At 46.4% G+C, this 115343-nt stretch carries 77 protein-coding genes, 1 other RNA gene and 2 pseudogenes (2 of these 80 only partly in view); 64 read left to right on the top strand and 16 right to left on the bottom strand.

The window, feature by feature from the left end; all coding sequences use genetic code 11:
• The 4 genes from rnr to FB479_RS22550 form a co-directional block, all read left to right on the top strand.
• A protein-coding gene (gene rnr / locus FB479_RS22565) for a ribonuclease R (protein ID WP_142066786.1) crosses the window boundary here: on the top strand, positions 1-1196 show its 3' end. The gene continues 1315 nt to the left of window position 1, outside the view; 1196 of the gene's 2511 nt are visible here — the last part of the coding sequence; the start codon falls outside the window, past its left edge; it ends in the stop codon at positions 1194-1196.
• 148 nt (positions 1197-1344) lie between these two features.
• Positions 1345-1818, top strand: coding sequence for an SsrA-binding protein SmpB (gene smpB, locus FB479_RS22560; protein ID WP_016740379.1), 474 nt, complete (start codon positions 1345-1347; stop codon positions 1816-1818).
• 153 nt (positions 1819-1971) lie between these two features.
• Positions 1972-2327: a transfer-messenger RNA gene (gene ssrA, locus FB479_RS22555) on the top strand.
• A gap of 272 nt (positions 2328-2599) precedes the next feature.
• Entirely contained in the window at positions 2600-5998 is a 3399-nt protein-coding gene (locus FB479_RS22550; RefSeq protein WP_142066785.1) for an AAA domain-containing protein, read from the top strand.
• A gap of 251 nt (positions 5999-6249) precedes the next feature.
• On the opposite strand, the gene FB479_RS22545 is transcribed toward FB479_RS22550, so the two are convergent.
• Entirely contained in the window at positions 6250-6894 is a 645-nt protein-coding gene (locus FB479_RS22545; protein ID WP_255438546.1) for a DUF2306 domain-containing protein, read from the bottom strand.
• A 283-nt stretch (positions 6895-7177) separates the two neighbouring features.
• Positions 7178-8656, bottom strand: a complete 1479-nt coding sequence (locus tag FB479_RS22540; RefSeq protein WP_255438544.1) for a hypothetical protein — start codon at positions 8654-8656, stop codon at positions 7178-7180.
• An 883-nt stretch (positions 8657-9539) separates the two neighbouring features.
• Here FB479_RS22540 and brnQ point away from each other — a divergent pair.
• The 4 genes from brnQ to FB479_RS22520 all read left to right on the top strand — a co-directional run bounded on the left by brnQ (position 9540) and on the right by FB479_RS22520 (position 16024).
• On the top strand, positions 9540-10886 hold the full coding sequence (brnQ, locus tag FB479_RS22535) for a branched-chain amino acid transport system II carrier protein (RefSeq protein ID WP_142066783.1): 1347 nt from the start codon (positions 9540-9542) through the stop codon (positions 10884-10886).
• Between the two features lie 210 nt (positions 10887-11096).
• On the top strand, positions 11097-11744 hold the full coding sequence (locus tag FB479_RS22530) for a 2OG-Fe(II) oxygenase (RefSeq protein ID WP_142066817.1): 648 nt from the start codon (positions 11097-11099) through the stop codon (positions 11742-11744).
• Between the two features lie 168 nt (positions 11745-11912).
• Complete coding sequence (locus FB479_RS22525; RefSeq protein WP_142066782.1) at positions 11913-13514, top strand: sensor domain-containing diguanylate cyclase; 1602 nt, start codon at positions 11913-11915, stop codon at positions 13512-13514.
• Between the two features lie 197 nt (positions 13515-13711).
• The gene (locus tag FB479_RS22520; RefSeq protein WP_142066781.1) at positions 13712-16024 is read left to right on the top strand and encodes a S9 family peptidase; all 2313 of its coding nucleotides are present in this window, start codon (positions 13712-13714) and stop codon (positions 16022-16024) included.
• An 85-nt stretch (positions 16025-16109) separates the two neighbouring features.
• Here FB479_RS22520 and FB479_RS22515 read toward each other — a convergent pair whose 3' ends face one another.
• The 3 genes from FB479_RS22515 to FB479_RS22505 all read right to left on the bottom strand — a co-directional run bounded on the left by FB479_RS22515 (position 16110) and on the right by FB479_RS22505 (position 18241).
• On the bottom strand, positions 16110-16436 hold the full coding sequence (locus FB479_RS22515) for a hypothetical protein (RefSeq protein ID WP_106657092.1): 327 nt from the start codon (positions 16434-16436) through the stop codon (positions 16110-16112).
• Between the two features lie 8 nt (positions 16437-16444).
• A complete protein-coding gene (locus FB479_RS22510; protein WP_233220522.1) occupies positions 16445-16861 on the bottom strand; it encodes a hypothetical protein in 417 nt (138 codons plus the stop codon).
• Between the two features lie 306 nt (positions 16862-17167).
• Complete coding sequence (locus FB479_RS22505; RefSeq protein WP_142066779.1) at positions 17168-18241, bottom strand: RDD family protein; 1074 nt, start codon at positions 18239-18241, stop codon at positions 17168-17170.
• A gap of 137 nt (positions 18242-18378) precedes the next feature.
• Here FB479_RS22505 and FB479_RS22500 point away from each other — a divergent pair, with 137 nt between their 5' ends.
• The 22 genes from FB479_RS22500 to FB479_RS22395 all read left to right on the top strand — a co-directional run bounded on the left by FB479_RS22500 (position 18379) and on the right by FB479_RS22395 (position 70638).
• Positions 18379-19497: a hypothetical protein gene (locus tag FB479_RS22500; protein WP_142066778.1), complete on the top strand. Its 1119-nt coding sequence runs from the start codon at positions 18379-18381 to the stop codon at positions 19495-19497.
• Positions 19498-19738: 241 nt separating this feature from the next.
• Positions 19739-22309: a winged helix-turn-helix domain-containing protein gene (locus tag FB479_RS31175; protein ID WP_142066777.1), complete on the top strand. Its 2571-nt coding sequence runs from the start codon at positions 19739-19741 to the stop codon at positions 22307-22309.
• A 288-nt stretch (positions 22310-22597) separates the two neighbouring features.
• Entirely contained in the window at positions 22598-23278 is a 681-nt protein-coding gene (locus tag FB479_RS22490; protein WP_142066776.1) for a response regulator transcription factor, read from the top strand.
• Positions 23275-25059: a sensor histidine kinase gene (locus tag FB479_RS22485; RefSeq protein WP_142066775.1), complete on the top strand. Its 1785-nt coding sequence runs from the start codon at positions 23275-23277 to the stop codon at positions 25057-25059. Before FB479_RS22490 ends, FB479_RS22485 begins: the two co-directional genes overlap by 4 nt.
• On the top strand, positions 25040-25567 hold the full coding sequence (locus FB479_RS22480) for a hypothetical protein (protein ID WP_106657099.1): 528 nt from the start codon (positions 25040-25042) through the stop codon (positions 25565-25567). The genes FB479_RS22485 and FB479_RS22480 overlap by 20 nt, the downstream gene beginning before the upstream one ends.
• 189 nt (positions 25568-25756) lie before the next feature.
• Positions 25757-30724, top strand: coding sequence for an Ig-like domain-containing protein (locus tag FB479_RS22475; protein ID WP_142066774.1), 4968 nt, complete (start codon positions 25757-25759; stop codon positions 30722-30724).
• Between the two features lie 1005 nt (positions 30725-31729).
• Complete coding sequence (locus FB479_RS22470) at positions 31730-38851, top strand: amino acid adenylation domain-containing protein (protein ID WP_142066773.1); 7122 nt, start codon at positions 31730-31732, stop codon at positions 38849-38851.
• A gap of 10 nt (positions 38852-38861) precedes the next feature.
• Positions 38862-45233, top strand: a complete 6372-nt coding sequence (locus FB479_RS22465) for a non-ribosomal peptide synthetase (RefSeq protein WP_142066772.1) — start codon at positions 38862-38864, stop codon at positions 45231-45233.
• 79 nt (positions 45234-45312) lie between these two features.
• A complete protein-coding gene (locus tag FB479_RS22460) occupies positions 45313-47355 on the top strand; it encodes a condensation domain-containing protein (protein ID WP_142066771.1) in 2043 nt (680 codons plus the stop codon).
• Between the two features lie 18 nt (positions 47356-47373).
• Positions 47374-56136: a non-ribosomal peptide synthetase gene (locus FB479_RS22455; RefSeq protein WP_142066770.1), complete on the top strand. Its 8763-nt coding sequence runs from the start codon at positions 47374-47376 to the stop codon at positions 56134-56136.
• Positions 56137-56155: 19 nt separating this feature from the next.
• A complete protein-coding gene (locus tag FB479_RS22450) occupies positions 56156-57049 on the top strand; it encodes a GHMP family kinase ATP-binding protein (protein ID WP_255438530.1) in 894 nt (297 codons plus the stop codon).
• 93 nt (positions 57050-57142) lie between these two features.
• The gene (locus tag FB479_RS22445) at positions 57143-58414 is read left to right on the top strand and encodes an MFS transporter (RefSeq protein ID WP_142066768.1); all 1272 of its coding nucleotides are present in this window, start codon (positions 57143-57145) and stop codon (positions 58412-58414) included.
• Between the two features lie 50 nt (positions 58415-58464).
• Positions 58465-59991, top strand: a complete 1527-nt coding sequence (locus tag FB479_RS22440; protein WP_142066767.1) for an argininosuccinate lyase — start codon at positions 58465-58467, stop codon at positions 59989-59991.
• Positions 59981-61033 carry a PLP-dependent cysteine synthase family protein gene (locus FB479_RS22435; protein ID WP_142066816.1) on the top strand — a complete coding sequence of 351 codons (1053 nt, stop codon included), beginning with the start codon at positions 59981-59983 and terminating at the stop codon, positions 61031-61033. The genes FB479_RS22440 and FB479_RS22435 overlap by 11 nt, the downstream gene beginning before the upstream one ends.
• Positions 61008-62264 carry an ATP-grasp domain-containing protein gene (locus FB479_RS22430; protein WP_142066766.1) on the top strand — a complete coding sequence of 419 codons (1257 nt, stop codon included), beginning with the start codon at positions 61008-61010 and terminating at the stop codon, positions 62262-62264. Before FB479_RS22435 ends, FB479_RS22430 begins: the two co-directional genes overlap by 26 nt.
• Entirely contained in the window at positions 62261-63316 is a 1056-nt protein-coding gene (gene ltaE, locus FB479_RS22425; RefSeq protein WP_142066765.1) for a low-specificity L-threonine aldolase, read from the top strand. The genes FB479_RS22430 and ltaE overlap by 4 nt, the downstream gene beginning before the upstream one ends.
• Positions 63317-63518: 202 nt before the next feature.
• A complete protein-coding gene (locus FB479_RS22420) occupies positions 63519-65264 on the top strand; it encodes a peptide-binding protein (RefSeq protein WP_142066764.1) in 1746 nt (581 codons plus the stop codon).
• Between the two features lie 85 nt (positions 65265-65349).
• Positions 65350-66321, top strand: coding sequence for an ABC transporter permease (locus tag FB479_RS22415; RefSeq protein ID WP_142066763.1), 972 nt, complete (start codon positions 65350-65352; stop codon positions 66319-66321).
• On the top strand, positions 66318-67298 hold the full coding sequence (locus FB479_RS22410; protein ID WP_106657114.1) for an ABC transporter permease: 981 nt from the start codon (positions 66318-66320) through the stop codon (positions 67296-67298). The genes FB479_RS22415 and FB479_RS22410 overlap by 4 nt, the downstream gene beginning before the upstream one ends.
• A complete protein-coding gene (locus tag FB479_RS22405; RefSeq protein WP_142066762.1) occupies positions 67274-68320 on the top strand; it encodes an ABC transporter ATP-binding protein in 1047 nt (348 codons plus the stop codon). Before FB479_RS22410 ends, FB479_RS22405 begins: the two co-directional genes overlap by 25 nt.
• The gene (locus tag FB479_RS22400; protein ID WP_142066761.1) at positions 68317-69291 is read left to right on the top strand and encodes an ABC transporter ATP-binding protein; all 975 of its coding nucleotides are present in this window, start codon (positions 68317-68319) and stop codon (positions 69289-69291) included. The genes FB479_RS22405 and FB479_RS22400 overlap by 4 nt, the downstream gene beginning before the upstream one ends.
• Before the next feature lie 261 nt (positions 69292-69552).
• Positions 69553-70638 carry a DUF5050 domain-containing protein gene (locus FB479_RS22395; RefSeq protein ID WP_142066760.1) on the top strand — a complete coding sequence of 362 codons (1086 nt, stop codon included), beginning with the start codon at positions 69553-69555 and terminating at the stop codon, positions 70636-70638.
• A 42-nt stretch (positions 70639-70680) separates the two neighbouring features.
• On the opposite strand, the pseudogene FB479_RS22390 reads toward FB479_RS22395, so the two are convergent.
• A pseudogene (locus FB479_RS22390) lies at positions 70681-71305 on the bottom strand (hypothetical protein).
• A gap of 505 nt (positions 71306-71810) precedes the next feature.
• On the opposite strand from FB479_RS22390, the gene FB479_RS22385 reads away from it, so the two are divergent.
• Both FB479_RS22385 and FB479_RS22380 read left to right on the top strand, forming a co-directional pair.
• Positions 71811-72641, top strand: a complete 831-nt coding sequence (locus FB479_RS22385) for a hypothetical protein (RefSeq protein ID WP_106657119.1) — start codon at positions 71811-71813, stop codon at positions 72639-72641.
• Positions 72642-72653: 12 nt separating this feature from the next.
• Positions 72654-72836 (top strand): hypothetical protein, encoded by a 183-nt coding sequence (locus tag FB479_RS22380; RefSeq protein WP_007723975.1) that lies wholly within the window; start codon positions 72654-72656, stop codon positions 72834-72836.
• A 75-nt stretch (positions 72837-72911) separates the two neighbouring features.
• On the opposite strand, the gene FB479_RS22375 is transcribed toward FB479_RS22380, so the two are convergent.
• Complete coding sequence (locus FB479_RS22375; RefSeq protein WP_106657120.1) at positions 72912-74207, bottom strand: MFS transporter; 1296 nt, start codon at positions 74205-74207, stop codon at positions 72912-72914.
• Positions 74208-74399: 192 nt separating this feature from the next.
• Here FB479_RS22375 and FB479_RS22370 point away from each other — a divergent pair, with 192 nt between their 5' ends.
• Positions 74400-75356, top strand: a complete 957-nt coding sequence (locus FB479_RS22370) for a carbon-nitrogen hydrolase family protein (protein ID WP_106657121.1) — start codon at positions 74400-74402, stop codon at positions 75354-75356.
• A 156-nt stretch (positions 75357-75512) separates the two neighbouring features.
• On the opposite strand, the pseudogene FB479_RS22365 reads toward FB479_RS22370, so the two are convergent.
• Positions 75513-75829, bottom strand: a pseudogene (locus tag FB479_RS22365) (aminotransferase class I/II-fold pyridoxal phosphate-dependent enzyme); the annotation flags it as partial.
• A gap of 327 nt (positions 75830-76156) precedes the next feature.
• On the opposite strand from FB479_RS22365, the gene FB479_RS22360 reads away from it, so the two are divergent.
• Positions 76157-76666 carry a DUF2165 family protein gene (locus FB479_RS22360; protein WP_106657122.1) on the top strand — a complete coding sequence of 170 codons (510 nt, stop codon included), beginning with the start codon at positions 76157-76159 and terminating at the stop codon, positions 76664-76666.
• Positions 76667-76704: 38 nt separating this feature from the next.
• On the opposite strand, the gene FB479_RS22355 is transcribed toward FB479_RS22360, so the two are convergent.
• The gene (locus tag FB479_RS22355) at positions 76705-77562 is read right to left on the bottom strand and encodes an SDR family NAD(P)-dependent oxidoreductase (protein ID WP_106657123.1); all 858 of its coding nucleotides are present in this window, start codon (positions 77560-77562) and stop codon (positions 76705-76707) included.
• 123 nt (positions 77563-77685) lie between these two features.
• Between FB479_RS22355 and FB479_RS31030 the strand changes: the two genes are divergently transcribed.
• Positions 77686-77844 carry a hypothetical protein gene (locus FB479_RS31030; protein ID WP_232030241.1) on the top strand — a complete coding sequence of 53 codons (159 nt, stop codon included), beginning with the start codon at positions 77686-77688 and terminating at the stop codon, positions 77842-77844.
• Positions 77845-78129: 285 nt separating this feature from the next.
• Here the strand turns inward: FB479_RS31030 and FB479_RS22345 are convergent, their stop codons facing one another.
• Together FB479_RS22345 and FB479_RS22340 are read right to left on the bottom strand one after the other, a co-directional pair.
• Positions 78130-78777 (bottom strand): hypothetical protein, encoded by a 648-nt coding sequence (locus tag FB479_RS22345; RefSeq protein WP_106657124.1) that lies wholly within the window; start codon positions 78775-78777, stop codon positions 78130-78132.
• Positions 78778-78978: 201 nt separating this feature from the next.
• On the bottom strand, positions 78979-80295 hold the full coding sequence (locus FB479_RS22340; protein ID WP_106657125.1) for an MBL fold metallo-hydrolase: 1317 nt from the start codon (positions 80293-80295) through the stop codon (positions 78979-78981).
• Between the two features lie 176 nt (positions 80296-80471).
• On the opposite strand from FB479_RS22340, the gene FB479_RS22335 reads away from it, so the two are divergent.
• Positions 80472-81668 carry a hypothetical protein gene (locus FB479_RS22335; protein ID WP_142066759.1) on the top strand — a complete coding sequence of 399 codons (1197 nt, stop codon included), beginning with the start codon at positions 80472-80474 and terminating at the stop codon, positions 81666-81668.
• Between the two features lie 98 nt (positions 81669-81766).
• On the opposite strand, the gene FB479_RS22330 is transcribed toward FB479_RS22335, so the two are convergent.
• Complete coding sequence (locus tag FB479_RS22330) at positions 81767-82204, bottom strand: hypothetical protein (protein WP_142066758.1); 438 nt, start codon at positions 82202-82204, stop codon at positions 81767-81769.
• Between the two features lie 192 nt (positions 82205-82396).
• Positions 82397-83059: an NAD(P)H-dependent oxidoreductase gene (locus FB479_RS22325; RefSeq protein WP_142066757.1), complete on the bottom strand. Its 663-nt coding sequence runs from the start codon at positions 83057-83059 to the stop codon at positions 82397-82399.
• A 236-nt stretch (positions 83060-83295) separates the two neighbouring features.
• On the opposite strand from FB479_RS22325, the gene FB479_RS22320 reads away from it, so the two are divergent.
• The 7 genes from FB479_RS22320 to FB479_RS22290 all read left to right on the top strand — a co-directional run bounded on the left by FB479_RS22320 (position 83296) and on the right by FB479_RS22290 (position 88958).
• Positions 83296-83676, top strand: coding sequence for a winged helix-turn-helix transcriptional regulator (locus FB479_RS22320; RefSeq protein WP_106657129.1), 381 nt, complete (start codon positions 83296-83298; stop codon positions 83674-83676).
• 110 nt (positions 83677-83786) lie between these two features.
• Entirely contained in the window at positions 83787-85313 is a 1527-nt protein-coding gene (locus FB479_RS22315) for a YcdB/YcdC domain-containing protein (protein WP_142066756.1), read from the top strand.
• Positions 85314-85397: 84 nt separating this feature from the next.
• Entirely contained in the window at positions 85398-85946 is a 549-nt protein-coding gene (locus FB479_RS22310; protein WP_106657131.1) for an RNA polymerase sigma factor, read from the top strand.
• Positions 85933-87621: a YcdB/YcdC domain-containing protein gene (locus FB479_RS22305; RefSeq protein WP_142066755.1), complete on the top strand. Its 1689-nt coding sequence runs from the start codon at positions 85933-85935 to the stop codon at positions 87619-87621. Before FB479_RS22310 ends, FB479_RS22305 begins: the two co-directional genes overlap by 14 nt.
• Before the next feature lie 132 nt (positions 87622-87753).
• The gene (locus FB479_RS22300) at positions 87754-88230 is read left to right on the top strand and encodes a DUF1579 family protein (RefSeq protein WP_142066754.1); all 477 of its coding nucleotides are present in this window, start codon (positions 87754-87756) and stop codon (positions 88228-88230) included.
• 138 nt (positions 88231-88368) lie between these two features.
• Entirely contained in the window at positions 88369-88671 is a 303-nt protein-coding gene (locus tag FB479_RS22295; protein WP_048034874.1) for a DUF2089 family protein, read from the top strand.
• Positions 88668-88958, top strand: a complete 291-nt coding sequence (locus FB479_RS22290) for a hypothetical protein (RefSeq protein ID WP_142066753.1) — start codon at positions 88668-88670, stop codon at positions 88956-88958. The genes FB479_RS22295 and FB479_RS22290 overlap by 4 nt, the downstream gene beginning before the upstream one ends.
• A 500-nt stretch (positions 88959-89458) precedes the next feature.
• On the opposite strand, the gene FB479_RS22285 is transcribed toward FB479_RS22290, so the two are convergent.
• On the bottom strand, positions 89459-90292 hold the full coding sequence (locus tag FB479_RS22285) for a leucine-rich repeat domain-containing protein (protein WP_142066752.1): 834 nt from the start codon (positions 90290-90292) through the stop codon (positions 89459-89461).
• Between the two features lie 171 nt (positions 90293-90463).
• On the bottom strand, positions 90464-91552 hold the full coding sequence (locus FB479_RS22280) for a suppressor of fused domain protein (protein ID WP_142066751.1): 1089 nt from the start codon (positions 91550-91552) through the stop codon (positions 90464-90466).
• Positions 91553-91697: 145 nt separating this feature from the next.
• On the opposite strand from FB479_RS22280, the gene FB479_RS22275 reads away from it, so the two are divergent.
• From FB479_RS22275 to FB479_RS22170, 21 genes are all read left to right on the top strand, one after another.
• Complete coding sequence (locus tag FB479_RS22275) at positions 91698-92876, top strand: DUF4272 domain-containing protein (protein WP_142066750.1); 1179 nt, start codon at positions 91698-91700, stop codon at positions 92874-92876.
• On the top strand, positions 92857-93585 hold the full coding sequence (locus FB479_RS22270) for an alpha/beta fold hydrolase (protein ID WP_142066749.1): 729 nt from the start codon (positions 92857-92859) through the stop codon (positions 93583-93585). The genes FB479_RS22275 and FB479_RS22270 overlap by 20 nt, the downstream gene beginning before the upstream one ends.
• Complete coding sequence (locus tag FB479_RS22265; RefSeq protein WP_142066748.1) at positions 93582-94427, top strand: DUF2785 domain-containing protein; 846 nt, start codon at positions 93582-93584, stop codon at positions 94425-94427. The genes FB479_RS22270 and FB479_RS22265 overlap by 4 nt, the downstream gene beginning before the upstream one ends.
• A gap of 345 nt (positions 94428-94772) precedes the next feature.
• Positions 94773-95345, top strand: coding sequence for a TetR/AcrR family transcriptional regulator (locus FB479_RS22255; RefSeq protein WP_142066747.1), 573 nt, complete (start codon positions 94773-94775; stop codon positions 95343-95345).
• A gap of 58 nt (positions 95346-95403) precedes the next feature.
• Positions 95404-97293 carry an alpha/beta fold hydrolase gene (locus tag FB479_RS22250; RefSeq protein WP_142066746.1) on the top strand — a complete coding sequence of 630 codons (1890 nt, stop codon included), beginning with the start codon at positions 95404-95406 and terminating at the stop codon, positions 97291-97293.
• Between the two features lie 232 nt (positions 97294-97525).
• On the top strand, positions 97526-98461 hold the full coding sequence (nikB, locus tag FB479_RS22245; RefSeq protein ID WP_142066745.1) for a nickel ABC transporter permease: 936 nt from the start codon (positions 97526-97528) through the stop codon (positions 98459-98461).
• A 1-nt stretch (position 98462) separates the two neighbouring features.
• Positions 98463-99317 (top strand): ABC transporter permease, encoded by an 855-nt coding sequence (locus tag FB479_RS22240; RefSeq protein WP_142066744.1) that lies wholly within the window; start codon positions 98463-98465, stop codon positions 99315-99317.
• 37 nt (positions 99318-99354) lie between these two features.
• On the top strand, positions 99355-100344 hold the full coding sequence (locus FB479_RS22235; RefSeq protein ID WP_106657146.1) for an ABC transporter ATP-binding protein: 990 nt from the start codon (positions 99355-99357) through the stop codon (positions 100342-100344).
• Entirely contained in the window at positions 100341-101303 is a 963-nt protein-coding gene (locus tag FB479_RS22230; RefSeq protein ID WP_106657147.1) for an ABC transporter ATP-binding protein, read from the top strand. The genes FB479_RS22235 and FB479_RS22230 overlap by 4 nt, the downstream gene beginning before the upstream one ends.
• Positions 101304-101324: 21 nt before the next feature.
• A complete protein-coding gene (locus FB479_RS22225) occupies positions 101325-102431 on the top strand; it encodes an aminopeptidase (RefSeq protein WP_142066743.1) in 1107 nt (368 codons plus the stop codon).
• Between the two features lie 17 nt (positions 102432-102448).
• Positions 102449-103453 carry a dipeptidase gene (locus FB479_RS22220; protein WP_142066742.1) on the top strand — a complete coding sequence of 335 codons (1005 nt, stop codon included), beginning with the start codon at positions 102449-102451 and terminating at the stop codon, positions 103451-103453.
• Positions 103454-103473: 20 nt separating this feature from the next.
• Positions 103474-104787 (top strand): helix-turn-helix domain-containing protein, encoded by a 1314-nt coding sequence (locus FB479_RS22215; protein WP_142066741.1) that lies wholly within the window; start codon positions 103474-103476, stop codon positions 104785-104787.
• Between the two features lie 161 nt (positions 104788-104948).
• A complete protein-coding gene (locus FB479_RS22210; RefSeq protein WP_142066740.1) occupies positions 104949-106589 on the top strand; it encodes an ABC transporter substrate-binding protein in 1641 nt (546 codons plus the stop codon).
• A 41-nt stretch (positions 106590-106630) separates the two neighbouring features.
• On the top strand, positions 106631-108097 hold the full coding sequence (locus tag FB479_RS22205) for a serine hydrolase domain-containing protein (protein ID WP_142066739.1): 1467 nt from the start codon (positions 106631-106633) through the stop codon (positions 108095-108097).
• On the top strand, positions 108094-109224 hold the full coding sequence (locus tag FB479_RS22200) for a mandelate racemase/muconate lactonizing enzyme family protein (protein WP_142066738.1): 1131 nt from the start codon (positions 108094-108096) through the stop codon (positions 109222-109224). Before FB479_RS22205 ends, FB479_RS22200 begins: the two co-directional genes overlap by 4 nt.
• A gap of 12 nt (positions 109225-109236) precedes the next feature.
• The gene (locus tag FB479_RS22195; RefSeq protein WP_142066737.1) at positions 109237-109701 is read left to right on the top strand and encodes a GNAT family N-acetyltransferase; all 465 of its coding nucleotides are present in this window, start codon (positions 109237-109239) and stop codon (positions 109699-109701) included.
• 17 nt (positions 109702-109718) lie between these two features.
• Complete coding sequence (locus FB479_RS22190) at positions 109719-110807, top strand: C45 family autoproteolytic acyltransferase/hydrolase (RefSeq protein WP_142066736.1); 1089 nt, start codon at positions 109719-109721, stop codon at positions 110805-110807.
• Between the two features lie 216 nt (positions 110808-111023).
• The gene (locus FB479_RS22185) at positions 111024-111260 is read left to right on the top strand and encodes a GIY-YIG nuclease family protein (protein ID WP_142066735.1); all 237 of its coding nucleotides are present in this window, start codon (positions 111024-111026) and stop codon (positions 111258-111260) included.
• A gap of 23 nt (positions 111261-111283) precedes the next feature.
• On the top strand, positions 111284-111763 hold the full coding sequence (locus tag FB479_RS22180; RefSeq protein ID WP_142066734.1) for a DUF6530 family protein: 480 nt from the start codon (positions 111284-111286) through the stop codon (positions 111761-111763).
• A gap of 1 nt (position 111764) precedes the next feature.
• Complete coding sequence (locus FB479_RS22175; RefSeq protein ID WP_142066733.1) at positions 111765-112973, top strand: MFS transporter; 1209 nt, start codon at positions 111765-111767, stop codon at positions 112971-112973.
• Between the two features lie 16 nt (positions 112974-112989).
• Positions 112990-115203, top strand: a complete 2214-nt coding sequence (locus FB479_RS22170) for an AAA family ATPase (RefSeq protein WP_142066732.1) — start codon at positions 112990-112992, stop codon at positions 115201-115203.
• Positions 115204-115260: 57 nt separating this feature from the next.
• On the opposite strand, the gene FB479_RS22165 is transcribed toward FB479_RS22170, so the two are convergent.
• Positions 115261-115343, bottom strand: the 3' end of a protein-coding gene (locus tag FB479_RS22165; RefSeq protein WP_142066731.1) for a peptide ABC transporter substrate-binding protein. The gene runs 1549 nt beyond the window's last position; only the last 83 of its 1632 coding nucleotides appear in the window; its start codon lies off the right edge, out of view — the gene reads right to left on this strand; it ends in the stop codon at positions 115261-115263.

The raw sequence follows: 115343 nt of genomic DNA, 5'->3' as shown, positions 1-115343 counted from the left end.
CGATTGCGGAGCAGATCATCGAGGAGTTCATGCTCGCTGCCAACGAAACAGTGGCGGAGCATTTCCACTGGATGAAGCAGCCGTTCATGTACCGGATTCACGAAGACCCGAACGCTGAAAAGCTCATGGCCTTCATGGAGTTCATCACGAATTTCGGTTACTCGATCCGCGGGAAGGGCAATTCTGTTCATCCACGCGCGTTGCAGCAGTTGCTGGAAGAGGTAAAAGGAACGCCGGAAGAAATTATTATCAGCACCGTCATGCTGCGTTCGATGAAGCAAGCGCGCTACGACGCGGAAAGTCTGGGGCATTACGGCTTGTCTACGGAGTTTTATACTCATTTTACTTCGCCGATTCGCCGTTATCCCGACCTGATCGTCCATCGTCGCATTCGCGAATGGATCGAGTTGGGGAATCAAATATCAGAAAAACGTCTGGGGTACTGGGCAGAGCAAATGCCAGTAATCGCGGAGCATGCGTCACAGCGTGAACGTCTGGCTGTCGATGCCGAGCGTGAAACAGACGATCTGAAAAAAGCGGAGTTCATGCTGGAGCGAGTGGGAGAAGAATTCGAAGGCGTCATCTCCAGTGTCACTTCGTTTGGGATTTTCGTCGAACTGCCTAACACCATTGAAGGCTTGGTGCACGTCAGCTTTTTGACCGACGACTACTATCATTACCATGAGAAAATGTTTGCGCTGGTCGGTGAGCGCACAGGCAAGCAGTACCGGATCGGAGATGTCGTCGAGGTACGTGTAGCGAATGTCAACGTGGATGAACGCACTATCGACTTCGAAATCGTCGGGATGCCGAAGGCTGGCTTCCGCGGTAGCCGTGAGCGTACGCCTCGCGTAATAGATGGGCGCGGTGGAGATCGTAAGCCGACACGTGGTAAACAAGATCGTTCACGCGCAGGCCGTGCAGATCGTCCTGGCAAACCAGATCGTCAAAAGGATAAAAAGCATCCGGCAGAAATCCGCCAGAAATACAAGGATCGCCGTAAAGCGGAAGGGAACACCCCCCCTCGCCGTGCTGGATCGGGCAAAGCATCGAGCGGTGAGGAAGTGCTGCCAATCGGTGCAGGAGAAGGAGATACCCCAGCGAAACGCCAGAAGGGATTCTGGGAAGATCTCGTCAAGTCCAAGAAAAAGAATCGCAAAAACGTAGCCAGTCAAGCGAAACGGAAACGCCGTTAAACAGTTGTTTAAACCCCGAAAAGTACTCGGAACGATCCGTTTCCCTTTTCGGGGATGTTTATTTACCGGGTAAATGACTTGCCACAATGGGCAAAATTTGCTAGACTAACTGGTACGAAACGCAGTACGTACAAGTGAGGTGATCTCCGTGTCAAAAGATAAGGCCGGAACCAAGACAATCGCCCAAAACCGAAAAGCGCGCCACGATTACCACATCGAGCAAGTATACGAGGCAGGCATTGAGCTGACCGGTACGGAGATCAAGTCCGTGCGTGCGGCGCGTGTCCAGCTCAAGGACAGCTTCGCCCGTGTGCAGAATGGCGAATTGCTTCTGTACAATGTGCACATCAGTCCGTACGAGCAGGGAAATCGCTTTAACCATGAGCCAGAGCGGACTCGCAAGCTGCTGATGCGCCGCTTGGAAATCCTCAAGCTCAATGGTCTGATTCGCGAAAGAGGGTACTCGCTGGTCCCGCTCAGCATTTATTTGAAGGGCGGCTGGGCCAAAGTCGAGCTCGCACTTGTCAAAGGGAAAAAGAACTACGACAAGCGCGAAGACCTCAAGAAAAAAGAGTCTGCGCGTGATATCGAGCGTGCTCTGCGCGAACGCCAAAAAGGCTGATTGGATTGCACTGGCAGGCTTGGCAGCAATCAACGTTGAGTTTTGGCTGTCGCCTGTGCTATATTTAATAAGCAACAACAAGCCAATACACTGTTTAATATAGTCTAGGTGTGGATGTAATGGCTCTTCACCTAGACTTTTTCTCACCTACCTGGGGGCGTTCTGGATTCGACGGGGATGGTAGAGCATGAGAAGCGAGCCGGGGGGCTGCGGACCTCGTCAACAACGCGGAACGCCATTAACTGGCAACAAACAACTTTCTCTCGCTGCTTAATAACCAGTGAGGCGCTACCATTCCATCGCCCATGTGGCATGATTAGCGCTCAACTTTAGTGGGATACGCCGGAGGCTTCCGCCTGGAGCCGAAGGAAGAAGATCAATCAGGCTAGGTAACGGGTCAGCGCGTCACTCCGCGAATCCGGTACCGAAATGTAAATGAGTGACTGCGCTCGGAGATGCTCATGTATCGCTGTTTTCGGACGGGGGTTCGAATCCCCCCGCCTCCACCAAATACATAAAGTGAAGCCACCTGATGAGGGTGGTTTTTTTGCGTTTATTGGGAAGTTTCGCTACACATAGCGGTTTGGAAAGCTTGTTATATCAAGCATTGTGGGGAGTTGAGTAAATGTATAGCGAAGAATATTTGATGTTATTCGAGTCGGTGAACACCATATATGTGAATAATCAAGTATTACTTCAAAGAATTAGCATATCTTTTACTTGCTTTCCTGTATAATTTTAGGGGAAAACTTTGAGGGGTAGAGGTAGGTGAAAGTTCAAAATGAAAGTGATCACTTATTGGAGAAACAGTCTGGCGGATGCAGATCGTCTGAATCTGGATTTGTCAAAACTCTCTTCTCCCAAACAAATAGCATTTTCGGATATTGAGCGTGGTACATTACCACCTGCGATTGTTGAGGCATATTTCAGCAAAGATAAGTATAAAGAGGAACAAGTGATAGATGTTCTGCTTGCTCCTGTTGTTGCCTATATCAAGACTGAACATGGGGCGACTTTAAAGAAAGACTTGAAAGTGCTGGTTCCGTTATGGGTTCCTGCCAAACTGCACAAAGAAGGTCAGCTTCAAGTGAAACCTGATGCATTTCCGTGGATTCCAAGGAACTTTCTTGAGCCGTGTTCTTCAGATATTATTCCTATTGGCAAATTGGAGAGCATGGATGTATTTTTGTCCTCTCACCGTCAACCTGAAGAAAACTGGACAGACTATTGGAATTATGCCCTGAATCTGTTTTGCTCAGTCACAGGACAGGCGTTGTCTGCATTTGAACACGAACAGTATATGAGATGGAAAAAGGCATTTGTTTCAGATGAATCAGTCAAACGAGGTATGTCCAAAAATATTATTGAATTGTACGACGATATCAGGAGAAAGAAATACATACCACCACTTTTGAAAAGTTATGCTTCATTAGAAGATACACAGCTAAAACCCCTATTGGATGATATGGATTCCATTTTACAATCAGGAAATCATTTGGGGCAGATGAGTAATGTGTTTCCTGTATCAGAATCACAACGGGAAACTATTCATCACTTTTTAACATTGAATGAAGGAGAAATTCTTGCCGTCAACGGGCCGCCGGGAACAGGAAAAACAACAATGCTACAGAGCGTTGTTTCGACACTATGGATTAAAGCGGCGTATGAACAAACAGAACCTCCAGTGATCGTTGTTACTTCAACTAATAATCAAGCTGTAACCAATGTAATAGACAGCTTTGGAAAAATAACTGAAAATCCTAATTCGCTTGAGGGCAGGTGGATACCCAATGTTCATAGCTATGGATTATATTTGTCGTCTATCTCCCAAGATGAGAATCCAGGTTTCCAGACAGTCTATCCGTATCAAAGGGATGAGAAGAAGCCGCGTGGATTTACAACCAAACTTGAGACACAAGAATATGTTGCAGATGCAGAGAAGCTCTTTTTAGAAAAAAGTAGTTCATATGCGAAAAAGACATTCACTACGGTTAAGGAAGCGGTGGAATTTCTGCATGGTGAATTGAAGCAGACTGTAGATGAGCAGAGACAGTTAATTAAGGACTACCATGAGTTTTTGCATATCAACAAAATTGAGCAGGAAAAGTATCCGCAGGGAATCGAAAAAGCGTTAGCGGATAAAAGGGATGAGCTTGAACAAATACAGTACGAGTTAAACACAAAAAAACAGACGGAAATCGAATGGAACAAGCATCTGTACTCTCAACCGTGGTGGATGACAAAACTGAATTTCTTTCCGCTTAAAGGCTACGTCGACAAAAAGAGACGATTGCGAAACAAGATATTCATGCTTTCATATGGATATGACGAAATGGAAGAGGACGAGTTTACAACATCTATCCAGACGAGTAAAAAGAATCTTCAGCGGGATTTCGATATGGCTCAGGAAGAATTTGAACTGGTACAGAAAGATCAGCAATGGTATCAGAATACACGTAATGTATGGAACGATTGGAAAAACAAATTGCGTTTGAATGAAGAGGAAGATTTGCTCTCAAGATTGGACAGCGGTTACAGATACAATGCTTTTAAACTGGCAACCCACTACTGGGAAGGACGCTGGATACTGCAAATGCAGAATGAGTTTTCTACTAACTATGAAGACTCTCGTGGTGAAGCAAAGCAGAAAACAAGGTGGAGAAGAAACGCGAAACTTACCCCATGCTTTGTTTCAACATTGTTTATGACGCCATCTTTTTTCAAGGCATACCAAGGCGAATCAATACCGTTGTATAAGTTCATTGACCTGCTGATTATAGATGAAGCGGGGCAAGTGAGTCCTGAGATAGCAGGAGCAACATTTGCACTGGCAAAGAAAGCTTTGGTTGTTGGAGATACATTGCAAATTGAACCAGTATGGAACATTCCAAAATCAATTGATCTGAAAAACATGGAGAAATTCAAACTTGCCAGCACATATGATGATGCAGAAAAAACCGTGTTGAACAAATACATTGGTGCTTCCAATGGCACAGTGATGCATATTGCACAAAGGGCAAGCAAGTATCAGAAATATAATGAAGCCAGAGGGATGTATCTGACTGAACATCGTCGTTGTGTGCCGGAAATCATCGGTTACTGCAACAGATTGGCATACAAGGGACGACTCTTGCCGAAAAGAGGAAGTGAATCTGATTATCCACTGCCACATCTGGGCTACGCACATGTTCAAGGGGTATCCGAAAAATTTAGCGGTAGTAATCGTAATCGGATTGAAGCAGATGTTATCGTTAACTGGATATTGGACAATCAAGAGCGATTGATAAAGATGTATGAAGATCAAAAACTATCTAAAATAGAGGATATTATTGCAGTCGTAACCCCTTTTACCCAGCAACGACAACTGATTCAAACTGCGTTGAAAAGAGCCGAAATAAAGGATATGAAGGTGGGGACGGTTCATGCACTTCAAGGGGCGGAAAGACCAATCGTTATCTTTTCGCCAGTGTATGACAGCAGTACAGAATCGGGATATTTTTTTGATAATGGAGTCAACATGATGAATGTTGCTGTATCCCGTGCAAAAGACAGCTTCCTGGTGTTCGGGGATATGCAGATTTTTGATTCCAATGCATCTACGCCATCCGGTTTGCTGGCACGGTATCTGTTTGCAGATGAAGCAAATGAAATAAAGAATATCAGAATCTCTTCACGTGCATTGTCAAATCTCAGCGGAGCCGTCCATCATATAAGGGAGTTGGGTGAACATAGAAGAGTGTTGAAAGAATGCATTCGTGCCGCCAAGAAGGAAATACATATTGTTTCACCGTTCATGTCTTCGGTGGCAATCGAAGCGGACGGATTGCTTGAGGTATTTGCTGACACCATACGAAATGGAACTCAAGTTACTATATACACCGATGAGAAACTAAACGAGCAAAACGAAAGGCAGAGAAACAATTTCGTTAAAGCAAAAGAATCATTGCAAAATGCGGGAGTTAAAGTTGTCGTTGCCAACCGTATCCACAACAAGACGCTTTGGATAGATAACAGATTACTCATTGAAGGATCTTTTAACTGGCTATCAGCAAGGCGAAGTCCAAATGATCCATGGTGCAGGTATGAAACATCTCTTGTCTATAAAGGTGATGGGGTTGAACAAATGATTCAGCAGATTTGCTCTGATTTGGAGAAGAGAAAAGTAATGCAGATGGCATAAAACTTAGAGATATTTATTGCACAGGGAGTATCTTAAGCAGATAATGCCAGGTCAGCGCGTCACTCCGCGAATCCGGTGCCGAAATTTAAATGAGTGACTGCGCTCGGAGATGCTCATGTATCGCTGTTTTCGGACGGGGGTTCGAATCCCCCCGCCTCCACCAATACATAATCACAGGACTATAACAGGAAAGCTGGCCAATTTGGTCAGCTTATTTAATTGTTAAAGCATCCATGAGGGCACTGTGGATATTAAGATTTCTTCAATATAGCCCACTCAACAATCACAAAATTAAGAATAAGCCCAGCCCAAATGTTTACATTCAATACCTCTCCAATGACGGTTTCCATACCATGCGGAAGAGAAAAACCGTGAAAAATAAAGTACAGAAGAAGTAATACTGGCACCAATAGACGCGCGCTTACGGCAACCAAGGTCATACCGAAACTGCGAATCATCCATTTTCGGTGTTCCTCATATTCCCTGTTGATGGCGGTACGGTACCCTTTCCAGCAAGTGAACAGCCAAGCCAAAGATAAGACAAGGAAGCTTGTTGCCTTCATAAAATTTTCTGCATAAAAGATACTCCCTAAAGAGAGTAGTCCGCTGATAAACACACTGTACACATAAACCCTCCCAAGAAAACGATGTATTCTTGGTTTCTGTAGGCGAATCCGGTCGACAAACTGGAAAAAACCAGTGAGAAGAGCAATGAAAGCTGAAACGATATGAGCAACTAATAAAGGATAGTGAACAGTGACGGAAATAATCGTTTTGCGACTGTTTGCAGGATCCAATGTTAAATAGAAGGATAACCACAAGAGATACAAGAAATAATCCCCACCAAATTTTAGGGAGTTTCTCAAGCACGCAAAAACCTCTCCCTTCTGAATCATTTGTCTTATCCCATCCTAAACGCAAGTTCAAAACAAACCCTAAACGATTTCTAAAAAAAGGATAAAAACTAGAGGTGATGGGGTAGAACAAATGATTCAGCAGATTAACTCTGATTTGCTGAGGAGACAGGCTGATGCAGGGAGGTAGTAAAGATGAAAGTAATGGAACTGATCTAGGAAAATACCAATCACTGGATTGGCTGGATCACAATTCCCGTTCCTTGCATAAAAAAACAAAGACCAACATAGTAAATATCGCCGGTCTTTGACTCATATTCAGCTATTAATTGGGCTCTAACACAAAGTAATAGGGTTTGGAGAGAAGATTGTGCAAATGATCGCGTACTTCCACGTTAGGCAATCGGTTTAAAGATTCGCTTATTTCCCGCTTCATGTCCGCGTACTGGCTTTCATACTGCTCTTCCAGACCCTCTTTTTGTTTCTCCTCGTGAATGACTTTAGCTAAACGCTTTGCTATCTCAAATAGCTCTTGATTGGTCTCATCGTAACCAGGTTCATTCGCGTTTGCCAAATATCCGCGCATTTCTGCCAAGCGCGACATAGTATCACGCCAGTTCCATGCTTGTATATTCTTTTCTCTTGTTTGAGAGCATATCTCCACAAACGGATTTTTCGATAACAAATCCTCTAATGTACCCCATGCATCTGGTCGCAAAGATTCTTCGAGTTTTTGCAGACAGTACGCATCAGGAGAGAGTAACTCTACCACTTCACGAAACGCTGGAATCGAGTTTCGTTGATAGCTTTTGATCCCCCACAAGCTATGTACCTGCAAGGCAGTAGCAAATGACTTGCAGTGTGTATCGAGCTCTTCTAATTGTTCCTCATCTAGCTTATGACTAGCAAGAATCCTCGCTTTTACCTGATTATCAGGGATGCTTTCATTAGCTTCGCCTAATTGCATGTTTCTTTTGATGTACGTTCGAACCGTGTCTTTTGGTATCGATCTATCCTCTTGAGCACCAAGAATACCAAATCGATAAGTGATAAAATCCTCGAATCCTTTACTACTTCCGAACCCATCATCGATGGCGTGCAAATCTGGTTGCACTTCCATCATTTCAGCGAGCACCTGCTCCTCAAGTCCATAAATGCATGCTTCGATATGTGTCCAGTAGCTTCTGCATTCGGCTTCGCTCCCGAGTACACGTTGATAGACGTCATGGAAGAAGAGGATATGAGCAATTTCGTGGAAGTAATTTTGGAAAGGAAACTTGATGTGATTTCCCTCCAAATACGAGCCTGCATTTTGATAGATTCGTCCATGCTCTGGTCGGAATAACGTGGGTAGCGTCGAGTGCAAATCTAAGTATAATCCAATCCCCTCATTGTAACTATGTGCCCAAACAGCTAAATAGGTTGGGCTTAACAACAAAGCGATGGAGTGATTGGTAATTTGAACAGGCAAGTTGAAATAGCCGCCGTTTATTTGAGGCTGTAAGCTCAACCAGGTCATCCCAACTGCTAGAGCCTGATATAAAGGAAATTCACCATCCGCTGATGCTTCTCTACAATAACGTTGAAATTGACGTATATCGCTTACAATTCCATGGTTCTGAAAACCGTAGTTACTCTCGAATCGCTCAAGTCCTTCCATAAAATCCTCTGCTGATACCGTTAAAAATACGTTAATTCCATCTACCCAAAGATCGGAACCGATCTCTGATTCTAGCCATGTGTCTGCATCCTCGGCAAGCTCTCTCAACTGATGATATCTATCCAACAAATGCGATTGATTCATAAACTGCACCATCCCGTCATGTTTGCTTACTGCCTGGAAAGCGAGAACTCTTTGCAAAAAATTCAAGAGCACACGAGGTGCTCTTGAACAATCGATTACTTTTTACACGCAAGGGTCATAATTGGATGGAAAAGCAATTTCATTTCTTGAACGTTTTGATTGTTAGAAAGTTGTACTTTCACTACCTTTTTCATGGCAATCCGTCCTTCCTAACTTTTATATGGTTACGGAGATCATGCATACTTTTTTGACTCTCTTACAAGCAAACATCAACAACTACGCGCCATTTCAACGCTTTCATTTCTTGTACGTGTTTGTTCTTGTTTACTGCTACTTTCACGACTTTTTTCATGAGTTTGCACCTCCTTTCCAAAAGGATGGAACTATATGTGCTTGCTTTCAACAAAAGGATTAATTGTAATTATAAGGAAAATTGACAATTGATTTCAAGTTAAGAAAAATAAATATTTTCTGAAATATATAAAACTTAGATGATGCCATAGATACGACGGTTCATTCCAGTGATCCGGAGTACAGGAGTCGAAAAGCTCCATCAACTTTTTAGGAAGGGTAGGGGTTCGAATCTCCCTTCTCGTATCTAGGGAAGGTACTTCCAGATGCGACATTAAGGACGCTTGTAGTATACTGTATCAGGGGTGTAAGCTTGATTTCCGGTAACCATGGAGTACCTGAGCCTGAGCCCACTCCATATTTGCAAGAGAAAGATAATTCTTTCTCTTGGGGGCAGTACTTTGAGTTATATGTGTTTGAACAGAATGTTTATTTAGAGTATAGTATCAGAATGAATAAATTTGGGGTTGGTAAGCAACCAACTGAATGAACATTTATGAATGAGAGATATAGAACAATTAGGAGGATTGTTGTGTCACAGAAAGCGCCAGTTTCTTTTGTAGTTACGATAGGATTCATGTTATTTGCTTTGTTTTTTGGAGCGGGTAATTTAATTTTTCCGCCAATGCTTGGCCAATTAGCAGGAACAAATGTATGGCTAGCCAATGCAGGTTTCTTGGTGACAGGGGTTGGGTTACCTTTGCTGGCGATCACAGCCTTAGTTTATTCGGGAAAAGACGACTTGCGCTCCTTAGCCAGTCGGGTGCATCCCGTATTCGGAATGGTATTCACGATTGTTCTATATCTAGCAATCGGTCCGTTTTTTGCGATACCTAGATCCGGCAATGTATCGTTTGATATTGGGATAAAGCCGTTCCTATCAGAACAGGCAGGTCCGGCACCGTTGATTCTATTCACCATCCTGTTTTTCGCAATTGCCTGCTTCTTATCGCTCAATCCTATGAAAATTATCCATGTAGTCGGAAAAATCTTAACTCCAATTAAATTGACATTTATCGGAATTATTGCAGTAACGGCTATTCTTTATCCAATTGGAGCCCTTCAAGCTCCGCAAGCAGATTACACATCCCATGTGTTTTTCAAGGGTTTTCAAGAAGGGTATTTAACATTGGATGCGCTTGTCGCTTTTGTTTTTGGAATGATCATCGTGAATGCGATTAAAGAAAAAGGAGTGACTGCCAAAAAACAAGTTTTGGCTACGAGCGCAAAAGCAACAATCATAGCCGGTATCCTTCTCGCTCTTTTCTATACCGCACTTTCCTTTATGGGTGCCTCTAGTGTGGAAAAGTTGGGCCACTTAGAAAATGGCGCTGAAGTTTTGGCGAAAGTTTCGCATTACTACTTTGGTTCTTATGGTGCCATTTTATTGGGATTAATGATTACAGTGGCATGTTTGACTACAAGTGTAGGGCTTATTACAGCCTGTTCTTCTTTTTTTCATGGATTGTTTCCGAAGATCTCTTACAAAAAATTTGCGGTTATTTTGTCTGTTTTCAGTACACTCGTTGCCAATATTGGACTAACGCAACTCATTAAGGTCTCCGTTCCGATCTTAATGACCATGTATCCGATTGCGATCTCGTTACTCTTCTTGACGTTTCTGCACAAAGCATTCAATGGCAGGCCAGAAGTGTATCAAGGAAGTTTACTGTTCACTTTTCTGATTAGTCTGTTTGATGGCTTAAAGGCTGGCGGGATGGACAACAGTGTTGTCCATCATTATTTTACTCAGTACCTTCCACTGTATGAGGTAGGTTTGGGCTGGCTGCTGCCCTCTCTAATAGGGGGGATATGCGGATACATGATCAGTGTATGCCGGAAGAATACGTACCACGTTCAAAAACAAAAGGAGGCATGAAAATAGCTTTTCACTTAGACACATGCCACTTATAAGATGCTTTACAAATCCGTCTCTTACCATATAGGAGACGGGTTTTGTTCATAAGCTAATCAGAATCGAGCCACAGTTAAAAATATTTGGATTTTTCTAAAGTTTACTGATTGATTTTACCTATTTTATGGTATTCTATTTTTTGCGACGGACGTCATATATATGGGGTGCATAATGATGGTAGGGCACACAACAGAGAAAGAACGGACGATTTTTGATCATACTGGGAATAGGATCAAGACAGAAGATCGAGAGATTCGAATCCTTGCTAAGTATGAGGAACCGCTGATTGTCGTGTTAGGAAATGTGCTTAGCGATAGCGAATGTGATGAGCTAATCGAACATTCCAGAGAACGATTGCAACGCTCAAAAATAGGCGAAGATCGTTCAGTCAATTCTATTCGAACGAGCAGCGGGGTGTTCTGCGAGCAGACGGAGACGATTGCAAGAATCGAGAAGCGAATCTCTCAAATCATGAATATTCCAATTGAGCACGGTGATGGCTTGCAAGTTCTACGATATACCCCTGGTCAAGAATATAAACCCCATTATGATTTCTTTGCAGAAACGAGTCGAGCAAGTACGAACAATCGCATTAGTACGCTCGTGATGTATTTGAATGATGTGGAGCAAGGCGGAGAAACGGTGTTCCCTTTGCTTAATTTATCTGTTTTCCCTACCAAAGGCATGGCTGTCTACTTTGAATATTTTTATAGAAATCAAGAATTAAACGAGTTCACTTTGCATGCTGGGACACAAGTGATCCATGGGGAAAAGTGGGTGGCAACGATGTGGATGAGAAGGCAAAGCATTCGGGTCTCCTAGATGATGATGTACGAAAACTACCACCTGAAAAAGGTGGCTTTTTTGTGTCCACAAGCCAAGAGTCGGCAGTTTGAGCTTTCTTATATACTTGAAACGAATATTATCAAGTGTTAGACTATTTTTTATTTATTGCATAATAGCTACATGCCAAATACAAGGGGGCATCGAATGCCTGTCTTACGAAAAAAAGCAAACCACTCAAAAAAGATTAGTCTGGTGACACTATTAACAGGACTAGTCTCTTTATCCGTTGTTCTGACTGTTACCATTCTCCTTATCTCATTCTATCAGTCCAAAAAACAGGCACTGATTCACACCACGTTGACCTTAAATCACACAAGTGCAACCAAAATGAGTCATACCCTAGATGCTTTGATTAAATCCATGCGCAGTAGCTTACAGTATTCGGCGAGCATCTTTTCCAATCGGAACGAGATGAATGCGGATGAGGTATATTCCAAGCTTGAGTTGATCCGTCGTACAAACAACTATTTTAATTCGGTTACCGTGGTAGATGAAACGGGGCTTGTTCGAAGTGTGTCTCCCGGATCTATTGGTACAGTAGGAAGCTATGTTAAATCGAAAACGGGGAAAACGGCATTGGCTATAAAAACGCCATACATTTCCAAGCCCTACGTAACAACAAGCACGAAGCGACTCATTGTATTGATGAGCGAGCCCATATTTGATAAAGACGGGATCTACCGGGGGGTTATCGGGGGAACGATTTATCTTCATGAAGATAACATTTTGAATACGATCTTTGGAAGTAATCCAACAGACGAACTAGGTTCCTCTTTTTACATCGTAGGATCTGATGGTCATTTGTTGTTCCACCGTGATACAAATCGGATCGGAGAGGATATCAGTGCCAATCCAGCCGTACGCAAGCTCATTCAAGGGAAAAGTGGCTATGAACAGATCGTCAACTTGAGGGGAGAGACGGTATTAGCCGCGTACGTAAAGGTTCCAGCGAATGACTGGGGTGTCGTTGTCGTGTCACCTATCAGTGTTGTTCAAGAACAATTAAATCGTGATATTCAATCCGTTTTGTTGTATACGCTGCCTCCCTTTTTATTATTAATGCTAGTTGTGATCGGGCTTGCGCGCAAAGTAGCGAAACCTTTCGTATCCTTGGCCGATCTTGTGAGTAAGGCCGGGAGAGAAGAGGTGGAACTCTCTGAGGGTAGCCAGCATTGGAATCGGGAGGCCGAGCTGTTATCTCGTGCCATTCGCTTTGCATTAACCGATATCAAAAAGCAGACGGAGCAATTGGCCCATGATGCGCGAACAGATCCGTTGACAGGGCTAACGAACCGAAGAACGCTCGAGGAAACCATGCAAAAATGGATGGCGGAGCAAATCCCCTTTTCTCTTATTATGATGGACCTTGATCGATTTAAAGCCATTAACGACACATTTGGCCATCAGGCTGGAGATGAAGTGTTGAGGCATTTTGCGAAAATCATTTCTTCATCACTTCGGCCCGAAGATGTGAGCAGTCGCTTTGGCGGTGAGGAATTTGTTGTCCTTGTTTCCCATGCTGGACTGGAGGAGGCTTATCAGGTTGCCGAACGAATTCGTCTTGCCTTAGAAACAAGTTCAAATCCAATCGGGCAGCCGCTAACCGTGTCACAAGGCATTGCGCACTATCCTTCCCATGCTGTTTCGGCCGAAGAGCTGATGAATGTAGCTGACGAGGCCATGTACAAGGCGAAGAGATCGGGTAGGAACCAAACAGTGATAGCGGAAGTGAGTGATCCGTGTTAAGAGCGAAGAGGCGAGAGATCGCCTCTTTCTTCATGAAAGAAAGACTTACTTCTCAGGTGCTAAAAAAGTAAATTCGGAGATATATTATCTCGGATTTTACATATGCATGTTACAAATGGATAATTAAGGAAATTTATTTTGTTCAAAAATGTGAAGCACATGATTCTTGTATCTCACTTTGAAAGAGGGGGATTCAAATGGAGAATGTTGTCACATGGGAACAGTATGAGAGGGCACAACGCTTGCATCCTGCCAATTATTACGACGCAGTATTCAATGCTTTTATCAGGCCAAACTGGATCAGCGGGAATCAGTTCTGGTACATCCGTGAAATCCGTTTGGAAAAGGGGACTGGCAGGCAATATGTGATCGTGGATGCTGAACAGAATACGAGTCAGCCAGCATTCGATCACGAACGATTAGCTGTCTGTTTGTCAGGAATTGCAGGAGAAACGTATAGCGCAGAAACATTGCCACTTGGGGAACTTATGTTTACCGAGAATGGATCGTTATTCAAGTTTGAGGTGGACGGTACTGTTTGGAGCTGCGAGTTACAGGAATACAGCTGCAAGCCTTTAGATAATTTGAAGAAGCCATCGATGGATGAACTGCCGTCTCCAGATGGAAAGTGGGTGGCGTTTGTCTACGATCACAACTTGTATGTTCGGTCACTCGAGACTGGATATCGTATCAGGCTGACCCGCGACGGCATGGCTTACTATGATTACGGAACCCAACCTGAATGTCGGCTATCGACCGTGGCGGAGCGATTGGAAAACATTAAGCTCCCTCCTGTAGCCATTTGGTCACCCGATTCCAAGATGCTGCTGACCCATCGGCTTGACCGAAGAAAGGTACGCAATATGCATCTGATCCAATCAGTTCCGAAAGGTGAAGAAATCAGACCGGTATTGCACTCGTACCGTTATCCACTGGTTGGCGATCCACACGTACCGTTGGCAGAGCTGGTCGTCTGTGACCTGGAAAGGCGAACCACAGTCCGGATTGAAAGCGAGCCTTTAATGGCATGCCCAGTCTCCCCCCTCACTCCGGGGATGCAAATGGCCGGATGGTCATCCGACAGTAAACAGGTATATTTCGCCCGGATGTCCCGTGATGCCCGCTCTGTCGAATTTTCCGTAGCTGATCCATGCTCCGGTGAGGTTTGCACGCTACTGCGGGAACAAAGCGATACGTTTTTGAATCAAGACCTGCATAATCTCGGAGCATCCAATCCGAATATTCGCTTATTGGCCGATGGTTCGTTCATCTGGCATTCGGAGCGTGATGGGTGGAGCCACCTCTACCATTGCGATGGCAAAACGGGGGAGATTCGCAATCCGATCACATCGGGTTCCTGGACAGTACGTAGGCTGATGGCAGTGGACGAGCAGCAAGGATGGGTGTATATCACTGGAGGGGGGCTCGAGGAGGGGCGCGATCCTTATTATCAACACCTGTATCGCGTTCGTCTCGATGGAACGGGTCTATCGTTGCTGACGCCAGAAGATGCAGAGCATGATGCTGTGTTTTCTCCCAATATGAAGTATTTCGTCGATACATTTTCGCGAGTTGATTTGCCGCCTGTTTCTGTTCTTCGCTCGGTAGATGGCAGCCTGATTCGCGAATTGGAACACGCTGATGTAGAAATGCTGCTCGAGATGGGGTACCAATTTCCAGAAAGGATTACCGTCAAAGCACGAGACGGTGTGACCGATCTTTATGGGGTGATGCTGCGTCCATTCCCGTTTGATCCTTCACGCAAGTATCCGGTCGTAGACTACATTTACGGGGGACCACAGATCATCAATACACCGAAAGCTTTCGCGCTTGATCCCGGTCGAAACCATGACCCGCTTGGTGGGGGACAATCATTGGCGCAGTTAGGGTTTATCGTGTTGATCCTGGATGGAATGGGGACACCTTATCGTTCCAAATGGTTCCATGACATCTCCAACAGAAAATTGGAGGAAGCAGGAGGTTTGCTTGACCATGTGACAGCGGTAAGGCAATTGGCTGAGCGCTACCCGTATGTAGATGTTGATCGGGTAGGCGTTTGGGGCTCCTCAGGGGGAGGCTACGCTTCGGCAAGGGCCATACTCTCATTTCCTGAGTTTTACAAGGCTGCGGTTTCCGCGTGTGGTAATCATGATCAACGGCTGTATATAGCAGCATGGGCAGAACGCTATCAAGGTTTGTATGACCCGGACTTGTACAGGGATCAAGATAATGCACGTCTGGCAGCCAACCTGACAGGAAAGCTCTTACTGGTGAGCGGAGATTTGGATGATAATGTGCATCCTTCCCAAACGATTCGAATGGCGGATGCATTGATTAAAGCGGATAAAGATTTTGACATGTTGATTTTGCCCAACCGACATCACGGTTTTTCATTGGAACCGTATTTTATCCGCAGAAAATGGGATTATTTTGTACGGCACTTGATGAGAACAGAGCCTCCGTGGGGGAATCACATAGCCAGCAAAAAGCCCAGTGATGAAGAGCGATAGAGAAGTAGCGCGAGAGGAAAGAATTCTTAACCCATGCAGCGTCGCAAAAATAAAAGAGGTTCTACAAAAGTAGAACCTCCGTCCATTACCAGCCTCTTTGAGGAGGGGTCTGGATATGATTCGTTTCTTGATCGATGATGCGGGCCATTTCTTTGATCTTGGCCAATCCATCATCAATCTGGCGCTTATTCGCTGCAATGCGATTCGCTAACGAAATTAATTGGGTTGATTGTGGTGGGTAGGGTGCATTTGCCAGTGTAAGCAGCTCTTGTTGAGCGCCGTCCAGGTTAATCGCTGCATTGGCTACCATATCCACTGCAAAGGAAATTTTGTCAGCGAGATGGTCAACCTTATTTGCCACATGATTCGTATGCTGATTACCCCAACCGTTCGAATTGTTTATGTACGACATTCGATCACCTACTTTTGAACTTTGTCAGTGATGCTATCGATTTCTTTTACTTTTTGTGCAATTTTATCCGTATGCCCATCAATGGCGTCTGTCAGCTTGTCAACGTCCTTCACGTTCTTTTGAACCTCTGCCAGGTTGTTCAGCGTATTTTTCACTTTACCCGTAATACCATCTGCAATGGTACCAACAAGCACTTTGATGTGATCAGGAGCATTTTGACCAACCTGAGCAACGAGACTTTCGATCAGTGGCTGAATTTCACCCAGCGTTGTCTGTGCGTTGATCAGCTCACGAGAGCAAGAATTCAATTCGTTGTCAATTTTATCGGAGTCGCGGTCGATTTCTGCCTGGATGTCTTTAATATCTCCAAGAACCTTGTCGATTTGATTTCCGAGCTCGCGGACTGTTCCTTTCCCCATAAACATGAACATACACCCCTCAAGAAATATTTATAGTAACTCTTAAGAATTAAGAGCGCTACCCGTAGTGGTGGAGGCAGAAAACCTGTTGGAATTCTGACCTGAAAATTAACACTTATCGGAAAAATCTTCTAGAAAAAAATGGTTCCCTGTACTACTTTAACATTATATGAAAAGGAGGACTACCCTTCAATTATACATATAAACCACTTTTTTCAATCGTTATATGGTCCTGTCTACAACTAGGAGTGGAGTCCCTACTTTTTCTGTGGAGAAAAGCCACCTAATGAAGGTGGCTTCTGTGTTCTGTCGCTATTTTACCTCGCGAAAACTTGCACTGACCTTTTGCAGTTCTTGCTTGAGGGACTCAAACCTTTTCTCTTCTGTCCAAGCCATGATTTGATGAAAATGGGTAGGTGTTTCGACCAATGTTACAATATAAGCGACCTTAATGCCGTCTATTTCGCCTTTCGCATTGAATTGGATGGCCACCTGGTTGTCGACTACAGTGCGTATCTGTTTATCGACGGATACATTCTCTACTGCCTCTTGAAGGTTTGCTTCAATCGCTTGCGTATAATCTTGAAGCGTGAATGAACTGTCTAGATCCTCTTTCGATTCTGACAGTACCAATACATACTTTTCTTTAAAACGATTGGAGATTTCTAAATCAGCTTCATCGTGAAGGGATGAATCCTTGCCCCAATCGGAAGGGGCAGTTATTTGAATCTTTTTATCCTTGCTATAGAAAATTTCTTCGGTAGGCGTTCTTGATGCGAGATCGACTATCCCAAAAATCATACCAATGATGGACAAAGCAGCTACGATGGAGAAGACGACAGCGAGTACGGTTGTTTGCTTTTTGCTGACGTTGTTCAAATCCTTCACTTTCACGACGTACGTATTCGCTGCTAGATCACCTAACCGTTGTCTTTTGTCGGAAGCCAACACACTGATACCAGCCGGCAACCCGCCCAGAAGAAATGCATTCGCTTCGAATAGACGAATGAGGGAACGGATGAATGATTTCCATAACCCCGGTGGTCGTCCTTCCGCATTGACAGCAATGATGCGGAAAGTAAATTTTCCGATCGTATATCCGGTGAGTCCTTCTAACAGTACATAATAAGAACATAGGATAATTGCGGCTAGGATGAAGAAGTAGAGACCGTTGGCGTCTTTATCGATGGAAACCCCAAGTGAGAGCAATCCGATTAGAAAACAAGGGAGGAGAATATGATCAAGAACATGGGCTCCCCATCTCGTGAAAAAAATCGTCGCCCTGTCGTACGATTTCGATAAATCCCCCATGTTTTTTGGTGGTTCTTGCTGGGCAAGGGGAGAAAACTCTGTCGGTACCGATGGTGATGGCGGTTGTTGCTCCAATTTTGTGCACCTCCTGAAAAATGTAAACATATTACATTTAACCACTTTGAAAATTGTATTGTCAATTGTAGACGATTAGAATGGGAAAAGATGAGTAAGGCGCTGCCGACCCATTTAAGGGGAGAGGAGTATCGCATATGGAAATCCACCAAATACCAGAGCAATTGCCATTGATCAAACATTCCAAAGACCTCTGGAGCTCTTTTGCATACAGCAAATGTAAGGGTGCATACGGTTATGACAAGAACGGGCTGAAAAGATACGCGCTGATTGTTCAGCTGCAATACGATCAGACTGTGACAGAAGCAGACAAGGAGTTCCTGCACTATTTGATGAGCCAAGAGATTGAGATGCATAAGTCCCATCCGTATCAGGGATTTCATGAATCCATGGACATCGTGGCTTATTTGTTGGCAAAGTTTAAGGATGTCAACCATATCCGACTGTTTGAGCAGGCAAAATTAAGCAATTTCGATACCTACTATGGTTTTGACACCGAATATATCATTTCGGCGGGGATGGAAGAGGCGATCACGTATATCGAAGAGAATGATCTGTACCGATTCAGCTCTTTCTTTCAGGATAAGAAAAAGGAGCTGGAAACGATGTATACGGCTGAAGATTTGGAGCGATGGTTTCAATCCAAGGCCAGGAATTATCCTGCCAATCTCGAGGATGAGTCCTTGATTACGTTAATGGACAGAGCAAGCGATTTTGGTAACATGGAAGAAGCCAGAAAATTGCTGGAAAAGCTGGAGGAGCAGCTTGGCTCTGACAAAAAGAATTATTCTTTGCTGTATCATCGCGCAAAAGAATTGGGGGAGTACGACAAAGCGCTTCACTATCTCACACAAGATCTCCCCGAACAGGAAGATTCTTTTGACAAAGTATTCCTTTGGTTAAAAATTGCCGAAATCCATTTGCTCAAGCAGGACTGGGGCCAGTCTTTTGCCAGCGTCAAGCAGTGTGAACCAGAGCTCAAGCTCTTTTCCTCCTGGAGGAGTGCCGGTTTGGGCAGAAGCTTGAGCGAGACCTTGCTGGATATCAGCTTGATGGCAAAGGACAGCAACGAGTCTTTGGCTAGAGAAGCGTACCGCTGGGCCGACCAGATGTTGAAATCGACAAACAATTGCAGCAGTAACGTTTTGAGAAAGGCGCACCAGTGTGCCAAGGTGCTGCAACTCAAACAGGATAAAAGGCTGTACAGTAAAAAAGTCGCGATAGAAGCCAGACGAATCAACAGAATGCTTAGATGACTCAAGGTAAGCCCGACACTGCAACGGTCGGGTTTTTCTCTGTTTGGATGCAACGTTCATAAAAAAAATACCCACTCAGGGACCACTTTGCTGTATCTTTAATCTGAGCAATATTTCCTATCTTTATATGATCTCTTTTTCCCCCGTTAGCCAACCTCATTGCGCTTCAGGACATCGATAGCAAGGCTACTTTCCATGTTTCCTTCATGAATGTCATTTTACTTCTAGGCAGGAGATGCGTATGGATTTAGTAACGTACAGTCCACTTATCGCAACCAAGCTTCATGTTCCGAAGTATGGTTCGGACTTGTTGCTTCGGCATCAGATATTGAAAGAAATCGATGACGCGGGCGAAGCAAGATTGATTCTCGTGTGCGCGCCAGCGGGTTTCGGTAAAACGACAGCAGTCAGTCAATGGACGCAAAATTCCGGCAAACCGACCGGTTGGATCTCTCTGGATGAATCCGATAATGATCCCGTGCGCTTTTGGCGGTATTTTGCCAGGGCAATTGATAGGGCACAGGAAGGCTTGGGCAAAGCATCTTCCTCAGTGCTTCACCCACAGTACACGGCTTCTGCTGAGCAGCTGATGTCCGTGTTGCTCGAAGAAATTGCGGGGTTTGAACGTGATTTTTATCTCGTATTGGACGATTACCATCTTATAAAGGAGCCTTCCATTCATGAAGGACTGCAGACACTGATCCAGCATGCTTCCTTATATATGCATGTCGTCCTGATTACGCGGGAGGAACCTCCTTTTGCCCTGCACCGTCTACGTGTTCGGAAACAGTTGAGGCAACTGGGCTCAGACACTCTTCGGTTCAATGAGGAGGAGTGCCGGCGCTTACTCCGCGAGCAATTGGGTCTGAGTTTGTCAGAACAAGACATTGACTTGCTAAGCAAACGAACAGAGGGATGGGTGGCTGGATTGCAGTTAGCAGCCTTGTCCATGCAAGGAAAGCCCGCAGCGTCTAAGGTCATTCATCAATTTTCCGGTAATGACAAGTATGTCGGGGACTATTTGACGGAAGAAGTATTGAAACGACTGCCAGAAAAAGTACAGATGTTTTTGCTGAAAACGTCCATACTGCCGCGTCTGACAGGAGATCTATGCGCAGCTGTTACCGGAGAGCCGGACGCTCACGATATCCTTCGTATGCTGGAGAGAACGAATTCATTTGTCATCGCGCTGGATGGCGTAAATGAGTGGTATCGTTATCACCATTTGTTCGCGGAACTTCTGCATTCCCATGTAAGGAAAACATATAATGAACTGCTTCCTGCCCTACATATTTCTGCAAGCTGTTGGTTTGAAAGTCACGGATGGGTAATGGAGGCGACTGAGCATGCGCTTCTCGGAAAAGATTGGACCCGGGCGAGCCGTTTGATCGTCGCACATGCGCCGTGGATGTTGAAACAGTACGAGAATATAACACTGCGCAGATGGATGAAATACTTTGAGAAGTCCTGGTTGGCATGCAACCCTGAGCTGTGCATTGCTTTTGCCTGGCTGCATGCGGTATCCAACGAAATTGATCAGGCGGAAATCCTCCTGCAATTGGCTGACGAAGCAACACGGACCAACCATGGGAGCTTTGACGACTGTCGAGTAGAAATGTGTGTGCTTCGGGGATATATCGAAGTGATGCGGGGCAATGTATATCTTTCTCTTACATATATGGAAGAATCGGTTCAAATGAAGCCAAAATTCAGCCGCTACTTCATTGTAGGCATAGAGCTGAATTCAGATGAGCCATACGTGCTTCGTAGTCGTGTGGGATTGAGCGGGTATTTGTCCCACGTGAAAGAATACTATCCAAAATTAAGGGCGATCTGGAAGCACAGTGGTCTTGGTATATTAGCCTACGGTTCTATCGTGTTGGCAGAGTTTTATTATGAGCAAAATGATTTTGAGCAGTTAAAATATTTCGTTCCGCGAGCAATCCAGTTAGGTACCATCTCCTTGAACTTTGGTGTATTGGTCCCTGTGTATCTGACTTTGGCCCGATGGAGAAAAGCAGAGCATCGTAACGACGAGATGTGGCTGGCCATGGAGGAAATCACTTCGCTCTGCCGCCAGCATGATGCGCCTCCCCATTGGATGTCATTTGTAGAAACATTCCGCGTCCGATTATGGATCGAAGAAAATCGACGGGAAGAAATAGAAAAATGGGCCGAGCCCTACACGAAAATGAATGTCGATATTGTCGCTTCCCGACATGAATTTGAGCGAATGACGTTGGCCCGGGTATACCTCTATTTAAAAAACGACAGTGCAGCCATCATGCTGCTAACTAGTCTAAAGCATGAGGCAGAAATAAAGGATCGGCTCGGAAGTCAAATTGAAGCCTTTCTTCTGCTCAGCCAAGCTTACATGATCCAAAAACAGCAGCATGAAGCGATGGAGTGTATGCGCATGGCGGTGACGTTAGCCGCGCCAGAAGGCTATGTACGAACTTTTTTGGATGAAGGCCCTGGCGTTGCCAAAATGCTCTATTCGCTCTATAAAAGCAAAAACGTATCCAAGCAAGAGATGGCTTATCTTTCGAAGCTGCTCAAAAGCGTGGAGAAGGATTTTCCTACGCTTGATATTCAAATTCGGGTATCCCCTGCATTGGAAAAATTGACGGAAAGAGAGTCGGAAGTGCTGGCACTGATCGGTGAAGGGTTATCCAATTCGGAGATTGCGGACAAGCTGCATCTCACACTGGGGACGGTAAAAGGGCATGTGCATCAAATTTTTAGCAAGCTCCAGGTAAAGAATCGGGCACAAGCCATCGTCAGATTAAGAGAAAGTGAGATCGACCATTAGAATCGCCCCGCCTTTACGGAGGCCACTGAAAAAGCAAAACGAGCCTTTAGAATCGATTCTAAGGCTCGTTTTGCATGTTTTCAGTGGCCTCAGTCATTTTCGGTTGTTTGTTTTCTTTGCAAATCCATCTCATGTACACACAACGGTCACATCAGCCATCTATACTCAACTTGTAAAACCAAGGTTAGTGGTCATAAGAATGGTGACGGTGAGATATGGATTCGTAAGTTTCACAATAAACTGGTAATCTATGCAATAAATGCACAACCACGAGTAAGGAGTGCGGAAATGAAACGGAAAGTGTTACTCGTTGAGGACGACGAGCTCATACGTGAATTTGTATCGGATTATTTAAAAAAAGAAGCTTGGGAAGTGTTCGAAGCGCAGCACGGTAAAATGGCGATGGAGCTTTTTGCTCTGCACCCTGTCGATTTAGTTGTGCTAGATATTATGATGCCCGAGATGGATGGCTGGTCGGTGTGCAGAAAAATCCGTCAACAATCCGACATTCCCATCATGATCATTACAGCCAGAGTAGACGACGATGACCAGTTGATGGGTTTCGAGCTTGGCGCGGACGAATATGTCACCAAACCGTTTAGCCCAAAAGTATTAGTGGCCCGTGCCAAAGCTCTGATGAAAAGGGCAGAGGGGAGCATCGGGAGGGGAGATGATATCGCCCAGTTTGGAGCATTGACGGTAAACAAACGAGCTCACACCGTTACGATTGCAGGCGTCCCGATTTCATTGACACCAAAAGAGTATGAGCTGCTTCTGTTCTTCATCAAGCATGAAGGGACGGTCTTGTCCCGAGATAGCATATTGAATGGGGTTTGGGGGATGGACTACTTTGGCGACCATCGCACCGTTGATACCCACGTGAAAAAACTGCGTGCCAAGCTGGATGCAGAGCAGCATCTGATTCAGACGATGATCCGTTTTGGATATAAGTTTGAGGCAAAACAATGAAACGGCTTCGACTAAACGTTGTGACAAAATTATTTGCCGCCACTTTTGTTTTTGTCTTTTTGCTCTACGCTTTGATATTGATAGGGGAAAAGTTTTTCTTTGAGCGCTTTTATTTAAATGCGAAAGTAAGCGAGCTCTCGCAAGCAATGGCATCTTTCCCGGATGAGTACGCCAAACTCCCTCCCGACAAGCACAAGCTGGATAAGATGGTGGGGACATTGATGAATCGCACAGATGCCAGCATCGCGATTGTAGATGAGCAGCTCAGGCAATTGAATCTCGATCCCTATTTTCTGGAAATAAAAGCAGCAAATAAAAATCAAGTGATTACCTTACCGCTAAAAGAAATGAAAAGGACCGATCTCCCTGAAGGACTTCATGTTGGAGACAAGATTACCATCGACGGAATCTATATGGATGAGAACGATACGATCATGAAGCCGATACGGATTGCAAGGCAAAGTCCATCCGCAAATGTGTCGGAAAATGGACTAACCCGGGTTACGGCTGTTATTTCTGAACTCATGCTGCCTAGTCAGCAGCGGGCACATAACCCTTTTTATCAGGATTCTCTCGTAGCGGATCAAATCGGACCATGGCTGACGCAGCAATACGACGAGATTACGCAGATGAAAAGCGGATCATTCATCCAGCGCAAGTGGACTGATCCGTGGAGTGGTGTAAACTATGCCATCGTGATTCATCGATTCTCCTATCAGGGAGGGGCGAATTACATACTGGCGGTGACGACGTTGCAGCCAGTGAGCGATGCGGTAAGTATGCTGACCAGCTATTCCCTATACGCGACGCCAGTCATCCTCGTCATCTTACTGCTGCTTTCCTTTGTCTTTTCGAAGATCATCACGAAACCATTAGTTACGCTGAGTCATTCCGCTTCACGCATGGCTAATCTGGACTTCACAGAACTTGCTTCGATTCATTCTCAGGATGAATTCGGTGAGCTCTCTCGCCATCTGAATACGTTAGCTGGCAAGCTGGATCAGACATTAAAAGACCTGACGAGTGCCAACGTCACTCTTCGCGAGGATCTCAAGCATAAGGAAAAAATGGAACAGCTTCGCAAAGAATTGATTGCTAACATCTCTCATGAACTCAAGACCCCGCTTGGCATTGTGAAGGGCTTTGCGGAAGGGCTAAAGGATGATGTCGCACATGAAAAGCGGGAGCGATACATGGACGTCATTTTAAGCGAAGTCGACAAGATGAACGAGCTCATTATGGATATGCTGGAGTTGTCCAAATTCGAAGCCAAAGCCATTTTGCTTCGTAGACAATCGTTTCCCGTATCGGAAATCATAGATCGTGTAGCCGCTTCCTTTCAACTACAACTGGCAAACAAGCAGGTACGACTATGGCTCGCCTTACCTGAAGAGACCAACGTATGGGCAGATCCAAGACGTATCGAGCAAGTGATCGTGAATTTGCTCGGCAATGCAGTCCGGCACGCCAATCCATCAAGTGAGATTCGGATTACGGGGACCCGCGAGCGGGAGTGCATCCGGTTTCGAATCGAAAATGAAGGAGCGCACATCCCAGACGATCAACTAACGCGGATATGGGAGCAATTTTATCGAGTAGATAGCTCGAGGTGGCGGAAATCTGGCGGCACGGGTCTCGGATTGGCGATTTGTAAACATATCCTCGATCTGCATAGCAGTGATTATGGTGCGGAAAATACCGTGAATGGAGTCGCTTTTTCCTTCACGTTGGTTGAAAATGAAAACAAAGGTGGAAATGACGATGAATCTGAAAAAGAATAAAATGAAAAGCTTACTGGCTGTATTGGTCCTATCACTCGTTACTAGTGCTTGTGGCACACCGCTTCCTTCAGAATCGACTGGTCAAGTGCCGCCGCAAGCTCCTCAGGAAAACAAAGAAAACAAGGAGAAACAACCGGAGAACGTTGCACAAGACATGGCCGCAGAACAGCAGGAAAAAGAAATTCTCGTCGTGGTCGACCAGGAACCGAAACCCATCGAGGGGAATAGCTTCGATTTCTTTATTGAACAGCTACCTGCCGGCTATTCGTTAGCTAGCATGCAGTGGAAGTCTGAGAAAACTGACATCGTAAACACGATAGAGCAAGCGATCAAAAACGACACAGAAGGTATCCCTGGTGGGAATGGCTTTTACATCAGTGGCAATGGACAGTTCACCGGTTTCTTTTACAAGGATGAGTTGAAGGGGGAAAAGGGGAAATTGATCTTGGTATTTCGAAATGAGCAAGGCAATGAAAAGACATGGGAGAAGGAGCTAACCCTTAAATAACGCCCGATCAATTGGAACCTCATTTTTGGGGTTCTTTTTGTTTGCATCACGAAAAGACATAACTTTAGTTAGTATTTTTTGCAAAAGACTGTTGTTACCATATTTTTGTTTCACCTAGATGTTTTGCTGGGGGAAAGTGTCGACAGTAGGGGGAGTTGAAATGAAGAAGAAAGGAGGACAACATTATTCATGCAAAGAATAATCGCTCGTTTGTTGGTATTTACTTTGCTGTTCGCAATCGTCCAACCTGCGTTTCTTCAAGAAAAAGTGAATGCAGCTGATCTTCCAGATGTGATTAAAGTAGAGGCAGATAAGTTCGTGGATGCGTCTGGTGCCTATCCTGAGGGTCTGAATTATCAGGGTGTTCCGAATGCGCTGATCGTCGGGTATGCGCGAGACGATGCTGAGGATTATGGGGCTGCGAATGCTGCCCTGCGTTTTGACCTGAGCGGGGTGAAAAGTGAGAGGAAAATTGAGTCTGCTGCCCTGAAAATTTATGTGCATAAGGCAGAAGCAACAGGCGGAGATATGCCTTTCATTGATCTATGGGGCTCGTTTGATGACAACTGGAATGATGATTTTACAACTGTGCTGCCTTCGTATCATGAAAGAATCATAACAAATGAGTTTATTCCTGCTAATTTCACAGGGTGGAAATCGTTTGATGTAACCAGCTTTATCAAGACCAATATTGTAGACAAAAAAGCTACCTTTGTTTTAAGAGGAAGACAAACAGCACCACCTGCTCCTGTTTTGTATCAGCCTCAAATCATTTTCTACGACAAAAGAAATCTTAGCTATGCTTCTCAGCTAGAAATCACTTATGCTCCCAACACTCCACCAACCGATATCCTCTTATCATCCAATTCGATTCCCGAAAACAATCCAATAGGAGCGGTAGTTGGTACGCTTTTGGCAACAGATCCTGATCAAGGAGACACTGTTACTTTCAGTATTCAAAACCCTACGGTTCCATTTACTGTTGAGGGAGATCAACTGAAGGCGACAGAGCTATTTGATTTTGAAACGAAGTCGACTTACGCTGTACCGATCACTGCAACAGACTCGGCTGGCAATATATTCACCAAGGTGATGACCATTCAGGTCACGGATGTAAATGAACCGCCTACGTCAGCGACGGTTACGATTAATGGCGGTGCTGCCGTTACGAATTCCTCCAATGTGACGCTCACCATGACCCATGATGACCCAGACGCTGCCAAGCCCGAGTACCGTTTGACGAACGTGCAAGGCGGTCCTTGGAGCGAATGGAAGTCGTTTGCGACACCTGTACCGTGGACCCTTACGACAGACGAAGGGACCAAAACGGTTTTCATGGAGCTGCGTGACGGAACAGGAACGGTCTTGCAAGCGCAGGATAGCATTGTGCTGGATACGACACCTCCGGCAGGGACCATCGAGATCAATAACGGGAACGTAGCCACTTCATCGGAAAAGGTAGAGCTTACCATTCAGGGTAGTGATGCGAGCGGCCCGGTAGAACTGATGTTGTCGAATGATAACAGCTTTACAGGCAGTTGGATTCCTGTCCCAGCCAACAACAAGCTGGAATGGAACTTGGCTAGTGGAGACGGACAAAAAACAGTCTACGCGAAGTTCCGGGATAATGCAGGGAATTTGTATTATACATCCGATACCATCGTGTTGGACAAAACACCACCTGTTGTGACGGGGGTTGCAAATGGCAGCTTCTACACGGCAGATGTCACCCCAGCCTTCGACGATGGCACAGCAACATTGAATGGTACTCTTTTTGCCAGCGGCACAAAGGTAAGTGTGGAGGGCAAGTACACGCTGATAGTGACGGATACAGCGGGAAATACGACTACGGTAACCTTTACCCTGGATAAAACCGGGCCTACCGGAACACTTGCGATCAATAACGGAGCCACCCATACGAATAACCAGGATGTCATTTTGCAAATCGATGCCACGGACGCTTCCAGCAAGGTGAAAATGAAGCTGTCCAACGATAAGAGTAGCTGGAGTGCGCCAGAGGATGTGGCGACCACCAAGGCTTGGAAGCTAACAAATGGGGATGGACAGAAAACGGTCTATCTACAGTTGATCGACGAAGCTGGCAACACCCATGATTTACAGGCATCGATTACACTCGACACAGTTGCACCTGTTGTCACAGGGGTAGAGAACAACAAGCTGTACAATCAGAGTGTTACGATCAGCTTCAACGAAGGGAAGGCGATCTTGAACGGAAAGCCGATAGCTGACGGAGAAATCGTCAATGAGGATGGCGCTTATACGCTGATTGTCACTGATGAAGCGGGCAATACAACGACTCTTCCGTTTTCGATCGATCAAACGAAGCCTTCAGGCAGTCTCAAGATCAATGGTGACGCCAATTATACCAATACATTTGCAACGACATTACAAATTGCCGTTACCGATTTCAGTAATGATCTACAGATGCGCTTTTCCCATGATACGAGTGATTCAGCCAATTGGACTTCCTGGGAAGCGCTGACCACAACAAAGGCGTGGACCTTGTCCGCTGGGGACGGAACCAAGTCGGTTTACATGGAAGTAAAGGACAAAGCAGGGAATATTGCCAGCTTTACCGATGAGATCACACTCGATATGACCAACCCTACGGGTACCTTCGAGATCAATCAAGGCCAGTTGTATACCAACACGAGCAAGGTTACGTTGAGTGTGGAGACGGCTGATGCCCATGGAGTGGAAATGCGCTTGTCCAATGACAACCTGACGTGGAGCGATTGGAAAACAGCACCCGCCAAAGGCGACGTTTCATGGGAGCTGAGCGGTGTTGATGGAACCAAAACGGTCTATCTCGAGCTGAAAGATTCGGCTGGAAACCAAACGGCCCTCCAGAAGCAAATCACGCTGGATTCCACTGGACCAGTCGTCACAGGAGTGACTCAGGATGGTGTCTATGCGAGTGACGTAACGATTACCTTCAACGAGGGAACAGCATTGCTGAACGGCAATCCGTTTACGAGCGGTTCTGTTGTCAGCGCTGAAGGATCGTATGAGCTGGTCGTGACAGATGAAGCGAAAAACAACACCACAATTCGTTTCACGCTGGATAAAACACCACCGGTTGGAACGCTCAGCATCGATAACGGAGCCGAATTTGCGAAAACAGAAGATGTTACGCTGCAACTCACTGCGTCAGGAAATACAGACGACATCGAAATGGCGATCTCGAACGCCGATGACAATTCGGGAACCTGGGAGCGGTTCGCAGCCTCAAAAGCATGGAAGCTGGCGGATGGCAGTACAAACGGAACCAAAGCGGTATATGTCAAGCTGCGGGACAAAGCGGGGAACGTCACTAAGCTAAGCGATACAATTGAGCTGGATGTGGTGGCGCCGACTGGATCGATCACGATCAATAACGGAGACAACTCCACCAAGTCTCGTCATGTTACGCTCGCCATCACAGCGAACGACAGTACGAGCGATGTACAAATCCGCTTCGCAAATGAAGACAACGACTGGAGCGATTGGGAGGCAGCAACTGCAACCAAAGCATGGCAGTTGAACTCCGGTGATGGAACCAAGACCGTCGAGATGCAGATCACGGACAGGGCAGGGCACGTCACAACCGTTTCCGATACGATCGAGATGGATGCAGATGCGCCAGTTGTCACAGGAGTCGAGGACAAAGGCATTTACAAAGATGACGTGACAATCACCTTCAACGAAGGAACCGCGACGTTGAATAGTGCTCCGTTTGCAAGTGGCGACCAGGTAACCAGTGAAGGCAAGCATGAGCTGCGGGTCGTAGATGCTTCCGGAAACGAAACCAAGATCACGTTTACCTTGGATAAGACAGCGCCAACGGGAACGTTCGTCATTAACAATGATGATCGTCTAACCTATTCCACCAGCGTGAGACTGCATGTTACTGCCACGGACAATTTGGGAGATGTAGAGATGCGCATCTCCAATGACCAAGGCAAGTGGAGCAGCTGGGAAAAAGTGACGGGAACAGTACCGTGGAACCTGCCTTATGGCAATGGGATGAAAAAAGTTCTGATTCAGCTTCGCGACCAGGCAGGAAACACCGTCGAACTGGATGATTCCATTGAGCTATACGTGCCAAATGTGCCGAATCCGCCAACAAGAGAGCCGGTCACCGGAGTTGAGTTGGCGGATGAGGAGTTAACGCTGCGTGTTGGCGAAACAGAAAGCCTTCGTGCCACTGTAAAACCAGCGAATGCCACCAACAAACGAGTCAAGTGGGAGAGCAGCGACTCTGAGATCGTCGAGGTAGATGAGGAAGGCAAGATCAAGGCAGTAGCTCCTGGGACGGCGACGATTACAGTGACGACCGAGGACGGGAACAAAACGGATTCGGTGGAAATCACCGTTAAGGAAATAGCCACCTTCCAGTTGGAAACAAACGAACCATCCTTCTGGATTAAGCCAAGAGGAACCGCGACCCTACGCCTTTATAAGGTAGAAGGCAAAAAACGCAAAGACATCACGCGAGACAAAAATGTTGAATACGACACGGAAAACGGGTTGGTTACCGTCAAGCAGGGCCGCATTACGGCAGGCAAAGAAGAGGGAGAAGACATCGTTACCGTTCGCTATATGGGTGAGGAGCTGGAGATTCCGGTGACGGTTTCTAAGAAAACCATTCGTTCGTTGACGACTTCCTTCAAGGATTTGGTGCTGGAGATCGATGAGGAGAAGCAGCTAACGCTGACAGCCGTCTTCAGTGACAAGAACACCGAAGAGGTGACAGAGGAAGCAACTTGGTCCTCAAGCGACGAAGAGGTCATCGAGGTAACAAAAGAGGGAAAAGTGACAGCGCTGGCTGAAGGGAAGGCTGTCATTACTGCGAAGTTTGGCGGTAAAAAGGTAACCAATCGTGTGCTCGTCGTAGAGGAAAAGAAAGTGAAAGATTTGCGAGTATCGCGCTCTTCGCTGCGCTTGAAGGCAGACAAGACTGGAGAGATCGTCCTGTATGCGGTCTATGAAAAAAGATACGAGGAGATCGTCACCAAAGATGCCGTATGGACAGTGGAAGATCCTGAGATCGCAACTGTAGAAAATGGTGTTGTGACCGCACTGGAATCTGGTAAAACAACCATTACAGTGGAATACGGCGGCGAAACGATTACGATTAAGATTACGGTCTGGTAAATGAAAAGGGGCTGTTCGATCTGCTGTGGAGGGCAGCCTCTTTTCCATTCTGTTTTAAAAGGTAAAGAAATATGGAAAATGCACTCATTGCTTTTGCAAGTAGCATCTTGATTGGGGCTATTCTATTTGGGATCTTATGGTGGGAAGGCTCGTGGTTCAGCCTTCGGTTTACGAAGTGGTACTTTGGTATTTTGTTGGCCGTGTCGTTGGGCGTAGGTGTGTATAACTTTTCCTAGAAATGTATGAGACATTTTTCCTTTCTTGGTGTTAGGTAAGCTGTGAATCGAACCTAGCACAAGGGAGAAGAAATGTCTTCTGTTTTTTGTGTGTAAAAATTTTCCAACTATAGTTTCTGATTGAGCAAAGACGACTCAATATCATCTTATTTGACATAAAATTCAGACATGATATAATATCCTTAAATGGCAAAAGGTTACAATTCATACTTGATATGGGTAATTCTCTGCGATTCTTTCCTTACCAACTACTTTGCATTTCAACAAGTTTCCCTCCTTTCATAGAGTCAGTAGCTAGTTTAGCAACTCTGATTCAAAAGAACCATAGTGCAATGTCCTGCATTGGTTTGATTACACATAACAACATCCTCACTCTACACTCCATCTTCCATCATAGCAATCCAATCAACTAGTGCATAAAGCGCTACTCATTCAACTCCCACATGAAATCTATACTCCCATTTCAACTAAAAAGAAGAGTCACCCTGCGGCGAGATTACAGTCGTGGGCTAGAATTGTCGATTCATCAAACTGTCATTCTTGGTATTCTTCCAATTGCATACTCCACTAGCGTGTCAGCACTGACAAAGACCGATTATCAGACGCTGGCCTGATTATTTCATATGCTGTGCGATGAAGCCACTCATTGATTCCTTTGCGGCATTGTTGAGAGGAGGGGAGGTGTCGTGTTGATTAATCAGAACAGGTGAGGAACTTCGCTCGTTTTGGAGATTCTCATCATTACCAAACGCGAAAAGGGAGGATAACCATGTCCATGGAAGATCAAATGAACCATTGGCTGTCAGAATTAGCTGGAGAAGCTCCATTGCTACAGCTTCCGGTAGATATCTCCAGGCATCACCATACTGGATATGTGGGCGAGACTCAAACGATTGATCTTTCAGATACGGTGAGCAAGCAAGCCATACAGGTGGGGATACAAGAAAAGGCCGATCTGTTTACTGTACTCTTAGCTGCCTATCACAGTTATCTTTACAGGTATACGGGTCAAAAGGATATTCGGGTTGGTGCGGTGACAGACTCTGCGTTTTGGATAAATCGAGCCATTGTTGATGGAGCTATGAATTTTAAACAGCTACTAACCGAGGGCAAGGATAAAGCAGAGAAGGGACAGATGTTCGCAAGTCATTCAGCAGCCACGCCATTCTTTCATACCTTAATGAGAGTAAGAAAAGCCGGAAATGTAGATACGATGGACAAGCTTTCTATCGAGTATGACGAGTCAACTGTAGATTTGCGTGTGGATGTTGAAGAGGCAGACGCTTTGCGCATATCTTTCACCTATAATGCCAGGTTGTTTACACAAGATACCATCCGAAGAATGCTTGAAAACTTTTGTAACTGGATCGAACAGGTTGTAACGAATAGGGAAACACCTGTCGATCAATTGCGATTGATCACGAAAAGTCAGGAAAGCGAATTGCTGGACGAGTGGTGCAGGAATGACGAGGCTTTTGGGATTCCGGATACCATTTTGGCTGCCTTTGATGGCCAAGCTAATCGTCATCCTGAGGCCATCGCACTCGTTTTCCGGCAAGAGGAAGTCACCTACAAGGAATTGGATATACGCTCGAATCAATTGGCCCATCATCTTAGAAAGATAGGTGTTACGAGTGAGACGCTCGTTGGCATATGCCTGGAGCGCTCTATTGAAATGATCGTGAGCATCTTGGGCGTGTTGAAAGCAGGAGGCGCTTACGTCCCGATGGACCCTGCTTATCCTGTTCAAAGACTGCACTATATGATAGAAGATGCAGATTTGCCAATCGTCATCGTGGGTGAAGCATCTGCCGCAAGAATACCTGACGGAATAAAAACTATTAATTTATCTGATGATTCTGAAATAATCTCAAATGAAAGCAGGGAAAAGCCTGATAACCAAGTGAATGGCAACGATCTGGCCTATGTAATCTATACCTCGGGCTCGACTGGCAATCCGAAAGGGGTCATGATCGAACATCGCTCCATCATGAATTTTCTTCAAACACTGGAGAAGCGTAGTGAACTGACGAATACAGACAGAATCTTGCAGAAAACATCTATTTCTTTTGATGCGTCTGTCTGGGAGCTCTATTGGTGGATGTTGAAAGGTGCGAGCTTGTACATCCTCCCTAACGGCGAAGAGAAAGACCCTGCCCTGCTAGTAAAAGCAGTGGAGAGGTATAACATTACCCATCTTGAGTTTGTGCCATCCATGTTAAAAGTAGTCTTGGATTATATCGAGAATGATCGTACGTCTTCTGCCCTATCCTCTCTGAAATATGTCACTGCCGGTGGGGAAGTGCTCCCACCTCAAGTTGCCCAGAAATTTACGCATCTACTGACGATTCCTCATGGGACAATCTTATATAACACCTATGGTCCAACGGAAACTACCGTCGAGGTTGCCAGCTACAAATGTATGCCTGAGGATCATCGCTCTTTGATCCCCATTGGAAAGCCAAACTGTCAGACACAATTGTACGTATTCAATGAGCATTTACAAATCCAACCTGTTGGAGTGGCTGGCGAGCTCTATATTGGTGGAGCAGGTGTAGCAAGAGGGTATTTAAACCGTACTGAATTAACCGAAGAGCGCTTTATTGCCAATCCTTATCATCCAGAATCAGATTCGCGATTGTATCGAACTGGAGATTTGGCTAGGTATGCAGCCGACGGTAATCTGGAGTATCTTGGTCGCAATGACAATCAAGTCAAGGTGAGAGGATACCGAATTGAACTTGAGGAAATTCAAACCATTTTAAGCACTCATCCATCTATTGAGCAAACCATTATAGTGGCCCAAAAGGATTCCTATGAAAATAACAAGCTTATCGCCTATGTGATAGGGTCTGGAAGCATAACGGAATGGCGTGATTATTTGAAGGCTCAGCTTCCAGAGTATATGGTTCCAGCGTATTTTGTGAAAATGGATGTTTTCCCGCTTATGCCCAGCGGAAAAATTGATATAAAGTCACTGCCAGAGGCAGGGAATAGCCGACCGCATATTTCAGCGGAATATAAAAAACCAGAAACAGAACTGGAAATACAGCTCTTGGACATTTGGAAGGATTTGTTTGGATATGAGGAGATTGGCGTAGAGGATAATTTCTTTGAATTAGGAGGACATTCGCTGTTAGGGACGCAGGTTGTAGCAAGAATCCGTGCAGTCTTCAAGAAAGAACTCCCGTTGTCTACCCTGTTTCAATATCCGACAATCCGAAGCATCGTGCCAGTCATCAATGCCGCAGAGGATACATACTCGATGGATGCGTTTCCTGCCATAAGCAGGGCATCACGAGACAGAGATTTGCCGCTCTCTTATTCGCAGGAGAGAGTGTGGTTTTTAGAACAGTTAAGCTCCAATAATTTGGCTTACATCTTTCAGGCAACCATGAAAGTGCGAGGGATGCTAGATATCCCCATTTTGAATCAATGCTTTACCGAGATTGTACGTAGACATGAAATATTTCGAACCGTTTTTCTTGAGAAAAATGGGCGGCCGTACCAGGTCATTTATCAACCATTCGATGTGAAATTGCCCGTTATTGATGTTTCTCATGTACCTGAGAGCGATCGTGCACGTGAAGTGCAGAGATTGATTCGAGCAGAGATCAAGAAGCCGATCGATATTTCGCAGCTGCCTTTGGCTAGATGGCTGGTTTACAAGATCTCTGATAGGGAATCGGTCATTCTGTTTGTTGAGCATCATCTGATTCATGATGGATGGTCGTTCCGCAAATTCCTGAAAGAACTTTTTACGCTGTACAGTGCGTATCTGGAGAATAAACCATCTCCACTCGCGGAATTGCAGATTCAATTCGCAGATTACTGCGTATGGCAGAACGAGATGTTTAAACGAGGCAAGGAGAATAAGCAGTTAACATACTGGAAGAATTTGTTGAACGGAGCCAACGGGATTCTGGAACTGCCAACCGACAGGCCACGCCCGGTCAATCAAACATTTAACGGGAACATGTTCACCCATTTAATACCGGAAGAGTTGTATCTTCAATTGCGTGATTACTGCATGAAAACAAACACGACCTTATTCATGGTCATGATGGCTGCCTTTCAGACATTGCTGCATCGGTATTCGAATCAGGAAGATATTATTGTAGGTTCGGGTATCGCGAATCGGCGCTGGAAAGACACCGAAGACCTGATCGGGATGTTTGTGAACAATATTGTGATTCGGACGCAGTTTACCGATCAGATGACGTTTCAGGATGTTTTGCAAGCAGTCAAAATGTCAGCATTGGAAGCCTATGAGAATCAAGAAATTCCATTCGATCAGGTAGTCGATGCGTTAAAACTGAAACGCGATCAAAGCCGGAACCCTGTATTCCAGGTCATGTTTAGCTTCCAAGACACGAAAGTTACCCATTTACCTGTATCCGATTTGGATATTCAACTCACCGAAGGCATTAGCAACGGATCGGCAAAATTTGATATTAACGTGGTAGTGACGAACCACTCTGAGCTCTCCGATTCTCTTTTAACGAAGGAGGAATACGGGAGTATCAGCTTGGATTGGGAATACAATACGGATTTGTATGACGAATCTACCATGCGCCGCATGATTGAGCACTATATCGAATTGCTGAAAAGTGTTCTTACCCACAGTGACCAAACGCTCCATTCTATGCCAATGTTGACCGTCTCTGAGCAGAATCAAATACTCCAGAAGTGGAATGACACTTCTGTTGCGTTTGCGGATCAGAAAACCATTCATCAAATTTTTGAGGAGCAAGCTGAACGGACACCAGAGCAAATCGCGGTCATATTTGAAAACGAACAGTGGACGTATCGGCAAATCAACCATCGTGCCAACTTCCTGGCAAGAAAATTGCGAAACTTGGGAGTGAAACCGGATACATTAGTCGGGTTAATGACGGAACGTTCACCTGACATGATGATTGGTATCCTTGGCATTTTAAAAGCTGGTGGGGCTTATATGCCGATGGACACGATGGCACCGAAAGAAAGACTGTCCTATATTCTTCAGGATAGTGATACGAAAGTAGTCGTCATGCAAGAGAAATTCAGGACATCGATCGATTTCAATGGTCCGGTTCTGTACTTTGGCGAGAATATGCCTGAGCAAGAAGTAGAATGCGACAATCTTGAACCAGTTGCCCACTCGACAAATTTGGCTTACGTCATCTATACGTCAGGCTCGACGGGAGCACCAAAAGGCGTCATGGTCGAACATCGCTCTGTCGTCAATCGCATGAACTGGATGGTTCATCGCTATCCTATGGGCGAACACGACACGATCATGCAAAAAACTCCCTATTGCTTTGATGTTTCGGTAACCGAATTAGTTTTATGGTTTTTCACCGGCAGCAAGCTATGTTTTCTCGCTCCTTATGCAGAAAAAGACCCGGAGCTGATTGTAAAAACGGTCGCCAAAAACCAGATCACCTATATTCACTTTGTTCCATCGATGCTCAGCATCTTTTTAGACCATCTGGAAAGCAACGATTGTGCGGATGAAATCAAAAGCTTGCAGCGTGTGTATACGACTGGGGAGGCTTTGACTGCGGAACAGGTTCAACGTTTTCATCGATTGATTCAGCAGCGGAATCAAACGACTCTCCACAATCTGTATGGTCCGACGGAAACGACCATTGAAGTGACCTACTATGATTGTCACGCGGACAGTACGGTCATTCCCATTGGGAAACCGATTGATAATACGCAGGCTTATATCATCAACAAAGAATGTCACTTGCAGCCCGTTGGCGTAATGGGAGAGTTAGTGATTGGGGGCGTAGGGCTTGCGCGAGGGTATGTAGGAAAGCCCGAGCTGACAGCAGAGCGTTTTATCCCGAATCCATATGGTCGTTTATCGGAAGAAAAAATCTACAGGACAGGGGATTATGCGCGGTGGATGCCAGACGGCAATATTGAGTATATTGGCCGGATGGACAACCAAGTGAAAATTCGCGGATATCGAATTGAATTGGGTGAGATCGAAGCGCTCATGAGGAAGCAGCCAGGCGCTGGGGAAGTCGCTGCGATTGCCCATGAATTTGAGCCGGGAGATAAACGATTAATCGCCTATTACAGTGGTACCACATCGGTCGAAGAGTATAAGCTCCTTCTGCAGAAACAGCTGCCACCTTACATGATTCCTTCGTATTTTGTACATGTGGAGGAAATGCCGCTCACATCAAGTGGCAAATTGGATCGCAAAGCATTGCCGCTGCCTGACAGCCATACGGTAAGCCATCACTATACAGCTCCTCGCAACACAACAGAGGAATTACTAGCACTCATATGGAGCGATATTTTGCGTATCGATCAAATTGGCGTATCTGATTCGTTCTTTGATTTGGGAGGCCATTCTCTATTAGCGACGCAGGTCGCCTCGCGCATACGAGAAGTGTTCGGTCAGCATCTCCCTCTGCGAGATATTTTCCAATGTCCGACCATCGAGAGTCTGGCCAAGCGGATATCCGAATTGCGTCTAGGCGGAAAAGCGGCTCAATTGCCCGCATTGCATCAAGTGGATAGGACGAAACCGATTCCGCTATCCTTTGGGCAGCAGCGGCTATGGTTTTTTGACCAACTGGAGCCCGGAAGCAACGTCTACAACATTCCGTATGTCTGGCGTTTAAGCGGTGCTTGGGACGTTAGCGGATTGGAAAAAGGCTTCAACCGATTGATTGAACGTCATGAAATGCTTCGTACGGTATTCGCAAAACAAAATGATACCGCTGTACAGCTCGTCAAGCCTTATCAACTGTTAGCGTTGCCTGTCATTGATCTCAGCCATCTCTCTATGGAAGAAGGGGAAAGGCACGTCACTCATCATATTAAACGGAATGCTGAGCGCGTATTTGACTTGAGTCAAGGACCGCTGATTGAAGCGGAGCTGATTAAAAAGAATGAGTCGGAGTATGTTCTTTTGTGTACCGTTCATCACATTGTTTTCGATGGTTGGTCAGAGGATATTTTGCTGGACGAGTGGATGGCTTTCTATGAAGAAGCAGTCAGTGGCACGCCAATCGATCTACCGCCATTGGCTATTCAATACGGGGATTATGCAGTGTGGCTAAGGGATTGGTTAACGGATGAGACAGTAAACGAGCAGCTGGTGTATTGGAAAAATGAGCTGGCGGGTGACCTTCCCGTGTTGCAGTTGCCATTCGATCATCCACGGCCAGTCATTCAAAGCTATAGAGGGGACATGCAGCATATACAAGTGGAGCCTGCCTTATTAGCGAAAGTAAAAGCATTCAGCAGACAGGAAGGGACAACCCTGTTCATGACCTTGCTGGCCGCTTATCAAGGCTTCCTCTCCCGCTATACCGGACAAACAGACATTTTGGTCGGAAGTCCGGTCGCCAATCGCAATCGCAAAGAAATGGAAGGATTGATCGGGTTCTTTGTAAACACGCTTGTTTACCGGGCGAATGTAGAAGAAGGGCCGAGCTTCAGGCAATTGGTCGCCCAGGTCAAGGAAAAAGCATTGCGTGGACAAGAGAATCAGGACGTACCGTTCGAAAAAATAGTAGAAGCCCTTCAACCAGAACGAAATACAAGCTACTCTCCTGTCTTCCAAACGATTTTTACAATGAATACTCATCTGCGAAACGTAAAGGAATGGCCGAATCGAAAAGTTGAGCCTGTGACGACTGCAATCAAAGTTGCCAAATTTGACTTGTCTATTTCAATCGAAGTGATGAATGAGCACTCTGTATGGATTTCGTTTGGATACAATGCGGATTTGTTTGAGTATCCCACCATACAACGAATGATCGGGCATTTTGTGAATTGGCTTGAACAAGTGACGGCATATCCTGACGAGAGCATAGAAAACTTGCGGCTCATTACCGAGGATGAAGAAAAGCAATTGCTAGAACTATGGAAGAGCAATTAGGAGGGGCTGTATGAACAATTCCATCACTGCATTCTTTGAGGAACAGGTTGAGCTTCATCCTGACAACATTGCTTTGCTATGGAAGGATGCCTCACTCACTTATCAAGAGCTGAATAGCAGGGCCAACAGGCTGGCTAATTATTTGAAAAAGTGTGGGGTAGGGACGGATAGCAAGGTCGGCTTGTATATGGATCGTTCGTTCGAAATGATCATCAGTATGGTAGCGATTTTAAAGGCTGGCGGGGCTTATGTCCCGCTTGATCCTGCCTACCCTCTGCAGCGAGTCCATTATATGCTGCAAGACGCAGGCATTACGATAGTACTCGCACAAGAAAGCTTGGTATCGCGGCTGCCAGAAGGCTTGAAGGTCGTATGCCCTGAGCGTGACCAACTGGCGATCAGCATGGAATCAGCTGCGAATTTGGAGCAGCATGCAACTCCAGAAAGCCTTGCGTATTTGATGTATACTTCCGGCTCGACAGGAAATCCGAAAGGGGTACTCATTCCTCATCGCGGCGTGATCCGGCTCGTTAAACATGTATCCTATGTATCGCTTACGGCGGAAGAAACCATGCTGCATATGGCGTCGATTTCATTTGATGCATCCACCTTCGAGGTATGGGGCAGCTTGTTAAATGGAGCGAAGCTCGTTGTTTTTCCATACAAAGAGCTTGATCTTGGCGAGATGGGGCAGGTATTGCGTGATTATCGAGTCAGTACGTTACTGCTAACAGCAGGAGTCTTTCACCAACTGATTGATTTCCATCTGGAGGATGTAAAAGGGTTACGTCAATTGCTGGTGGGTGGGGATATTATGTCCCCCAAGCACGCTCAAAAGGTAGTAGACAACTTGTCTGATACGTTATTGATCAATTGCTATGGTCCTACGGAAACCACGACATTTGCCACCTTTTATCCAGTAACAGATAGAAGCGCCATCCAACACTCCGTTTCGATCGGTCGCCCTATCAATGACACAGAAGTGTATATCTTAAACGACAAGCAAAAGCTTGTGCCTGTTGGTCTCGTAGGGGAAATGTACGTGGGTGGCAAGGGACTGGCTCTGGGATATTGGAATCGACCCGAGATTAATCAAGAGAAATTTATTAAACATCCCTTTGATCCAGACCCGGAAGCCATTTTATACAAGACGGGTGACATGGTGAAATATGTGCCTGATCGAGGACTTGAATTTATTGGTCGAAAAGACAACCAAGTAAAAATAAGAGGGTACCGTATCGAACTGGGCGAGATTGAGACCGTCTTGAATCAGCCGGAAGACGTCAGGGAAGCCATCGTCATTGCACAGGAGTATGGAGCTGACGATAAAAGGCTCATCGCCTATATGGCTGGAGATGGAGATGTCGAACAGTGGAAAAAGTATGCGAGTACGCAATTGCCTCCTTTTATGGTTCCGTCCTATTTTGTGAAAATGGAAGCATTTCCGCTTACCACGCAAGGAAAAGTGGACCGAAAGGCGTTGCCATTGCCAGAAACCGTCATGATGGAGGAGGAATTTGTCGCACCACGTACCGCGACAGAGAGTCGGATAGCGTCCATTTGGAGTGAGACTTTAAAAGTGGAACGAATTAGTATCCACTCCTCCTTTTTTGATTTAGGCGGTCACTCTCTGCTTGCGACACAGCTCATATCCCGCCTGGAGGACGCTTTCCAGCTGTCTATACCGTTGCGAATCTTGTTTGAATGTCCGACGATCGCGAGTTTACATACAAGAATAATGGAGCTCAGTCAGAATGGAAAAAGAGAGCGGATACCAACGATTACGAAAGCGCCGCATACAGAAAAGTTCCCATTATCTCATGCACAGCAGCGCCTATGGTTTTTGCATCAATTGGAACCGGATAGTACAGCTTACAACGTTCCTCATATTTGGCGTTTGACTGGACCGTGGAATGCAAGTGCGCTGGAAAAAGGATGGAATGCGCTGCTTTCGCGCCATGAAATATTGCGTACAGTTTTTCCAAATGAAAATGGTCAACCTTTCCAAGCTGTCCAACCGTATCAGTTTACACCTTTGCCTGTCATCGATCTGAGAGAACGAACCAAGGCCTCGCAAGAAGAGCAACTCAACGACTTTATTGAGCAGGAAGCAAGCATAAGGTTTGATTTGCATCGAGGCCCCTTGATTCAGGCAAGATGGATTGCATTAGGGGAAGAAGAGTCCGTTCTGCTGTGTACCATGCACCATATCATTACGGACGGATGGTCTGAGGAAATTTTATTGAAAGAATGGCTGGCCTTCTATGAGGAGGCACAGAGTGGAAGTCGTGCGGAGCTTGCTGCCCTACCGATTCAATATGCCGATTTCGCTGTGTGGCAGCGTGAATGGCTGACGGACGATGCGATAGGTGTACAGCTAGATTATTGGAAAGCGGAACTGTCTGGAGAGCTTCCCGTCTTGCAATTGCCGATTGATCGGCCTAGACCTGCGATTCAAGGTTATGCAGGAAGTATGTATAAGACCATGCTGCCATCGACGTTGCTTGAGAAATTGAAAACCGTAAGCCGGCAAGAAAATGCGACTTTATTTATGACCATGTTGGCAGCTTATCAAAGCTTTTTATCCAGATATACCGGACAGTCGGATATTTTGGTGGGGAGCCCTGTAGCGAATCGAAATGGAAAAGAAATCGAGGGATTAATTGGATTCTTCGTGAACACGCTCGTATATCGGGCAAGTTTTCAAGACGGTCCTACCTTTAAACAACTGCTTGCTCGCGTAAAAGAAAAAGCGCTTCTGGCACAGGAAAACCAAGATGTCCCCTTTGAAAAAATCGTAGAGACGCTTCAGCTTGAACGCAATACCAGCTACTCCCCGGTTTTTCAGACCATGTTCACGTGGGCTGAATTGTCATCGAATGTTTACCAATCGTCTGCCGGAGCGTTGGAAATCATGCCCGTTCGTCATAACGTATCAAAATTTGATATTGAGTTATCCATGGGTGAGTCTGAAGCTGGTCTGATCATGAACATGATTTATAACACGGATTTATTTGACCAAGCAACCATGGGAAGAATGGCTGTTCATTTCGAAAATTGGCTGCAAGAACTGGTGAATGCACCGGACGCTCCGATTGCATCGCTCGAATTGTTACCCAAGGATGAGCGTCACAAAATCGTATGGGATTGGAATCGGACAGAAGCAACCGTTCCCGAGAATACATGCTTGCATGATTTGTTCATCGAACAGGCAAGAAAGACCCCGGATCGAATCGCTGCCGAAATGGGCAGTGAAACGATAACCTATCAGGAACTGGACAGGCGTTCTAACCAGCTGGCGCATTATTTGATTACGCTGGGCGTTCGACCCAATACACCTGTCGGGCTATGCATGAATCGTTCCCTTGAACTTGTCATATCGATTCTCGGCATCGTAAAGGCAGGCGGAGCATTTATTCCCTTAGATACCGAGCTGCCGGAAGCAAGGATGGCTCATTTGCTGGAAAGCTCAAAAACGAATATTTGCATAACAGAACAGGAATTCAGGCATCTGTTCGAGCAAGCGACGCATGTTCAATGCATAGAGCTAGAGGCAGACAAGGAAAAGATAGCAAGCATGCCTGAGGGATTGCCGGAGCAAACCGTAAAACCGACGGATTTGGTTTCGATTTATTACACATCAGGATCGACGGGCATTCCGAAAGGGGTTGAAAACCTCCATATCGGATGGGTTAATCGAATGCTATGGATGCAGCGCCAGCATGGCTTGGAGCAAGGGGAGTCCGTCCTGCAAAAAACAACACTGACATTCGATGATGCAGCTGTTGAGTTTTTCTGGCCATTGTCTGTAGGCGGTCGGATCTCACTGATGGAGCCGTGGTTGCATCGAGATCCAGAGGCAATTATTCAGGCGGCTATTCAGTATCAAGTGGCATGCATTCAATTTGTGCCGAGCATGCTCAACATGTTTGTCGATGCCCTTACACCTGATGATGCAGCAAAATTGGGGACATTAAAAAATGTCATCTCCAGTGGAGAAGCGCTATTACCGGAAACAGTAGGCAAGTTCTACCGGAAATTGAACGCCAAGCTCCATAATACGTGGGGGGCAACAGAGGTCTCAATTGACTCTACCATTTATACCTGCTCGCCCGAGGACGCGTTTGGAAAGGATTGTGTCAGTGTAGGAAAGCCGATTGACAACAACAGAATATACATTCTGGACAAAAATTTGAACCCGGTTCCGATTGGTGTCATAGGCGACCTGTATATCGGTGGTCTGGGACTGGCAAGAGGTTATTTATACAATCCTGAAAAAACCAAGGAAGCTTTCATAGAGAATCCATTTGTAGCAGGGGAAAGAATGTATCGAACCGGAGACAAAGGATATTACTTGCCTTCCGGAAATATCAAATTTGTTGGCAGACAAGATAATCAAATCAAGATAAGAGGCATCCGGGTTGAACTAGGGGAGATTGAGTCGACATTGAGCAGACTTCCGTCCATTCGTGAAGCAGCCGTCATTTCCGTTCAAAACGACAGGGGATCTACAGAGCTGGCTGCGTATATCGTGGGCGAAGGGAATGTAAACGAATGGCGTACATTCCTGAAGGGGCAATTGCCTGCTTATATGATTCCGACCTATTTCACGAAGCTGGACAGCATCCCGAAAACAACGAGCGGAAAAATTAATCGCAATGCACTGGAATTGCCCGTGATGAAACCATCCGACTCCTCCATCGCTGCACCACGTACGATTCCTGAAGAGCTTATCCACTCCATCTGGTGCGATATCTTGCAGCTGAATCAGATTAGCATCAAGGACTCCTTCTTTGATATAGGTGGGCATTCCTTATTGGCTACCCAAGTGATATCCCGTATGAGAGCGGTTCTGGGAATGGACATCCCCTTGCGAACCATATTTGAGTTTACGACGATCGAAGCTCTAGCAGCCCGGATAGCTGAGATCAAGCAAGGGAGCGAGTCGAACACCCGTATTCATGAAGTTTCACGAGTAGAGGATCAGCCGGGTCAGTCATTATTTGAAGTATCCCACGGCCAAAGAAGGCAATGGTTCCATGCAAAATTCAGTGACCAGGAAGTGGTGGGAGGGGTGTACCTCTTTGAAGTTGAGGGCCCCGTTGATAGTCATGTCCTGCACAAATCTATGGGTCTCATGTTTGAACGGCACAGAATTATGCGTACGACCATCATAGAAAAGGAAGGGCAATTGTATCAAAAAGTGCATGATGACCTGAAGGCGGACAACGAGTATGTGGACTTGTCTTCCTTATCTGTTACGGAAGGCGAGCAACGCATCAAAATGGATTTGGAATCTGACTTGTACAAGCCATTTGATTTTTCCCGAGAGTCTTTCTTTCGGATGAGGCTATATCGAGTCGCACCAACGAAGCACTTCTTCCTCTTGGGCACTCATCATATTGGATTTGATGGCTGGTCGTTAGATGTGTTTATGAATGATTTGGCGGACGTGTATCAACAAGAAAGTAGCGGGAGGCATCGTCCGTTTTCTAAACCGCTGGATTATATTGATTACACCTTGTGGCAGCAAGCGCGGTTACAAAATGGAGAATTGAATCGGCAGCGGGACTATTGGTTAAAACAGCTGCATCAAAATGTCGATGCACCGCTCATACCGCGAGATGCACATCCATTCACGCGCGACAACCAGATTTCAAATGTAACGTCGCTTCCCATTGAACCAAAGACAGCACAGTCGCTTTCTGAATTGACTCGAATGGCAGGCGGCACCGTTTATACGACCATGCTTACGGCGATAAACATTTGGCTTTCGCTCATCACGGACCAAACGATCATTACTGTCGGATCTACTTTATCTGGTCGTACCCAGGCGGACCTCGAAGGAATTATTGGTCCTCTTATCAATCCCGTCGCCATGCGCACAGATTTGTCCGGCAACCCAACCGTTTTGGAAATGTTGAAGAGAACGAGAGAAACGGCGTATGCGGCGTATGAGAATCAAGAGTATCCGTACAATTTGGTCGTAGAGGACCAACTAGCCGCCAAGGGCCTGAAGAAGAATTTGTATTCCGTTGTTTTTATTGGACAACAAGCCTCGAACAATCTAACTGAATCAAACGGCATTATCTACAGGTATTGTCCGTTAAGTCGTTTCCTGGATGAAACGATGGTCAAAACATATGAAGGCAGCCATTTTATAAAAGATGATCAATTGGATATGATGTTATTTTTGTCCACGAATCATGACCAGCTCACATTTACTGCACAATATAATGCGGATGTATTTAGCAGGAATGCCGTGGATACGTTTATGAGTCAAATCGAGCACATCCTATGCCAAATGACTGAAAATCCAAGGCAGCGTTTATCTCAATTGAAATTGGCGGAAGAATACGATTTCAATGAACTGTTCAGCTAACGGCTTGATTGCTTGTCGGGCATGCTGGTGAAAGCCGCATGCCCAACCATTACGCAGTAAAGTATCGGGGTGATCATGAATGAAGCAGAGAACCTTTATCAAAACAATCGCTCTGTCTGAAACACAAAAGGATTACTTTATTCACTATTTGGTACACCCGACAAGTGCTTTTTATCATGAGCAGTTTCTTTTCAGATTCGAACAGCGACTAGATGTAACGATGACAATACGTACGCTTACCGAGATCGTGAAGCGTCATGAAATCAATCGGTCCATTTTTGTGTTAGAAGACGAGCCCATACAAAAAGTCTACAGCGAGCCTGTATTGGATTTTGAGCATGTGGCTTCTGATGACTGGGACGATGTGACGATTCGAGCATATCTGAATCAGGAACTGAGCAAGTCGTTTCAGTTGGACGAGGGGCCGTTATTCAGTTGCAGATTGCTGGATTATAAAGAAATGGGCAGCATTCTAAGCTTTAAGTACCACCACATCTGCTCAGATGGGTGGAGTGTTTCGCTCATGCTCGATGAATTTACGATGATCTATCAACAGTTGATAGCAGATCAAGAGCTTGTGATACAACCGTCCACACATCATTATGCGGATTTTGTTGAGTGGGAACTGAATTATTTAGCCAGCCAAGAAGGAGAGGAAGCGAGAGCTTTTTGGAAAAAGAAGCTGGGCGGACCTCTAAAGAGGCTAGAGTTGCCGATGGATAAAACTCGTCCCAGTACTCCGTCATTTAAAGGCGGGATTTCTTTCTTTACGTGCAAACACGAGCTTCGCGATGAGATGATCGCTTACCGTAAAAATCATCACTATCAATCGGATGTTATTTATTTGTCTCTCTTCCTTGCTTTTCTTTCTCGTATTTCAGGCCAAGATGACATTACTATCGGTGTACCTAGATTTGGCAGGCCGCAAAAGGAGTTTTATTCTATCATGGGACCATGTCTTGTAATGCTGCCACTCCGAATCAAGATCCCGAAGAATTGTTCATTTAAAGCGTTAGCCCGACTTGTTCAAGAAGAGCTGTCATTATGCTCCCAGTATCAAAACTACCCATTTTCTCTGATAGCAGGAGAGCTGGATTATGATCGCGATAAAAAATATTCGTCTTTTTTTTCAACCGCTTTTGTCCATCAAAAAGCGATTAAGCAAGAGGGGGCCTATTTTGTGGGCAATGCCCAAAATACGTTTCAAAGCAATGGCTTAACAATCAGTTCTTATCCTATTCATAAAAATATATCCCAGTATGATTTATGTTTTGTGGTTGAAAAGGACAACCAACAGGACATATTGGCAGGATTTGAATACAATGCGGATATTTTGAATGAAGAAACGGTCGTCAAATGGATTGCCGATTTTGAAGCTGCCAGTCTGTTTCTTTTGAAAAATGATAGCGAAAATATTCTGATGCTAAAAAGCCAAGCAATAAAAGACTACTGGACGAAGAACTTTGCCAATTTTCCATCCTTTCAAATATTGCCGGAGGAAGGAAGCGGTCTTTCTAGCGATTCAACTGTGTTTGAACGGGAGAAGTTTGAAATAACAGGGGTGCTGTCGACTCAAATATCCCGTCTGGCTCAATCTTGGGACTGCTCTTCGTTTGAGATTTTCATGAGTACATTTTTGGTCCTCTTGCATGCTGAAAGCCAGAAGGAGGATATGGCCCTGGCATTTCGGGCGGGTTGTGATCAGCTACAAGGAATTTCTTTCATATTGCTACGAACGGATCTATCAGGAAATCCACTTTTTTCCGAGCTAGTTCTGCAAGTACAGCGCAAGGTAAAAGAAGCCTATCAATATAAAGACGGCTTGGAATCGTTGCTGCATGGACAACCTGAGCCGCAAATTTTGTTTGAAATGAACGAGGAAGAACCACACTCCACGATAGATTTTCAATTCCGCATCCACGAGTCACAAGGTCAACTGCATGGAACCATTACCTATCATGCAAATGTGTTCAAGAGGGAGACCGCGCAAAACATGTTATCCCAATATGAATACGTATTGCAAAGTGTGATAGCCCAGCCGCATCAACGAATCCGTGAACTTGTCAGTCATCTAAACAGCCAATTTCTTTCAAATGATGATTATGAGCAACTATTCCTTTAGCGAAAGAGGTGCACGGGCTTGCAGCATTTAACAAAAGAAAATGTAGGGGAAGTAATTGAGCTTTCGATGGTGCAGAAGCAATTGTTACACCAAGACATGATGACAACGGTGCGCTATCTGATCAAACAGCCTATCGAACGGGAAAGAGCTCAAGAAGCGTGGAATGAAATAGTCAGTGAGACGCCGCTAATGCGAACGGTTTTTCGTAAACTAAAAAATAAACATGTACAAGTGGTTTTAAAGCAATTCCCGATTTCTATCGACTGGCACGACCTGCGAGGATTATCTCCTGAACAACAAGAGCAAAGGTATCTTTCTGAGATTGCATCCCATCAGGAGCCTATTGCCTTTGAGGAAGGTCTATTGATCCGACTATCTGTGATGCAGATGGAGGAAAATCAAACGGTTATCATTTGGACCAATCATGCATTGTGTATGGACGATGTCAGTCGCGGCCTTCTTCTGGAGGAATGGCTAAAGAGAGCAAAGGGCAATCATTCATCTAATCATCAGCGAACATCATTCAAAGACTATTTTATCTGGGAGTCAAGCCAAGATGGCTCCAGAACGAAAAGCTATTGGATAGATAAAATCAATCACAATGATAACGAGTCCATATTTTATCCAGTACAGGGCGCACAAAAGGAAGCGAATCAGCAGACCAGCTGCCATGCTGTACTTTCCGAACTATTATCCCAAACAATCAAGAGCATGGCATTCAAACAAGGTGTTTCGATTGAAGCTGTCTTTCAGGCTGCTTGGCTGCTGTTATTAAATATGTATAGTGGGGATGAAAAGGTGGCGACTGGTGTTACCGTCTCCGGGAGACCTGAGTCACTGGAAGGGGCAGATACCATTGTTGGGCCATTGGCTCACAGCTTGCCAGTCTTCCTGACATTACATGCGAATCAAAACGTATGTGATTTTGTAAAGATCGTTCAGGTAAGCTGGGAAGAATTGCAACAAAATCAATTCATTACACAAGAGATGATTCGTAACTATGCTGGAGTCCCGGAAGATCATCCTTTCATCGGAACAATAGTGACGGTAGTGAGTGGTGTAGGAGATGATTATGAATCGCTCGTCCTTTATCGAGGTGGCCTTCCCGCGCTTGAAATAATGGTGAGGGTTGGCCAGTCCATACAGATTCAATTCATTCATCCCCATGCTTCTGCCGAGCGCGATCTGGAAAGGCTACAGTCCCATTACATCCGTATACTTGAGCAGGTTTGCTCGGATTTCGAAATGAAAATCAGCGATCTGAATGCCGTGACGGATGAAGAGCAAAACATGATGACGAACGTGATGGGCAATTTTGCGAAGTCACATCGAAACATGGATCAACTGGCTCAGCAAATCATAGAAGAACAGGTTAAGCGCAATCCTGATGCTGTCGCTGCTGTCTATATGAACCACTCTATTACCTACAGAGAATTGAATGAAACTTCCAATCGTTTGGCTCATTGGCTCCGCAAAGAAGGATTTGGTAGAAATGATCTGGCTGCCATCTTTTTAGAGAGAAGCATCGATATGTTGGTTGGCATTCTGGCCGTTCTAAAAGCAGGGGGATGCTATGTTCCGCTAGATACCGCTCACCCTGATCAACGATTGGTTACGATTATGGAAAATAGCAAGGCGAAAGTCATACTGACCGAGGCGAATTATCAGTCACGCAGCATGACATTGGCAACGGAAGTAGCGCAAAGACCAATCGTGTTTTGCTTGAACGAGGGCAACGGCGTAAGTCCGGATAAGACTTCTTTGCAAACAGCGGATACGAATAATCCTGAGATCATTAATGCCTATGATGATTTGGCAAATGTCTTTTTTACTTCGGGCTCTACCGGTATACCAAAAGGAGCAATGATTGAGCACAGAGGAATGTTGAATCACCTATTTGCAAAAATCGATGTGCTCGGCCTGAATCAAGACAGTATTGTTGTACAGAATGCTTCCCATTGCTTCGATATATCGGTGTGGCAATTCCTGGCTCCCCTGATGGTAGGGGGGAAAGTGGTGATTTATAACAACGAGACAGCAACCGACCCGGAGTTATTGTTTCATTCCATAAGCCGTGACAAGGTAACGGTGATTCAAATGGTTCCAGCAATGATTGAAGCCGTGCACAACACTGCGCTGGTTCTCTCTCCGGAACAACAAGCCTTGCCACACTTGCAATATATGATCTCTACTGGTGAGGGACTGCCGGTAACACTGTGTAAAAAGTGGCAGACCTTGTACCCTGAAGGCATTGTAGTGAACACATATGGAGCGACAGAATGTTCGGATGATACGATGCATGAAATCATTGATCGTTCTTATCAGCATGATGATTATCCGTATGTTGCGTTGGGCAACTCCATCGACCATATGAAGCACTATTTGCTGGACAAATGGATGCGTCCGGTTCCCACTGGTTGTGTAGGAGAAATCTACATTTCCGGGATGGGAGTAGGGCGGGGATACGTAAATGATCCCGAGCGTACCGAGCATGCATTTTCAGAGAATCCCTTTTTGAAAGAGAAAAAAGAAAGACTTTATAAAACAGGCGATTTGGGACGTTATTTGCCAAGTGGGAGACTTGTATTCGTGACGCGTGCCGATTTCCAGGTAAAAGTACGCGGACATCGCATTGAGCTTGGCGAGATAGAAAGCGCCCTTTTACGTCATGAGAGCGTTAGACAATGTGTCGCGGTCGTAAGCGAGGATGGGAATGGAGACAATCGAATCGTCTCATATGTTGTCCTGCATGAAAAACAGGATGAACAGGAGTTCCAGCAATATCTCAAAACGATTCTGCCGGAATATATGATTCCAGAGCGTATCATGATTCTCGATGCGATGCCTCTTAATCGAAACGGAAAAGTAGATAAAAAAGCATTGCCAGCAGTGGATACGGTTCAAACCAAGAATGAAGCATACGTCGCACCTCGTAACGATTTGGAACGAAGGCTGGCAGCGATCTGGAGTACAGTGCTCAGCATAGATGACATGGGGATCGATGATGATTTTTTTCAACTTGGCGGACATTCTATGAAAACCATTCAGGTTCGCTTGCGAATGAAAAAAGAGTTGGGCATTGAAGCTACGATCAAGGATTTGTTCGAGCATCGAACGATTCGAGAGTTATCCTCCTTACTGGCTAACAGGGAAGAGTCAGCAAGTGGTCAGCTCCATACCAGTCAGGAGAGAACGACGATTCACAAGGCAGAGGAGAAGGATTACTACCCGGTTTCACATGCGCAGCGGAGATTATTTTTTATTCAGCAGCTGGAGCCTCAAAGTACGGCATATAATATGCCGACGATTTACCATATAACGGGACCCTTGAAGGAGCGTATCCTGCATAAGGCATTTTCGCTCTTGGTTCAAAGGCATGAAGTTCTGCGAACGAAATTCCTGGTAAAAGACGGACATCCGGTGCAACAGGTGCTGCGGAATCATGATTTTACTTATTCATTTGTTGACGTTTCCAAGCAGTCAGAAGCCGCGAAGCAAGAAGCCATTCAACTGATCATGCAACAAGAGTCGGAGACGTACTTTGACCTGGAGAGCGATGCACTGTTTCGCGTGAAGTTATGTAAGGTGGCCGAAGAAAAATATACATTGCTGCTGAACATGCACCACATGATCAGTGATCAGTGGTCATGGGGGATCTTACTGAAGGATTTCAGTCAGATTTACGAATCCTTGCAGCAAGGGATCGATCCTGTATTACCTGCTCTGCACATTCAGTATAAAGATTATGCAGTCTGGCAAAACCATGCTATCAATCACGGAGAGCTGGCAGAATCAGAAGCGTACTGGTTGAAGACGTTCCAAAAAGAAATTCCTGTATTGGACTTGCCTACAGACTATCAGCGTCAGCCCGTCCAAACATTTTTCTCGGCAGTGGAATCTTATCATCTTCCAGAAAATATCTTCGGTCGTATGCGGGAGATTGCTCAGCAGTATGATGCATCCATGTTTATGGTGACTTTATCCGTTGTCGGCATTTGGCTGTCCAAGCTGACGAATCAACAGGATATTATCATCGGTACTCCGGAAGCGGGAAGAAACAACATGGATATCGAAGAAGTCATCGGATTTTTTGTGAACACCCTTCCTTTAAGGCTTGAAGTGAATATGAAGCACACTTTTGTTGAAGCGCTTCAGGCTTGCAGACAACTGGCGCTGGAGTCATACGCGCACAATGAATATCCATTCGATAAATTGGTCGAGAAAATTAACCCTGAGCGAGATGTGAGCCGCAACCCTATTTTTTCTTTTATGTTCCAATATATTGAAAAGTTAGAGGAAGACGGAAAAATAAGTGGCCTGGAAATGAAGGCAGTCGAATCCTATAATTCCATGACGAACTTTGATTTGTCGCTTGTATGCCTGGATCAAGAAGATGGGGCGAGTCTTAGCGTTGAATATCGGACAGATTTATTTCAGCCAGAAACTGTTCAACGGATGCTTGGATATTTGCATACTATCATCGAACAAGTAGTGAATCAGCCAACTATTTTTCTCAAACAGATAGAGTTATTGTCCGTGGAAGAAAAACAGGCTACGGTAAGCAAATTTATAGACGTGCATTTTACCAATGGGGATGAAAATAAAACGATCATTGAACTGTTCGAAGAGCAAAGTGCGAGAACTCCAGATCGCATTGCTGTCGTTTTTGAAGAGCAAGAACTGTCCTATTCCGCACTGAATAAACGAGCGAATCAACTGGCGCGAACATTGGTAGCGGAGGGTGTCTGCGCCGATCAATTGGTAGGCATCATGGCTGAGAGATCGATTGAGATGATTGTCGGTGTATTGGCGATTTTAAAAGCAGGTGGAGCCTACATTCCGATTGATCCTGATTATCCGGAAGAACGGATTCGATATATGCTAGAGCATTCGGGAGCGGAAGTTTTACTACTGCATCAAGCATTAAGAGAGAAAGTCGATTTTGACAAAAAAATAATCGTACTCGATGACCATGAATCCTATCATCATGAGCATACAAATTTGGGATTATCCATACAGTTCGATCAGCTAGCCTATGTGATTTATACATCAGGTACAACGGGAAAGCCGAAGGGAGTCATGATCGAGCACCAACAGCTTCAAGCGCTTGCACAGGCATGGAAGCAAGAATACAAGCTGGACGAATTCCCGGTCCGATGCTTGCAATGGGCGAGTTTTGCTTTTGATGTTTTTACTGGAGATTATATAAGGAGCTTGTTATACGGCGGAAAGCTGGTCATTTGCCCAGCGGACGCAAGAATTGATTTGGAACGGATTTATCAGCTGATGGAAAAGCACGAAATCAACCTGTTTGAATCTACTCCGGTCCTTCTGATCCCTCTCATGAACGATATTTATGAGAAGGGCCTCAACATGGATTTTATGAAAATACTCATTCTTGGATCGGATCAATGTCCGTTGCATGTATTCCACAACCTTGTAGACAGGTACGGTCACACCATGCGCATTATTAATAGCTATGGCGTGACGGAGGCAACCATTGATGCTTCCTATTACGAGAAAGAGACACAGCAAGATTACAAGTTTTTGCCGATTGGCAAGCCGCTGCCAGGAGTGAACATGTATATTTTGGATGCGAACGGCAATGCAGTGCCTGTGGGGATTCCTGGCGAACTGTATATCGGTGGACGGGGAGTAGGAAGGGGATATTTCAAGCAACCAGATTTGACGAATGAAAAATTTGTTCAGAATCCGTTTTGTACGGGGGAAAAAATGTATAAGACAGGGGATATGGCTAGATGGCTCCCCAGCGGAAACATCGAATTTTTAGGGCGATTCGATAATCAAGTCAAGATACGTGGCAATCGCATCGAATTGGAAGAAATCGAAGCGGAATTGTTAAAAACAAGCGATATTCGAGAAGCTGTCGTTATCCCAAAAGAGGATGAATTAGGTCAAAAGAGGCTGGTTGCCTTTTGTGTGGCTGCGCAAGAGCTGGAAGTAAGCATGGTGAGAGAGGCGCTACGAAAAACGTTGCCGGCGTACATGGTACCTTCTTATTTCGTTCAGCTAGATGAAATACCAGTGACCCCAAATGGAAAGATTGATCGAAAAGCGTTAACAGAACTCAACATAACGCTGCGTAGCGATAGGCAATTCGTTGAACCCCAAACAGAGATCGAAAAGACATTGGTATCAGTATGGCAAGACGTTTTGCGTGAGAAGCAGGTTGGGATATCGGATAATTTCTTTGAGCTTGGCGGGGACTCTATTAAGTCCATACAAGTTGCCTCTCAATTATCATCCTTGGGATACAAGATGGAGATCAGAGATCTGTTTAAATCTCCAACTATTGCAGAACTGGGTACAAGACTGAAACCGATGAAACAAAAAATTGATCAGCGGGATATCGAAGGTGCTGTACAGCTGACCCCGATTCAGCATTGGTTTTTTCAGGAGCACAATCAGCATCCCCATCACTATAACCAATCTTTTATGCTCTATCGAAAAGACCGGTTTGATGAGAGGCTGGTTCGCAAAGGAATGGAAAAGCTCCTGCAACACCATGATGCACTACGAATGGTATTCCGAGAAACGGAGACGGGCTATCAAGCCTATAACCGAGGGGTCAGCGAAAGCGACGGCATGTACAGTCTGGAAGTGTGGGACTATCGAAATATAACCGAGGCAAATGTACAGCAAGTGTTGGATGCACAATGCACCGCAATACAATCCCATCTTCATATTTTTGATGGTCCACTTATTCGGTTAGGGCTATTCCAATGCGAGGATGGCGATCATCTGCTGATGGCGGTTCATCATTTGCTCGTAGATGGGGTATCGTGGCGAATACTAATCGAGGATTTCAACCGAGCGTATCTACAGCTCCTTCAAGGCAAGGAGATGACGCTGCCTCTTAAGAGCGATTCCTACCAATTGTGGGCGCAAAAACTGAACGAATATGCCCATAGCGATAGAATCGAGGTCGAGCGTGCCTATTGGAATCGTATCGAGGAGCTGGAGCTTCAATCGTTGCCAACTGATTACGTTGAATGGAAACCTCTTCGGAAGCAAACCAGGACAAAAACAATCGTGATGGATGAGCAACAGACCAGAGAATTGTTGAAACAGGCCAATCGCGCTTATCACACGGAAATTGATGAGTTGTTGTTGTCTGCGATCGGGGTGGCCTTTAAAAAATGGGCGAATATCGATCGATTCGCCATCAATATGGAAGGGCACGGCAGGGAATCGATTCTACCTGATGTGGAGATAAACCGCACAGTAGGCTGGTTTACAAGTGAATATCCCGTGATTGTAGACGTTGGCAACGAGCAGAATCTGTCTGCTATCATCCATAAAATGAAAAAGGATGTGCGCCAGATCCCTCACAAAGGGATTCACTACGGGATATTGAAATATTTGGCGGAAAATCCTCGGAAGAACAGCATAATGCCTGAGGTCAGCTTTAATTATTTGGGGCAGTTTGATCTGGATCGAAAAGAAGAGGATGGCGACATTCAATTGTCGACATTTTCTGGTGGCGAATCTATGAGTCTTGATCAGTCCCGAGAATGCAAGATCGATATTGAGTGCGTGGTGTTACAAGGCCGTTTTCACATTATGGTGGCTTACAGTGAGAACCAGTATAAAAATGAAACCATCGAACGATTAGCGACATGCCTTCAGGAGAGCTTATATGAAGTCATTCAACATTGCTTGACGAAAATACACAACAGTACTGACCGCGGACTCCCCGGAGAATCGGTAGATTTCGAGGGAGTGGTAGACGGATTTTTTGATGCTTCTAGGATGAATGATATTCCTGGTGCCGTCGTTGTTGTCGTCCATCAGGGTCAAGTGCAACTAAAGAAAGCATATGGATACGCGAATCGAAACGAAAGAGTGCGGATGAGTGCGGATGATACGGTAATGAAGGTAGGTTCCATATCCAAAATTGTCACAGTCGCTGCCATCCTCCAACTCGTGGAGCAGGGAGTTATTGGATGGAACGATGATATTCAGCCGTATCTAGATGATATGGAAATACCGAGAAAGGTTGAAGGACCACTGACGGTTGAGCATTTACTCAGTTACACAGCAGGATTTGACGATCCGTTTACGGGAAATGACCAAAGCTACCATTACGGCGAGCGTGAGTCCCTAACCTTGCGGGAATACATTCAACACTATATGCCAACAGTTATTTATCAACCTGGGGAACAATACTGCAATGAGAATTTCTCTTTTATGCTGGCAGGTTACTTAGTAGAAAGAGTGACTGGCGTTCCCTTCCATCGCTATGTCAGTGAGAAATTATTTAAGCCTCTCGAAATGAGAAGGAGCAGTTTTCTTTTGCAGCCAGAGCTGGAGGCGAAGCTGGCAACAGGCTATGATCTGGAAAATAATCCGATTCAAAGATACGATTTTAGCCCTGCGGACTCTCCTGATGGCAGCCTGCTCTCAACTGGGGACGATATGGCAAAATGGATGCTGACGCTATTAAACAAAGGCGCTTATGGGACTGAAAGGGTACTAAAAGAAGATTCAATTGGCAAAATGTTCGCCAGTAAAGCGGTGCCTCACCCACAAGGGGCTTATACAGGGTATGGCTTCACTGCGAAATTCCATCCTGATTATGTCCATGAAAATATTTTGGCGAAAGCAGGCGAGGTAATCGGGTATAACTCCTTCATGTGGTTGCTGCCAGAAAAGAATCTGGGGGTGTTTATTAGTACGAATAAAAGTCAATTTAACAAAATAGAATTCTTTGATTATTTTATGAAGAACTATCATCCTGCAGAAACGATATCCATTTAATTGGGGGGCCTCTATGAGCATGATAAAGACGAGTTCCATTCGTAATTTTCCTCAAACAACAGACGTAGGGATCGGAGCAGCTAACGGTACTTTTGGGGAGCTTCTGCAGGGGATTCTCGGGGAAAATAATCGGGATTTTCTAGTGACTTTGCCTATTAAAAATGCATCCTATGCTACTTTTTATTCGATTCCAACCTTACAAGAGATCGTCATCGTACCTCGTTCCAAGCAAAAATCGAAAAGACTCGTAGAAAAAATACTCAAGCATTATGGCTTTCCAGCTGGCGGAATTTTGGAGATCAATTCGGAACTCCCAGTAGGAAAAGGCATGGCAAGTTCATCAGCAGATTTGGTGGCTGCCTCCAGAGCGGTAGAAAATTGTTTTCATATAAAAATGGAGCCTGCTTTACTGGAGTTGTTTTTATCGACGATAGAGCCGACTGACGGAGTGATGTATGAAGGAGCTGTTGCTTACTACCATAAGGAGGTCAAGCTCCGAGAATATCTTGGGGAGCTCCCGCCCTTGTGTATTGTAAGTATTGATGAGGGGGGAACAATTGATACGGTTGAGTTTAACAAGCAAGCCAAACCATTTACCCATGAGGAAAAGATGGAATACAGTCTCCTGCTGCAAAAAATTTCGAAAGCGATCAGAGAAAGGGATGTACACACGATAGGTGCCGTGTCTTCCCGAAGTGCGATTTTGAATCAAAAAATTCTGCCTAAAAAATTATTGCCGGAAGTCATGGAGATCAACGAGAAAATTGGAGGGTTAGGTACTGTCGTGGCACACAGTGGGACCAGCCTCGGTATTTTATTGTTGAAAGAAGAACCTGACTTCTATCAAAAGCTGGAACTGGGGTATAGATGGTTGAGTGAGCTGAATAAAGAAGTGCATGTGTACCACACCTAGAGGATCAGATCCCAAGAGATGGCTTCTGACAGGCTCGGAAGTCATCTTTCCCAAAAAATTTGATTCCGTTCGTATTGGGAGTGGATTATCGAGATGGAACAGCCAGTAAGCGTGAATGAAAAGGTATCTTTTCGGGCGTTGCTTGGCTTGAAAAGTTATCGCTATTTAATCTTTTCGCAATTTGTCTCGAATATGGGAGATGGAGTGTATCGATTAGCGCTTATTTGGCTAATGAAGGTTTTGACGGAAAGTCCTTTGTTAATGTCGGTTTTATTGGCAGCGGAGACCATTCCATTGATCATATTCGGTTTATTCGCGGGCGTTTTTGTTGATCGAGGAAATAAAAAGAGGATCATGGTGGTTTCGCATTTATTGAGAGCTGCGCTCCTTTTATGCATCGTCCTGTTGTTCCTGTTTGACATGCTGCATCCTGCTGTACTGATCATCATTGCCGTTTTGCTGACCACGGTCAGTGCCTTCTTCAGGCCTGCACTCACGGTAGCGATACGGACACTGGTTCCCGAACAGTATATGACGCAAGCCCAAAGTTTATCGCAGATGATTCAAACGGTTGTCAGTTTGGCGGCTCCGGCATTGGCAGCGGGGTTGATCGCGTTTGGAATGGAATATGCTTTTATTTTGAATGTCGTCACCTATTTGTTAGGTGCACTGATTATTTTATGGATTAACGAGAAGGAGCTTGTCCTATCTACTGTCAGTGAGTTTACAGCAAGGATGATCATGACGGATTTGAAGGATGGAATCCATGCGATTACAAAGCATGATTTTTTGCGAAACTGCATGATTTATTTTACCATCCTCAATTTTTTGACGGCTCCAGAAGCGATTTTGTTGCCACTGGTCGTTACCAATGTTACCGAATTGGCCATGCTTGAGATCAGCTTTTTTATCGGGATTTTGCTTGGGTCCCTATGCATTAATTATTTGAATCGATACGATGCGATTATTTACATTTGCTGCGGCATTAGTCTGTTCAGTATCGGAATCGGAATGTTTGCGTTTGGCATTCCGCTTGTTTGGCAAGTTATATGTGTATTCGTGAATGGGATAGGCTCGGCATTCGTCAATATCAAAATGAGTACGTTGATTACCTTGATGGTGCCTAAGGAAATCTTGGGAAGAGCATCGAGCTTGATCAGTGTAATGGTTCTGTGCGCCATGCCTGTCTCCGTCTTCCTGGTAGGTCTGACTACAGGTCTTGTTTCCATCTTTACGATATTTGGAATCATTGGCGGAGCCGGGCTTCTCATTGTGGTTCTCATGTTGATGAATCCACACTTAAGAGTGAAAAAAGAACATCACTACGATTATGTGGAACAGAAATCAGGGGGGGTCTCTCTTTAGCAACTCCTGGTTGGATCGTTACTCAGACGGAAGCGAGGTGTAATTTTTGCATGAGTGTAAAATTAACGGGCCGTATAGCTTCGACACCAAGCCGCCTCTTGCATGATGAAGTATTGGAACCACAGTTCAAATATGAAGTCGATCATTTGCTGCCTGGGTATATTCAGATTGAATTCGCCATGCTTTTGGAATATGTCAGAATGGGCTTGATTACACGACAAGACGCTTTGCCTATCGCACAGGCTCTTCAGGGCGCTACACCAGAAACAATAGCTCCTGACCCCGGACGGAACATGTCTGATATCTCTTTTGCCCTCGAGCGTTATATCGAAAGTTTGCTCCCTAGATCGGTACCGTGTTGGCATATGGATCGCAGCCGCAATGATGTTCAAGCGTGCGCCCAGGTGATGTTTGGTCGTGCGCAATGGCTGGATACGATGGGAGAATTGGGACAGCTTATTCAATCGATGCATACACTCGCTGATCAATATCGTTGTGTCCCCATGCCAGGATATACTCACTACCAATCCGCACAAATCATTACCCCTGGATTCTATCTTTCCTCTATTAACGGTGAATTTTTGCAAGCCTTGAATCGATGGATACAAATCTATGACGATATGAATCAGTGCCCGCTTGGGGCAGGGGCCATGGCAGGGGTGGAACTGCCGTGGGACCGTCAACGGTTGTCCGAGCTGCTTGGGTTCCGACAGCCTCGAATGAGTGCGTTGTCGGCGGTAGCATCTCGGGAATGGGTTTTGAGGATGGCAGGAGAGCTGTCCAATTTCTCGGTATTGGTCTCCCGGTTTACAACGGATTTGATTCAATGGGGCAGCAGTGAAATGAACTTCCTCCAATTGCCGGATGAGCTATCCGGAATATCTTCTGCCATGCCACAAAAAAGAAACTTCCCGATCCTGGAGCGTATCCGGGGGAAGAGTGCACATCTAACCGGATTTTATATGGATATGGTGCTAGGTCAGCGCAATACTGCTTTCACGAATTTGGTAGAGACGTCCAAAGAGGCAGGCACTCATCTTCTGACGTTGTTTCAACAAACCAAAACGTTGCTGCGCCTGTTAAAAGCGGTGATCGATCATTTGAAATTCAATGAGGAGCGTTTGCTCCAAATATGTAAACGGGACTTTTTTGGAGGATTTACTCTTGCCAATTTGCTGACGTTGGAGCATGAGATTCCGTATCGCACCGCCCAGGTAATCGCAGGCCGATACATCGTTAGCGCGCTGGAACACGGTGTATCGCCGGAGCCGGGAGATCCACGGTTGCTCCATGAGGCTTGCGCGGAAGCAGGTTTTCAAGTACCGGATACGGCTGCACTCCTTGCTGCTTCCTTCGATGTGCAGGGCGGCTTGTACGCCAAGAAATCAACAGGCTCCACGAATCCGGAGGAAGTACAGCGGATGCTGACAGCACAGAGGGAGCATGCAGAGAAGCTGCAACGGGAGTGGCAAGATCGACAAGGGCAATTGCAGGCGATCGAAGAAAGGCGAAAGAGGGTAATGAAGAGGCTTCATTCTGGCAAGCAAGGGAAGGATGTGAGCGTTGATGCGGTATGAACAGTTGGCCGATACGATCGGGGATACCCCTCTGGTCAAGCTGAGACTTGATGAAAGGGCAGTGGGTTCCGTATTTGCAAAGCTCGAGTTAATGAATCCGTTCGGCATGAAGGATCGTGTAGCCAAGCAGTCGATCTTGGCAGCGATACAGTCGGGAGAACTTCAGGAGGGCATGCCGATTATCGAGAGCTCGTCAGGAACGTTGGCTTGCGGCTTGGCCTTGGTTGGGCGTCAGTTGGGGCATGACGTACACATCGTGACTGATCCGAGAATTGACCCGATTACCTATGCCAAGTTGACCTCGCTTGGCTGCCATGTTCACGTAGTTTCGCAGATGGGGAAACAAGGGTGGCAAAGCGCCAGACTGGAACGACTCCAAGAATTAATGAGCGAGTATCCGGGAGCGTTCTGGCCTCGACAATACGACAATCCGGAAAATCCGCGTGCATATGCTGCGCTGGCCTCCGAGTTGATGCAGGACCTCGAACGAATTGACGTGCTTGTTGGTGCAGTCGGCAGCGGAGGCTCCTTGTCCGGGACCGCCAGAGAACTGAAGCGTCATTATAAGGAGCTGCGCGTCGTGGCGGTTGATGCAGCGGGGAGTGTGATATTCGGACAGCCCGATCAGCCTACGCGTCTACAAGGTGGCTTGGGAAACAGCTTGATCGCCAAAAATGTAGACTTTTCCATGATCGATGAAGTGCATTGGTTGAACGATGCTGAGGCATTTGCGGCTACGTTGCAGTTGGCCCGTAACGAGCATCTTTTTGCTGGCAACAGCTCGGGTTCCGTGTACGCCGTAGCCAACTGGTTAGCGAGTCAAGTCGGGAGTGAGTGCAATATCGTGGCCATATTGCCCGATCGAGGGGATCGCTATGTCGATACGATCTATAGCCACTCCTACCGAGAGAGCAAAGGTTTGATGCAAATGAACCTGCGAGACACGCCGCAATGTGTGGAACCAAAGACAGTCGTGACTAGCTGGTCCTATTCCAAATTGATGGGGATGTATCCAAATGAACAAACACTTTCTGTTCGTTGAAGCGAATACGACGGGGACAGGTATGCTCGCTATGAAAAAGGCGCGTGAATTGGGGTTTGCCCCCGTATTTTTCACAGAGAAGCCTGAACGTTACCACGGTTTGAATGAGTTGGAATGTCACGTAGTCGTGACAGATACGAATTCCCAAGCAGAGCTGACTGACAGTGTAGCACAAGTAATTAAGGAAGGCAGAGAGATAGCTGGAATCATGTCGACAAGCGACTATTACCTCGAATCGGTAGCCAAGCTGGCCCGAAAATTCGGTTGGACAGGGAATTCTCTGGAGGCCATTGAGGCCTGCCGCAATAAAGCGATATTTCGGAAGAAGCTCCAGGGGCATCAAGTGTCTCAGCCTGAATTTTTGGCAATAGGCTCTCTAGAGGCATTGATGGAAGCGCGCTCTTTCATTTCTCTGCCCTGCGTGGTGAAGCCTGCTGACGATAGCGGGTCGAATAACGTGCGGCTGTGCTTTAGCTGGGAGGAAGTGGAGCAGATGGTAGCGGAAATCCTTGCGATTAAGTACAATGCGCGCGGTCAAGAAACAGCTCGAACAGTTCTTCTCGAGCAGTATGTCGAGGGCCCTGAATTTAGTGTAGAGACGTTCTCGTGGGAAGGGCAATGTTTTGTCATCGGCATTACCCAGAAACGGTTAACGGGATATCCATTTTTCGTGGAAGCAGGGCATATTTTCCCTGCACCGCTGTCTACAGAAGTTAAGCAGGAGATCGAGCGAACAGTGGAAAGGGCGTTAGCGGCGGTGAACTACCAGTTCGGTGCTGCCCATACAGAAGTGAAATGGACATCAGCAGGTTGTGTTGTCATCGAAGTCAACGCAAGGCTTGCCGGTGGAATGATTCCAGAGCTGGTTCGCCGTTCAACAGGGATTGATCTGCTTTTGCAACAGATTCGGTGTGCGGCTGGACTGGCTCCTGAATTGTCTCAAACCCTCGAAGAGCAACGCTATGCAGGTATTCATTTTCTCGTGTCTGAGAGTCACGGAACCTTTAGCGGGATGCATGGAATGGATAACGTTCTCAACCTGCCGGGGATTGCTGAAGTGGCGATGCATGCGAAAATCGGGCAAAACGTCCAGCCTCCGCAAAATTTCTCGCATCGTCTAGGCTATGTCATTGTGGAAGGCAAGCATTACAGCGAGACCGCTGAGCTGATCCAGCAGGTGAAAGACTGCCTGACAGTACAAGTAGAACAGCAAGTGGAGAGTGGGGTATGAAACCGTTGATAGAATTGAGAAGCGATACATTCACTTTGCCGACACAGCAGATGATGGATGCAATCCAAGAGGCGGTGCTCGGTGACGATGTGTATGGGGAAGATCCTACGGTTCGCCAATTGGAGCAAGAAGCGGCCCGGAAGCTGGGAAAAGAGGCAGCCATTTTCATGCCGAGTGGAACGATGGCCAATCTGGCAACCTTAATGGCGCATTGTCCTCGCGGTTCCAAAGTAATAGTAGGCAATGAGACCGACATATACATCTATGAAGCGGGTGGTGCGGCCGTGTGTGGCGGCATTATGTACGAGCCGATTCCGACGCAGCCAGATGGAAGGTTGGACATCGCTGATATGGAGCAGGTATTTCCGTTGGAGCCAGAAGATCCACAATTCGCATTGCCTTCCCTGATCTGCCTGGAAAACCCGCATAACCGGATGGGGGGACGTGTCCTACCGCTGCCTTATTTGGAAGAGGTTCGCGCATTTGCAAACGAAAAGGCTGTGCCGGTTCATATGGACGGCGCACGCTTGTTCAATGCGGCAGTTGCTCTTGGCGTGGATGCGTCTGAGATTGCGCGCTATGCGGATTCCGTGCAAATATGTCTGTCGAAAGGGTTGTCAGCCCCGATTGGTTCCCTTGTCGTGGGAACAGAGGATTTTATTCAGAAAGTGTATCGTCTTCGCAAAATGCTGGGTGGTGGTATGCGTCAGGCAGGAATTATTGCAGCGCCAGGCCTGGTTGCCTTGCAGCAAATGACGGATCGATTGGCAGTTGATCACGCAAACGCCCTTCGCTTGGCACGTGGTCTGGCGGAGATTCCAGGAATCGTGACTCATGTGGAGGATGTAGAGACCAATATTGTGTTCTTCCGGATTGACCATCCAGTCCATACGTGGCAGACCTTCATAGAAGCCGCGCATGCGCATGGGCTGCGCGTAGCTGAGCTCGGTCACGGCAGAATTCGAGCGGTGACTCATTCAGGTATTGAGACAGCGGATATCGACAAGGCGCTGAGCATTGTACGTGAATTACTGCGGGATCAATCTGTTTAGACAGGCATTTCACCCCCCTTCATTAGAAGGGGGATTTGTTAAAATTTATAAAAGGATATAAAATCATCTGATTTTTTCAAATCTTTTAAAGGGAAAATATTTTCAAATAACAGAAAATTATTTAATATTAAAAAGACAAGTCTTGGGATGTATTGCCCATTATGGAAAAGGCTTGAAATCATGTGGAAGAGGGGGAAATGATTTGAAAAAAGGGAAAGGTTGGTTGAAGCCGTTAGCGTTGCTCTCGTTAACCGGCGCGCTGTTGGTCGGGTGCTCAAGCGGGAACAACGCTTCGCCAGGAACTGCAACACCCGCACCAACAAAAAAACCGGTGGAGCAGGTGGCTCCTCAGGCGACCAGTACGGATGATGAGAAACCAATAGACGGTGGAACGTTTACGCATTCTACGACGTCTGACATCGTCACGATCAATCCGATTTTCGGAAATGACACGGCATCCGGCGACGTGATGGAGTACACCCAGGCGTATTTGTACAATCGAAATCCATCTTTTGATTTAGCTGTTTACCCTTGGTCCCTTGCAGCTGAGTTGCCGAAAATAAGCGAGGATGGCCTCACCTATACAATCAAGATGAAGAATCATGCAAAATGGTCCGATGGAACGCCAATTACGGCTGACGACTTGATTTATACCATTAATGCCATCAAAAATCCTGAGACTGGATCACCAGAAATTACGAAATACGACAAAGTTAAAGAGATGAAAAAACTGGATGATTACACCGTAGAAATCAAATTGACTCAATTGTACGCTCCATTTGCTTTTGGATTAATGCAAAAGTTGGCACCAGCCCACGTGTTGAAAGACGTACCGTTTAAAGAATTGCAAGCACATCCTTACGGAAAAGATCCAGCCAAGACACCTACTTCCGGACCGTACAAATGGTCAGAATGGAAACAAAAGGAATTCCATGTCCTAGATGCTAACCCAAATTACTGGGGTGAAAAGAAGCCGCATATCCAAAAGGTTGTGTACAAAATCTATGCGGATCAAAACACACAAGTACAGGCTCTGATGAAAGGCGACGTTGACTTGGTAGATTCTATTCCTGTCACGCAGCTCGAAGCGGTGAAGGCGAAAGGAAATATCAACATTTCGACGGAGCCAGGTCCTAGCTATGAATACTTTGCTTTCAACTTCGACAAGAAGAACTTCCCGAACAATTACGGGTTGTTTGAAGGTCAAAAAACGCGTCAGGCCATCGCTCACGCAATCAATCGTCAAGGTATTATCGACAATATCTTGAAAGGAACCGGAAAAATTATGGATGCACCGTTCCTGCCAGGTACATGGGCAGACCCGGGCGATGCAGCAGTCCATTACGAATATAGTGCAGAGAAAGCAAAACAATTGCTGAAAGAAGACGGATGGGTAGCCGGGACAGATGGAATCCTTGCCAAAGACGGCAATCGCTTCTCCTTTGAATTCATTTTCAACTCGGGGAACAGTCGTCGTGAACAGGCAGCAGTTGTTATTCAGCAAAACCTGAAAGAGGTCGGAATTGAAGCGAAGCCAAAAGCATTAGACTTCTCGGCTCTTGTCGATCAGTATGCCAACCCTGGTAAATTCCAGGTTCTGCTGCTCGGATGGCAATTGTCTGATCCAGATCCGGATGGCATTTCTACTTTCGGGAAAAAGGCATTCCCGCCTGGCAACAACGCTGGCTGGTACGACAATCCGAAGCTGGATGCGCTCTGGGAAAAAGCGGTATCCACGGTTAAACAAGAGGAGCGTGCAGCGATCTATAAAGAAGTCGGAAAAGAAATCTCGACGAACCTGCCATACGTATTCATGTATCAGTACGGAACGCCACGAGGCATGACTTCTCGCGTCAAATATAAGGATGAGTTTAAACCAGTATCCATGATTCCATATGGGGAGACCTTTGGCTTCCTGAACTGGTGGATCGACGATACCAAAAAATAAGCTCGGCTGGTAGCGGTTAGCAATAGGAAAAGGGGGAAGGGCAGCCTTATGTCCCTTCCCCTTTCAAACGAAAGGAGGATGCTGATTGACTGAATATTTAGTACGCCGCGTACTACAAGCCGTGCTTGTTTTATTTTTGATCACAGTGGTTTCGTTCGGACTTATGCATGCAGCACCCGGAGGACCGCTAAAAGTCATGCTTTCACCGGGAATGTCTCCTGAAGCACAGCTCATCCAAATGAAAAATATGGGGTTGGATCAGCCAGTCCATATTCAATACATGAAATGGGTCGGTAATTTGCTGCAAGGAGATTTGGGCCATACCTTTAAAAATAACGTTCCTGTTGGCGATATATTGTGGCCAACGGTCTGGAATACGTTTGTGCTCATGTCTGTAGCGTGGGGACTTTCCATGCTGATCGCCATCCCCTGGGGGATCTACAACAGCACAAAACAATACGGCCTATCTGACCAAATCGCCTCCATCGTTGCCTATCTCGGATTCGCGATGCCGACCTTCTGGTTTGGGATTATGCTACAACAGTATTTCGCGATGCAGTTGAATCTGCTCCCACTATCTGACATGTACACGATGGGGAAAGAGGGACAAGTAAGCGACCTCATTTTGCACTTGATTCTACCTGTTACGGTGTTAACACTGGTGAACATTGCAGCCTATGTCAAATATACGCGCGCCAGTATGCTGGAGGTTTTGGAGCAGGATTATATTCGGACGGCTCGTGCTAAAGGGATGAAGGAAAGACGCGTTATTTTCCGCCATGCTCTGCGGAACGCACTAATTCCTGTTGTGACGATCATCGGATTGGATTTGCCGACTCTGGTAGCAGGTGCAGCATTGACAGAGAGTGTATTTAACTGGCCTGGCATGGGGCGTCTGTTTGTAGAAATGGCTGTAGCCCGTGAATATTCTGTGTTGATGTCGATCACGTTGCTGATTTCGCTGATGGTGATTATCGGAAACCTGCTAGCCGATTTAATCTACGCACTGGTTGATCCACGTGTGCAGCTTGGACGCAAAGGAGGCAGGGCAGCATGAGTCAAGTACAGCTTCAAGATGACACTGTTGTTGAAACGAATCGACCGGGTGGACAGCTTCCGACGAATCCTGTTGGCCAAAAGCCCCCTGGACTCTGGACAACCGCGGGCAAAAAATTCATGCGCAATCCGTATGCCGTTGGTGGCTTGATCGTGCTCCTATTTTTTATTGGGATCGCTGTGTTTGCCGATTGGGTTGCGCCGCATGATCCAGCAAAGGTCGATTTTATGATTACCAACCTGCCTCCTGGAACAGAAGGGTATGTGCTCGGAACAGACGAGCTCGGTCGTGATATCTTATCCCGCCTCATTCATAGCAGCCGGGTGTCCATGCTAGTCGGCTTCAGCGTTGCTTTTGCTGCGGTTGTCATCGGGACGCTGATTGGAGCGATTTCTGGCTATTTCGGCGGCTGGATTGATACCTGCTTCATGCGTCTCGTGGACGTGATGAACTCCATTCCGAGTTTGTTCTTTAACATTCTGGTTCTGGCTCTCTTCGGAGCGGAATTTATCTACATGATCCTGATTTTGTCACTGACGAGCTGGACAAGTGTGGCACGTCTGGTGCGCGGGCAGTTCTTGCAGCTACGGGAAATGCAGTATGTGGAAGCAGCAAGAGCGATCGGCGTTTCGCACTGGGGCATTATTACGCGTCACCTGATTCGCAATGCAATGGCTCCGATTATTGTGTACGCAACTCTCATGGTTGGTTCGGCCATTTTGTCAGAGTCAGGTCTCTCTTATTTAGGCTTGGGGATTCAACCACCTGAAACAAGCTGGGGATTAATGCTGAGCAAGGCGCAGGAATTCATGCTGGTCGATCCTTTGCAAGCACTTTATCCTGGTCTTTGTATTTTGCTCGTGGTGCTAGCGGTTAACTTCGTCGGAGACGGCATCCGCGATGCATTCGACCCACGGAAGAAAAAGAAGAACCCGAAAAGGAGGCTGAACAAGTGGAACGCAACATCCTCGAAATAAAAAATTTGACCACTTGCTTCTTTACGGATGACGGCACGGTCAAGGCCACGGATCGAGTGAGCATCAACGTTGGCAAAGGACAGACGGTGTGCTTGGTAGGGGAATCCGGCAGCGGGAAGAGTGTGACGTCACTTGCGGTCATGCGACTGATTGATTATGCGGGCGGATTTATTCAGAGTGGGAACGTCATGTTTCACGGTCAGGATCTGGCGGCAAAGGACTTGGATGAAATGATGCACATTCGCGGAAACAAAATCGCGATGATTTTCCAAGACCCGATGTCGGCTCTCAATCCGGTGTTTACGGTAGGCGATCAAATTGCGGAGAGCTTGATGCTGCATCAAAATATGAGCCAGGCAGATGCGTTCAAAAAAGCGATCGAAATGCTTCGCCTGGTTGGGATTCCGGCGCCGGAAGTACGAGTGAAGCAGTATCCGCACGAAATGTCCGGAGGAATGTGCCAGCGTGTTGTCATCGCGATGGCCTTGGCCTGCAACCCGGAAATGCTGATAGCAGATGAGCCAACTACTGCTCTTGATGTAACGGTTCAAGCGCAAATTTTGGATTTGCTCAGACGGCTGCAAAAGGAATTGGGCATGTCGATTTTACTGATCACCCATGACATGGGGGTAGCAGCAGAGATGGCGGATCGTATCGCGGTGATGTATGCAGGAACGATTGTGGAGGAGGGAACGGTCGAACGGATCTTTGACGAGCCCCGGCATCCTTACACGATTGGCTTGCTGCAGTCCATTCCCGGATTTGAAGGGGAGCGCGGTGGTGAACTGTACACCATCCAAGGCACCATCCCGAGCATTACCCAATTGCCGACGGGCTGCCGTTTTCACCCGCGTTGTCCGCATGCGATTGACAAATGCCGAAAAGAGGAACCCATCTTGCGCGAGGTGGTTACGGGACAACAAGTGGCTTGCTGGTTGAACGAAGATGTCAGCAATCACTTCAGAAGAAATCAGCGTGCCAATTCAGTCGCTGGAAGCAAAGCAGAGGTGAACCCCCAATGAACCGGGAATATTTGATCGAAGCAAAAGATATCAAAAAGTATTTTCCGATTAAGGCAGGCTTGTTGAGTCGTGTCGTCGGTCATGTAAAAGCGGTAGATGATGTATCATTCGGAATTCGGCCAGGGGAGACATTTGGGCTCGTAGGAGAATCCGGCTGCGGGAAGTCGACGCTGGGGCGTGTCGTGCTGAATTTGCAAAGGGCGACGAGTGGAGAAGTCTTGTTTGATGGAACCAATATTCATCAAGTGAACAGACAAGAGAATTTGAAGCTGAGACGGGATATGCAGATTATATTCCAAGACCCGTTTGGTTCGTTGAATCCACGATTTTTGGTTAGTGATATTATTGGAGAGCCGTTACGGGTTCATCTGCGTGCGTCTGCAAAGGAAATAGATGATCGCGTAGTCGAGCTGATGAGTCTGGTGGGACTTGATCCTTCGAGGCGGAATCGGTACCCGCATGAGTTTTCCGGGGGACAGCGGCAACGGATCGGTATTGCGCGGTCGATTGCACTCTCACCACGGTTTATTGTGGCGGATGAAGCTGTTTCTGCGCTGGATGTGTCTGTACAGTCACAGGTTTTGAACCTGATGATGAAATTACAAAAAGAGATGGGGCTGACCTATCTATTTATCGCGCATGGTCTGAATGTGGTACGCCATATTTCTGATCGGGTAGGCGTGATGTACTTGGGGAAAATGGTGGAGATTGCACGAACGGATGACTTGTTTGCACAGCCACTGCATCCGTATACGTCGGCATTGTTGTCGGCGATTCCGAAGCCTACTCCGCATAGGCGACAAGAGCGGATCGTCCTGCAAGGGGATGTACCATCTCCGGCTAATCCGCCGTCAGGTTGTCGTTTTCATCCTCGTTGTCCAATGGCGCAGGAGAGATGCAGCAAGGAGATTCCCGAGCTTATAGAGGTTGGACAGGATCGGCAGGTCGCGTGTCATTTCCCTTTAGCATAGAGACAGAGAGAGAGCCACCTATGATGGGTGGCTTCTTCTCTTCTCAAAATAACTCGATAACGGTAATTCTGACATATTGCCGCCACGAGGTTACATTGTTCAAATGTATTAGTATTTTCTGTATATATTTTTGGAAAAAATCCATATAATGGTATACAAAAGCGGATTCGTTTTGGTACATATCAATCAGTGTTTGCCGGATTGTATAGGAATGGGGGATATCTCCACTGTGTCTATAGTAGGCTATGAACGGGAGGGTGCATGGTGCAACATAAAGGGAAATGGATGATCACCATTGCGATGGCAGTATGTCTGATTGTGGTCTTTGGTTTTGGCAATCAACAAACAATGGCGACTGCGCCAACCAAAAAGCCAGTGATAAATGTCTTGGGCAGCGATCCAGTCAATATCAATTCAGATCGAAGCTTTGTCACCGTGCAAGGAGAGTGGATTTTTTATAACAACGATGGCTTATACAAAATCAAAAAGGATGGAAGCTCTCTTCAAAAGTTGAGCAGTGATTGGGCCGATAATTTGAATGTTGTAGGTGACTGGATTTACTATACGCGCAATAAGCCTATGAAAGAAATCTATCAGCTAGAGATGCCCCATTTCGATATCAATGATACGTATGAAGATGTGACGGAGCTCATGAAAATCAAGACAGACGGCAGTTCGAAAACAGTCATCAAAAGTGGAAGCCTTGCGGAAGGGGATCGCAATAACGTATATAGATTGTATGTAGTGGGAGATATCATCTACTACGCAGATGGTTATGGTCCTTTGTACAGGATGGACACGAACGGCAAAAATCAAAAGAAGCTGCTTGATCAGTTTGAGGAATTTTATTTCTATCAGGATTGGATTTTCTACACCAATGAGAGTCGTCAACTATACAAAATGAAGCGGAATGGAACGCAGAAAAAGGTCGTAAGCAAAGACACAGGGCTGACCCTTGTCGGTCTGTCTGGTGATTTCATTTACTACACAAAATGGGTCAACGATAATGGAGTCGTCGATGTTTACAAAATCGGACTAACGGATGGAAAGACTGCTCTCGTCAAGAAAGGATTGCCTCCAGCAGAGAATCCGATCATTATTGCTGGGAAGTATCTATACTACATCTCAGAAATAAAAGGGGTACACACGGTAGGCCGAATGAATATGACGGACGGCAAGACAACCCCGCTGTATCCATTAGGCAGCAATTCCAATCAATCGATAAACATCGGGGGAGAGTTCATCTTTTTTTACGAATATCAAGCTTCCGATCATGAAAAAAAAGATGTATTCAAAGTGAAAATGGGCGAAAACAAAGTAGAGAAGGTAACCTCAAAGGCGAAATAAGGATAAGAGCCACCCCTAGATGGGTGGCTCTATTGTTATGGGCTATTTCCTCGGGGCATGAAGCTGACTTCTTTTTCTTTCCCACTTCTTGTATATGAGCACGGAGCCAAACAAGAAAGTCGAAGCGATGAGCGCACTCACGGGCAGTGTGACAATCACCCACGAATCAATCGCAAAGTAGAGCAATGTACCGACTGTCACTGATATGGTTAACATCATTCCGAGCTTGAAGGCCATCTTGCCGTTGAACATCGGCTTGTGAAAAGATTCATATACAACGACGAGTATGGGCGGAATAGCTGCTAACTGTGGGTAACCAGCCATCCAACATAAACCGATCCAAACGAAAGTCAAAATCAAGAACACGAGCATATACTGATACGGTATCTTCACTTTCTTCTCCAGACCGCCATTCAGTTTGGAGGCGAGAACGCCGAGCCTGATGAGAAAGGAAAAAATGACGACGGAGAGCCACAAAAATTTTAGAAGGCTGCCTGATCCATCCCGGTTCTCGATATACCCAAATGCCTATCGCCATCGCTGCTATTTCAGGTAGAATGACTTCGGGATCATCGAGTATGACGGAAGCCGCTACCATGAGCAAGATAAGCGCTATGGCAATGATATAGGAAAGAATGGTTTCATTCTTCGATATCACTGAATTCATTCTGACTAACTCCTTTTCGTTTGGATTATCCTTTTTTGTTGCAAGGAATGTGGAAGGTTATTGTGTCAATGGGTGCAACATTGTTTGTAACAAAACCGTCACTAACAGTGGAAAAGCAGCACCCAGAAGAGGGGTCTAAACAAAATCAGAACGGCATAAGGTATGGGGTATTGCCTAGACGGCTGAAGGTCATGATGATCATTTCGTGTTTGATAGAGGTGAAAAATGGGCAGACCAATAAAGGAGCGTTTCGTTACGAAGTACACCCAGTATACCGATAGGGGGAATTCGCAATTGTTGAGTTCATTTAAACCACTAAAGAGAATCGAAGAAAACAGCAAGATTGTACAGCAGACGATACAGTACATAGGTAATCAAAAAGTCAGTACGATTACGATAGAGACGCCTAAAAAACTACCTAAATGTAGGTAGTTTTTTCCTATTTGTAGAATCCAAATATAATGTTAAAATAATGTAAAACTTTACCAGAAGGAGAGGTTCACAGGTGCTAAAGAATCTTGTGCAGAGCAATGTAAAAATTGTTTTTTCTGTTCTTGGCATCTTGTTCGTTCTGGTCTCATGGCTCGTATTTGAATTGTTAAAAGGTTTGCTGCCAGATTTGATAGCAGTCATACATAAGTGGATGTTTCAACCGATCGAATGGCTGTTTATCCTAGCACCGCCACCTGAGGAAAACAAACTAGCTTCATTAGGCTCTGTTCTAGGTTTGTCTATCTTGTATTCCGCCATTTTGGCAGGAATGGTATTCATCGTTTTGTTCATCTGCAACAAGATTAGAGGGAACGATATCGAGTTTCAGATGGAAGTGAAATATTGTGAGAAAGAATTGGCCAATGCGATTTACAGTTTGGATGGAAGTGGTCAGTCATCAGCTATTATTAATGCGAATGCGATCACGTTTATGAAGGCATTTGAAATGGAAGTAAAGACGATTTATGGATTGAAGCCGGACGAGCTATGCTGTTATTGGATCGTACCTACGAATAATGACAAGCAGTTTGAAGTGTTTTACTTAACCGAGTTGAAAGATTTTGAAACAGTACGTACGCTGCTACTGTCTTCCATGCTTCAAGAGGATTGTAGAATTGCCGATAAACAAGTAAAGGGACGCATTCAAAACACGGATATTGAACAATTTGCGATTGTAAAAAATTTTGGCAAGTTCAGGCTTGGATTCGCGGTCGCTGTTTACAAGAATGACACATTTACTCCCGAAAATATGCAGGAGTTCGAGCGGTTGACTACGTATATGTTATTATTAGGATTTGTTACCAAGTTTGTGAATAAGGTCAAAACCTTAAAGAGAGCTAGTTAGGAGTGGGATACGATGAAATTAGCTGAGTTCTTCGCGAAAAGAGGCAACGAAACTGCTGTTTACTCGAAAAATCTCTCTTCCAAGAAGAAGATTCCCAACAGCAAATTTACTCCTGGCTTCGCTAGCTTGAAACAGATTGTAGATGAACATAGTCCGAATGAGCGGCATGATAATAAAGTGGTTGGAGGAAAATGACACTGCCTGTGAGCAGTGTTATTTTTTGTTTCGGGGTACTTGGGATAGAGGAAAAGCCACCTGCTGAGGGTGGCTTTAGTTTTGGGAGATCTCTACACTGTGTTTGCTCTTCCTGTGGGACCATATCAGGACAGGGACCAACAACAGCGATAAAGCGCCTCCGGCAAGGGAAAGTGTTGCGTAGCTGGCATTGGCGACGACCATACCAGACAGGGCTCCACCGGATGCACCAGCCAAGGCAATCAAGACATCAACCGTTCCCTGCGTTTTCGCACGAGTGGCGGGCTGCGTTGCATCCACGATGAGCGCTGTGCCGCTAATTAATCCAAAATTCCAGCCCAGTCCGAGCAGCACAAGAGCGGTAATGAGTAGCGGCATCGAATCGGCTGGCGCAAAAGCAGCAAGCAGGCTGGCCGCAAGCAGTATGACACCTGAAGCATAGGCCATTGTGGAGCGACCGATCTTGTCAACGAGTACCCCCGTCAAGAGCGAGGGAAGGTACATCGCACCGATATGAAAACCGATGACGATACCTACTTCAGAGAGACCATGTCCGTGGTGCTTCATATGTACAGGCGTCATCGTCATAATGGCAACCATGACAATCTGCGTCAAAATCATGACGGTGGCTCCCACGATGATTCCCCGGTTGTTGCTTGCAAGCTGATTCTCATTTAGACAGGATGACGAGTTCTGATCCACCTGCTGCGCTTCGGCGATTGCTTTCGAAACGATGAACGGGTCCGGGCGAAGCAACACCCAAAATACGAGACCAGCGAGGATAAAGGCTGCCGCACCCAAGATGAAAGGACCAGCCAGTGCGGGGACACCGATGGATGTAGCGAATCGTCCCATGACTTCCACCAGGTTTGGTCCTGCAACGGCCCCGAATGTAGTGGAGACCATGGCAATACTCACGGCAGTCGCTCGCTGTTTAGGCTTTGCCAAGTCTGTGCCTGCATAGCGGGCCTGCAGGTTAGTAGCGGTGCCAGCCCCATACAAAATTAAGGAAGCAAACAGAAGGACAATACTGTTTGCGACGGCTGCGATAACCACCCCAATTGCGCCAATACCTCCGGCCAAGAATCCGCTAGCGAGACCCAAACGGCGTCCAAAGCGTTGAGAGAGTCGACCCACCAGCAAGGCAGCGACAGCAGAGCCAAGCGTGAGCAATGCGGAAGGGATGCCTGCGAGACTTTCCGAACCGAGCATATCCTGAGCGAGGAGAGCCCCTACGGTGACACCTGCCGCAAGTCCTGCACCGCCGAAAATTTGTGAGATGACTACAATCCAGAGCGTTCGTTTGTATAATCTTTGCTGTTTATCTGGGGAGTCGATGTAGTTTTGTAAATATTCAGGTTTGAGTGACATCTGATCCACCTTTCGTGTGGAAATGACTGGGGAATTTGCATTCAGTATAGTATTGGCGACGGGTAAACACAAGGAGAATCCTGTTTAGGAAACACTTTGCAAAAGAAAAAACACCGCAGTAGGGAAGACCCTTGGATACACCGAATAGTAGGAGAACAAGCGAATTTCTCTAGGAGAGCAGGGGAGGTCAATATGTCTAATCCGCAACAAAACGTTCGAGTTGCTGTTGTTCAAGCTGCTTCTGTCATCATGGATCTTGAGGCAAGTACGGAAAAGGCTGTTTCACTGACACTGGAAGCAGGAGAAAAAGGAGCGAAAATCGTTGTTTTTCCCGAAGCTTTTATCCCGGCGTATCCGAGAGGCCTTACTTTTGGGACAAAAGTAGGCAGTCGTTCCCATGAGGGTCGTAAAGACTGGTTTCGTTATTGGGACAATTCCATTGTCGTCCCGAGTGAAGAGACAGACAAGCTCGGGGAGGCAGCACGCAAAGCTGGCGTGTATCTCGTCATTGGTGTGATCGAGAGAGACAATGAAAACAGCGGCGGCACCTTATATTGTTCCGTCTTATTTTTTGGACCTGATGGTGAGTTGCTCGGCGTGCATCGCAAGCTGAAGCCGACTGCATCCGAACGGTTGATTTGGGGCGAAGGGGACGGAAGTACTTTGCCGGTATTTGATACTCCGTACGGTAAGATCGGGGCTCTAATTTGTTGGGAGAATTATATGCCGTTAGCGCGAGCAGCGATGTATGCAAAAGGCGTTCAAATCTACATCGCACCAACAGCAGACGCGAGGGATGCATGGCAAGCGACTATCCGCCATATCGCACTGGAAGGCAGATGCTTCGTCTTATCGAGCAATCAGTACGTAACAAAAGATATGTATCCGACTGATTTGGCTTGCTACGACGATCTGGCTTCTTCGCCAGACGAGATGAGCAGAGGTGGAAGTGCGATTGTGGGGCCGTTGGGTGACTATATCGTCGAGCCTGTTTTTGGTCGGGAGGAGATTCTCTATGCTGATCTGGACATTCGCGATATCGCTTATAGCCAATTCGATTTTGATGTCGTTGGACATTACTCGCGACCGGATGTTTTTACGTTGTTGGTGAATGAAGAGAAAAAAGAGAATGTGAAGTGGATGAAGTAAGTCCTTTTGTAAAATGCAGAAGACCTCCATTGCTTGGTAAAAAGCGGTGGAGGTCTTACTTAGTTTGCTGTAGTGGAGGAGAAGTTTGGAAGGAGACCGCCCGAACGTAGAGAGGATACAGGCGATTGGAAAACATGTGGCAGGGCTTCCCCCGACCACAGCTTCCACAAGCAAATCTCTTCTGTACTGCAAATGCATACGCAATCGCTCTAAATGCGGCAGGAAGTTATCGGAATGCAAAAACTGGGCCGCGATTTTTTGTGGCACCACGCTCAGGCCAAAATCCATTTGTTGGCGGGCATCAGCCAAACGTTCGACAACGGAATGAGGCGCCACCATCCACCGACTCGTAAACTGGATGCAGCCATTTTGGAAAAGGAACCAATATAGACTACGGAGCCAAGCTGATCCAATGATTTGAGTGGTAGTAGAGGCTTGCCGTCATTGGAAGTCAGACTGAAAGGATCGTCCTCAGGCTTCCAAATGATAATCACAACCTTGCACATATTCGTTGTTTGTTATATGGGGGAATCCATTTCATCATAACATTGTTAAGAAAAACACATGTGACAAAACCGTTCCAAACTGTTGAACATGGATGGGTAAAAAAATCATGAATTGGATGGTTCCATTTCCGAATAAGTATGATTAGGTTTCCATCTAGTGGAGATGAATACTCGTGATGAAAATAGATAGATTTTTCTTGCAAAGAGAAAGGGGGTGTCAATCCGATCGAGAATGAGTAAAGACAGTATATGGGAATAGGGGTAAAGAAGAAGGGAAAAGAGGCGTGATCATCATTGAGTAATTTAACGTTACGGTATTTGAAGGTTTTGGTCGTAGCCTTATCCGCAGCATTTGGGACGTCCATTTTCTTAGGGAATCTTATGGACTACCATTCCAATTATCAATTTGTCCAACATGTTCTGTCCATGGATACCACGTTTGAGGGGAACGCACTTATGTGGCGAGCGATTACTGATCCGACTGCTCACACCATTGCTTATATCGGAATCATTATTGCGGAAGGGCTATTCTCACTTTTTGGGTGGATCGCGGCTGGAAATATGCTGCGTAATGTAAAGAAGGATGCAAAAACGTTCAATAACTCGAAAACATTCGCATACATCGCTTACATGGTCGCTTTTTGCATCTGGTTTTTCGGATTTGCGATTGTGGGCGCAGAGTGGTTCGCCATGTGGCAATCACAAGTATGGAATGGTCAGCAGGTAGCGTTTAATATTACAGAGGTGATGATTGGATTCGTTATCTTGGTTTCCTTGCGAGATCGAGAAATAGCCGATATGTAAAACAAGAGCCACGTTCTTTGGAGAGCGTGGCTTTTATGTTACATATGCGAAGGAATCACGAATGTCGGGTTATGCTGGTTCAAGATATCTTCCATTCGCTGACGCACAGTCTCTTTATACGATAGATCTGGCAGAATGTAAAAGCGATTGCTCTTGATCGCCAGGAAGGTGTGATCAGCTACTTCTTTCGGAGAGATTCCTTGCTCGACACCTGAACGAATGAACTGGTCGATAGCGGTAGTCATCGGTGAAGGTTCCGCGATATCTTCTGGTTTGCTGTACTCGGCTGGACGATTGCGATGGGCGTCACATATTTGCGTCTGAACAAAGCCGGGGCATAAAACGGAAACACCGATTTTAGATTGGATTATTTTCAATTCGTGGTAGAGGGTTTCCGACAGACTGACCAACGCATGCTTGCTTACACGATAAATGCTATTCCCAGGTCCGGATTCAAGGCCAGCGAGAGAGGCTGTGTTCACGATGTGGCATTCTGTCCCTTGTTCTACCATCATGGGTACAAAAATCCGTGTAGCGTGAATGGCTCCCCACAAGTTCACATTCATGACCCACTGCCAATCAGCAAGGGTGCTTTGCCAGATTGTCGAGCCTGCGCCAACCCCTGCATTGTTGAACAATAGATGGACAGCACCGAACGCATCTAGCGTTTTTTGTGCAAGCATCTGGATATCTTTTTCTTTGCTTACGTCCGTTACGACAGCGAGGACAGTTGCTCCTGCCGCCTGTAACTCCTGCTCTACTCTTTGGAGCGCCGCTACTTCCACATCGGCAAGGACAACCTTCATCTGCTCTTCAGCACAGCGCGTTGCCAATGCACGTCCGATACCGCTGGCAGCTCCGGTAATGACCGCTACTTTGTTTTCAAACTGATTCATGATAAGCCTCCTCTTTAAAATGCAGACAATATAAAATATTGTTTTGATTATAATAGACAAATCATAAAAATGTCTATTTTTATTTGTGCGCGAGTGTAATCGATGATACTGTGAGGGCATGTGGTGAAAAAAGAAGCATATATTTTGTTTAGACTAGGAAAATGGGTGAGACCATTATGGAGCGAATCGGAACGCAGCATTCGCGTGATCGCCAAGCAGGACGAGGATCGTTGGCATCTGATCGCCAATTTCAAGGGACAAGGCTACACGGTTTCCGAATAATTGGCTGCCCCCATAGTGGCTGCCCAAATGGATAGCTTATTGATTAGGTGGCAAACAGGTAGGGTATGGTCGAACATGGATACATGATAGCGGAAAAGCGTTTCAAGCAGAGGTGTATAGGTGGGACGCGCAAAGAAAGGCAGAGATGCATGCTCAAGCCCAATCCGTACCCTTCTCGGGAGGCTTTGCTTCGTTGGAAGAAAGAGTTGGATGCAGAAAAAGAAAAAGCTAAAAAAAAGCACCCATGGGAGGGTGCTTTTACTCTATAAAGGGAAGGTTGTTTCCTTATTGCACTTTATAAGACATCAAAATTTCTTGCGCGAGCGGCTTCCACTCTTCCATTTGTGCCTCGGTGCAATTGAAAGTGGTCATCAGCATTTTGCCGTCGAGCTCTGTAAAGAAAATGAGGTTGTAAATTTTCGTATCAGCAGCAGGAGTCAGCAGTTCGAACACACCAACGTTTTTCCCGTTGATTTGGATTACTTCATCGCGATACCAGGTTGCATCTTGGTACATGTTGGAGAACGCTTGTTTCATCGGGTCCTTCATGTCTTTGATGATGCTGTCCTGAGCAGGTGTTTCCGTATGACTAAACGCGATGTTAATGGAACCTTTTTCATCGGTATAAATCAAGGAAGGACGATTTTCCGTTGGGTATTTTACTTTCGCCATTTCTTCAGACATGACAGTAAAGCCCTTTGGAATCAAGATTTCCACTTTGTCGTTCAGAACCTTTTTCGCTTCCAGCTTGTCGTTTGTGGTTGCAGTTGGCGCTGGTGCAGCCGAATCTGTTTTTGGAGCTTCAGTTGTTTTAGCAGCTTCTGTGGTTTGTGCTGCATTTTGCTCAGCTGGCTTTGTCTCAGCTGGCTTGTTCGAACAAGCGGAGACAGCCAACATGGAGAGCAACAAAGCTACGGATACTAGTTTTTTCATCTGAATTGATCCACCTTTTTATACATAATTGGAAATGTACGGAATTTCCTTTCCGATTCTATCATGCTGTGTATAATAATGGGAATAGATGAGGTTAATTGAGAATATTCGAATAATAGTCCTCCTCTCTTACATGCTCATAGGTATTAGGACTAAATACACCCAATCATCTGATGGAAAAATGGGTGTATTTTCCTATTTTCATATATTGTGTGTCGTCATATAGCGGTTGCGAATCTTCTCTCCCACATAATTTACCGCAAAACGGACAAACGCCCAGTTCCATCCCATATAAATACCAAAATTGTTCAGCTGTGCGACATGCCCGAGCATGACAAAGCGCTTGAAACGGGCATTCCGACCTTTCGGAGCTTGCAGTCTTCCATTGATGCGCAGCGTACTCCATCCCCACAAATGGGTGAAGCAATAATGCAGGGCTTCAGATGACAGCTCCACATCACAATCGAGTGGATCGCATGGGGATTCGATCAACCCATCGGCTAGGGAAAAGCAAAAAGTCTTTTGATAGTCTGACAAATAAAAGGTAACGGGCCGAACGATAGAGAGAAACAGCGAATGATTATTTTTCCGTATCTGTTCCTTGAAGTCCAAGCCAGCCTGGAAGAGCCTGTCCGGTTCGATTTTGACCGAAGGAAGAAGAGTAGGAGAGGAAGCCATCTTCTCATAGTCTCGTGCGTAGAGGGCGAGCGCCTTCTCGGGATCATGAGCTTCATATGGCGTCCACGTATCGCCGGGATACAAAATAATTGGGATGGCATCCGTTTCTTCCTGCAGGAGGCGGTACACTCTATCTACTTTATTGATTGCATCATTCATGTAATAGTTTTCGTCGTGACAAAACCAGGCGAAGCTGGCGAAGGGAATCACGTAGAGAGGCTGAAGGACTTCCACCTGTTTTCTCACCCGGGCGAGCTTTTCCATGGCTCTTTTTTTGCGGAGTAGGAAGTCTTCCTTGTTCCCTGCCCAGCCCGCATACGAGAATTGCGTCCATAATAGATCGATGTCACCGACACGGTTAAGGATATCCTTCGCTTCTTGGGTGGTGCTGACCTCGCAATCGTTCAGATTCAGGATCGTCATGTCAGGTGTCTTGATGCACAGCCAGGAATCGCCGACCGGAAATGGCCGACACAAGACAGAAACATCGTCGGATAAGGAGTACCATTTGTCCGGGGAGAGCTCAATGACTTGCTGAAAGCCAAAGGCACGGCACCATTCGATCACTTTTTTATCGGCTGACTGCTGGTAGAGGATCGTGATTCGTCTGCGATACTCCTCGGGTATGGTTCGAAGACTCTGTGGATGAAAATGATCCGGATGCTCATGAGAAAACCATATATGCGTAATCTCGGCAAAATCCTCAGGGGTGAAGCGGGTCTTGGCTAACAAGCCCCAGCCGTTATCAAAGGCAGTTCCCGTTAGCCAAGGATCGGTCATTAATTTGATGGAATCATGTTCCCATAGAAACGAAGCGTGGTTGACCATTTGAAATTTCATGTGAGTTGTTCTCCCTATGTATACTAGCGATTTGCTAAAAGGGATGATCCTGCCGGGGAGAAAAACGTGACAGGAATTTGAAAAAAATATTTTTTCAGGGATTTGTGTCACAAGCTGTGCATGACGAGGATCGTAACAAGTGAACAGCAATCAACGAGTCGAAAGGATGAAACGACATGAAAAAGCAAGCACTTGTTACCGTCAGCATGGCAGCACTCCTTCTCTCAGCGGTATCCCCATTCGGGATCGCACAGGCACAAACCAACATGGTAGTCGCCGCGGATAAAGCCCAAGCGATTACTTTTGATCAGCTGGTCAAAGAAATGGACAAAAAACAACCCGTTTCCATGTACATCGAATCGACGCACACATCAAAATCGAAGCAGGGCACCGGGATCCAAAAGGCAAAAACATGGGATAACACGATCAAAGGAGAATGGAGAGAGGAAATCTCAGACGGGAAAAGGGTTCAGCATGCCGTAGGGAAGGCAGGCCAGGTGGCAGCGTATCAAGAAGGTGGCAGAGGATTTGTTCACTCCGCAACGATTGGCACATACGATAACGAAATCAACAAGACGAAGCGAGAGCTACAGCGCTTGAAAGTGGCGTTGCCAGATTCGAAGGTGGCGATCACCGTGAAGGAAGCACAACTGTTGAATCGAGCCGTGTATCACGTCGTCAAAAAAGAAGAGGCGAAAATCGATGGCAAGCCTCACCATTACCAGGATGACCTGTGGATTGACAGAGAAACGGGGCTGCTGCTCAAGCGCACCTTCACCCACAATCAAGCACAAGCATTTTCGTACACCGTAGACAAGGTGGATTTCCAACCCATTTTTGAAGAGAAAACATTCGAAGTGAGCATTCCAGCGGGTGTAGAGCAGAGCAAGTTTTCCCCTGAGGTAGAAAAGGTAGTAGCCCAGGTGACGAAGCTCTTCCCAGACACTGCACAGTTTTCCGATTATGATGATTACGGCATCGAAGGTAACTGGCAACTCCTGAAAATGTTTGAAGCACAAAAACGGGTTTACAGTCCGACACCTCGAGCAGAAGCTTTCGTTATCATGGATACCCGTACAAACGAATTGAGTAAAGTAATGATCCAAAATCCAGAGTGGGTGTCGAAAAAGCTCCCTGCCGAAAAGGTGGCAAAAGAGAAAGCAGCCGCTTTCTTGAAACAGCTGGTGGGCGATCAAGCAAGCCAGTATAAAGTAGAGGCAAAGGTCGAGCGGGGCGGTGGCGGTGCCATTTTTGAAGACTATGATTATGGCTTTGTGACAGCAGATGTGACATTCCGACCAGCCAACGGCAAGGGGATCACCATTTCTGTGGATGAATCCGGTCGTATTGTAGGCTTTCAGTACGGGGAATAAGGTTTAGTATCAACCTGACAGCTGTCGTTTTGTGCGATGGCTGTTTTTATGTTTCATATAAAACAAAGTCGCCATTGCTGGCGACTTTGTCATTTTTATTAGTTTGGCAACACGTAAGTATATACGGAATAGTTGAAGTTGTTGTTGTCCAAATCATAAGATACGCCTTCAACTCTGATGTTGTATTCTCTTCCAGCTACTAAATCAACATCGAAATAGTCCTTTGTCCGAGTTGTTGCGTACTTGTAGTTACTGTTTAACACTAGCGTGAATTCTTGCGAATTAGCTTTGGAGTAAGCGATTTGAAAACGGACTTTTTGATTTACTGTAGGAGTAAACTTGAAGTAATCTTGCGAGTCTCCGTTATTTCTATCCAGTTTCCCGTTGATTTGATTTCCATCAGCTACATGAAAGATGTTTGCGTCGTCTCTTCTGTTGTTAGGTTCATTATCAGGGTATACGGCAGCAAAAGCGGATGCAGATGTACTTAATACGAGTGTTAGGGCAAGTAGACCGGTAGTAGCAAACTTTTTCATGTAAATACCTCCTGAGTATGTAAAATTTGGGACAAATACAACATATCAATTATTTGGATAATTGTAAATATATGCTAACTACGTTCACTAATCTTTCACATTTAGTGATTAGGAAGACTCACTGAAATTTATATAAAACGACAAAAAGCATTCGGAATACGAATGCTTTTTACGTGGACCCAATTGTTGGTTTTACCCAATAAAACGAATAATCTCTTCTTTCGCTTGTCTGGTTTTCGCACGGGGCTCATTTTTCCGGTAGCCAAAAGCCACCATGCAAGCGACGCCGAAGCGTTCTCTGTCGAGGAGCCCCTCCGCCGCAAGGATATCCTCAACTTTTTCTTTTGCAAAGCCTTCAATGGGGCAGGAATCAATGCCGATCATGGCAGCAGACGTCATCATATTGCCAAGCGCGATATAGGTCTGTCTGGATGCCCATTCGAACATGACTCGCTCGTCGTCAAACAGGGCGAAGTCGTTTTTCAGGAAGTGATCGTAAGCAGCGCCTTTTTGCTGTACAACGTTTTCCGGCAAGTCCTGCGTGTCTTTCATCATATGTTGGATATATTCAGAATCAGCTGCCATATCTTGTTTCGTCCGCGCCAGTACGATGACGAAATGGCTTGCGGTCGGCAGTTGTTTTTGTGCACCCCATGTGACGGGTAACAGCTTCTCTCTAAGAGTCGGATCTTGCAGCACAAGGAAGTTCCATGGCTCAAAGCCAAAGGAGCTGGGCGACAGGCGAGCTGTCTCCATAATAAAGTCAAAGTCTTCCATCGTAATTTTTTTAGCTGCATCAAACTCTTTGCAGGCATGTCTGAATTGATAAGCTTCTATGATTTGATCTTTATGCATAATGCCATCCTACTTTCGAATAAGTTTATGAAACCGTTGATAGAAAATGGGCGATTTCCGATGAGGGTCTCTCCCTTTAGGGGTGAAGAGCGACGTCGACTTGGCCTACCCGAACTTGCTTTTCCATGAGCTCCCTCCTTTAAAATTGTTTTACAAAATAGAGCATACCGAATACACTAAAGAAAAGTAAGTACGCACTTTTTCGGTTAATACTTACGAAAAGGGAAGTGAGTGGGATGAAGAAGAAACCAGCGATGAGGTACCTATTAAATGGCAAGGAATATCCATGCCCGATCGAGCTTGCCGTCTCGGTTTTTGCGGGACGATGGAAGGTATCAATCATTTGTCAGCTGTTCAAAGGGAAAAAAAGGTACGGAGAGTTAAAGAAAAATATAATCGGTGTGAATCATAAAATGCTGGCAGAACAATTGCGGGAGTTGGAGGAAGCAGGAATCGTCAAGCGTGAAGTGTATCCTGTCGTTCCGCCAAAAGTAGAATACGAGTTAACCGAGCTAGGGCAAGGCTTGGGACCTGTCATTGAGTATTTGCGAGAATGGGGAGAACATTTTCAAACAGAGGAACCAGAAGAGTCTCTATCTACTGCTCACGGGTCCTGAAAACCGCCACCTGAATGGGTGGTTTTTTTATTTTGTAACCTCCCTGTGGTTTTTCCGACTATTACATAGGACAAAAAAACAAACACAAAATTCCTCGGGAGGGAACAACTGTGAAGCATACAAAGAAATTGGCAGGTACTTTTTTGATGGCAAGCCTGTTGGCGACAACTCCGCTATGGCTGCAACACCAAACGATGACCGTACAAGCTGCGACCAATCAGGGGCAGGAAGTGAAGCTCTCACCAGCAGCAGAAAAAACACTCCAGACGCTATACGCCATCCAGCCTGAATTAAAAAGCATGGACAAAAAGATGAACGGACCGAAAAACGGCGTGTACGAGCTGCGCTTTGACAAAGGAATTGCCCCAGGCAAGATGGAGCTGTATGCCATGGTGGGCTTGAATGCAACGACAGGAGCTTTGCATAGCTACGAAAACGAACAGGAAATGCAGAAGCAAAACAATCAGCCATCGGAAGCGATTGCCAAACAAAAATCAGCGGCATTTTTGCAAAAGCTCTTGGGCGATGATTTCAAAAAGTACAAAGCCACTCAGACAACAAAGGGCGAATGGGATGCTGTTACCTATACGCGTCACGAACATGGAGTACCTGTTTTCACTGATCGCTATGTCGTTGGCGTCAACAGTTCGAGTGTCATGTACGTGAACACGTTTGAAGGCGCCCCGCTCCGAGCAGCCTCCTCCTTGTTTGCCAAGCCAGGAAAGGTAATGTCCAAAGACGAAGTGACGGGGAAAGTCGCTTCGCTCATGGAGCTCACGTATTCCGCGCATAAAAAGGAGACAGGAAAGCCTGCCTTGAAATATTCGCTGGAGTCGACCGGATATGTGAATGCCGTCACAGGAGCCGAAATCGAGAGTGCCTCCTCTCATAAAAGCCGCTACTCTGACGCCATAGCGGTCAAGCCAGGCGGCAAAAAGTTCACAGTCAGCAATGCGGATGAAGCTGCGAAGGTACTGACAGAAGAGTTCCAAATCAAGATGGATGGAATCGCGTTAGAGACAGATACGCATACCCCAGCGGATATGAAAGGGGAAGGGGAAACGATTTACAAGTCCAAGGGAAGAGACGGCAGGGTCACGGTCTATACGAACAACAACGAAGTGACCGGCTTCCAAGTCCGAGGAAAAGTCGAGATGGCCAGTGCTACCCAGCATGGCAACAAACCAGCAAATGCCCAGCTTTCGTATGAGCAAGCCAAGGAAAAAGCGGTTCAGTTTTTGCAGCCTTACCTCGACTCCAGTGTAAATGAGCTGAAGATTGATCAGACCAAGATCATGATGCCTTCTGCAACGGCATACAGCTTCAGCTTCTATGCTCTCCATGACGGTGTAGTCGTGACAGATCAGCATTACCTCGTCAACGTAGACGGACAGTCCGGGGAAATCGTGAATTTTATGGACTATTTTACGAAGCCTACTGCTCCGTTCCCGGACAAAAAGACAGCCATTTCCAAAGAAGCTGCCGCTAAACAGTTTTTGAAAGACCGTCCTGCTGTGCTGGGGTACATGTTCCCTGTTCAGGACAACAAGGTGCAAGCAAAGCCGACTCTGGTTTATTCCATCGACACAGTCTCTTCCTTCTTGCTTGATGCGGTAACAGGAAAGTCATTCAAATAATCGTATTCGATCCCGCTTCCCATCATGAGGGGCGGGATTCCATCATGTAGACATGCCCTGTCGCGAGAAGAGGAGGAAGAAGCCTTGGATGCTCGAGAAGATCGAGGTCAGCAAGACATATCAGGGATATACAGGATGTATTCCAAAGAAGTCTATCAGTATCTCTATCATTTTATCGGAAGTCGGGAAGCAGCAGAGGATTTGACCCAAGAGGTGTTTGTGCGCGTCATTAAATCCCTGCACAGGTTTGAGGAGCGCTCGAGTATGCGCACCTGGATTTTGAATATTGCCAAGCATGTCGCGATCGACGAATACAGAAAGAAACGTCTACAGACGATTTTTGCCGGGACATTATTGAAGCTGTTGCCCAGTTCAGAGGGGTTGCCGGAAAAAGAACTGCAGGATAAAGAAGAACGCACTCATTTTGAAAATGCGCTGCTGCAATTGAAGCCGAAATACCGAAATGTCATCGTGTTGCGGGGAATCAGAGAGTATACAGTCAAGGAAACAGCAGAAATTCTCGGATGCACAGAGGCGAAGGTCAAGGTAGACTTTCACCGCGCGATGAAGATGGTAAAAGAAACGGCGTTACACATCTATGAAAAGGGGGATGGTGTGCATGAAATTTCCTAGCGATGAAGAAGTGTTACAGGAATTTCGAAACAGACCGGATGCAGTCCCCCGCAGCGAGTTTTTGCACACATTGGAAAGAAAGCTTGTCGAGGTTGATCAAATCTATCGAAGCAGAAGCAAAACTCGACGCACGACAATTCGATTGGGATTAACCGCAGCGGTGGTTCTCGCGGTCTTTTTGCTGGCGCCGATTTTTACCCGGCTGATTACCAATCCGGAATCCATCATGACGACCCACCAAGAAATTCCGCTCGTGTTGAAAGGTCAGCAGCTGAAGCTGGCGGAAGTATCCCCTGCCGCGAAGCAAACCTTGGAAAAGCTGTTCAATCTCGTTCCGGAACTAAAGACGATGGAACCCAAAGTCATCGGAAAAGAAGATGGGGTCTACGAGATTGTCTTCTATCAAAGGGAACAAGGAATGGAACAGCGGTATGCATCTGTCGAGATGATGGCAGCCATGGGGAAAATTAGCCGCTACGAAAATGAGAAAGAGATGAATGAGGAAGCTCCTTTGTCTACAGAAGCACAAGCGAAGCAAATGTCTGCTGCCTTTTTACAAGCGCTGTTGGGAGACGAATTCAAGCAGTACCAAGCGAGTCAGACCAGCGGTGATGATTGGGATGCGGTGACCTATACGCGCTATGCAAATGGGCTGCCCGTTTTCTCGGACCGATACGTCGTTGGCGTCAACCTTAATGGTGTCACATATGTCAATACGTTCGAAGCTGCACCACTGCAAATATCCTATGAGTCGTTTGCCGAACCGGACTCCGTATTGTCCGAAGAAGAGCTCTCAGAGAAAGTGGCGTCGTTCATGGAGCTTACCTATTTTGCGGGTTCGAGAAATACGGGGAAGCCGTCATTGACATATTCTCTTCAGACGACTGGATATGTGAATGCAGTGACAGGAGAAGAGGTATCGGGGGAATCGTCGCATAAAAGCCGGTACTCAGATCCAATCCCGGTAACGCCTGGAGGCAAGAAGGTCACTGTGCAAAAGGAGGAAGAAGTGGTGAAGGCTGTGGCGGAACAGTTTCCGGTGAATCTGGACGGATTTATCCTCACTGGTGGCAATAAGACGATGAAGGGCGAGCAGATGACGACCTACAAGGCCAAGGAAGGGCGAGGCAGAGTTACCGTCTACTCAAACAACGGGGTCATCACAGGATTCCAGGTGCGCCGCGATACAGAGATGGCCAGCTCCACACAGCATCAGAACAATCCAGTAAACGCTCAGCTTAGCTATGAGGAGGCCAAGGAAAAAGCCGTTCAGTTTTTGCAGCCTTATCTGGACAGCAGTGTGAAGGAACTGAAAATCGACGAGACCCAGATTTCGATGCCTTCTGCAACGGCATACAGCTTCACCTTTTACGCTCTTCATAATGGCGTGATCGTTGCTGACCAGTATTACCTCGTCAATGTGGATGGGCAAAACGGGGAGATTGTCAATTTCATGGACTACTTCACGAGTCCGACTGAACCTTTTCCGGAATTGGATACAGTCATATCGAGGGAAGAAGCAGCCAAGCGATTTTTGCAGAGCCATCCAGCAAAATTGGGGTATGTGCTTCCGGTAGTAGGAGGGAAGCTGCAACAAAAGCCGCTACTGGTTTATACATTGGACACGATTTCTGGTTTTAGGCTGGATACCATAACAGGAAAGGCATTCAAGTAAACACATACGTTCTCCCGCTTCCCATCATGAGGGGCGGGATTTTTGTTGGTAAATAGCAATCGATAAGAAGCATGCATTCCCTGAATCCCCTAGAATAAACAGTAATTCACTGTCCGATAAGGAGGAATTCGAATGACGAATGAACATGTCAATCATACTTCACAAGAGGTGCTCAAGCCTGATCCGGCTCTTTCTCATCTGAACGTTTTTGTAGGGAAATGGATGACAGAAGGACTGATTACGGAAAGTCCGTCAGGGCCAGCCGTGAAGTTGAAAGCAATAGATACATACGAATGGCTGCCTGGGGGATTTTTCCTTATTCACCATGTAGATGGTTTGATGGGGGATAAAGAAGTCAAAACCATTGAGATCATCGGCTATGATGCGTCTAATCAGGTGTACTTCACGCACGCTTATGACAATCATGGAAGTATGGCTTCCTACTATGCGAATCTTTTGGGCAGAGATTGGAAGATAACAGGGAATACCGAACGTTTTTCCGGTAAGTTTAGTGCTGATGGCAACACACTCATTGGCACTTGGGAGTTGTTGGGCAATGATGAGAATTGGGCACATTGGATGGATATTCGATTAACGAAGGTGGAGTAAAAAAGTGGAGGAGCAGTGAGGGAGCATCAGGTGAGGATGCTCTTTTTTTGTTGGTTTCTTTTAATTTTATTCAAAAATACTTGAATAAAATTAAAGTTTATCTTAATATAATTAAAGGACAGGAGGTTGAGGCGAATCATGGAGCGCGACGAAATTCCATCTTGGGTGCTAGCTTTAGACAAGGAAACCCTCGAATTTATCAGGAAGTTTATCATCAGTTCGGGCTCTCTCAAGGGTATGGCAGATGAGTATGGTGTATCGTACCCAACAGTGAGGGCCAAGCTCGACCGAATCATTAAAAAGATCGAATTACATAGCAAGGAAGCGGAAGTGGAATTCGTGCAAATGATCAAAAACCTGGTCATTGACGAACGGATGAGTTTGGAGGTAGCCAAGCTCATTATTGAAAAATACAAACAAGAAAGAGATGAGAACAGATGAGTATGGGGATGATTCAATTTTTGGCTGGGCTCGGCATTGTGGGCATACAAAATTTACTCGGCAGGCTGAATCACGCTTATTGGGGGGCTATTCTCCCAGGCTTCTTTTTTGCGTACCTGATCTACGGGTATGTCACAGGTTTATTTAAAGAAGGCAGTGAACTGACGTTGATCTTGGTAGCAATTGGTGGGATTGCGATTCTATCATTGGCTTGGTCGGAAGGCCGAAGAGCGATGAAGGCGAAAAGGAAGAAAGAGATGGAGAGAATGGAGCTGCTTGATTTGTAAGTAGGTCTAAGGCCTGCAGCAGAGGAGGACTGTCGACTGCAGGCAAGGAAGGTTTATAACTTTATGAAAAAATAGTCAACCTGACGCCCTCTTTTTTGAGGGCTTTTCTGTTTTATCTATCGCCTTGCATACTACTTAGTTTCCATTCGTTATTTTCCTCTGTGAAGCCTAATTCTAGTGTTCCTGAGTAAGTCTCATCGTTTATCCATACTTCATAATCTGTAATAAATCGTCCATCTTTATGCTCGAAACATTTCTCTTGTCTGTAGATCAATGACATCTCGTAATTTAAAAGAGGCTTCAAGTTCTTTGTTTTTGTTTTTCAATTGAGTGATTTCCGCTTGTAACCTTTCTATCTCCGCCTGATTCGTTTGTAAGGTTTTCTCGTTTGAACAGGCTACCATTATGGATAAGGATAAACATAATTGGAAATATGCTGATTTTCATCCACGACCTCCAGGCTTGTTTGCTACAGTCATATTTATACGAGAGTCTTACTTTCAATCATTAATTTCATAACCATTTTCAGCGACTTTGATTTCTTTTTTCAGTAGTTTTAAATCACGTATGCTTTTTCGATCGACTAATAGAATCGCAAGTTCATCAAGGTTGATCAGTGGATGTATAGAAGTTACTTTAGTCCCTCTAATATCTAAGTAGTTAAGTTTAGGTGTATACTGTACAGCTGCTATATCTGTGATGGGTGCATTCATAATTTGTAAACGTACCAAATTCGGTAGTTCTTTTACAAAATTGATTGAAGGAATAGGATTATTTGATACATCTAAGAAAGTAAGATTAGGTAGTTGAATGAATGACAAATCGTTTATTTTATTATTCCTAATAGATAATTGTGTAACAGATTTACTGTTTTCAAGTATTCTCAAACTTGATAAATCCCCCTCATCCAGTGAGAGGCTAATTAGTTTACTATTATTTAAAGCAGGTAGCTGATCTTCCCGAAAACCAGTGATTGAAAGATATTCAAGTTCATTTAAATCCTTTAGAAAAAGATAGTCTTTAGCATTTATTTTATTCAAAGATAGATTTTTTAGTTTTTTCATTTTAGATAGAACAGATAAATCAATTTTTTCATCTTTTTGTTCCAGAGGAAAACTATCTGTATCTAAAGTTAGTTCTTCGATATTTAAAAAATCCTCGACTTTGATATCCTGAACTGGTTTATTTATTGATTTAGACAAGGACTCTAATAGAACTGGGGAGAGCTTTTCCATTTGATAGTGCTCTTGCGTGAATTCATTTAAATTCTTTTCGTTAGCTTCGCACCCGCTTATTACACCTAAAATGATCAACAGAGTAATCCATTTTTTCAAGATTCATCCCCCACTTTTTAGAACGGTTATTATTATGATAGGACGCGGAATTCCATAAAATGGTTTCTGTTTGAGGAGCACAAAGCAATGAAATAAAAAAACAGTGTAAATACGTGAAGCAGCCCATAGCTACTGGGCTGCTTCACACACTCGATCTAACTAGGAGCACATTTATTTCATAAATTTTGTTTCTCCATTAAAAATCCAATCCGCACCATCTCCCGAGGAACGTTGAAGCAATTGCTCAGACCCATGCATTTCTGCATACTGCTGTTCCTCCGCGGTAATCGGAATCATCCATAACAGATTCACAGGATCGCCCGCCATGAGCGGAAGTGGAATGGTCGGTGCATCCTCAGGTTTTGCGAGCAGCATGGAGGAGAAGCGGCTGTTGATCTGACTGATTTCCTGGCACGGAATGGTGTGACCTTGTGCGAGGAACGTCATATACGACCACGGCAGAGAGGTTTGGCCGCTGATGTAGGCCAGCAATTGCTGTTCGTTTTGGGCGAGCCATTTGGTGTCGCAGGCAAAGGCCAGCTCGAATCGGCGTAATTGCTCCGGCTCTTCTGTATACTGCTCGACTTTTGGCTGACGCAAAATGGATACGCCGAGGGTCATCGCATAGGTAACGTCGCCTTTTTCGATGGTCACCAATGCTTTCGGGGGCCAGTGTCCGCCGTCGATGCCGTAATACTGTTTAATTGGGCCGAGAGTCGAGGTAATTGCATCCATGAACTGGTGCTGGATGTCAGGCCAAGGGTTGCCATCCCAGCTCGCCCAAAAATGCTGGGCAGCTTCGATGCGGGCAAACATGGCGTTCGTCTCTGGTGTTCCCAGCGGAAAGCACAGATGAGATTCTCCGGTGCAATCTCGGGCATAAGAAGGATAGTGCGAGCCGTCCGGGGAAGGGCCAGCCCAGCCGGGAATCACACACAGTACCTCATCCTCATACAGGAGTGCCGCCGCATCGCCTTCCTCTAGCCATACGATCGAGAGCTGTTCCGGGTCTAGCCTGTCTGCTCCATCCGGATGAGCGCAGCAATCGCGTGGAAGCATGGGAGCTTGACCATCCTCCATGGCAGCGAAATCGATCGAGTCCGGTGCAGGTCCGTAATTTCTTACCCAACAAGAACGAATGCTAGCATGCTCCTCACCGGGATAATCCCACAAATAAAAAAAGACGCCGTTCTCATCTTCTTCGACAAAAGCTTGAATCGGACAAATCGGAGAGAACTCCTCTAATAGGATGTTTTTCATAGGTTTCACCTTCAATCATCGTGATAGATTCGCCGATAACTATAAAGATTTGTGCTTGATTAAACAGGGTTAGAATACCATAATTGACTATTGATTACAAAATTCAGCACTGTGAAAATTTTTCCCCAGCTAAGGAGGTTGCCAGATGAACCAATGCACCATCTATGTCTCCATCCAACAATGCGAAAAAGTAGTCGCTGCGATTGTCGAGGCTTTTCGTGATCTATTGGTAGAGGTATCTGAAGATGAGCGGTCAGTGACCGTGACAGATAAAAAGTGGTTTAGCAAGAGCAAGATCACCTTCAATCTTATGCGCGAGGACGATGACCAAGAAGCGTTTCTCCAGATGAAAAAAGGGATGTACGGCTACTTCGCACAGATCGAAACGGCCCATGAGAAGGTCCAGCAAAAGCTGCTGTACCAAATTACAGCGCTCAATGTGGCGGTAGGAATCGTGGCGAGCAAGGAAATCGACGAGAGGACGTTTGCGTCTATTATAGCGATTGCCGAAGAAGTGCACGGGATCGTCTTTCTCCCTACCGGAGATATGCTCGATAAACAAGGAAGGCTGATTCTCAATACGGCAGGGGAATCGGAAGTGGACGATTTTCTGGTGACGGTCAGCGTAGACCTGATCGATGGACATATTCAGCCCTCCCAGTCAGGAGAAGCGCGCAAGGAGCAGAGCATCAAGCTATTGCAGGAGCAAGGCATTCCGTACATCCCGCATCTTCCTGTCATCGTAGGGGATGAGGACGCTGTCATCAGGAGCAAGGATGAAGTGGTTCAGCGAGCGATTGCCCTGTGCTTGATTGCGGTATATGCCGGAGGGATCGCTGAAAACGGACAAATCAAGGAAGAGCGGGAGTTTATCGAGGGAATTATTGAGCAGTTTGGCGCTGCTGAATTCTTTACGGAAAAAGAGAGAGACTTCTTGAATGATCCACAGCCAGACCGAACCGATATGATTCAGATGGTATGGATGTACGAATGCTACTGGGTGCTGCTGTGGGCGCTCGGCTATGTGGAAGAACTCCATTTCCCAGATGAGATTTGTGATGTAAACACTGCGATTGACGCTCTCAGAAGCGCGGGTGACTATGACACCTTCTACAGCAATGCGGTTGTGAGAAGCAAACAAGAGATTCTCGACCAAGCAGATTTAATCTACCGCTATGACTGGGCATGCGTGGATGCGCGCATCAACAATCGTGTGGTTGCAGGCGGTTTGAATGACGAAGTCGTTGTGGAAAGACACAGAGCATTGAATTGGCTGGTTCGTTACATGGAGGATGACTGGGATCATGTCTCGACGGATACATAGGCTGTATTCGCGAAAAAGTGGGACACCTAGTGTGATCTTCTTAGCAGGAATGGGCGATAGCGGTGAGACATGGAAGATCGTTCAAGACCGAATCTCGCAAGAAGCGTCTACCTTATCCTATGATCGGGCGGGGATTGGCAGGAGTCCAGCGGCAGCGGTCATACCGCGGACTTGTCGTGATCTGGTTGAGGAGCTGTATGACTTGCTGCAGGAGGTTGAGGTGGAGACGCCTTGTATTTTGGTCGGACATTCTTTTGGCGGTTTGGTCGCTAGACTCTTTGCTAGTCTATATCCACAGCTTGTTTCGGGGATGGTATTGGTTGACGCTGCTCCCGAGTATAAGGAGCTCGCTTATGAAAAGGTTTTGCCTGATCACCTGATCGCAGCCAATCGAGAATATTACGAGAATCCGATGCGAAACAGCGAGAAGATTGATAAGATACGGAGCTATCAAGAGATCGTGGACTCTTTTCAGCAAAGCGACATACCTGTCTCGATTATCACGAGAGGCCTGCCGGACGTGTGGGATGAGGAATGGCCGAACGAAGAAATCTTAGCAATCGAACAACGTCTGCAAGCCGATTTCACTAGGCTTTCAACGTCAAGCAAGCAAAGAATGGCTACTCGCAGCGGGCATTATATTCATCACGATGAACCGGAAATGGTGATCGAGGAAATTTTGATTATGTTGAGGGGAATGAACACGTGAATAATACAAGAACCAAGCTCATGCTGGATCTGCAAAGATTGGAGCAAGAACAATACCAGTTACGTGAAGGGGAACAGCTGCAAGATTTCGTCGGACTATTGCTGCAATACATTGGGGACCCTGACCCGGAGCTGCGTGATAATCTCATTTACCCGGCATTTTATTACTGGATTCTTGATGAGAAACATCTGACGGAGGCGCAATTGCGCAGCCCCCTGAGAGAACTGACTGACGAACAGCATTTGTTCTATCAGATCGGTAACGATGGTGACCAATCGGTATTTACGAGGACCTTCTCTTCATTGCCGATCGCATTGATTGTGCGCCGTCACAGACAGAAGCCATTTTTGGAGCTCGCCGATTTCCAGCACGTGAAAGATGCCATGCTCCGCTATTTTCAAGAGGAAAAGGATTTGCGCGGCTATTTGTCCGAGGGAGGCTGGGCTCACAGTACAGCTCACGGTGCAGACGTATTCGTAGAGCTGGTGCAGTGCCCAGAAAGTGATGAAGCCGTACAGCGCGACGTTCTTCATGCGATCCAGGGTGTGCTGCATAACGGGAAGCACATTTTCAATGAGGAAGAGGACGAACGACTCGCGAGCATCGTGGATACCATGATAGAGAAAAACTTGCTCCCAGAGCAGGAGCTCTCTGACTGGATCAATGATTTAGCAAGCTGTGCAGAACTACCGAAAAGCCGTACTCAAGTTATTGCTCGTGTGAACAGCAAGAACTTTTTACGCTGTCTTTATTTCAGAAGAGGCAGAGATAGCCAAGAAAATGAGCTGACGGCTACTATGCTTGCTGCCGTAACAAAATGTAACAGGTTTGCGATCAATTAATGGGTGAAGGTTGATGCCGTGACAGACGGCATCAACCTTTTCTTTTTTATACGAAGTTTTAAACGGTAGCGATGAACCAACAAAGCTGGTAAGAAGAAAAAGCGCAGGGCTCGTAGACCTTGACAACGCCTACCCAGTCGGAACTTCAAAAAGGGGACCAGCTTGTCGAACACTTCTTCCTCGAGAACCTTCCGCCCGTAGGGTGGCTTTGGCTCGACGGTCCCCTTTTTGAAGTGGAGACGGACAGTAAATCCCCCCGCTGGCGTGTCAGAGTCGAAGAGAACTGCGCTTTTTCTTCTCCTCCACTGATTGACAATCACCAAGTAGTACTATATAGTCCTAATTATGGAACGAACCTCAAACCGTGACCATGTCATCGTCACTGCATCCCATTTGTTTTTGCAAAAAGGACTCATGAATACCAGCATGGATGACGTCGTAGCCCATAGCAAAGTCTCCAAATCCAACATTTACTACCATTTCAAAAGCAAGGAGGAGCTCGTCGTAGCTGTGCTCAGCTACAGAATGAATGTGCTAAGAGGAGCACTGGAAGCCATCCTGCAACGAACAGACCTGTCTGTTTCCGCACGGGTGGGGCTGATTTTTACCACCATCGCAGAGGAACTGGAGGGGCGCTCCTGCGTAGGAGGCTGTCCGATCCTTTCCTTACTGTCAGCACAAATACCAGAAGTCAAAGCGCGAATCAACGAGTTCCTGATCGAATGGCAGAACCTAGCGGAAAAGCTGCTCGTGGAGGGAATCGCCCGTGGAGAATTCAAGGAAAATATCTCGATTCCGCAAACGGCAGTCTTGCTCGTGACCATTATGGAAGGAGCGATGCTCATGGCTGAATCGCAGGGGCATACACAGGTACTCGTAAACACTGGTCAGACACTTCTACACTTGATTCAAGTGTAGGATTTTTTTGAAGTGAATTAGTACTAATTAGTACTAAAAAATAAAGGGGGCAGTAAGAATGGCTATCGTTTTTATAACCGGTGCGACTGGATTTATCGGCAAGGAGGTAACAAAACAGCTGGCGCGGGCTGGTCATACCGTACTGGCGCTAGTTCGATCGCTTGAGAAGTGGGATGAATTGCTGATGCAGATGACACCAACAGAGAGGTCTTATTGCAATGCCGTTCGGGGTGATTTGCGAAAAGCGGGCTTGGGATTATCTGCCAGCGATTACGAGCAGGTATTGCGCGCAACTGTCATCATCCATGCAGGTGTCCCGATGGATATTTCGATGGATGAAACGGTGGGGAGGGACGTGATTTTACAAGGAGCAAGTCACCTTGCAGCAGTAGCGAATGAATTGCATAAACAACAGCGTCTGCAAAAGCTGATTCATATCGTTGGCTACATGAGTCCGTTTGACGATGAGAGTGGAAAGCTGGCGACAGATGTTTTTGCGACAAACGATTTTTTACGAGAGGCAGGGGGCTACGAGAAATACAAGTTTCTGGCAGATCTATACCTCAGACAAGAGGCGTATCAAAAAGGAATGCCGCTGGTCGTGGTAAATCCGTGTACGATCATAGGCCCGCGAAGCACCGGGAACACAGAACAAACAGATGGATTGGGGCTCGTGATCAGCTCCATGCGGCGTGGTAAGATCCCTGTTCTTCCCGGTGGCAAGGAGTGGTGGCTGCCCTTGCTTGCCGTCGACGATTTGGCCGAGGTCATTGTGGGGATTGTAGAGACAAATCACATCGAGCACCAAACGTATTACGCCTTGAATGAGCGGAGTGCCACGCCAGCTTTTTCAGAGCTGATTTCGTTGATGGCCAAAGAATTACGGATGAAGCCACCAGCCATTCCTTTCCCGGTATCGGTTCTGAAAAAAATCCTGCATAACGGCGGCGGCCGCTTGCTCGGGGTTCCCGCCAATTCGATGGATTTCATCGTAAAGAAAGACTTCCCGCTCACTCCCTTTCAGCAAATGAAAGCGAAAAAAGGCATCGATGCATACGACGTAGCGGCGTACCTTCCCAGTGTGATTGCCGACCTGGACTATCGTTTGTCGGTCAAGGATCAGAAAGTGCCTCCTCACTTTCACCGTGAGCAAATCGCAGGCATGGCTGCGTACAAGAAAGAAGGCTCGGGTACTCCGTGGCTGCTCGTGCACGGGCTTTTCAGTGAGATGAGCGATTTACTCCCGCTCGCTGAACAGCTGGGTGAACAGGCAGTATGGCTACTGGATTTACCTGGGTTTGGCAGATCGCCCTATCACCATCATGAAAAAACGATCGAGGGCTTTATCGAGGCAGTGGCAGAGGCATTGCGACAGCTGCCGTCTCCGGTTCATCTTGCAGGACATTCATTTGGCGGGTTTTTGGCGTGGGAGGCAGCAAAGCGAGTACCGGAAAAAATCGAGAAGCTATACCTTTTGCAGCCGCCTCTGCATGCGCCGAAGTATTCTTTGCTGCTGGCGGGATTGGGGAAAAGTCCAGCCCTTCTTCAGCGTTTTTTGCAAAAGCAGCTAACGCCAGCCAACATGGAAAATGCAATGCTTGAGCAAGGGGTATTCCAGTCCACGGATGAAATGCCAGAAGGCTATGTAGAAAAGGCAGGGAAGCTCCTGCAATCCCCGCGCATCAGCAAGACGCATACAGACGTGCTGCGCTATTTTATGAATGAATACCGGCAAATGTCGCTAACAACAACACAGCCGTTTCCTTTTCCAGCCCAGATCGTATGGGGGACACAGGATAAAACGTATCAGCTGACAAAAGGAACAGCGGATGCATTCATAAAAGCAAATGTAGAGATCGAAAGGCTTTCCGCTGCTCATCATTTTCCACTCAGTCATCCACAGCTAACGGCAAACGTATTGCTACAGATGAGGCACGGCAAAAAATGACGACGAAGCGATTCTTCAAAAGGGGCATGGTAGAAAGGGACCATGCTCTTTTTGACTGGGGCGTGAAAAAAACGAGTTGAACTTTCTGTAAATTTGGAATAGACTATTTTTAACTAATAGCGACACTATAACGACAAGTGTCGTTAGTGAAAAAAAGGGAGGAGAGCAAAGTGCTGGAACGCAACAAGAAGAAGCTAGTTTATACGGTTTCTCACATCTGGGTGAAGACCTCATGAAGCAATTTATCGTAAAGCGCTTATTGTCGGGCATCATTGTCCTGTTTGGACTCTCCGTTTTTACGTTTCTGCTCATTCATCTCATCCCTGGCGACCCTGTGCGGATCATGCTGGGGCAGCGGGCGACTGTGGAACAAATCGAGACGCTTCGCGGAGAGCTGGGCTTGAACAAACCTTTGGTCGTTCAGTATCTCGACTATGCTTCTGGTGTTTTGAAAGGGGATCTCGGCACTTCCCTGAAAACGGGCCGACCTGTCAGCACAGAGATTGCTGATCGGTTTCCCGCAACAGCAAAAATGGCAGTAGCCAGCCTCGTAGTAGCAGTTGTGATCGGTATCGGGCTGGGTGTCCTAGCGGCAAAATACAAGGATACCCCCATCGACGGAGCGATCATGACCTTTTCCACCTTTGGAATGTCCATACCCGGCTTTTGGTTAGGGTTGCTCGTCATCCTTGTGTTCTCCGTCCATTTGGGCTGGTTTCCGATTGCAGGAGGGACGGGGCTAAAAGACATGGTTCTTCCAGCGTTTACCTTGGGGACATTGATGGCGACGGCACTCAGCCGACTCACTCGTGCAGGCATGGTAGAGGTTTTGTCCAATGACTATATCCGAACAGCCCGTGCAAAAGGGATGAATGAACGAATTGTGCTGCTGCGGCACGCTTTTCGCAATGTGATGATTCCGATTGTGGCTGTCATTGGCCTGGAATTGGCTGGATTGCTGGGCGGGGCTGTGATTGTCGAGCAGGTTTTTGGCTGGCCGGGAGTGGGTACTTTGGCGATTCAAGCGATTAGCTCGAGGGATTTTCCGATGATTCAGGGAACGACCCTGTTTATTGGGACCGTGTATGTCCTTGTCGTCATTTTGATTGACGTCCTGTACGCGCTTCTCGATCCACGCATTGACTATACCGCAAAGGAGGCGGTGTAGCGTGTTCTGGAGCAGGAAATGGTCCATGCCTCGTTTCGAATTATGGGAGAAGATCATGCAGCAAAAGAAAGCGAAATATAGCTTTCTGATGATGCTCTGCATTGTTTTGCTGGGAATCATCGGGCCGTGGATTGCTCCGCATGATCCTACGAAAACGTACTACGAAGCATTTATGCAAGGGCCGTCGAAGGACTTTTGGCTAGGGACAGATGCGATTGGCCGCGATATTTTATCCCGGATGCTGTACGGAACACGAGTGACACTGACCGTAGCTGTGCTGGCGTCTGTCATGACGTTTGTAGCAGGAACGCTGATTGGTGTGACATGTGCTTACCTCGGAGGAATTGTTGACAATCTGATCATGAGAATTATGGACATCATGCTGGCGTTGCCCGGTATTGTGCTGGCTTTAGCCATTGTAGCTGTACTCGGACCGAGTCAGGAAAATGCGATGATCGCGATTGGAATATCATCGATTCCGGCCTTTTCGATTCTAATCCGTGGTGCGGCACTCTCGATCAAGCAATCCGGCTATGTGGAAGCAAGCCGCTCCATCGGCAGCTCGAATTGGTGGATCATTACACGCCAGTTCATTCCAAACATCTCCAACGTGCTGATCGTCTATACGACCATGTTTATTGGCAGTGCCATTTTAGGTACCTCGGCACTGGGCTTCATCGGTTTGGGTGCCCAGCCTCCTACACCGGAGTGGGGAACGATGCTGAATGAAGGGAAAAATTACTTGCGAGAAGCTTGGTGGCTCGCTACTTTTCCCGGTCTTGCGATTACCGCAGTCGTTTTTACGGTGTATCTGCTCGGGGATGCTTTGCGCGATATCTTTGATCCCAAATCATAGTTTACGAGCTTCCATTCCCGAAAAAGGAGTGAGTAACGTGACAAATGTGTTGGAAGTGACAGGATTGACTACCACGTTTTCGAAAAATGAAAAGGCTTTCAGGGTTGTAGACAATCTTTGCTTGCAGGTCAAAAAAGGTGAATCGGTCGGGATCGTCGGAGAATCAGGATGTGGAAAAAGCGTTGCCTCCCTATCCATGATGCGCTTGCTCAGTAAAAACGGAAGCATTGCAGGCCGTATTCAACTGAACGGAGCCGATCTCTTGCGCTATAGCGAAAAAGAGATGCAGAAGATCAGGGGAAAAGAGATTGCTATGATCTTTCAGGAGCCGATGACTTCGCTGAATCCCGTACTGACTATCGGCAAGCAATTGAGCGAAGGACTGGAAAAGCATGAGGGCATGAACCGAGACCAATCGAGACAAAGAGTGCTCGAGCTGTTGACGCAGGTAGGCATTTCACGTGCCAATGAAATCTATCACGAGTACCCGCATCGTCTGTCAGGGGGGATGCGGCAGCGCGTGATGATCGCGATGGCGATAGCCTGCCATCCAAAGTTGTTGATAGCGGACGAACCAACGACTGCACTAGACGTAACGATCCAGGCGCAAATATTGGCCGTCATGAAAAAAATTCAAAGAGAGCTGGGCATGTCACTCATCATGATCACGCATGATTTGGGGGTCGTCGCTGAGACATGTGACCGGGTACTGGTGATGTATGCCGGGCAGGTCATTGAAGCGGCTGATGTTCGCACACTGCTGCGCAGCCCCAAGCATCCGTACACTATGGGCTTGATCCAATCAACGCCACATAATGCCAAAGGCCAGAAGAGATTGCACAGTATCGCGGGAAGTGTGCCGACCCCCGATGATTATCCGAAGGGATGCCGTTTTGCTCCGCGATGCGAGAAGGCGATGCCTGTCTGTTTGGAACAAAATCCCCCGTTGCTGGATGTGGATCAACAGTCGGAGTGCCGCTGTTGGCTGTATCGAGAGAACAGGGAAAGCACGGCGGTGAATGGATGAAGACGCCTCTTTTGCAAGTGAAGAACCTGAATAAGAAGTTTCTCGTCCGCAAAGGATGGTTTCAGCAGCCGAGTTACGTGCAAGCCGTCCATGGAGTGAACGTGAGTGTCAACGCAGGTGAAACGTTGGGAATCGTGGGAGAATCAGGCTGTGGCAAGTCGACACTGGGCAGATGCATTTTGCGCTTGATCGAGCCGACAGACGGCGAGATTGTTTTCGAGGGTCAAAATATCCGCAGCTTACAGAAGGCAGACATGCAGAAGCTGCGGCGCGACATGCAAATGGTGTTTCAAAATCCATTTGATACCCTCAATCCAAAGCTGACGATCCAGCACATTTTGTCAGAGCCGTTGATAGCCCATGGTATCCCAAAGCGCGAGCGAGCAGCCATGATCGAAGAGACGATGGAGATCGTCGGTTTGAACAAAAGTCATTTGTCGCGATACGCGCATGAGTTTTCCGGAGGACAAAGGCAAAGAATCGGGATCGCTCGCGCCTTGATGCTCAGGCCAAAGCTCATCATAGCTGACGAGCCCGTGTCCGCTCTGGATGTATCGATCCAATCGCAAATTCTCAATTTGCTTCAGGATTTGCAGGAGCAGCTTTCGCTCACGTATCTTTTTATCTCGCATGACTTGAGTGTCGTCGAGCATATCGCGGATCGAGTAGCGGTGATGTACTTGGGAGAAGTGATTGAGCTGGCGAAAAAAGAAGAGCTGTTTCAACGTCCGCTGCATCCCTACACACAGTCGCTTCTCTCTGCCATTCCCATCACGGATCCTGACGAGAAAAAAGAGCGAATCATTTTAACAGGGGATCTGCCGTCTCCGTCCAATCCGCCGCAGGGCTGCAAGTTTCATCCGCGTTGTTGGGCATGCATGGACGTGTGCAAGACAGAAGCCCCTCCATTTACAGAAACAGATGGCAGACTGGTTGCGTGTCATCTCTATGAAAAATAAGGGAGCAGGAGTGATAGATAGATGTTGGACCCACGTCTTACGAAGCTGGCGAATGTTTTGGTGAATTACTCTACGAATGTTCAGCCGGGAGATAACGTGCTAATCGAAGCGATGGAGGTGGACGCCGCTCTGATAAAGGAGCTTGTCAAAGCAGTTTCGCGAGCAGGCGGACATTCTTTTGTGAACCTGCGTGAATCCTCGATTAGCCGTCAGTTATTGCTAGCGGGAACAGAGGAGCAATTCCGTTTAGGGGCAGAGATGGACAAAGAACGAATGGAAAAAATGCAAGCGTGCATCATTATCGAGGGTGGGCTGAACATCAATGAAGTGTCTGATGTCCCTGATGAGCAGATGAAGCTGGCTATGTCCTTTTTAAAAGAAGTAAGCATCGTGCGTCTCAAAAAGAAATGGGTCTATCTCCGTTATCCGACGCCTTCCATGGCGCAGCTGGCGAACAAGAGTACAGAAGCGTTCGAACAGTTTTACTTCGATGTATGCACGATGGATTATGCCAAAATGGCAAAAGCCATGCAGCCGCTCAAGGAGCTGATGGAGCGAACTGACCGCGTGAAAATCACCGGACCTGGCACAGAGCTGACCTTCTCTATCAAAGGCATTCCAGCGATTCCATGTCCGGGGCACTATAACATACCAGACGGTGAAGTATTTACGGCCCCTGTTCGCGATTCGGTGAACGGTGTCATATCGTTTAACACGCCCTCACCTTATCAAGGCTTTACCTTTGAAAAAGTACGGCTGGAGTTTGTGGACGGGAAGATCGTAAACGCCACAGCCAATGACACGGAGCGCTTGAACAACATTTTGGATACGGATGAAGGTGCCCGGTACATTGGGGAGTTTGCTTTGGGGGTCCACCCGTTCATTCGGGAGCCTATGCAGGATATTTTATTCGATGAAAAAATCGACGGCAGTTTCCACTTTACCCCGGGACGATGCTATGACGAGGCATCCAACGGTAACAAGTCGAATATCCATTGGGACATGGTCATGATTCAACGCCCGGAGCACGGTGGCGGTGAGATTTGGTTCGATGACCACTTGATTCGCAAAGACGGACGCTTTCTTTTACCGGAGCTTGCACCACTTAACCCGGAAAACCTGAAATAACAGGAGGAGTTTGAGGCATGACACATGGAATCGACGCGCATTTTGACCTTTTGCTGGATGTTGCTATTCAACGGGAGCATGGCAGGCGAAAAGTTATTGAAACGGATTACTTGCCCGATTTCGTAGCGGGCGGGGTACAGACGGTTGTCGCAGCGATTTATATCGACAACAAATTCCTGCCGGAGATGGGCTTGAGAAAAGCTCTGCAACAAATCAGCGCGCTACATGCGGAGGCAGATGAATCACCTGATAAAATCATGGTTTGCAAAAGTGTGAGCGACATCGAGACCGCGAAGCGAATGGGGAAAATTGGTTTTGTGCTCTCTCTGGAAGGCGCGGAACCGTTATATAATGATCTGAGCATGCTCCGTGTTTTTTACGAGCTGGGCGTGCGCCTTTTGGGTCTCGTGTGGAGCAGGCGGAACTTCGTTGGTGATGGCAGTCATTTTAGTCCGGTACGGGAAGGACGCAAGGGCGGGCTTACCGAGTTCGGCATCCGCGTCGTCGAAGAGGCAGAAGCAATGGGCATCATCATTGATGTCAGCCATCTGAATGACGAAGGCTTCTGGGATCTGATCGAGGTAGCACGTAAGCCCATCATCGCTTCTCATTCCAATTGCCGGACATTAGCGAGCTCGATGCGCAATCTAACAGATGAACAAATCAGGGCGATCGCATTCACGAACGGCGTAATCGGCATCAATGGCGTCAATCTGTTCGTAGCAGACACAGACGACCAAGCTGATATCGAGCACATGATTAACCACGTCGATCACATCGTGAAGCTGGTTGGGGTTGAACACGTCGGACTTGGTCTGGACATCATCGAGCCATTTATGAAATACGATTCTCCAGATATGCCTATCCAAGCAGGACGCAAAGAGTTTGATATCGTAAAAGGACATACCCAGGTTCCGGAGCTTGTGCGTGCCCTAGCCAAAAGAGGGTACAAGGATGAAGCGATAGAGCGTATTTTGGGCAAAAACTTCATCCGCGTGTTCAAGGACGTGTGGAAATCATAGAGAGATGAGGGAGTGGAACATTGACCATTACGATAGCGATAATCTCTTCGGAAGAATTTTTGCCAAGAATCTTGAAGCATACCCAATCCATCGATTACATCCAACTGACTTCGTATACCTACCAGAACCCCAAAGAGAGCGCTGCGTTGCTTGATCAAATCCATGACTGCGACGTGCTGCTTTTTGCTGGCCCACTTCCTTATTTTTTTTCCAAGGAAAAGGTAGAGCAAAAGAAGCTGCCTGCGGTGTACATTCCGCTCGATGAATATACCATTTCCCTCTCTTTGTTTCATACCTTGCTGAACGTTCCAGGAGGACTGGACCGCATCTCGATAGATCTGCCAAAAGCGGAGTATATTGAGAAGGTTGCTGAAGAATTGGGCATAACTTCTACGCCTTGGTATGTAAAAGACTACAGTGAGATTATTGAAGAAGGCGGGACGAGATTTGACGTGGAGGAGATTATCCAGTTCCACAAGGAGCGCTGGGAACGGAATCAGAGCCATTTTGCTTTGACTGGCGTTGACTACGTATACAGTCGATTGCGTGAGATGAACATCCCTTCCGCATCGCTCGTCTGTCCAGATAAAAATATTCGCGATGCCGTCAATCAAGCCGTTGCTTATGGTCAATTGAAAATTAGCAAAAATTCGCAGATAGCTGTGGGAATTGCAGCGATCCAGCAAAATGATGGTCCGCCAGTAGAAACACAATGGCAGGATGCGACGATTATTTTGCTGCAAGAGCTGCTGGAGCTCGTCAAAGAGACGGACGCTTCCATTCAAAAGTTGGGAATGGATCAATTCATCATCTATGGCACGAGAGGCAGCATCGAGCAAATGATTGAATCCGGGAAGCTCATGCAAGTATTGGGCAATGTCGATCTGCTTGCCAAAGTGACGGTTGCCATCGGATTTGGTTTTGGCCTAACCGCGAAAGAGGCCGAAGCCAACGCACGCATTGCGATTTATCATGCCCAGAAAACAAAGGAAAGCAGTGCGTATCTGGTAACGGATGAAAAAGAAGTGATTGGTCCGTTGAATACCGAATCGAAGACGTTCCATTTAAAAAGCGAGAACAAGGAAGTGCTGGAGATCGCGGAGAAGACTGGCGCAAGTGTCGCTACTATCACGAAAATTATGCAGTTTGTCAAGCTTCGCCGCGATAACCGCTTCACCGCTTCCGATTTAGCCGAGTACCTCCAAATCAGTCGCCGCAGCTCAGAAAGAACCTTGAAAAAGCTGATCGAGCATCAGGTCGTAGAGGTCGTCGGAGAAGAGCAGCCATATCAGCAAGGACGCCCGCGGGCTGTGTATCGCCTTAATCATCCATGATTCTCCTCATGTAACATCTACCTGTCCCGGTTTTTCCGTTTGTGAAGGAAGTCCGGGACCCCCACATCCCTCATCTCAGAAGCAATCCGATCTAATTAGCGACTATATACCGACGCAAGAAGGCTTCGAATGGAAATGACTCGAAAAATGGAGGGCGCGACATGCTATCAGAACGGTTAAAAGTCCAAATACGCAGCGTTTTACTCATGTGTGTACTCGTCTTTTCCATCGTTGGCTGCAGCTCTGCTCCCACTCCGGCTACAGACGGGAAGCAAGCAAATCAACCAGCAAAAAACTCCCAGCCCAAAAAGGGTGGGACGATCACCATGGGCTACCAGATGGAGCCAGATACGCTGGACCCGCAAAAGACGTCGTTGCCAGCGGGAAATTTTGTTGGGGGCCTATTGGGGGGAGCTCTGCTGATCCTCGATCCCTTTACGTTTGAGTTGAAGCCGCATCTGGCTGAATCGTACACGATCTCGGAAGACGGCAAGACCATGACGTTCAAGATACGCCCTGGCGTGAAGTTCCATGATGGAACACCGCTCACTGCGGAAGTTTTTAAGCAAAGCTATGAACGTGCACTCGATCCGAAAACAGCCTCACCGGTTACGGGACCGGACGTATCTTCGATCAAATCCATTTCAGCTCCTGATGATTCCACATTGATCTTTCATTTGGATGAGCCCTCCGCTTCGTTACTTTCTAACTTATCATATGGCGGCTACCAGCAACCCATTTCCATAGAGGCACGAAACAAATACGGAAATGAGCTGGGGCGCAATCCTGTCGGGGTAGGTCCGTGGAAATTCGAGAGCTGGAAAACAGGCGAATCGATCACACTGGTACGAAACGACGAGTATAAGTGGGCAGCTCCTTTTGCTCTGAATCAAGGACCTGTAAGACCCGACAAGTTCGTTCTGAAATTTATTCAAGACAACCAGACCATGATAGCTGCTCTCGACAGTGGGACGATTGATATTGCCACTGTACCCCCGAAAGACGCGAAGAAATACAAGGATCACAAAGATTTTACGGTGTTGGAAGGGATGCAGCCTGCAGAGTTCTTCATTGGGATGAATCTGGAAAATGAAATCCTGCAGGATGTCCGCGTGAGAAAGGCAATGAACATGGCGATCAACAAAGATGCATTGATCATGGCAGATCTGCAAGGAGAGGGGGTGCCTGTCTACGGACCGATCCCACCAACGATGATCGGATACGATGCGGCAGTAGAGCAGTACGGCTACAAGTACAATGCTGATCAAGCCAGACAACTGCTGGAAGAGGCAGGATGGAAGACAAACGCGCAAGGGATAAGGGAAAAGGATGGGAAAACGCTCAGCCTGACGATGCTCATCGAAGATACAAATCCCGGACATCAGCTGGTGCAAAGCATGTTCAAAGAGATTGGTGTCGAATTGTATATCCAAAAGTATGAATCAGCGACAGCTCTTGAACAGGCACTGAAGGGCGAGTTCGATTTGTTCTCAACGAGTCATGGCAGCGTCGATCCAGATATTTTGCACTTGTTACTGCATTCGAGTCAGATCGGGGGATTGAATTTCTTTCGCCTCAGTGATCAACAGCTCGATAGCCTGCTAGATAAAGGACGAACGACAACAGATCAAGCGCAGCGACAGCAGGTTTTTGCAGACATTCAAAAAAGAATCGTGGAACAGGCCTATTGGATTCCGCTCTATTCCGCAAAAACATTTGTGGTCGTCAGTAACCGGATTCAAGGCGTCAAGCCAAATCCATTAGCAACCTTGATTATTCAGGACATGTGGGTGAACGAGTAGGAGTAGGTCTGGCATTACAACATTCGAAAGAGGTGGAAGAAATGAGACAGCAAGGCTGGTTAGTAGAGTGGGAAGAACTGGTTGAAAAAGAAATGAAGGAAGCCAGAGTTCCGGGCTTCGTCATGGGTGTGAATCTGAATGGGAAGAGGCTGTTTCGCAAAAGTTTTGGCTATCGTGATCGTGAAAAGGAGCTCGAAATCACTCCTGATACCGTGATGGGATTGGCCTCCGTTACGAAGTCCTTTACATGCATGGCGATCATGCAGCTACAGGAAGCGAAGAAGCTCTCTGTTCATGATCCGGTGATCAAATACCTCCCTGAGTTCCGTACCCCGGATCGTCAAAAAACGGAGCAGATGACGATCCACCATTTTATGACGCATACGACGGGTATGCCGCCGCTGCCCATTGATAACCTGGCGATTCGCAACTCCATGCTCGAAGACATGGCTGACGAGGATAACCCGCTACACCGTTACTTGAAAAAGGAGTACCAGAAACCAATCTACACGTTCGAAGAGCTGATGGAAGCTCTTTCCCTGGCGGAATATGAGCTGGTGGGCTCTCCAGGACAATTGTTCAGCTATTCGAATGATTGCTATTCTCTCCTGGGAGCGATCATAGCCAGAGTAAGTGGGAAGTCGTATGACGTTTATGTCAAAGAGCATATTTTGGAACCAGCAGACATGAAGAGCAGCACCTTTCTTCTGAGCGATCTGCCACACCTACCGGATGTAACGACCATCTATCATTCAAGAGTGAGCAATGGCGTATCTGAGATTTACCCTGATCCAAATTGGGAGGACGGGCTACTCGTAGCGGCATCGGGGCATTTGAATTCAACAGTGCATGACATGTTGAACTACGCTGAAATTTTCCGTACGGGCGGATGCGTGGGCAAGGAACGGATTTTATCCGAGGAGAGCGTCAAACAAATGATCCATCCGCATGTCAAGAACAGCTACAGCAGGTATTACGGATATGGCTTATTCATTCAACCCGACTACTATGGGGGTACCTTGATCAAGCACGGTGGAGCGATCAAAGGTGTCGCCGCCCAATTAGCGATTGTTCCGGAGCGGGGTATTACATCCATGGCTTTAGCCAATTTGATCGGAAGCCCAGTCGAAAAAGCCACACTGACAGCATTCCATGCCATAGAAGGGCGTCCATTGAATACGCCGCAGTACCAATTCGAGACATACAGTGTCCCTGCTGCCCAATTAGGAGAGTATGTCGGTCGGTACGTGAGTGGGGAAGGAATGGATATCATCGTATATGTGGTAGAGGATGTCCTGATGATGATAGATAAGACGTCGAATGCGTTTGGTGGAAAACAACTGAACTATCTATTGCGACCAATTGGAGAGCATCAATTTCTCATCGATAGAGAGGGGAGCGAGTTTACAGTTGGGTTTGTGAAAGGCGAAGACGGCTCGGTAACAGCCATGTCCCTTTTTTATCGAATCATACCACGAGTAGCAGCTGCGGAGGGTAGTCGAGTATGAAAATAAAGTCTGTATGGGTTCATGCCATAAGGTTGCCGCTAAAACGCCCATTTATTATCGCGTACGCCTCTTATGCGGATATGCCGTCCATTATTGTAAAAGTGGAGACAGACAATGGCTTGGTCGGACTAGGCGAAGCGGTACCGGATCAAAATGTCACCGGAGAGACATGGGAGTCTACCTATACGATGCTCGTTCATAACTTGGCCTCTGTTGTGATCGGAGAGAATCCGTTTGATATCGAGACAATCCACGAGAAGATGAACCAGGCTGTTTGGGGAGCCCCAGCAGCAAAAGCCGCCATCGATATCGCTTGCTATGATCTGATGGGCAAGGCGGCTGGTCAACCTGTTTATCATTTCTTGGGCGGAAAATATCACACGACGCTTTCCTTCCCCTATGTGTTAAGTATTTTAGAGCCAGAGGTCATGGCAGCCGAAGCTAGGCAAGCAGTGGCAGCTGGGTATGACTCGATCAAAATAAAGGTGGGAGCCGATCTTCGAACAGATATCCAGCGAATCCGGGCTGTTCGGCAGGCAGTTGGCCCTGACATAGGGCTGCGGGTGGACGCCAACCAAGGGTGGGAGAACCGTGCAAACTCCTTGCTTGTTTTGAGACAGATCGAGGATTGTCACATTGATTGGATGGAGCAGCCTGTCTTGGCAGATGATCTTGATGCTCTGGCGGAAATTCGCAGGCAAACGACGATTCCAATTATGGTAGACGAGGGACTGCACGGGATGAAGGAAATGCGGGAAGTCATCGCGAAAAGAGCTGCAGATAAAGTAAACATCAAACTGATGAAAAGTGGAGGGATTTATCCCGCTCTCAAATTGGTGAATCAGGCGGAAATGGCAGGGATGGAGTGTCAGATCGGTTCGATGCTGGAGTCCTCGATTGGCAGTGCAGCTGGTGCCCATTTGTCACTGGCGAAGAAAAACATCATTTCCAACGAGCTGGCAGGACCTACGATCATTTCACGGGATGTGGCTCAGCTTGCGATTCACGGGAGCCAAATTGTCGTGACAGATCAGCCAGGCTTAGGTGTAGAGCTAGATGAAGCGGTGCTTGCCGACATCACGGTTAAGTCAGAGCAGGTCATCGGAGTGAAACGGCAACCCGTATAGGGAGAGGACTGAATGCAAAATACGCGCATAGAAATCATCGAGGCATTGACAGAAAGCCAGCTTCAGATGATCAAGGCAATGGAGCAGGAGGCTTTTGGCCCACATGGAGCGATTGACGAATGGGTGCTCGTACCACTCGCGAGACATGGCTGCGTTGCACTTTTCATGGAAGCAGAGGAAGCGCATCCTGTTGGGGTATGCCAGCTCATAAGGGATTTTCGTCAACCGGATAAGTGCTACATGTACGGGTATTACATCCGTGCAGATCGTAAAGGGATGGGGTATGGATTCTCTTTCTTGAACCGATTGCTGGAGCAGCTGCGTGAGGATGGGTTTCGTCAGATTTGCCTGACCGTAAGTCCTGATAATACTGGAGCAGTTGGACTCTATCAAAAAGCAGGCTTTGCGGTTATCGAGACACGGATTGCGGAATATGGTAGTGGAAACGATCGCTATTATATGGAGAAAACGCTATAAAAGGGGAGTCGCTTACGATGGAACGGTTTCCTGTTTATCGGATCAGGGGGACAGCGCGGGAACGGGGCCAACAAATGGGCCAACTCACCAAAGAGCAAATATGGATCAATCTCGAAGCGTACGAACGGACCTTTTACGAGGGAGCAGGTCTTCGCTGGAAGGACGCAACCGAATATGCCACTCAGTTTATCCCTTGGATCGAGCAGTATGACCAAGAGATTATGGAGGAAATCAGAGGAATTAGCGAAGGGGCGGAGCGGGATCTGCTTGATATTGTGACGCTTAATGTTCGCAGTGAAATCATGACCAACTTAGGCGATCCATTTGGGAAAACAGATGGGTGTACGAGTGTGGCGGCCGTCCCTCCTGCAACGAAAAACCAAGAGACCCTCATCGGGCAAAACTGGGATTGGATACACCTCATGGAAAAGGGGCTTGTTTTACTGGAGATCGAGCAACAGCCACGTCCAACCATTTTGATGATTACCGAAGCGGGGATCGTAGGTAAAATCGGAATGAACGACAAAGGTATGGGTGTTTGTCTGAATTTTTTGCGAATATCAGAACGAACCGTCGGAGTTCCTATCCATATCGTATTGCGGGGAATCTTGAATAGTGGGACGCTCTCACAAGCCATCCGACAAATAACCCGACTACCACGCGGCACTTCAGCCAATTATTTGCTTGCGCATCGGGAAGGAGAGACGGTGGATGTGGAAGCGACTTCAAGAGCGCACGAAGTTCTCTATCCAATGGCAGGGTATATCGCGCATGCCAATCACTTTGTCGGGTCCCGTATAGCTGTAGATGATCAAGCGAAAATGGGGGAAGCCGATACGCATGTGCGAATGGGGCGGGCCATGAAGCTGTTGGCGGCAGCGCAAGGACAGATCGAAGCTGACCACATCAAGGCGATCTTTCGTGACCATATGAGCTTTCCAGAAGCCATATGCCGACATGGGGACGCGGAGTCGACTGGAGCAGAAGAGCTGGTCGGTCGCACGTTATTTTCCATCGTGATGAATCTGACAGAAGGACAGTTTGAATTGTCCAAGGGTCAACCGTGCAATACGCCGTACCATACGTACCGCTTTTCATCCAGCTAACAAGCATAAGCGTAGACATTTCTCTTTATTGTTTGTTGGAGGTTTTTTGCCTTGTACTCGTTGTAACCCGACCCAAATTAGGCACCGGACATGTTCCGGTGTTTTTTTTTTGTTTGCTTGACAATTACAAGACAATAAATCATTATGTTTATTAAATAACAAACAAAAACTAATTTCGTTTATTGATTTTGGTCATTGAAAAGTGAGGGAGAAACGATGAATCGAGAAGAACTGAAACAACTGTATAAAGATTCGGAAACGCAGGCAGGGGTGTATCAGATCAAAAACAACCAAAACCAAAAAATCTGGATCAGCGCCACCCGCAACCTCAAGACGATGAACGGAAAGTTGTTCAGTCTCAAAATGGGTTCGCATATAAACAAGCAGCTTCAACTGGAATGGAATGAGTACGGAGAGCGCGGATACAACCAGGAAAAAAAGAAAGAGCAATAATCAAGCGAAAAGAGGGAAAGAAAATGAAAATACCTACTAACTTGAACCATAAGCCTGTTGTCGTGTCGGATAACTATGAGCGTGTTGATGGCCGATTTGCCAGGAATACAGATGCGAAAGGACTTTCCCTGGGAGTGGCAGAGGGCAGCTCCAGAAGAAAGGTCGATTTATCCGCCAAGGTATGGAGACACACGGGAGAAGAATGGTCAAAACAATCGGAGGAACTGCCTCTCCATCGCGTTCTTGATATGGCCATACTGATTTGTCGGTCTTTGGCCCATTTTCGCGACGCATACAGATATGAGCATTATTATGACCCGCAGGAGCCCGTCATCGACCGGGTTGCCCTGCAAGGGGATGCCATGAACGTGGCGATATGTACGGACAATGAGGGTCTTCATGAAGACATTAAGCTGTTCAGCCAAGCTCTGAGCAACGACGATGAGATGATCAGCGAACGTCTGCGCACATTATCAAAACTAGTAAAGGATATGGGGTATTGAAATGTTTTCCAATGTTTATGTTCGAACGATTGTCCTCTCCCGCGTGCTGCTGCATTTGGGGATTTGGATTCGGAATTATGCCGTTCTTCTTTTCGTTAGCGAATGGACGAATAATAATCCGGTTTATGTATCACTGATTTCGGTTGTAGAATTCGCACCCATTTTTCTATTCGGCCTTATTGGCGGAACCTTTGCCGACCGATGGCGGCCGAAGCGGACAATGGTTTGGAGCGATCTGTTGTCTGCCGTGTCCGTCGGGGCTGTGCTGCTTGTACTCATGAATGGGGGATGGGTGGCACTTCTCATCGGAACCTTTATTTCTGCCAGCCTGTCTCAATTTTCTCAACCCTCGGCCATGAAACTGTACAAGCGTCATGTGCCAGCTGAACAACTGCAGGGCGTGATGGCAATGTCTCAAACGCTTGTCGCTATTTTTATGGTTTTAGGTCCGGTCATCGGCACGTTTATTTTTATCCAGTTTGGAATTACAGTCTCTCTGATTCTGACTGCCGTTCTGTTCCTAGGGTCTTCCCTCATATTAGTGACGCTTCCCCGTGACGTGGAGGAACCGAAGTCTGACGATGCCGGCGGCTTCATAAAGGAATTGAAGGCCGGACTGCGCTATATCAGGACCAATCAATCCTTACGAACTCTCTGTTTGACTTTTTCAGCTGTCGGATTGGCGTCAGGTCTGACACAGCCGCTTCAGATCTTCCTTGTCATCGAGAATTTGGGGCAGGACAAACAATTTCTGCAATGGTTGGTTATGGCCAATGGGGCAGCCATGTTGGCAGGAGGAGCTATCATTATCGGGATAGCGAAAAAGATAAGGCCACAGATGTTGCTCATGGTAGGCTTGCTTGTCACGGCCGTTTGTACGATGGGAATAGGCGCATCTGCAATGATTTGGCTAACCATTGCTCTATTAGTGATCAGCGGTTTCTTTTTCCCTTGTATTCAAAGCGGAATCCAGACGCTACTTGTACGTAACACAGAAGGGGCATTTATGGGCCGCGTATCTGGTACGATCACGCCTGTTTTTATGGGGATGATGGTGATTGGCATGTTTATATCCGGCTATCTGAAGGATACGTTCTCGCTAGTTGCGGTATATGTGGTGAGCGGTGTGTTGATTATAATCGGTGCGTCTTTGCTGCTGCCTCTTCTTCTTGAGAAAAAGGGCAAAGATCAGAGTGGACCGGCGCTATGAGGGGAGTAGAAATGTGATGACTGAAAATGAAAAATATGCTTTGTCACCCGAAAGACAGCTGACGGATGCAGAAAAAAAGCTTGTGTGGAAAAAGCCTTCCACGCATCAGGTCAGTGAAGAAGAACAGCGCATTTGTAAAGAAATCAAACGCAACTGGCATCGCGGGGAAATGAAAATTGCCAATATACTGTTAGAAGGTGACGCCGGTTCTGGTAAAACACAACTAGCCAAAGCATTATCGGCTAATTTCGGGCTGCCGTATACGAAAGTGACTTGTTTTGCTGATATGGATAAATCCGATATTATCGGCGCTATTTTGCCGGTCATTTCTTCTGAACGTCTAGAGAAAATGGAGCCTGCCGAGCAAAGGGTATGGAAAGCATTATATGAGAGCGATGGGTTTCAAAGCATATCTGAAATTTTGATGGACGCACTGGGGATTACACAGGAACAGGCTGCCTTAAAGATGAAGCAATTACTGAAGCGTGCAGCGGAAAACACTGATGGCGAAGCGATTGAGTACCGGTTTTACCCTTCCGAAATCGTCAGAGCCTATCAAAAGGGTTATCTTCTGGAAATCCAAGAACCAAACGTTATTCGTGATGCTGCGGTGTTAATGGCCTTAAACTCTGCTTTGGAGCTGGATGGCAGCATCAATCTTCCCACCGAGATCATACGCAGGCACCCAGACTTCATCGCGGTTATCACAACAAACCGCAGTTATGCGGGCACCAGACCGTTAAACGAAGCGCTGCGCGACAGGGTTCAGCATACGGAAAAGATGGACCTGCCGACCAAAGAAATCATGATCGAACGTGTGATGACCAAAACCGGTTTTCAAGATGGAAAGGTGTTGGGGATTTTAGCGGACGTGATTATGGTTTTAGACAGGACAGCGCGGGCCAATGCGATCAAGGGCGTGGCGGGAATGCGTTCCTTTTTCTACTGGGCAGATGCAATTGCTGGAGGAGCTTCCGCAAAAGAATCTCTTTATCATAAGGTCATCTACAAGATAACAACCGATTCGGAAGAAATAAAGCTTTTAGAAGAAGCACTAATCAATCATGGTTTGATTGCCAGCTTGGAAGCAGCCGAGATTGAACTAAAAAAAAAACGAAAATCTGACGACGCCATAGAAATCAGGACATGGGGAGATATAGACGACACTGATTTTGGAAAAGACAGCCATGGAGAGGAAAAGGGAATCGCATTGAAAAAATCTGCCGATAGTGACGAAAGCTCTTCCCGTGTCTCCGATGATTCTACCCATATGGAACGTTCAGGTTTGGGTGAGGATGGCTCTCCCAACTATCATCAGGCAAATCCTGAATCCATGTCAGAGGAAGCGAAACAAAAGGAACGCGATTTTCGTAAAAAGCTGAATCGAGATGCAAGAGAGGTTATTTCCGATTCGATTCATAAAAAAGTAAAGCTCATTGTTCACCGTCCAGACTATGATCAGGAAAACCAACAGGAATATGTCCGGCTTTGTCAGGGACTCATGCCTATCGTGCAAGAGATTGCCAGAAAGACACTTCCGTATCTGAAACATGAGATTTCTTCCGACTTTGCGAGGAATCGTTACTATGGCAGCAAATTTCAAGCAGACAGCGTTGCTTACAGGGATTACAAGTATTTTGCCAAGAAACGTCCTCCAACGGAATCTCCTTCTCTTGTGGTTGGTCTTAGGGTTGATGAATCCGCATCGATGTCAGCTTACGGGAGATTAGAAGCAGCAAAACGAGCAGTGATCGCCGTATATGAATTTTGTCAGCTTTGTCAGATCCCCATTTTGATCTACGGCGATACGGCGGATGTTTCCAGATTGGAGCAAATGTCGATCTTTGCCTATACCGACTTCGATAAAGCGGATGCCAATGATCGCTTCAGGTTAATGAGAATACATGCGAGAAGTAATAATCGCGATGGCATGGCTCTTAGAATTATGGCGGAACGATTAGCCGCTTCTCCCCAAAAGACAAAACTGTTGATTAGCATAAGTGACGGACAACCGAAAGCAATGGATGACTATACCGGAAGTTACGCTGATACAGATATGAGACAGACCATACAGGAATATGAACGAAAAGGAGTCGCATTTCTTGCAGCCGCAATCGGTCAAGACAAGGATGTCATAAGTAAAATCTATGGGAATGAAAGATTTTTGGATATTACCAATTTACATGAGTTCCCTGCAAAATTAGTTCGGATTATCGCTCGGTATTTATGATGGAAGCGCGGGCATCTCTCTCTATCTTTTTCGCATAGAGAGGATGCCCGCGCTCTATTATTTTTCAATATACGCGTATTTAAAGTAGGAACCGCCAAGAGGGAAGATCACAAAGTCCTTCACCTTGTCGTTTTTCACAT

The sequence above is a fragment of the Brevibacillus sp. AG162 genome (assembly GCF_006715575.1).
In the GTDB taxonomy this organism is placed as follows: Bacteria; Bacillota; Bacilli; order Brevibacillales; family Brevibacillaceae; genus Brevibacillus; species Brevibacillus brevis.
This window is presented reverse-complemented; position numbering and strand designations above follow the sequence as displayed.

Bases quoted from the DNA above. Each gene is read 5' to 3' on its own strand.
- FB479_RS22490 (WP_142066776.1), top strand. From the start codon at position 22,598: ATGAAACGGAAAGTGTTACTCGTTGAGGACGACGAGCTCATACGTGAA.
- FB479_RS22170 (WP_142066732.1), top strand. From the start codon at position 112,990: ATGACTGAAAATGAAAAATATGCTTTGTCACCCGAAAGACAGCTGACG.
- FB479_RS22520 (WP_142066781.1), top strand. From the start codon at position 13,712: ATGGAGAATGTTGTCACATGGGAACAGTATGAGAGGGCACAACGCTTG.
- FB479_RS22450 (WP_255438530.1), top strand. From the start codon at position 56,156: ATGATAAAGACGAGTTCCATTCGTAATTTTCCTCAAACAACAGACGTA.
- FB479_RS22255 (WP_142066747.1), top strand. From the start codon at position 94,773: ATGGAACGAACCTCAAACCGTGACCATGTCATCGTCACTGCATCCCAT.
- FB479_RS22430 (WP_142066766.1), top strand. From the start codon at position 61,008: ATGAACAAACACTTTCTGTTCGTTGAAGCGAATACGACGGGGACAGGT.
- FB479_RS22275 (WP_142066750.1), top strand. From the start codon at position 91,698: ATGAACCAATGCACCATCTATGTCTCCATCCAACAATGCGAAAAAGTA.
- FB479_RS22445 (WP_142066768.1), top strand. From the start codon at position 57,143: ATGGAACAGCCAGTAAGCGTGAATGAAAAGGTATCTTTTCGGGCGTTG.
- ltaE (WP_142066765.1), top strand. From the start codon at position 62,261: ATGAAACCGTTGATAGAATTGAGAAGCGATACATTCACTTTGCCGACA.
- FB479_RS22225 (WP_142066743.1), top strand. From the start codon at position 101,325: ATGTTGGACCCACGTCTTACGAAGCTGGCGAATGTTTTGGTGAATTAC.
- FB479_RS22270 (WP_142066749.1), top strand. From the start codon at position 92,857: ATGTCTCGACGGATACATAGGCTGTATTCGCGAAAAAGTGGGACACCT.
- FB479_RS22400 (WP_142066761.1), top strand. From the start codon at position 68,317: ATGAACCGGGAATATTTGATCGAAGCAAAAGATATCAAAAAGTATTTT.
- FB479_RS22435 (WP_142066816.1), top strand. From the start codon at position 59,981: ATGCGGTATGAACAGTTGGCCGATACGATCGGGGATACCCCTCTGGTC.
- FB479_RS22480 (WP_106657099.1), top strand. From the start codon at position 25,040: ATGAATCTGAAAAAGAATAAAATGAAAAGCTTACTGGCTGTATTGGTC.
- FB479_RS22515 (WP_106657092.1), bottom strand. From the start codon at position 16,436: ATGTCGTACATAAACAATTCGAACGGTTGGGGTAATCAGCATACGAAT.
- FB479_RS22330 (WP_142066758.1), bottom strand. From the start codon at position 82,204: ATGAAAAAGTTTGCTACTACCGGTCTACTTGCCCTAACACTCGTATTA.
- FB479_RS22355 (WP_106657123.1), bottom strand. From the start codon at position 77,562: ATGAATCAGTTTGAAAACAAAGTAGCGGTCATTACCGGAGCTGCCAGC.
- FB479_RS22295 (WP_048034874.1), top strand. From the start codon at position 88,369: ATGGAGCGCGACGAAATTCCATCTTGGGTGCTAGCTTTAGACAAGGAA.
- FB479_RS22280 (WP_142066751.1), bottom strand. From the start codon at position 91,552: ATGAAAAACATCCTATTAGAGGAGTTCTCTCCGATTTGTCCGATTCAA.
- FB479_RS22290 (WP_142066753.1), top strand. From the start codon at position 88,668: ATGAGTATGGGGATGATTCAATTTTTGGCTGGGCTCGGCATTGTGGGC.
- FB479_RS22370 (WP_106657121.1), top strand. From the start codon at position 74,400: ATGTCTAATCCGCAACAAAACGTTCGAGTTGCTGTTGTTCAAGCTGCT.
- FB479_RS22550 (WP_142066785.1), top strand. From the start codon at position 2,600: ATGAAAGTGATCACTTATTGGAGAAACAGTCTGGCGGATGCAGATCGT.
- FB479_RS22175 (WP_142066733.1), top strand. From the start codon at position 111,765: ATGTTTTCCAATGTTTATGTTCGAACGATTGTCCTCTCCCGCGTGCTG.
- FB479_RS22195 (WP_142066737.1), top strand. From the start codon at position 109,237: ATGCAAAATACGCGCATAGAAATCATCGAGGCATTGACAGAAAGCCAG.
- FB479_RS22410 (WP_106657114.1), top strand. From the start codon at position 66,318: ATGAGTCAAGTACAGCTTCAAGATGACACTGTTGTTGAAACGAATCGA.
- FB479_RS22220 (WP_142066742.1), top strand. From the start codon at position 102,449: ATGACACATGGAATCGACGCGCATTTTGACCTTTTGCTGGATGTTGCT.
- FB479_RS22510 (WP_233220522.1), bottom strand. From the start codon at position 16,861: ATGTTTATGGGGAAAGGAACAGTCCGCGAGCTCGGAAATCAAATCGAC.
- FB479_RS22305 (WP_142066755.1), top strand. From the start codon at position 85,933: ATGAAATTTCCTAGCGATGAAGAAGTGTTACAGGAATTTCGAAACAGA.
- FB479_RS22230 (WP_106657147.1), top strand. From the start codon at position 100,341: ATGAAGACGCCTCTTTTGCAAGTGAAGAACCTGAATAAGAAGTTTCTC.
- FB479_RS22380 (WP_007723975.1), top strand. From the start codon at position 72,654: ATGAAATTAGCTGAGTTCTTCGCGAAAAGAGGCAACGAAACTGCTGTT.
- FB479_RS22320 (WP_106657129.1), top strand. From the start codon at position 83,296: ATGAAGAAGAAACCAGCGATGAGGTACCTATTAAATGGCAAGGAATAT.
- FB479_RS22395 (WP_142066760.1), top strand. From the start codon at position 69,553: ATGGTGCAACATAAAGGGAAATGGATGATCACCATTGCGATGGCAGTA.
- FB479_RS22190 (WP_142066736.1), top strand. From the start codon at position 109,719: ATGGAACGGTTTCCTGTTTATCGGATCAGGGGGACAGCGCGGGAACGG.
- FB479_RS22545 (WP_255438546.1), bottom strand. From the start codon at position 6,894: ATGATTCAGAAGGGAGAGGTTTTTGCGTGCTTGAGAAACTCCCTAAAA.
- FB479_RS22205 (WP_142066739.1), top strand. From the start codon at position 106,631: ATGAGACAGCAAGGCTGGTTAGTAGAGTGGGAAGAACTGGTTGAAAAA.
- FB479_RS22180 (WP_142066734.1), top strand. From the start codon at position 111,284: ATGAAAATACCTACTAACTTGAACCATAAGCCTGTTGTCGTGTCGGAT.
- FB479_RS22465 (WP_142066772.1), top strand. From the start codon at position 38,862: ATGAACAATTCCATCACTGCATTCTTTGAGGAACAGGTTGAGCTTCAT.
- FB479_RS22440 (WP_142066767.1), top strand. From the start codon at position 58,465: ATGAGTGTAAAATTAACGGGCCGTATAGCTTCGACACCAAGCCGCCTC.
- FB479_RS22500 (WP_142066778.1), top strand. From the start codon at position 18,379: ATGGAAATCCACCAAATACCAGAGCAATTGCCATTGATCAAACATTCC.
- FB479_RS22250 (WP_142066746.1), top strand. From the start codon at position 95,404: ATGGCTATCGTTTTTATAACCGGTGCGACTGGATTTATCGGCAAGGAG.
- nikB (WP_142066745.1), top strand. From the start codon at position 97,526: ATGAAGCAATTTATCGTAAAGCGCTTATTGTCGGGCATCATTGTCCTG.
- FB479_RS22335 (WP_142066759.1), top strand. From the start codon at position 80,472: ATGAAAAAGCAAGCACTTGTTACCGTCAGCATGGCAGCACTCCTTCTC.
- FB479_RS22540 (WP_255438544.1), bottom strand. From the start codon at position 8,656: ATGAATCAATCGCATTTGTTGGATAGATATCATCAGTTGAGAGAGCTT.
- FB479_RS22475 (WP_142066774.1), top strand. From the start codon at position 25,757: ATGCAAAGAATAATCGCTCGTTTGTTGGTATTTACTTTGCTGTTCGCA.
- FB479_RS22345 (WP_106657124.1), bottom strand. From the start codon at position 78,777: ATGAAAAAACTAGTATCCGTAGCTTTGTTGCTCTCCATGTTGGCTGTC.
- FB479_RS22525 (WP_142066782.1), top strand. From the start codon at position 11,913: ATGCCTGTCTTACGAAAAAAAGCAAACCACTCAAAAAAGATTAGTCTG.
- FB479_RS22340 (WP_106657125.1), bottom strand. From the start codon at position 80,295: ATGAAATTTCAAATGGTCAACCACGCTTCGTTTCTATGGGAACATGAT.
- FB479_RS22300 (WP_142066754.1), top strand. From the start codon at position 87,754: ATGACGAATGAACATGTCAATCATACTTCACAAGAGGTGCTCAAGCCT.
- FB479_RS22200 (WP_142066738.1), top strand. From the start codon at position 108,094: ATGAAAATAAAGTCTGTATGGGTTCATGCCATAAGGTTGCCGCTAAAA.
- FB479_RS22470 (WP_142066773.1), top strand. From the start codon at position 31,730: ATGTCCATGGAAGATCAAATGAACCATTGGCTGTCAGAATTAGCTGGA.
- FB479_RS31175 (WP_142066777.1), top strand. From the start codon at position 19,739: ATGGATTTAGTAACGTACAGTCCACTTATCGCAACCAAGCTTCATGTT.
- FB479_RS22375 (WP_106657120.1), bottom strand. From the start codon at position 74,207: ATGTCACTCAAACCTGAATATTTACAAAACTACATCGACTCCCCAGAT.
- FB479_RS22210 (WP_142066740.1), top strand. From the start codon at position 104,949: ATGCTATCAGAACGGTTAAAAGTCCAAATACGCAGCGTTTTACTCATG.
- FB479_RS22485 (WP_142066775.1), top strand. From the start codon at position 23,275: ATGAAACGGCTTCGACTAAACGTTGTGACAAAATTATTTGCCGCCACT.
- FB479_RS22325 (WP_142066757.1), bottom strand. From the start codon at position 83,059: ATGCATAAAGATCAAATCATAGAAGCTTATCAATTCAGACATGCCTGC.
- FB479_RS22530 (WP_142066817.1), top strand. From the start codon at position 11,097: ATGGTAGGGCACACAACAGAGAAAGAACGGACGATTTTTGATCATACT.
- FB479_RS22460 (WP_142066771.1), top strand. From the start codon at position 45,313: ATGAAGCAGAGAACCTTTATCAAAACAATCGCTCTGTCTGAAACACAA.
- FB479_RS22185 (WP_142066735.1), top strand. From the start codon at position 111,024: ATGAATCGAGAAGAACTGAAACAACTGTATAAAGATTCGGAAACGCAG.